This is a genomic window from Paenibacillus sp. Marseille-Q4541 (assembly GCF_018310695.1).
In the GTDB taxonomy this organism is placed as follows: domain Bacteria; phylum Bacillota; class Bacilli; order Paenibacillales; family Paenibacillaceae; genus Paenibacillus.
Window position 1 is genome coordinate 172,891 of record NZ_JAGXCY010000001.1, and the last position, 115,343, is coordinate 288,233.

The following is a 115,343-nucleotide window of genomic DNA, read 5'->3' on the forward strand; positions in this document are numbered from 1 at the left end:
AAGTACTTGTTAGTCATATAGTAAGCATCGCCACGCGAAGTCTCCACCATACCCTTTTTCGGATCCAAAAATACAATTTCTTTGCACTTGGTGCAATACCACTTCGTCCGTTTATAAGGAGACTCGGTTACGTAAGCAGTTCCACATTTGCAATCAATTTTCATTAAGATCTCATTCGCTCTATAAGCGGTTGAGAGACGATCCATATTATCTTGTTGTACAGGCACTATTACATTCTGATAGTCAGAAAATTGATTCTGAACTTTGAAGTCAGAGACTAGTGTGGGATTTAAGCCAAAAAACTCTTTACCGATCTCAGCTATAAACTTCGTGTCGTTTCTGTAGCAATGCATCCATTCCTGAATTTGTTTATTGGACAATGGAACTGTCCCTTTAACACCGCTATTCAGTGTGTATGTCATAATATATAGTGTGTCGTCTTGTTTGCTTGAGTACATTAGAAACCTCCTTATTCTCTGCTAATGTACTACAACTCTTAACCGAAAGCAAAGGCTATTCTTCATGTAATAACCACCAAATGTGGCATTACACGACAACTATGGATGGATTGTTATATTCGAAGCATTTTCTTACTGCTCTCGTTATTCTCACATTCTTTGCATAAACCTGTAATTTTCCCAACAGGGTCTGCATAAAAATGAAGCCTTTTATACTTATTGCATTTTCCACATTTCTGGACTTTCTGTACACTTTGTTTATCTCGGTTCTTACGGAATTGGTCCAGATGAACCAAGTTAGATGCCTTTTTCACTTTGCGTGAAGTCTTACGTTGATAACCTATATATAGGAGAGATAGAGCAGCAATTCCTATGATCGATAACCATAACATAAGTAGCACTTCCCCTTTCCAAATCATTTCTTGAAAAAGCGCCTACCTCTTTTCAGGCAAGCGCAGTTTATTATGAGGTTTAAAGGGCATTGTACATTCTTGTTAACGATCTGAAACATTTTAAGACACTTTATGTTCGATCCGCAGCTTGTCAGCAACCATGGCAATGAATTCACTGTTTGTAGGTTTGGATTTACTGATGTTAATCGTATAGCCAAACAAATGGCTAATTGAATCAATATTTCCACGTGTCCATGCTACTTCAATGGCATGACGAATAGCTCGTTCTACTCGAGAAGGTGTTGTTTTGAACTTTTCTGCGATAGCCGGATACAGTGTTTTGGTAATGGCCCCAAGTATTTCAATGTTGTTGTACACCATCGTGATGGCTTCGCGCAAATATTGGTAACCCTTAATATGAGCAGGCACTCCAATTTCATGAATAATAGAAGTAATACTTGCGTCCAAATTTTTGGATTTTCCGATAGGAACAACATTTGATTTATGGGAGGAAGAAATCATTTGAGAACTATTACTTGTGATAGCTTGAGAACCAACTAGCTGGCGCACTCGGTTTGCAAGTACTTCCATATCAAACGGCTTTAAAATGTAATAGGAAGCTCCCAGCTGAACTGCTCGTTGTGTAATATTCTCCTGTCCAAAAGCAGTCAGCATAATCACTTTAGGCTGTGGAGACAAATTCATCTCACGAAGGCGTTCAAGTACCCCTAACCCATCCAGATGAGGCATAATGATATCAAGAATTAGAACATCCGGAACGTTTTTTGTTTCCTGGATCAACTGAAGTACCTCTTCACCGTTATAGGCAATACCCGTTACTTCCATGTCTTCTTGCTCGGATATATATTCAGCTAGTAAATTCGTAAACTCCCGGTTATCATCAGCCAATAATACTTCAATATTTTGCAAATGTATTTCCTCCCTTAGGCAATTGTTGAATCCTCATACCCTTACAGCTTTAGATTTTCGACACAAGAAAGGAAAATCCTTCTGTCGAAAAATATTTTCTTTATTTTTTTTAGCCATTGATTTATAATATTTTATTTTATTTCATTTTATGATTTTCTTCATCTGTATTCGACAAAAAATCTTAAGGCTTAACTCGCCTTAAGATTCGTTGATTGTTTATTAGGAATGACTACACCAGCATCTTCTAACATCCATTCAATAAAGCATCCATAACCTGATTTTGGATCATTAACAAAAACATGTGTGACGGCTCCAATCAGTTTACCATTCTGGATAATTGGGCTACCACTCATACCTTGAACAATCCCGCCTGTCTTATCAATAAGACGCTTATCCGTGATTCGAATAACAAGACCTTTGGTAGCAGCTTTATCTTGAGGTGAGACGTGGACAACATCTACGGTAAACCGTTCAATTTTTTGTCCATCCAGAACCGTCAAAATTTCGGCAGGTCCTTCCTTCACTTCATGAGCAAAAGCTACAGGAATGGGTTTTTCATATAAGCTGTGTTCTGGATTAACCGGCATTTTCCCGAAAATTCCAAATGGAGTATTTCGTTCGATGTTACCAAGAATTTTACTTTCTTTTGTGAAAATCGCTCTTTTCTCACCAGGATCACCGGATTCGCTCTTCGCAATAGAAGTGACATTAGATTGTACAATCTCTCCGCTGCCTACCACAATTGGCGTTTGTGTGTTCATGTCTGTAATAACGTGACCTAGAGCCCCATACACTCCTTGATCTGGTGCATAGAACGTTAATGTTCCTACCCCTGCCGCCGAGTCTCGGATATAAAGACCAAGACGCCAAGCTTGATCTTCTTCATCAAAAATAGGAGTTAGCTTGGTCTTGATGACTTTCCCTTGGCGGGTTAACGTGATATCAATGGGTTTCTTCATTTTACCCGACTCAAGAACAGTATCTGCTACGGCGGTTACTCCCGTTATCGGCTTACCATTCATGTGAGTCAATAAATCACCCAATTTGATTCCCGCTTCTTCCCCAGGTGATACAGGAGCCTTACTTGCAACGCGAACTAAATGATGTCCCACGACCAAAATACCAGCTGATTTCACTTTAACCCCAATCGTTTGACCACCCGGCATTACCTTTAAATCAGGTACGACGAGAACATCCGTCGTTTTAAGTGGGATTTTACCAAACAACTTCCATGTTAGTTTTGTTGTACCCTCGTGCTGAGGATGCAAGTGAATGGAATGCTGCCTGGAAGTAGCCGTTAGTTTAGAGCGGGTTCCGGCTTTTACCTTCAGCACCTCTGATTGATCATCAGAGACAATGGCATCCACTGGAGCAGATACTTCGAGATCTGTCTCGCGCCCAGCTAATAAACGAAGCTCATCTGGCAATGAGGCATAACTAAACACGGGCAATAGGGTCTGTCCGAACAGACAGATAGAGAAGACAACAATAAGGCCAATAAGTTTCTTTCCAAGGTTAAGCTTCAAGTGGCTGTCACACTCCCTTTGCTTCGTTCGCTTGACGAAAGGTGGTCGCCAATTGCGTAACTATAACATAACCTTGGACATGGCCTTTTATTACTGTCAATCATTGCTCCGTAAGTACTTCAGCCCCTTTTTTGGTTTCCGCAAGTTTGAGCATTTCTTGTGCATGATGTCTTGTTTTTTCAGTAATTTCTACCCCGCCAAGCATCCTTGCAAGTTCCATCACTCGGCCTTCTTCCGACAGAGCTTCAACTTGTGTCATGGTACGTTCATCATGTACATTTTTCTCAATTAAATATTGATGATCTGCCATACAAGCTACCTGTGGCAAGTGAGTAATAGAAAAAACCTGACAAGTCGAAGACAGCAGGAACAGCTTTTCGGCTATCGACTGAGCTGCTCTTCCACTCACTCCGGTATCCACTTCATCAAAGATCAGTACAGGTATTTGATCATGTCTTGCAAAAATGCTTTTCAGAGCAAGCATAATCCGCGACATCTCACCACCTGAAGCAATCTTACCTAGAGGACGAAGAGGTTCACCTGGATTCGCTGAAATCAGGAATTCTACGCTATCAATTCCTTGTTTTGTAATACGAATTCGTTGACCATTCCATTCAAACCCTCTTGGATCTTCAATAACGGAAATTTGCGCTCTCATGGAAGTTCGTTCCATCTGCAAATCCTTTAGTTCACGCTCTACTTGCTCAGATAGTTCTTCTGCACATTTTTTGCGTGCGATACTCATCTCTTCCGCTGTAATGAGTAATTTTTCAAGATATCCATCACGTTCCGCAAGTAATTTTTCCAAACGTTCATCTTTATTTTCCAATTGATCGGTTTCCCTTTCAATCTGGGCATAATAGTTCAGAATGGTTTCCACATTGTCACCATATTTCCGTTTAAGACCCGTAATCATGTTCAAACGTTCTTCGACTTCACCCAGCCGCTCGGGGTTGAATTCGATGTCGTCACGATATCCGCGAAGCTGAAAAGCCGCATCTTCCAATTGATAAAAAGCAGATTGAAGCTGTTCTAAAATTGGCTTAATCCCCTTTTGATCATAACCGCTTATATCTTCAAGCTTGGAGATAGCGAAACTGATTGCCTCCAGACCTTGAGATCCTTGAAGTAAATCATAAGCACCAGCAACAGAATCCATCATTTTTTCACTATGGGATAGTTTGACCTTTTCTTCATGCAGCAATTCATCTTCACCTGGAACCAGATGTGCGGCTGCAATTTCCTCTAACTGAAACCGATACATATCAAGCAGTTGATATGCCTTCTGGCTCGATTCCTGGAGCTGCCGAAGCTCCTTTTCGACTTTCACAAATGCTTTGTACTGCTCTGTATATCTAAGCTTAATTGGACCTATGATACTTTCTCCATATGTATCGAGCAGTCCTAAGTGTTTCTCTGCTCGCAATAAACTTTGGTGTTCATGTTGTCCATGAATATTAATTAGTTGTTCTCCAACCTCGCGTAACATGGTTAAGTTAACAAGTTGTCCATTTATTCGAGACACACTTTTACCGGATGAAATTAACTCACGACGAATAATCAAATGTTCATCCGGTTTAGCCTGTATTCCAAGCTCCGCTAATGTCTTCCATACGGGATGGGATCCTGATAATTCAAACATTGCTTCCATTTCAGCTTTGTCGCAGCCATAACGGATAAGCTCTGCCGATCCTCTTCCTCCGGCAATCAGACCTAGTGCATCTATAATTATGGATTTACCTGCACCGGTTTCCCCAGTTAACACGTGAAATCCAGCATGAAAATGAACATCTACGGCTTCAACAACAGCCAAATTTCGAATAGATAGTGTAGAAAGCACAGCATGCACCTCCGATGATCACGTATAGTACGTGTAAGTACGATTCCTCTAAAACACTCTTTAGGGAACGTCCGTTTGCTTTTTTCATCTTTGATTTATACTTTACACTATTTTCTTAAAAAAAGAAACATATGTTCGCCATGTTTTCTCGTTTTATTTATGAAATATACCCCATAATTTGATTGATGAAGGATTTACTGTTCTCTTCCGTTCTACATATAACAAGAATCGTATCATCACCGCTGATAGTTCCCATAATTTCCGGCCATTCGATGTTATCAAGCAGCGCAGCTACAGAATTTGCTGTACCCGGAAGAAACTTCATAACTACAAGATTAGTGGTGTAATCAATGCTAAGAAAATTATCAACGAGCGCACGCTTTAATTTTTGTCCTGGATTATATCTCTGATCCGTTGGCAAAGAGTATTTATATCTGCCATCGTCTGTCGGAATTTTAATAAGGAGCAGTTCTTTGATGTCCCTTGAAACTGTTGCCTGCGTGACTTGATAACCTGACTTACGAAGTGCTTCCACTAGCTCGTCCTGAGTTTCAATATCATTTTGACTAATAATTTCGCGAATTTTAATGTGTCGTTGCCCTTTCATATATGCCTCCAATTGTTATGCTCTTTATTATTAATATTCATCCCCTGGATCATATAGATAATCATCTTCATCGAGTAATGTGATTCGTTTGACTGTATCTTCTTCTGTATCCACATATAAAAGTCCATCACAAGTGGGATAGAGTAACAGATAGGGGAGCAAACGATCTCTAAGTCCTGCACCCGTCCATTCAACCGGCATACGGCTACGTGACGTTTTCACTATATAAATCTCATCTTGTTTCTCAGCTACGTAGTCAATAAATAACCTGCTATATAGCGTATTTTGATTCACCTGGAAAGACAGCGGTACCTTAAGTTTTCCCCCGATCACCTCGTATCCTTCTCTTTCCAAAAGGTCTAGCGCAGGGTGTTCCTGTATCTCTTCATTCAGTACAAGATCAGGCACATGATCAGGTACCGGGTCCTGAATCCATTTTCTTACACCATATAGAATCCAGATCAAAACCACTACACCAAGGAAAGCAATAACCACTTTATCATATTGACCTTCCATAAAATCACCTCTACAGGAAACTATTCGTGAACAAAATTCAATTTCCTGTACGAGTTAATATAATGGAGTTTCCCCTTTTCAGTAAAAGAAACTCATCCGAAGATGAGTTTCAGGTAAATGTATTAGATGCTTGCTTCACTATGGACTGAATCAGAGCATCTGTATCTATGGAGGATTCAGTCCGGCTGTCTGTAGAGTTAAATCTCCAGTGAGCTAGAAACTCAATATTGCCTTCGCCCCCGGTAATCGGAGAAAAAGTAAGATCTTGAAGCTCAAGACCTAATTCTTTACCATAAGCAATAATGGAGTGTAACACCTCGGCGTGAACTTTCGGTTCCCGAACAACACCTGTCTTTGGAACCTTCTCCCGCCCTGCCTCAAACTGAGGTTTGATCAGAGCAGCAATATCTGCAGGTTGCTTCAGCAGATTGAGTAGGGGTGGCAGGATGATTTTCAAGGAAATAAAAGATACATCGATGCTCGCTACATCCGGTACAGGCCCTATAAGATCTTCGGGAGTTACATATCTGAAATTAGTTCTTTCCATTACAGTTACCCGCGGATCATTACGGAGTGACCAATCTAATTGATTATAACCGACATCAATCGCATACACATGAGAAGCACCATGCTGAAGTGCACAATCTGTAAAACCACCGGTAGAAGATCCAATATCGAGCATCGTTCTTCCTTCCATGTTCAAATGAAAATGTTTGATGGCCTTCTCCAGTTTTAAGCCTCCGCGGCCTACATAAGGATGAATTGCACCCTTTACTTTTAAGGTCGCTTCCCTAGGAACCTTCATTCCCGGTTTTTCAATGCGTTCTTCGTTAGCAAGGACAAGTCCCGCCATAATAGCAGCCTTTGCCTTTTCCCTGCTTTCATAAAATCCTTGTTCCACCAATAATATATCAATTCGTTCTTTAGGGACTGACATGACTTTCTCCTGTTCCAAAATATTTAAGTGATGGGTTCAGGAAGGCAGGCTCGTTTTAGGAAGATCATAAGTGTACTGCAATTTCAACTTGCGCATTTCATCGCAAACTGCTTCTGCAGTCAGACCAACCTCTTCCCGTTGTTCCTTCACACTACCGTGCTCAACAAACAGATCCGGAATCCCCATAAGATGAACTTTCGCTTCATGCATCCCTTCTTGAGAGAAGAATTCGAGAATGCTGCTACCAAGACTTCCTGCTTCGCAAGCTTCTTCAAGTACAATCATCTTCATATCCTTTTGAGCAAGTTCCAATAGGAGTTCACGGTCAAGAGGTTTGAAGAATCGGGCATTTACAATACTTACTTGCATGCCTTCCCGTTTGAGCGTTTCCGCTGCTTCTTCTGCCACCTGAATCATAGGACCTGCAGCGATAATACTGTAGTTTTCCCCTTGTCTTAGCGTTTCCCAAGTTCCAATCGGAATGGTCTTCAGTTCCTCATCCATGGGTACACCAACAACATTCAATCTAGGATAGCGATAGGCAATCGGGCCGTCGTTATACTCAAGGGCAGTCTTCATCATATGTCTAAGTTCGTTCTCATCTTTTGGCATCATGACAACGATATTTGGAATATGACGTAAAAATGCAACATCGTAGACGCCTTGATGCGTTTCACCATCCGGTCCTACGAAACCGGCACGGTCAATAGCAATCATGACATTCGCGTTATGTCTGCAAATATCGTGCACAATTTGGTCATATGCTCTTTGCATAAATGTTGAATATACAGCAAACACAGGCTTGAGACCTTCCATAGCAAGCGATGCACACATGGTAGCCGCATGTTGCTCCGCAATTCCTACATCCACCATTCGATCAGGGAATTCCTTACTGAAAGGGATAAGTCCTGAACCACCTGGCATTGCAGGAGTGACTGCGACAATGCGGTCATCCTGTTTGGCGAGTTCAATTAGCGTTTTTCCGAATATATCCGTATACATCGGATTCCCTACTGATTTAAGCACTTGACCCGATTCAATCTTGTAAGGAGAAATACCGTGCCATTTAACAGAATCCGCTTCGGCCGGTTTATACCCCTTACCTTTGGTTGTTACTGCATGAACGAGAACAGGACCATTTACATTATCCGCTTGTTTGAAGGTCTCAATAAGCTTCGGCAGATCATGACCATCAACAGGGCCAAGATAAGTAAATCCAAGTTCTTCAAAAAGCACACCCGGTACCATCATATATTTAAAACTGTCTTTCAGCCATCCAGCTGATTTCGCCAATCTACCACCAATTGCAGGTATTTTATTCAAAAGAAACTCTACTTCATCTTTTGCTTTCAAGTAATGACGATCCGAACGAATCTTACTCAAATAATTATGCATTGCCCCAACATTAGGAGCAATCGACATTTCATTATCATTAAGTATGACCATCATTTTCTTCTGTTCATGACCAATATGGTTTAACGCTTCAAAAGCCATCCCGCCAGTTAATGCACCGTCACCAATAATCGCAATGACCTTGTTGTCTTCACCTTTCAGATCCCTAGCATACGCCATCCCCATGGCAGCTGAAAGTGAAGTACTGCTGTGACCGGCTTCCCAGACGTCATGTTCACTTTCGTTTCGTTTCACAAATCCGGACATCCCCTTATATTTGCGAAGCGTATCAAAGCGATCCTTACGGCCTGTAAGAATCTTATGAACATAAGATTGATGGCCTACGTCATATATCATTTTATCTTTTGGACTGTTATAGCAGTAATGCAGGGCAACCGTGAGCTCTACCACTCCCAAATTCGGCGCCAGATGCCCCCCTGTGTACGATAGCTTCTCAATGAGAAATTGACGTATTTCTCCTGATAGAGAGACTAATTCATCCACAGACAATGATTTCAGATCGTTAGGTTCCTTAATTTGTGGAAGCAGCACGTGAAATCCCCGCTTTCCTTCATAAATTTTTGATAAGTGTCTATATATATACGCATCATTATACCACAATACACCTTAAATCATAAATTTCGTCATATTTCGATCATGAATAAGGAGCATTATTAGATTAATGATCACGTTTCATAAGATAGTCAGCGATCTCAAATAGCCGTTCAGGTTCAGGAATATTACCTTGAATCAGAGCATTTTTAGCCGATTTCGTAAGGCGTTCCACCTCAGCTATGGATTCATCCATCCCAATAAAATAAGGATAAGTTACCTTTTGCTGAGCTACATCACTTTGCGTTTTCTTACCGAGCTTCTGCTCATCACCAACCAGATCAAGGATATCGTCTTGTATCTGAAAAGCAAGCCCCAAATCCCGGCCAAAAATACGCAAAGCCTCAAGTTGTTCCTCATTAGCCCCTGCAATACGTCCACCAGCTACAAGTGAGAAAATCATCAAATCGCCTGTTTTGTGAAGATGGATATACTCCAGCTGAGACATGGAGGTCATTCCTTGTTCGCCTTCCATATCGGCAACTTGACCACCAACCATCCCCCGTGCACCCGCATATTCAGACAAGTCCTCTACGATATCAAGTAGTCGATCTGCTGGAATACCATATTTACGTCCAGATTGAATGATGCTGTAAAAGGCATGGGTTAATAGCGCATCACCCGCTAAAATAGCCATCGCTTCCCCGTACACCTTATGATTCGTTAATCTTCCTCTGCGATAATCATCATTATCCATTGCAGGCAGGTCATCGTGGATGAGCGAGTACGTATGTACCATTTCTACGGCGGCTGCTACCGGCAGTGCCGCACTACGCTCTACTCCAAAGGCTTCTGTCCCTGCAATAACAAGCAAAGGGCGAAGTCTTTTTCCACCCGCCATCAGCGAATACATCATCGATTCTTTTAAATGACTAGGAACATCCCAATGTTCAGGCAAAATATTTCCAAGTTCGCTAGCCATTACATCAGCTATATCTTGGATATATAGTTCTACGGAAGGTCTCGTCACAAAGAGACACCGCCCTCTTCTTCGGTTCCTCCAAATGCTTTCTTACGATAAGCCCCGTCTTCTTCTACAATGATTTCAATCTTACGTTCTACTTGTTCAAGCTTTTGATTGCAGAGCTGAGATAGTTTCATTCCGCGCTGGAATAGCTCAATCGCTTGTTCCAATGGAACATCACCTCGTTCGAGCTGGTTTACGACTTGTTCGAGCTCAGACATTGCTGCCTCAAAACTGAGTTCCGCTTCATTTGCCATCATTATTTTCCTCCTTTATTTCCCAAACCTGACAGGAGAGTCCACCATCGCTGAGCTTAATCTTGATTACATCACCTGGTAGTACATCTTTTGTTGATTTCACAAGGTGTTTTTCGTCCTCATTATATACAAGGCTGTATCCTCTTGACATAACTTTCAAAGGACTCAAGGCATCTAGATGCCTTAAGTTTGATCCTAGTTGCTGCCGCGTTTCTTTAAGTTGAACACGCATTGCTGCCTCCAGTTGTCTCCGATTTTGTACAACCTGTCTCTTGGCTGAGGCAACCTGCTCCGCAGGGTTAAACCTAGACAATGATATCTTCATCCGCTCCCGCTTTTCGCGTGCGAAACGCAATTTGGAATCTGTAGAGCGCTGGAGCCTCATCGTTAGTTGATCTAAACGCTCTGTGTGTTGAATAAGCGAACGGCTAGGATTTACGAGCACTGAAGAACGTGACAGTCTATTCAGTCGCTCACGTCCGTGTCTCGCACTAGTCATCAAACTTTGCTTTAATCTACGCTGTATGATGTCAACCTGGTCTTTCAGTTCCATTTGATGCGGAACAGCAAGTTCTGCTGCCGCTGTCGGCGTAGCCGCTCGAATATCTGCTGCAAAATCTGCAATCGTAAAGTCCGTTTCATGACCTACAGCAGAAATAACCGGAATCCCAGACTCCGTAATCGCTCTAGCCACCGTTTCTTCATTAAAGGCCCAAAGTTCTTCCAGAGAACCGCCGCCCCGTCCTACAATTACCACATCGGCTTCTGCCATATGATTAACCGCACGAAGCGCCCTTACAATCGAAGGAGCTGCCGCTTTACCTTGCACAACTACAGGATACAAAATAACCTCAGCAAGTGGATAGCGGCGAGTGATCGTGGTAATGATATCTCTCACTGCTGCACCAGTCGGTGAGGTGACTACGCCAATGGTTTTCGGAAAGCGAGGCAGCGCGCGTTTGCGTTCTGCCGCAAAAAGCCCTTCCTGCTCCAACTTCTTTTTCAACTGTTCATAAGCCAAATACAGACTGCCGATACCGTCAGGCTGCATTTGAGTAGCATAAAATTGATATTGTCCATCTCGTTCAAATACGGTTATATTTCCTTGAGCAATGACTCTTGCGCCTTCCTTCGGGATGAAGGGAAGCCTGCGATTATGTGTTGCAAACATAATCGACTTAATCCGGCTTCCTTCATCTTTCAGGGTAAAGTACATATGACCACTTGAATGATGAGTAAAATTCGATATTTCTCCCCGAATCCATACGTTCGATAGCAGGGCATCCGAATCCATTTTCATTCGAATATATCGATTGATATCTTTTATAGAATAAATGCGCTGTTCTGCCATCAGAACACTCCTTTTTTAATTCAGACCGTGAGCACGTTTTGCGGAAAGCAGCGTATTTTGCATTAACATCGTAATTGTCATCGGACCTACTCCGCCAGGAACAGGGGTGATCGGTCCCGAAATTGTTTTTGCACTCTCAAAATCAACATCGCCAGCAAGTTTTCCGTTCTCTAGACGATTCATACCTACGTCGATAACAACAGCGCCTTCTTTGATATAACTAGCGTCAATAAAATTAGCACGGCCAATCGCGACAACAAGTATATCTGCTTGCTTCGCAAGCTCCTTCATATTTGCTGTACGTGAATGACACATTGTAACTGTAGCATTTTCACGCTGTAGAAGAAGAGATACTGGTTTACCTACAATGTTACTGCGTCCAATTACAACCGCATGTTTCCCACTCATTTCAATACCCGTCCGCTTAATAAGTTCAATCACTCCAGCAGGGGTACAAGGGAGCAAACTATCGTCTCCAATCACCAGATTACCTACGTTAACAGGATGGAATCCATCTACATCTTTCTCAACGGAGATTGCATTAATGACCTTCTTCTCATCAATATGCCCAGGAAGAGGTAATTGCACCAAAATCCCATTAATACTCATCTGGCGGTTTAGTCGATCAACTAATGTAAGTAAGTCTTCTTCTGAGGTATCTGCCGAAAGACGGTGTACTTCAGAGTAAAATCCAAGATCATGGCATGCTTTTTCTTTATTGCGAACATAAACTTGTGAAGCTGGGTCTTCTCCAACAAGAACTACGGCAAGCCCAGGAACAACACCTTGCTCCTTCAGCTGTGCAACTTCTTCCGTTATTCCTTTACGAATCTCTTCAGATACTTGTTTTCCGCTAATAATCGTTGCCGTCATGTCTCTTCTCTCCCTTGATTTGACTAGAGGTTTGATTTTAAAGTTTCGATATCTTGAATCATTTTTCCAAGTACACCATTAACGAATTTACCGGATTCAACCGTTCCAAAATGCTTGGACAATTCGATCGCCTCGTTAACGGATACTTTTGCTGGTACATCTTCACGGTACAACATCTCATAGGTTGCCAATCTCAAAATTTGACGATCGACTCTGGACAAGCGGCTCACTTGCCACCCTTTCAAGTAATCTACGAGAAGACGATCGAGAGCATCCTTATTCTCCCAAATACCGCGAACATGTTCAAGCACATACTCATGCATGACAGCCTCGTTTTTAATTTCTACTTCCCCTTCATTCTCCTCGGCAGCTTCCTCAAACAGCATGTTCACCGCTTGCTTCGCTTCAACCTCATTCATTTCCATATAATACAGACTTTGTACTACAATTTCCCTCGCCAAACGTCTTTTCATGTCCTGCCTCCTGCTTCATTTACATATACATAACTTATTATTCTTATTCTTCACACAAAAAAACCTATGGCATGCTTATTTTTACCAAAAATGGACATGTAGAAACTGCAGCTCTTTTTGGCGAAAAACAGCATATCACAGGTTTTATTTGAATGGACGCCAGCGCTCAGATAGATACCCCAACCAGTTTCTCCAAGGAAAAACAAACTGCAATTTCTGATCACTTCTTCTACCAAGCGTATATCCTATAAAAACCACGAGTGCAAAGAACAACATATCCCAAAAACCAAAAATCAAATAAACAATACCAAAAAAGATACCTCCGGCAATTCCAGTAATCCGCCCTTTATGACTCTCCCAGATTTCTTTCCACGGCATCCTTGAGTCACCTCTATTCTACTCGACTCTTATAGTTCGGTGATTGCACAAGATTAGCAATATATACCGATACATGAGATACCGGGATTCCTGTAATTTCCTGCACATAGTCATGAATTGCTTTTTGCAATTCTGTCGTCAGCTGTGGGATCGAACTCTCCCCATCTACAATCGCACGAATCGTAATCTCAAGTCCAGCTTCGGTCACTTGAATGCGAGACTTCACATCCCGGATACCACGAAATCTGGATGAAGCTTTCAAACAAAGATTCTCAATCGTTTCCATCGAAATCTGAACATCCCCATATTCAGTCCGTTGATCAACAGAAGGAAGGGAAGCTTGATCTCTGCGTACAGAGATATAGAAGAACCGAATGCTGAGCAGAAATAGTACAGCGGCAACAGAATAAATAATGATGGTCGTCATTTGTTCATTCTGCCCCAGTATATTTCCAGGAGCCAGACCGCTTAAAAGGAGGATAATCAGTACAGATATAATGCCAACACTTAAACTGTAAATAAACAGCAAAAGCCTGTCCAGTATTTTAGCCACGAACAGAGTAACCTCCTCAATCAACCTGTAAATACGCCTTTTTAACCAATCAAAAAAGGGAAGGACTAAACCCCTGGTGAAATCACCGGGGGTTTAGGTTGACTATTTTATTTCACACGTTGCGGATTCAGATCAGTTTGGTCATCAATACGTTCAGCCGTTTTAAACTGAACATCATGTACCTGCACATTCACTTCCACAACAGTTAAACCTGTCATATTCTCAATGGAGCGTTTCACATTTTGTTGAATGGAAGAGGCCACATCAGGAATACGATGTCCATATTCAATGATTACGGAAACATCAACCGCTGCTTCACGTTGTCCTACTTCGACTTTTACGCCCTTTGACATATTCTTGCGACCGAGCAGTTCAGCAAATCCGCCAGCAAATCCGCCGCTCATTCCAGCCACGCCGCTAACTTCAACCGTTGCAAGACCTGCTATCACCTCAATAACTTCAGGCGCAATCTGAATTTCACCAATCTCTGTTCTTTCGAATTCCGTCGGCAATGTGCTCATGATATCAACACACCTCTCAAAGTTTAAGTTTCCTCTCGTCCACAAGAAAGACATGCGTACTTATTATTCATACTATAGCATTCGCTGGACATTATGACAAACAAGCTTATTATGACAATTAAATCTCGTTTTCTTCCAAAAATTTAATGTCAAAATCGCCTTTGCCAAACGCAGGATGCTCAAGCAATCTCATATGGAAAGGTATGGTTGTTGGTATGCCTTCAACCGCAAATTCCGAAAGCGCACGTTTCATCTTAGCAATCGCTTCATTCCGTGTCGGAGCCCATACGATAAGCTTCGCAATCATGGAATCATAATAAGGCGGAATATTATAGCCTTGATAAGCAGCACTATCTACTCTTACGCCCGGACCGCCAGGAGGAAGATAGAAATCAATTCTGCCTGGTGCAGGCATGAAATTGCGGCTAGGATCTTCTGCATTAATTCGGCACTCGATAGACCAGCCATTGATGATGACTTCATCTTGTGTAAAAGATAATGGATTTCCTTCAATGACCGAAATCATTTCCTTGATCAGATCCACACCCGTTACCATTTCTGTAACTGGGTGCTCTACCTGGATACGGGTATTCATTTCCATGAAATAAAAATCTCCGTCAGGACTCAGCAAAAATTCAAGTGTTCCCGCTCCTGCATAGTTAACTGCAAGTGCAGCGCGAACTGCAGCATCTCCCATACTCGTACGCGTTTCTTCGCTCAAGATAGGACAAGGAGCTTCTTCAATCAGCTTCTGTCTTCTACGCTGGATAGAGCAATCTCTTTCCCCAAGGTGAACCGCATTGCCATGCTTGTCAGCAATGATCTGGATCTCTACGTGTTTCATGCCTGTCAAGAATTTCTCAAGATAGACACCGGCATTACCGAACGCTTTTTGAGCTTCCTGTTGTGCCGCCGTAATTTGCTTAATGAGTGAATCCTCATCCTCAGCAATACGAATTCCTTTACCTCCGCCACCTGCTGTAGCTTTGATAATAATAGGATAGCCGATATCGCGAGCAATCATAACTGCCTGATCCAAATCTTCAACAAGACCGTCAGAACCAGGGATTACCGGAACTCCAGCATCTTTCATCGTCTGTTTTGCTACGGCTTTATCCCCCATTTTTGTAATGGCATCTGCCGACGGTCCAATGAATGAAATATTACAAGACTCACAAATTTCCGCAAAATCAGCATTTTCAGCTAAAAAACCATAGCCAGGGTGAATTGCATCACATTCCGTTAGTGTTGCAACGCTCATAATGTTTGTAATGTTAAGATAACTCTCTTTCGAGAGGACAGGGCCGATGCAATATGCTTCGTCTGCAAGTCGTACATGCAGCGCGTCGCGGTCTGGCTCTGAATAGACGGCTACTGTTGAGATGCCTAGTTCTTTACAGGCACGAATAATACGAACGGCGATCTCTCCGCGGTTAGCAATCAAGATTTTCTGAAAATTCATTTATATTTCCTCCTTTGGAGCATTACTCTATGAAACCATGATGCAGAGTGATTCACCACCAGGAGATTACTCCGATTTAACCAAGAATAGAGGCTGACCATATTCAACGAGTTGACCGTTTTGTACTAATACCTCAACGATCTCACCCTTGACATCAGCTTCAATTTCGTTCATTAATTTCATTGCTTCCACAATACATACCGTTGTTTTCTCCGTCACTTTGCTGCCCGAACTTACATAGGCTGCTGATTCCGGTGACGGGGAAGCATAGAAAGTACCAACCATAGGCGAAACAATCTTATGTAAGTTCAATTCTGCCTTATCGGATGTTTCCTGAACAGGCTGTGCTTGATTTACAGCCGGGGTACTTGCAGGTGGTGCGTAATTAGGCTGCATGATCTGAGCAGCAGGTGGGTATGTGCTTACGTTAACTGGAGCTTGTACAAATTCGGTCATGCCAGGTTTACGTATTGTCAGTTTGGAACCTTCATTCTCAATCTCGAGTTCCTGAACTGAAGTTTCATCAATCAGCTTTATCAATTCTTTAATTTCATTTAATTTGAACATCAATTATTTTTCACTCCTTCGGCATACTGCCATCTTCACTCGGACAGTGATAACGTTATGTATTATATCACAAACGTTAAAAATGGAAAGAGCCCGGAAACGGTCGTCTCCAGGCTCTTTCCAAAAAGAGAGCAGTACATTTATTCTTTTACGTACTGTACTCGAACTTTATCTTGAGTCACATCAAGCTCTTTAATGACCATATCCACGATACCTACAGCATCTTTTGCTTCCAATTTGTCACTAATCACAACTACTTTATATTGATCATTATCTTCTTCGACAATTGCGTTTGTATATTGCTGTGATAACTGCTCTTCAATGCCTGTAATCTTTGAATTTTTTTCTTCCAGCATACGCAGTTGTTCAACTGCTTTTGCATTTTCTTCAGGGGTTTTACTGTTATCTCCGGCAGCTGCCATCAGTTCGCTTTCAATTCTGGAGTTCTCCGCAGTACGCTCCCATTGATAATTTTCAAACACAGTCGCGGCAGAAGCAGAAGTGTTTTGGGCTTCAACCTCTTTCAGTACTTCCTCATCCGTCTTGGCAGCATCTGTTTTTCCCGTTGTAGCTGCATCTTCTTGTGTTGCTTCTGGATCTACAGGAGCGCCTGTTTCATCTGTTTGTTCCCCTGTTCCTTGATCTTCAGTAACCACTTCATTAACTACAAGACCATCAAGTGTATTATTTGCAGAAGCTTCTTGTGCATCAGAGGGCTGTGTTGCTTTCGTTTGCTGGCTTTCAGCCACTTGGCTAGGCGTTCCCGAATCTTCAGTGAACAAATAGTATGCGGACAGTACGACCATCAGACTAAGCATCGATACGAGCCATATCGTTTGTCTTTTGTTAGTCATTTTTTATTCCTCCTAATATTGAGTTCGTTTATTGATCCCCCCGAATTGGCAGGGCTTGTTGCTAACTATTCTTGTTTCCTCGGCACTACCGAAATTCGATAGGATTCGACGCTAAGCCCTTTTTCGACAGCCTCTGTGATCAGATCCTTGACGACTTTATTCTCTGCACCTTTGGCTACGACAAGAACACCGCGAATTTGAGGTTTAATCTTCTTTGTGACGATAGGAGTCTCATCCCCTGAAATGTCGTAGGTCACAATTTCTCCGTCTCTAGTATATTGAGTAATATTGCGTTTCCCCCCATTTGCGTCTGTTTCTTCGGTGTTTTGCTGGGTGTCCTGCCTGTTTCTTTCGACCACAATCTCTTCTGTAGAATCAATGGTAACCATTACGTCTACCGTCCCTACACCTACAATTTGTTCGAGAATCCCTTTAATCTTGTCTTCAAATGCACTCTCGATAGTGTCAAAAGGTGTCGTATCATTCGTAGCAGAACCCAAGGTCGTTTGAACACTGTTGTCAGTAGGTGGTTCTCTTCCCACGTTCTCTGTATCAATCTCTTTCACATTGATGAAGGAACTAATGATAATGATCGCCACCCCGATGAGCCCAACAATGATTAGCCAGCGAAATGTCTGATTTCGTTTGGTTGATCCTTCTTCTGAAGACCCGATCCATTTATTCAAGCTGTTCCTTAGTTTCCCCATATCGGCTGCCCCTTTCGTTTATTGTGCTTACAATTCCCCTCGAATTTCAGGCTTTAAAACAACAATTTGACTCGCATCAATCTGCCATTGTTCTTCTATCAAAGACGAGATCTGATCTGCTTCCGTCCCTGTCATTACTGTGACCGCCTCTTCATCTGAATAGCCCTGTTCCTCTTCCGCTGCCCTCTTATCTTCTGTGCTGTCAGATAATTGAACTGAGATTGAATTTTGTTCCACAGGTTTAATCTCAATGGGTTCATCATTAGGGACCTTTGATAGGGACGGTTCCGTATAACCTTGTGCCATTGTCACTTTCACACTGGTAATGGATGTTAACTCCGCACTTTTCTCTGATTTTTTCTCGGTTCCTAGAATGACACTAACCGACTCAACCGGCAGATTCGTTTCCTTTTCGATCTGTTCTTTTATCTGATCAGCTACTTCTTTCGCTGCCCATTCTTTCGCATTCTCTTCTTGTTGTTTATGCAGCTTTTCACCTTCGTCCAGAATGTCATCTAGCGTCATCGCCTGAGCCTGTTCCCCATTCTGTGTCCAGTCCCGCAGTGCTGCTCGGAGTCTAGCATCAGGATCACTGCTCAGCAGATTAATCAAAGGAGTTATCAGCGTCAGCAGAATGAGCAGGCTTAACACAAGCTTGACGTACCGCTCCATGGATCGGTTGGGGAGAAGCATATCCACAAAGGTGGCCAGCAAAACGACCAGTATCAGTTCTCGCAACCATCCGCTCAGCCATTCCACTGTGCCCACCTCCAAATGTTACATTTTACCTAATCTACACATTGGGTCCTCTCGCCGATGGGTATCTCTGATTTGTCTTGTTCTTCAACTTCATCACCTCAACATTACCGTCATATTTCCAGCGGTCAGCATAATGGTTATGGCAAGAAAGAACATGAGGCTGACAGCCGCAAGTGCAGCGAACACATAAACAAGACTTTTGCCTATCGCCTGAAGGCATCCCACAATCGGAGTATCACCGAGGGGCTGCATTAATGCTGCTGCGAGATTATATATAAAAGCGAGAGTTAGAATTTTCAAAGCTGGGAACGCACACAAGAACAAAATGATGATGACTCCAGCTAGTCCGATCGAATTTTTAACTAAAAGCGATGCAGAAATAACGGTGTCTGTTGCATCTGCGAGGACTTTTCCGACTACCGGTACAAAATTGCCCGATACATATTTCGCAGCTCTGATCGTAACCCCATCGGTTACGGAACTGGTCGCCCCTTGAACAGATATGACTCCTAGGAAAATGGTCAGGATGACCCCGAGTAATCCAACTCCAAGCAGTCTAAGCAGGTTGGCAAGCTGTGTTAGCTTGTACTTGTCTGTTAAGGAACTAACTAAATGTAGAACCGCCGAGAAGAACAGGAGCGGAAATACGATTTTGTAGATCAGTACGCCTATCGTGTGAATCATAAATACGATGAGCGGATGTGTGACCGTTACAGTGACAATGTTCCCCATGGAAGCAAGAAGTGCGAACAGTAGAGGAATCATGGCTAGCATAAAATCAATCATTCGATCGATTGCATCTTTGGCATATCCAATCGCAACACTAAAACTGTTTATCGAGATAACGATAATGACCATATAACAGATCGCATATGCTACTTTGCTGATCGTACTTTTTTCAAAGGCGGTTTGTAGTGTTTCCAGAATCATGCTCAAGATGTTTAGCATAATGATCGTAACGAGAAGTTTTGCATTGAAGAGGATCTCGTGCAGTAAAAACTTGCCGATGGCAGCAAATATATTTTTGAGACTTAGTGTCTCTCCGCCAGGCATCAGCATGTCCATAAAAGAAGGAAGCTGACCATCTGGGAAGAAACCTCCATACTCATCGATTAATGACTGCCAATACTTCTCCACTTGCTCCGTCGGTAGCTCCTCAACTTGCTTATTCGCCCAATCCGTTACGGGTGAGCTCGCGAACACCTCGTTTGTAAGAGCAAAGAAGAGACATAACATCAACACTACAATTACGTTCTGATTGCGGAAGCGACTGGACATTTTCATCACATCTTACATCCTCCGCCTCTTTATACCGGCAGCAGCTTCATCACTGTCTCGATAATAATGCTGATAATCGGTACAGCGAGTACTAGGATCAGTACTTTGCCGGCTAGCTCAATTTTGGATGCTATGCTTTCCTGGCCCGCATCCCGAACAATTTGTGCGCCAAATTCCGCGATATATGCAATACCAATGATTTTCAGTATCGTCTTTAAATGAATCTCATCCATACCTGAGGATTCGGCCATCCTCTCCAGTACCTGAATCACAGCACCGATTTTACCGATGACAAACATAAAAATCACAATACCTGCTGTTGTCGCAATCACGAATGCGAACAGAGGTTTTTGTTCTTTGACAACCAGAATCAGGATGGTGGCTATGAGCCCAAGTCCTACGATTTGAATGATTTCCATTTCTAATCACCTGTTAGATAAGCCTCTATTTAATGAAACAGGAAAATTGATTTGATCTCCTGCAACAAGTTGTCTAGCATCCGTATCACCATGAACAAAACCACAACAAATCCGATTAATGTAACCCAGTGCGCCATATCTTCTTTGCCCATCTGCTTTAATACGGTATGAATCATGGCAATAATAATACCGATTCCTGCGATCTGAAAAATCGCATTCACTTCTAAATTCATCTATCCATGGCACCTCACTATAAGATCAGGATGACGATCAGCGCCCCGACCAGAAGACCAAGACTGCGGCTCATCTTTTCATATTTCAATTGATCCTCCCGGGCTGTGATTTCTTCATGATTCAGCTGCTGAATGGCAAGCGTAATATGTTTATTCTGTTCCTCTCTATCGCTTGTCCCCAGGCTTAGACTCAACTGAAGGATCACTTCTTTCTCCGGTTGTTTCATGGCCGTCTGGCTCCAGTACTTATCTATCGCATAGTGAAAGCTTTCGTTTGCCGAATGCCCTTGGGGAGAGTTCATATGCTTTGCAGCCGCCATGAAAAGACGTCCAAGTGGTTCAGATGCTTGCGATCCTATTTTTTGAAGTGCATCTGCAAGCGGGGTATAACTATAATTAATTTCCGTCAGCAGACGCTGGAAGATAAGCACAAGTTCTCTAATCTGCTTAGGTCTTGAAGCAAAAAGATTGGCTTGATACATCCCTACAAAAGTCCCCGAGATTAGTACCATCACTGCCCCAATCAACTTAAGCATAAGAACCTCCTACACTCGTAATTCCTTGTTGCTGAATGGCCCGATGCTTGCTATCCGCCATTTTGTAAGTTACTTTCTTCCCGCTGCGATCAATCATGACGTAGAGTTGAAACATTTCTTCCTGGATCAGATCTTTGATAAAAGGCCGCTTACTTAGGTCAGCCATGTCTCTGCCATGAGCACTCGCTATAACCGAGATGCCTGCGTTCAGCGCCTCTTTAATGGCCTCAGCATCTTCATCTCTGCCGATCTCATCCACAATCAGCACTTCAGGGGACATGGATCTGATTAGCATCATCATGCCTTCTGCTTTGGGACAAGCATCCATCACGTCCGTTCTTGGACCAACATCAAAAGTCGGAACTCCTTTATAGCTGCCCGCAATTTCGGAGCGTTCATCCACAATTCCGACTTTATAACTCTGCCGTTTCTCGTTCCCATGACTGATTTGCCTAGCCAAATCTCTGAGTAGTGTTGTTTTCCCTTGCTGCGGTGGAGAAACAATCAGCGTATGTTTAATCCGCGATGTCCGGTGATCTACAAGATGGGGGAGTAGCCGATCGGCTGCACCATTCACCTCTTTGGCAATCCGGACATTGAATCCGCTAATATCCCTCAAATGTTCCACTCTGCCGTTTTTGAGTACCGTTCTCCCAGCAAGTCCAATCCGGTGTCCCCCCGGGATTGTGATAAACCCTTTACGCAGTTCCTCTTCCATCGTGTAAAGAGAATGGTTGCTGATGAGATCAAGAAAACGATGGGTATCTTGCCGAGATGGCTTGTATGCTTCTGACTGTATTTTTGATGGCTTAGAATGCTGAGTTACAAAATAATGCTCCCCATTCGTGTTGATTTCCAGAGGTCTTTCTTCGCGAATTCGAACCTCCTCCAATGTCTCTAGAAGCTGTAGGGGCATATTTATCAGTATCGTTTTTAGTGGTTCAGGAAATAAATCGAGCCATTTCATTACCCAGCACTCCCATTTCCACACCTTTTTCAGGGCTTTTTCAAGGCCCTATGCGGGGCCCGTTTTGTTGGTCTTACCCCATATTTATGCCTGTACACGTTTTTTATGACGGGAATCTATCATTTTTTTAAAATACCAATTAAGAGACAAGTAACCCCCATCAGTACCCATGCCAATTTGCCAAAAGAAAGCTTGTCCGCCATCCCTACGAGTCCGATCGTTGTCGTCACCACAAGAATCATTGGGCCTACAAAAGCAAGGGTGGAATTGACCGCAAGTGCTTTTTCAACTTGATTAAACCTCAGCATAAGAAGGGCAGCGATCAGCTCTGCAGATCCTGAAAAGATACGTAAAATAGCCATAGATAATACAAATTTGTCCAATGTGGATGTCCTCCTTGCAGCTCCGTTGTCTTAGAACATATGCCAAAACTATTCTATTTATATCCTTAAAAAATAAAGAGGTAGGCACCAGCCCTTCTCCTTCTGCATATAGTAAGAATAGATAGACTACTTTAGAGGAACGGTGCAAAACTTATATTAGGGGAGGTACACCTATGCGTATCGATGTTGTTGCCAGTGCCAGTGAAATACGTACAGAGGATGTTATTCACCGCAGTGCAGTGGTTATCGATGTATTTCGGACAACGAGTACCATCGTTACCGCTTTGTCTCAAGGAGCAACCTGTATCATTCCAGTTGAGACAGTCCCCCAAGCTAAACAGCTTGGGCTAGATGGTATGTTTCTGGGCGGGGAACGCTTTTGCAAAAAAATAGCAGGGTTTGATGCGGGGAACTCACCACTGGAATATACAAAAGAATTAGTAGAAGGAAAAAAAGGGATCATGACGACCACGAGCGGAACCAGGGCCTTAATCAAAGCAGGTAAAGCTTCTTATATATTTTCAGCAGCTTTTCTTAACGCGAAAGCCTGTGCACAAGTGCTCTTGGATTTAGAGCTTGATATCGCTCTTTTATGTGCAGGACAACAGGACAGGTTAAGTATGGAAGATGCTTTATGCGCCGGTTTACTTATTGAATATATACAACAATCCTCTACACAGCCTGTTCGACTTAATGATTTGGGATTGGTTGTTCATCAGGCCTATCTTGGTAGTGAGGCAAGTTTACGAGAAACGTTAAAAGAAAGTAGTGAGGCGAAGAGATTAACTAAGCAAGGTCGTGAAGAAGATGTAGACTATTGCTTAACGAAAAATTTATTTACCCTTGTACCCGTTATGGAAGATCAAAGTTTGATTCCTTGGAAAACTAGAAGAGATCAATAATATTACAAAAAAAAGGACCTACACGATGAACGTGTAAGTCCTTTTTTTGTATTTATTGTTATTATCGGCGGTCTTGAGGCCCACCAACAAAAGCTTGCACTTCTGTATCTAGATTATACGCCGTATGAAGAGCACGAATGACTTCGTTCAGCTTAGTGCCTTCAACAACACATGACACCTTAATCTCGGATGTGCTTACCATTTTGATATTAACGCCTTGGCTGGAAATTACCTCAAACATCTGTGCAGCAACTCCTGGATGACTAACCATGCCTGCACCGACAATCGAAATTTTAACCAAATGATCTTCAGATGTGACTTCACGAAACGGTAGAACGTTCTTCATTGCATGAATCACTTCAATGGCACGCTCACGATCATCCAGAGTAACGGTAAAGGAGAAGTCAGCTTTGCCATCACTAATTCCACTTTGAACGATAATGTCAACGTCAATTTGTTCTTTGGCTAAAGCACCAAACATACCTGCGAGTACGCCTGGAATATCTTCAACTCCTAAAATACTGATACGCGCTACATTTTTGTCGTAGGCAATACCACTTACTACTACTCCCTGTTCCAATGCCGCTTCCTCCTTCACTACCGTTCCTTCGTTATAAGTAAAACTGGACCGAACCACCAAAGGTACCTTGTTATGCTTCGCGTATTCGACGGCACGCGGATGCAAAACAGCTGTACCGAGGTGGGCAAGCTCCAGCATTTCATCATATGAGATTTCACTGAGTTTACGAGCAACTTTGACGATTCGTGGGTCAGTAGAGTATACCCCGTCTACATCTGTGTATATTTCGCAAGCATCCGCCTTGATCGCAGCAGCCAGAGCAACTGCAGTAGTATCAGACCCACCGCGTCCTAGCGTTGTTATTTCTCCCTCTTCAGAAATACCTTGGAATCCGGCAACGATAACAATTTTGCCTTCTTTCAAAGATCGCAATACACGTTCAGGCCGGATATCCGTAATTCGAGCTTTCCCGTGAACCGGTTCTGTCCGAAATCCTGCTTGCCATCCAGTATAAGAGACCGTTTCCCGGCCCAAGCTCTGAATTGCCATTGACAACAAAGCGATAGAAATTTGCTCTCCCGTTGTCAGCAACATATCCATTTCACGTGCAGGAAGCTTGTCATTTAATATTTTTGCCTGATCAATGAGTTCATCTGTTGTATCTCCCATAGCGGAGACGACAACAACACATTCATGTCCTTCATCTTGTTTCTGGGCAACGCGTTTTGCAACTCGCTGCATGCGCTCTGTATCTCCTACAGAACTTCCTCCGAATTTCATTACAAACAAAGACAAACCAAGCTCACTCCCTACCCTTACAAGTATAAAACATCATTATTTATTCGGGGTAAGCCATTTTACGCTTACCGTACATTTAAACAGTATAATACGAAACCAAGAAACTGGTAACCCTCTTTTGCTGTAAATCATTGAAGAAATCTTTTCACTTCTCCGCATAACTTGTCAAAATACAACAAAATCCTCTGCGAACAATCTGCAGAGGACTTTGTAAATAACAATATCTTTATTATGCGCGGGAGCTATATTTACCTTCACGTGTATCAATGATCAGAACATCGCCTTCATTGATGAACAAAGGAACTTGTACATTCAGACCCGTTTCTACTTTCGCATTTTTAGTAGCACCAGTTGCCGTGTTACCTTTAATACCTGGCTCTGTTTCAATTACTTTCAGCTCTACAGAGTTCGGGAGGTTGATTCCAAGAATTTCTCCTTGGTAGCTAACAATGTTTACATTCATGTTTTCTTTAAGGAAGTTAAGTTCCCATTTCAATTGATCGCTTGTAAGCGTAAATTGATCGTAAGTTTCGTTGTCCATAAATGTATGCTCGTCTGCACTTGCATACAAATAAGATACGCCACGGTTGTCAATTTGAGCACGGCCAATCGTTTCGCCTGCACGGAATGTTTTTTCTACCGTGTTACCGTTACGAAGGTTTTTAAGCTTGGAACGAACAAATGCCGCTCCTTTACCTGGCTTAACGTGTTGAAAATCTAGAACTGTAAAAATATCACCGTCAACTACAACGGTCAAACCTGTTTTAAAATCATTAACTGAAATCACTAAAAAACCCCTCCTAATTATAATTACAACGTGATTAAATCTTTCTTTGAGTGCGTCAAAATAGAAATACCAGATTCCGTAATTACTACATCATCTTCAATCCGAACGCCTCCGATGTCAGCAAGGTAGATTCCTGGCTCCACCGTAACGACCATTCCCGGTTCAAGAATATCATCACTGAGTTTGGATAAGCGCGGCGACTCATGAACTTCCATACCGAGGCCATGTCCCGTGCTGTGACCAAACTGGTCTCCGTATCCATATTTCGTAATGATGTCTCTTGCGAGCGCATCCGCTTCCCGACCTGTCATACCTGGTTTTAAATGTTCCAAAGTATGTAATTGAGCTTCCAATACGATATCGTAAATTTCAAGCAACTTGGCAGCTGGTGTACCCACTGTGATGGTCCGTGTCAAATCTGAACAATACCCATCCAAAAGTGCACCAAAATCAAAAGTGATGAAGTCACCTTTCTCAATTACCTTATTGCTGGCAACGCCGTGCGGCATTGCTGAACGTTTGCCGGAAGCTACAATTGTATCAAAGGAAGAAGATGTTGCACCATGCTTACGCATAAAGAATTCAAGTTCAAGGTCTGCTTCGCGTTCTGTCATGCCTGGCTTCACGACTGTCAGAATATGAGCAAAAGCAGCATCTGCCAAATCCGCAGCACGCTGCATAATGGCAATCTCGTTCTCATCTTTATATAACCGAAGTTTTTCAACAAGTCCGCTCACTGGAACCAGATTCACAGGCTTAAGTTGATCGGTGTATGCTTCATGAGTTGCAAACGTAATAAGATCCTTCTCAAATCCTAGAGACTGAATCCCCTCTTTACTCAACAATTCTTTTACCGTTTCCATCGGTTTCGCACCATGTTCTACGACAGTGAAGCCGGTAGCTTGCTGCGGAGCCTGTGTCATATAACGAAAATCAGTAAGCAAATACGCTTCTTGAAGCGTTACGAGTACGTAACCTGCTGAACCAGTGAAGCCGGTAATGTACCTTCTGTTAATCGGGCTTGTTACCAAAATAGCTTCCAGTCCTTGTTCTTGCAAAGCCTTACGTAGTTTCAACACGCGGTTGTTCTCCATGATTATACCTTCTTTCTTCGTCTTCAAGCCAGTTTCAGTTCTCGCTCTCCGCTCGAATCTCCAGATAACGTATCATGGCCTGCAGATCATGCTCATAGCTGTAGGCACCGAATCCGGCATTATGACTGATGGTTTCTGGTGCAATCACTGACGTGTGCCGAAACGATTCACAAGCATGAACGTCAGGGCCAATGGAGCTCAAAGTGGTAGGGTTCTTCACTGTGCTCAGCGCATCACGAATCGCATAACTGTAATGAGTAAAAGCTCCTGCGTTAAGTAATATTCCGTTCACTTGTCCCAAGGAATCATGAATAGGGTCAATTAAATCCCTTCATGATTCGATTGATAAACAGTAATCAACTACGGACAACTTCTCCGCTTGAGCGAAGAAATAACTTCCATTTTCTGAAGAGTTTGCTTACCATAAATGCCAGGATCACGTATACCAAGCAAGTTAAGGTTCGGGCTATTCATGACCCCTATCCGCTTCCTATGCGGGAACTACCTTCCCCTGCCGATAACCATTTGCTATTTTACCACACCGAGTAAGGGATTGAGAAGTTTTTTTGAATGTAGTCTTAGGCTGTTTCCGGCTCACGTTTCCGCTCATCTGTAAACTCCATGGCAACGGAGTATCCGATAAATAATCCCCATAACAAAAACAGACAAAATTCTGAATAAATCGTGTCCCAAGTTACCTCGGTGATAGGTTTCACCATCCCTAAGAGCGGCCCGAGCCATACAAAAATAAGTAGCCACCAAAGAATACCGTAAATTATTCCAGGAATCGGTCCTTTCAATTTACGAACAGTAAAGGTGTACAGGAGTGTCGCAATTAATGAAAAAACGATAAAAAACAGCCATCCTACCCACTGCCCTTGTGCCTTATAAATAAAGGAATGTTTGAAAAATGGTTCTGCTAGAAACCCTGTAGGGATAACAGTAAAATGAAAAATATAGAAAACCCACTGAACTCCTCCCCAAATCAAACCGGCAAAAAAACCGATTTCCAGAGAAAAAAGTAGTGGATTGGTTCGTTTATTTCTATTCTGCTGGTGGTTCACTTAAGATCCTCTCCTCATCATCTATTCGTGTGATGTAAATTCATGCTATAGCATGTAGTATGTGCAAATTCCAAATCGTTACTCAAAACTAGAAATTGCTGGCTAAAAAAGATACAATAGAGTTAATGAAGAGAATAGGAAGGTGAAATCTTTGCCTCAAGAATCAAAACCAGTAGCTTACGGTGGCCAGGCAGTTATAGAAGGAGTTATGTTTGGCGGAAAACATGTAAATGTTACAGCAGTAAGACGAAAAAATCAGGAAATCACTTTTCTAGAAGTACCGAAACAGGATAAATCCTGGGTTGTGAAACTAAGAAAAATTCCATTTATACGTGGGATTGTAAGTTTAGTTGACTCAAGCGCAAAAGGTACTAAACATCTTAATTTTTCGGCTGACGCTTATGCTGATGACGAACTGACAGAAGAAGAACGAAGTGAACAAAAAGAGAGCGAACAATCTGGCTGGAGCCTGTCCATGGTTATAGGCGTAGCTGCTGTCGGTGTTTTGTCTTTTGTATTTGGTAAAGTCGTTCTAACCGCTGTACCCGTTTTTATTGAGGATTTTTTGTTTGGTAACACAGACATGAGTAAGTTTAGCCACACCTTTATTGAAGGTATAATTAAAATATTACTGGTATTTATGTACCTGTACTTCATATCACTTACACCAACGATCAAGAGACTGTTCCAATATCATGGTGCGGAGCATAAAGTAATCAGTGCCTATGAAGCAGGAGTAGAACTTACTCCGGCAAATGTACAAAAGTTCAGCCGACTCCACTACCGCTGTGGTAGCAGCTTCCTTGTCCTCAGTGTTATCGTAGGAGTACTGGTGTATTCCTTGTTCTCGATCCCGTTCCCTTATGATAATGTGTGGGAGCGTGTTGGGCAGCGACTCATGCTTTTACCTATCGTTTTGGGGCTATCGTTTGAAGTTCTCAAGTTTACCAATGCAGTACGTGATATTCCTGTTCTTCGTTATCTTGGGTACCCAGGACTATGGCTACAGCTCCTGACTACGAAAGAACCAACCGATGATCAGGTTGAAGTATCCATTGCCTCGTTTAATCGTATGCGCGAACTGGATGCGGAGCTTGCGAATGCACCAGTGAATGTAACCATTACAAGCGGAAATCTGGATCCTGTGAAAGGATGAGATGGAAGATGATGAAACATGGTGTTGTTTTCTTTACGGTTATGGCTCTGGCGGTTTATCAATTCATTTTGTTAGCTATAAGCGGAGCTTGGAGTCAACTTTTACTCCCCATAATTCTAATAGGCTTGATGTTGTGGTTTTATTTGAAGCCACCACGTACTTATGCAAGTCATGGAAAGAAACAACCAAAAGTTAAACCGTCAGCAGCAACGATGGCGAAGCTCGGGCAGACCAAAAATGGAACGAAACCTGCTTCAACAGCTAAAAAAAGAAAAGATTATCCCTTCCATGTAATTGAAGGCAATAAAAAAGATAAAAATGATCCAGATGTTCCCAAATATCATTAAAAGGTCATGAAAGAACCCCATCAGACGTTGTCGGTCTGTGGGGTTCTATTTTTATATCTGTGTGTAATAGTGAATATAAGGCCTTAAATGAAATGAATTCCTTATTTATTAAAATAGGAGGTCAGAGCTTCCACCAATCCAAGTGGATTTTTAGTTAGATACTGACTGCTGAAAAAGATGGAACCTGTTATATCTTCATATTGCTCGTTATACTTAAGCTGATTAATGATTTCCTCTGACGTTTGCCAACCTACCTCAGTCGTACCTAATTTGTAAGGAGAATGACCGATATATAGATCGACATCCGTTCCCTTCACCTCGTTCGCCCACCAGTCAACCAGCACATCATACCTTGCTGCGGTGAACGACATACTCCAGTAAATCTGCGGAGCTACATAATCAATCCACTCTTGTTTCACCCATGTTCTAACATCGGCATACATATCATCATAGGCAGTTACACCGGCTTTGGTATTAGAACCTGTAGAATCTTTAGCAATGTTTCTCCATACACCAAAAGGACTGATCCCGTATTCTACAGACGGTTTAGTCTGCTTAATACTTTGTCCTAGGTTTTGAACGAAATGATTAATATTATCTCTTCGCCAATCCTCTTTATTCGTAAATTTGCCTGTATTAAATTGTTTATATGCTGCATCATCATTAAAAGTTGTGTTTGATGGATAGAAGTAATCATCCAGATGAACACCATCGATGTCGTAATTGTTTACTACTTCCATAATGGCATCAATAATATGTTGTCTAGCCTCAGGAATACCTGGATTAATATACATTTGGTTTTTTGCAGTTACAATCCATTCCGGATGTTGCTTCACTACGTGATTCGCTGCAAGACCGCTTGTGTTCGTTGTTGTACTGGCACGAAATGGATTAAACCAAGCATGAAATTCCATTCCCCGTTTATGTACTTCTTCAATCATGAAAGCAACCGGATCATATCCTGGGTTTAAGCCTTGTGTACCTGTAAGTACTTTATTCCAAGGTACCAGTGTCGATGGATATATCGCATCCGAAGCTCCTCGTAATTGAACAAACACACTATTAATTCCCATAGATTGAAGAGCATCCAATTCCTTAATAAAATCTTGCTTTTGTTTGTCTATATTTTTAGTAGAGCCAGATTTGGGCCAGTCTCCATTGATTGTAGATATCCAAGCTCCTCTTATTTCCATACTTGGTTCTCCTGGTACACTTGGAATTTCAGGCTCTGATGGCCATAAATTCGTAGTTGTCAGTTTAATCGTTTTGGCTGATTGATTCCATGTCACTTGTAATCCCAAATGTTCGCTTACAAACCGGAGTGGAACCATGACCCGCCCTTTAATAATCTCGACTGAAGTTGTTAAATTTACGTTCTTTCCGTTTACAACACCGGTTGACTTCCCATTTGTTAATGAGATTGAAGTATACATCCCTTGGATGTTTACCGTTTTTGTCGCCTGATTCCATTTAGTAGAAGCTCCAATTCCTTCACTGATCACTCGAAGGGGAACCATCGTTACATTATCTTTAGGCTTCAAATAAGGGGCAACATCGGTCTTAAGCTGATTTCCATCCAAATAAATTGTGATTTCTCCGGCACTAGCTGCTGAAACAACTGGAGCACCTTGCATTACTAATAATATAACTAGTAACATAGCAAGGCATTGCTTGACTTTCCTCATAAAACGTTGTCCTCCATAGCATTAAAATTTAGTAAAATAAACCATTTGCTATAGTAATAGACGTCATTTCATACTGAAAGTTGCGACTTAGATAGAAAAAGACCATTCTATTTTCATAGAATGGTCTCTTTTTATGATTCGTTTGTTAGTTCCTTATGGATGTTTTGTAAATCCTGCAGCCTTGCATCATCTCTGCGGAAATACTCTACGAGAGTCTCAATACAGGTAATGGAATCCCAACTGAGGTGATGTTCAATCCCTTCCACGTCTCTGTATATGTTTTCGTCCTGCACCCCAATGATGGTCAAAAATTGTTCGAGCAGCTCATGGCGATCCATCAGCCTTTTCCCAATTTTTTTACCTTTTGGCGTGAGTATCAGGCCTCGATACTTCTCATAAATTAAATAATCGTCTTTATCCAGCTTCTGAATCATCTTCGTTACAGAGGATGGATGTACTTCGAGCCCTTCCGCAATATCAGATACACGCGCATACCCTTTTTCATCGATCAACTTATAAATTCGCTCCAAATAGTCTTCCATACTGGGCGTTGGCATGTGCCTAACCTCATTTCATTAATGAACTAGCGTCCTTGCGGCCGAGTAAGTTTGCTCTTGTAATGATACATGTTATCAGTTGTGATTGGCAAGTCCCGTGGGGCCTGGATTCCTTTTTCATACATAATGTTTCCACGTTTAAGAATAAGATCGGCTTGGCAAAATACTCAGTAAACTGACTAAGTCGAGAGGAGCTTTCCCATGCCGACTCAATTGTTAGAAAGACCCGAACGCAAAGTTAAACCCACGAAACCCTTTGTACCTGACCTAGTCTATTTTGAACCAAGTGCTCTGGATTATCCAAAGGGTCAACGTATTTTAGAGTGGGTTAAAGAAAAGAACATAGAATATCATATGACATCTTCACACAATCGGATTATGAATTTGCCCGGTGAAACGGATCAAGAGAAATATCGTATTGCGAAACGAACTTTAGTTGTCGGAATCCGCAGAACACTCAAATTTGATCAATCAAAACCATCTGCAGAATATGCGATCCCGATCTCCACAGGCTGCATGGGCCACTGTCATTATTGTTACTTACAGACCACCCTTGGAGCCAAACCCTATGTTCGGGTCTATGTAAATACGGATGACATTCTACACGCAGCAAAAGACTACATTGAGGAGCGCAAACCGGAAATCACCCGTTTTGAAGCAGCTTGTACATCGGATCCTGTAGGTCTCGAGCATATTACAGGCAACCTTGCAGATTTGATTACATTTATGGCGGATGAGGAATTTGGCAGATTACGATTTGTAACGAAATATCATCATGTTGAGCCACTTCTTCACTTAAACCACAAAGGTAACACCCGTATCAGGTTTAGTGTTAACTCTGATTATGTAATTAAAAATTTCGAACCTGCTACCTCTCGTTTTGAAGAGCGAATTGAAGCAGCCGGTAAAATTGCACATGCTGGTTATCCTCTAGGCTTTATTATTGCACCTATTATATGGCATGAAGGCTGGGAAGAAGGATACGGTGATCTACTGAAACGTCTCGCTGACACCCTTCCTAAAGATGCTACAAAAGATTTGACCTTTGAGATGATTCAACATCGTTTCACAAAAACAGCCAAAAATTTAATTGAAAAACGTTATCCTAAATCCAAACTGGAGATGGATATCGCTAAACGGGAAACCAAGTGGGGTAAATATGGTCAATATAAATATGTGTACCCCAAAGATCAGCAAGAAGCATTGCGCGAATTTATAACAGAACGGATCTTCGAATTTTTCCCGGAAGCAAAAATAGAGTATTTTACCTAAGATAACCTGACAGATTTATTTTATTCTAAAAAAGAGATGCGATCCTGAACTCCATCAAAAATGATGACGTTGCAGGAACCATCTCTTTTATCTAAGTTAAATAATCATCCAATCGGGCGTAATTCGCTGCAGCCAAATGGTAATCTGGGTCATTCTATCAGTAAAGAGCAAAATCCCCATCAAAATCATGATACTGCCTCCGACTTTCATTAATATACCAGAATACTTCGTAATCCACCGGGTCGTACCGACAAAGAAGGCAAGTATAAAAAATGGAATAGCAAATCCGATCGTATATCCGGTAATGAGTCCAATCCAAGCGCCTGGCTCGGTTGCAGCAAGGGCAATGATTGCAGTAAGAATAGGGCCGATACAAGGAGACCATCCAGCTGAAAAACCGATACCGAAAATAAATGATCCCAAGTATCCTGCCGGCTTCCATTTCATATCCATCTTACGTTCTCTCATTAGGAACTGAGGCTGGAATAATCCAATCAGCATAAGTCCCATCACGATGATTAGTACCGCAGATAACATTCGAATCAAATCTTTATACTCATGAAAAAACTCACCAAACACGCCTGCCCCAAATCCTAGCGTATAGAACACCACAGAGAATCCAAGGATAAAGGCAAGCGTATGACTTAGGGTCCGCAAACGTATTTCTCGCTTATTTTGCTCATTCTTTAGCTGCTGTACTGACAAACCGGTTATGTATGACAAATACGAAGGATAAAGCGGCAAACTGCACGGTGACAAAAAAGAAGCAATACCTGCTCCGAAAGCAAGCCACACGTTGACATCAGGCATTAAGGGAACGCCTCCTCATGAGTTAGGGATTCGAGCAGACAAAAGTCTACGTTCGGACCCCTTTTTTCCCAAGCATAATTACAATAAGCAATCCAATCAGCAATAGAACAATGGTTGCACCAGGTGCCAAGTTCCATATCCCTGCAATAACAAGACCTGCAATGACGGCGATCTCCGAAATAATGACAGATAAAATAATGGAGGTTCGGAAGCTCTTTGCAATCAACAAGCTGATGGCTACCGGAATCGTTAATAACGCAGAAACAAGCAGTGCTCCGACGATTTTAATAGCCGTACTGATGACAAGAGCTGTCATGATCGTAAGCAGCATATTTAAAATTTTGACAGGTAGACCGGTTACGGCTGCTGCATCTTCTTCAAAACTAAGTAGAAAAAACTCTTTATGGAAAAGTGCCACAACGACAATGACGATCACGGTTACAATACCTACAACCATCAGATCGAGACTGTCCAGTGTGTAAATACTACCGAATAAATAACTCATCACATCAGCATTATAACCCTTGCCCAGCGTGAAAAATAATGAAGCCAGCGCGACTCCACCTGACATGATGATGGCAATGGATAACTCCGCATAACTTTTATAGGCTTTGCGTAGTTTCTCAATACCGAACGATGCAATGACCGCAAACACAAGCCCAGCAGCAATCGGATAGACCCCGATTAGAAAACCAAATGCCACACCTGCGATGGTAACGTGAGACAGCGTGTCTCCAATCATAGAAAGTCTCCGCAATACTAAAAACAACCCAATCAGCGGGGCTGTGACACCGATGAGAATACCACCGACTAGTGCCCGCTGAAAAAAATCACTCGTTAAAATTTCCAATCTTCACGACTCCTTCAACCCTTATAACACAGAATGTTGCAAATCTGTCTGAACACAGTTCTCCAGATCATGAGAATGACGAACATAAAATTTTATTTTACCATTTTCCTGCTGTGGTTCCCTGCCTAGATATCCTTCTATCATATCAATATCATGAGATACCATCAGGAATGTCATATGGTGGTGCTTATGCATGTGAGTAATGAGCTCAAAGAAACTAGCTTGTGTCTCGGCATCAATGCCCACAGTAGGTTCATCTAGAATAAGCAGGTCAGGATGATTAATGAGCGCCCGGGCCAAAAATGCACGCTGTTGTTGACCTCCGGACAACTGACCTATTCTTTTATCCGCCAAATCTTCAATCCGCATCACTTCAAGAGCATCATCACATTGCTGTTTATGCTTCTTGGTCATTCTGCGGAAGATATGCTTGTTATTGTATAATCCGGAAAGAACAACTTCTCGAACGGTTGCTGGAAATAGCGGATTAAAAGCATTCTTCTGAGGTACGTATCCAATACGTTCCCAGTCTTTAAATTTGCCGATGGATTGTCCGAACAATCGGATATCTCCGTCGCCTGGAGGTAACAGTCCGACCAACATGCGCATGAGCGTCGTTTTGCCCGCTCCATTAGATCCAATGACGCCAACAAAGTCTCTTTCCTTTACAGTAAGGTTCAGGTCCTTAATTACTTGCTGCTCACCGTAAGAAAAACAGAGATTCTCAATCTCCAACACCGGATCATGACATAAAATATTGTCTTTTAGCATGGTCTTCCTTCCTTCTTCCTAAGCTATGCTCTATAAAACATCAAGTATGATCACATTCTATTGTAAAGCTGTTACGAGATTTTGCAAATTTTTCTCCATGAGAGTAAAATAGTTTTCTCCATTTTGAAGTTGTTCCTCCGTGAGGCCTTCCACAGGGTTTAGAACCATAGTTTCAACGCCTGCTTCAGAAGCAAGGGTTTTGGCTAGTTTATCTGATACCAACTCTTCAAAGAAAATGTAACGAATCCCTTCTTCTTTTACCAGATTCGCAAGTTTTACAATATCTTGCCCTCTAGGCTCTGCATCGGGTGACAACCCCATAATGGAATGCTGTGTTAGTCCGTAATCTCTTGTTAAATATCCAAATGCCTGATGGGAAACAACAATTTCATTTTTAGATACACTAGACAGTTGTTCTGTAAATTTGGCATCCAGCTCATCAAGCTGTTGTTTCAAACCATTATAACGTTCTTCATAACCTGCTTTATGTTCTGGATCAGCTTCGACAAGGCTATTCTTAATGTTCTCAGCCATTACAAGTGCTGATTTCGGACTTACCCAAGTATGAGGGTCAACAGAACCATGATTATGTCCGTCATCTGCGTGGTCCTCACCTTCATGCGCATGATCTTCTGATTCACCATCAGAATCAATAAGGTTGATACCATGACTTACTTCTACTGCCTTCACATTTGAATCTTTGTTAAGACCTTTCAAAAAATTAGGAACCCATGCTTCAAGGCCCGCTCCATTATACAGAAATAATCCTGCTTTTGAAGTATTCACAATATCTTGACTTCGTGGTGTCCAGTCATGTGGTTCAACCCCTGTTGGCAGCAAATTAATTACATTCACATCATCTCCGCCAATCGTCTTCGTAAACTCGTAGATCGGATAAAAACTCGTCACTACATTAAATTTATCCTCTGAAATTTGCCCTTGTGAGGAATTTGTATTATTGCCGCAGGCAGACACTATCATCATCACTACAGTTACAATTGCAATTGTCAACAATGTACGAGTTCTTTTAGCAGAACCTATAAAGCCAGTTGTCATTCGATTCACTCCGTATCCTTTTTAATCGTAATCGTAATGATTACTACTAGGTAGTAGTATAGGTTGCCTATTACAGGTTGTCAATACTTTTTCAAACAGAAAAGCGCCCCCTAAAGGACGCTTCTTGCCGCACACCGTATTCAGAAATGACGCAAGTCCTTCATCCTACGAGTATGCACTTTTTTATTCAATTATAAGCTCAAAGTGAATAACTTACTTCACAATCGCTCCATTTGGCATATTTTCTGGAACGGTGGCAAGAGTCAGTTGATCTCCATGTGATGCCGCCAAAATCATACCTTGCGATAATTCACCACGAAGTTTAACCGGCTTCAGGTTCGTTACACAAATGACTTTACGACCTACCATTTCCTCCGGCGTATAGAATTTCGCAATGCCCGATACTACCTGACGTTGTTCGTATCCAAGATCCAGTTGTAGCTTCAGCAGTTTATCTGCTTTTTTCACAGGCTCGCAAGCGATGACTTGAGCCACGCGAAGTTCTACTTTTGCGAAATCTTCAATCCCGATCTCCGGTAAACCTTCTGGTGCGCTGACTTCTTTGGATTCAGCTTCTTTTACCGCTTCTGGTTTTACTCCGCCAGACATGGCACTGGCAATATAAGCAACCTCTTGCTCTACATCTAGCCTTGGGAAAATCGGCTCCCCTTTACGAAGCTCATTACCTTCTGCGATAAGTCCTGCTTGTTTCGAACTATCCCAAGTAGTAAGTTCACCTTCCGTGATATTGAGCTGCTCCCAGATTTTACGAGGGGCCTGAGTCAAGAACGGCTGTAGCAAAATGGAAGCCACACGAAGGGACTCCACTAGGTGAGCCATAACCGAAGCCAGTTCCTCATTTTTCGCTTCATCCTTTGCAAGAACCCATGGCTGAGTTTCATCAATATATTTATTACAGCGGCTAATAAACTGTCCAATGGACGTTAGGGCAACCGAGAATTCCAGATTCTCCATCGCTTCCTCTACTTTTTGTACCGTAGTTAGAGCAAGTTCTTCCATTCCTGCATCGAAAGGCGTAACTCCAGAACGATAAGCTGGCGTCTTGCCATCAAAATATTTATGAACCATAGCTACTGTACGATTCAACAAATTACCTAGATCGTTCGCCAGATCTGAATTCACACGCTCTACAAAACTTTCTGGAGTGAAAGTACCGTCTGAACCAAAAGGTACTTCACGAAGTAAGTAATAACGCAAAGAATCTAGTCCATAACGATCAATCAAAGTAACCGGATCTACCACGTTGCCTTTCGATTTGGACATTTTCCCATCTTTCATGAGCAACCAACCGTGAGCGAATACTTTCTTCGGCAGAGGAAGATCCAGAGCCATCAGCATAATCGGCCAGTAAATCGTATGGAAACGTACAATTTCCTTACTCATCAAATGAACATCTGCAGGCCAGAACTTGTCATACAGTGCCTTGTCATCTGTGCCATATCCTAGAGCAGTGATATAGTTAAGAAGCGCATCAATCCACACATAAACCACGTGTTTTGGATCACTTTTAACTTTTACACCCCAATCGTAACTTGTACGGGATACCGCCAAATCTTCCAAACCTGGTTTGATAAAATTGTTTATCATCTCATTTTTGCGAGACTTCGGCTGAATGAATTCCGGATTTTGCTCATAATACGCCAATAAACGATCCGCGTATTTGCTCATTTTGAAGAAATAGCTTTCTTCTTTTACGAGTTCTACTGGATGTCCACTGTCCGGGCTTTTACCGCCAATGATTTTGCCTTGCTCATCTTTAACGGTGTCCACCAGCTGTGTCTCTGTATAGTAGGTTTCATCAGGAATGCTGTACCAGCCTTCATATTCCCCTTTATAAATGTCACCTTGCTGTACTAGACGTTCAAACACATCCTGAACAACCTTCGTATGTCTTACTTCGCTCGTCCGAATGAAATCATCATTTGAAATATCAAGCTTTTTCCACAGATCTTGAATGCCAGCAACAATGCCATCTACAAACTCAATTGGTGTCTTTCCCGCTGCTTGCGCTTTTTGTTCGATTTTTTGTCCATGCTCGTCGGTACCCGTCAAATAACGAACTTCATATCCTCTGAGCCTTTTGTACCTTGAAATAGCATCCCCTGCTACCGTTGTGTAAGCATGCCCAATATGCAATTTGTCACTTGGGTAATAGATTGGTGTTGTAATGTAAAATGTTTTCTTTTCCGCCATTGCTATAACCTCCATTAAAATAGTATGTACCTGCCCTTTGTTTAAAGTTCAAAAAAGTTCAAAAGACAATACAAAAAGACCCTCATCCCGTATGGGACGAGAGTCTGTTATTCTCACGTGGTACCACCCAAATTCCCTGTATCCTTACGGATTGCAGGCTCAACCGGTCTTCTTCATATCTAACCGGACCCATTAACGCTGGCACACGCCACTCCCTTACCTCTCTCCTTATATAAAGGAGCAGACGGCTCGAAAGCAGTTCCTCCAGGACCATTTTCCAGCGATCCCCAGACCGGTTTGCAGCTTCCCCGGCTCTCTGTACTGTGGATGTAAACTGTACTTATCCCTTCATAAGAAACATATGAATTTATCAAAATGATACTAAACCTATGCAATCCATGTCAAGGTGATCGTGCACCAATAAACCTAGGATAAGGGTGGATTTTCGCTTCCTTTTTTCGGAGGAACCAAATCCACGCCTCCTGGATGAAATGGATGACATTTCATGATCCGTTTGGCAGAGAGCAGCGAACCTTTTACTGCACCATGAACTTCAATTGCTTCCAGTGCATAAGCCGAACAAGTTGGATAAAATCGACAACTAGGTGGTTTGAGTGGTGATACAAATTTACGATAAAATTTCACCGGTGCTTTTGCTACAGTTCGAGTAAGCTTCATTATTACTGACCCTTTGGAGAAACTTGATTCTGTCCTAGCTCAGATGACACTTTACCGGCTACTTGACATTCTTTACAATAACCAAAGATCTCAAACTTATGCTCTACCACTTGAAATTGATCTGGAGTATCCGTAAGTTGCATAGGACAAAACTCGATCGGAAGTGTCTTTTGACACTGTAAACATATCAAATGGTGATGGTGATGTCCCGAACTACAAGAAGCTTTGAACTTAACTCCGTCCTCAAAGATCACCTGTTCAAGCACGCCAAGTTCCTGCATGACTCTAAGGTTTCGATAAACCGTATCAAAACTGAGCCCACTGTATGTCCGGCCCATATATTCGTATACATCCTTCGGTGACAAATAACCTTCTGATTCAGCAAAAAGCCTAGCGAGTGTTTTACGTTGATCCGTAATACGAAGTCCTTGGCTGGACATCGTTTCAATAATCTGATTCGTTGACAGCATGACTTTTACCCTCCCGTCATACCAAATCTGTCTATAACTCTATAATGCCCGAAATGACTGATCACGTCAACGAACATAACGGCTACTTTCATCTATATAGAAAAGGGCTCTTTACACAAGAGCCCTCATCTATCATGTTCTACTGTTACTCATTTATTGGGTTTGGAAGTGGTGCAATAAGTAGGTTCACCGGTAGACTACTTGCCGGCGCTGCAGTCAGAAGAATTTCCACTTTACGCTCATAGTCGCCTGTCCGATATAGAACTGCCTGTTCATGAGGCGCCTTCACAGCTCCTCCTGAATAAAGCGGGGTGATCTCACCATTTACCATGGCGTAACCCGTGTAGGTACCCCCTCTTGGATTAAAGGAGATCAACGTGTTTGGTGCGACACGATCCAAAGTAATTTTATACAATACACCAAAATTTCCGGAGTTAGAAGCTCCTACACCGACCATTGGGTCTATCCCGGACAGATTTGGGTCATCTTTATTGTCTCCGAGTACGAGTCGCTGTGGTTCTTCTCCAAGCCGCTCGCTATACTTAATTTCTCTTGTTGCATTCGGATAAGTTCCACGGTTATGAACTCCATCCCGATCTAGGATTGGAAGTGTATTCACTACTTTCAGTGGATCTAGACTTTCGTCAATAATCACAACTCTATATTCAATAGGATAATCGCTATATACATCAGAGAATAAAGAAATAATCTCACGCTGTTTCATACTGGTCTTGCTCACATCCGTTAGGATGAGTTTGCTTTCTCCTGGTTTTAATGTAGTAGTCGATCGCTTCGAATCATCCTGCATGGATGCAAAATACCGCTGCACTGCATTTTTACCTGCTGCCTGCGCGATTGTCGTAGGCCCAGCAAACCCTAAATTTTCTGTCTGCACAGTGGCTGTAGCTGAATTTTTATTCGTCGCTACGACGTACATCTTCACTTTTTTGCCGGTGTTATTCAGATGATGAAGTAAGAACCGGGTGTTCCCAACAACCGTATCCTTATAAACGATCCCTTCCTTGTTTACCGTTTCCGGGCTGTTGCTCCGAATTAACGTACTCGGTTGATCACTATACGTATAGTTCACTTTTGACCATGTAGGCACAACAGAACCGTCAAATGAAAATTTCTCACCGATAGGGGTAAATAACTGATTAAACTCAGTGACCGTATAGAGCGTTTCATTCGTAATAGTGATCGTTTTCTCATAAGTGTTTGTAAGCCCTTTATTATCGGTTACTTTCAGACTGATGGTTTTAGGACCTGGGGTAAAAAAGGCCTGCGCGTTATTACTCCATTCCGTTTTAGCAATGGCCTCATCATCAGAACTCTGATCAGTGTATGTTATTGGCTCACCCATCTTATATTGTTCTTTATCCGTCACAAACTGCGCTACTGGCCGTTGATTAGGACGTAGGACGTTAACCGAGATCGAATAAGGATCACTCCAAGTTCCGCTCGAATCTTGTACATAGTATTTGACTGTATATTTACCAGGCGCTTCAAATACATCCTTTTTCCCTTCCCAACGCTCATTAATGATGGGCAGTCCTTTTGGAGAAAAAGCTTCTGACTTGTACGTTACAGCTTGTCCTGCATATACCTCAGAAGGCGACACGCTAAATTTGGCAACTGGCTTTGTAGATAAGTTCATAATAATTTGTTTATTAATGTTATCTACACTATAACTGATCCCCAGCGCCTGAGTTATAGCTGTAAGCGGCACCATAAATGTATTTTGGGTCTGATAGGATGTTCCTTTCATCGTTTTGGAAACACCGTTGACCTTATATTGATTGCTATTCGTTTTAAAAATCAACTCATTAGAACCTTGAATGATGCTCGTTTCTTTGGTTGTATTGTTATATATAACACGGTATCCTACTCGATCCACCAGTGCACGGATTGGCACATAGGATACTCCACTTTTCACCTGCATCGGTTGCGGTGCAAAGTAAGTTACACCGTCTTGAATCATTTTAGTACTGTTGTAAAAAAGGATAAGTTGACTACTACTTTGTGGCTGCACCTCTGGAACCACAGGATCTTCCGAATCTTCTTCAGCATCTGAAATTTCTTTCACATCAGTAACATTTGAATCCACTTCTCCGTACACATCAGTTGTTACCGCTTCTTTCGGAGATACTTCTTCTGTACCTTGTTCTATCTCTCCCGGTACTGCACTTGCCGGGTAAGCCGCTGCAACTTGTGTAGAAACTGCTAATAAGGTAAGCAGCGTTATTTTCTTAAAGTTCATTCTCCGACTCCTTTTGTATCCATTTTTGTATATATCCCTTAACATGTCATAGTATTAGACGCGAACAGCTCCGAAAAGTTGCTCCCCTTTTATCATGAATGAACAAAAACAGCACTTCTTTGACATGAATCTTCACATCAAAGAGTGCTGTTTTTGTTGTTTTATCATTCTTTACATTAATTTATTAGTGTGGGCATTTCTGCATTAGCAACCATCATCTCACGATATTCTGAAGGTTTCATACCGTAATGTTTGTGGAATACCTTAGAGAAATAACGGCGTTCTCTGTATCCAACAGAAGCACCAATAGAAGCAATACTGCGATCTGTGCTAGCAAGTAATTTCTTTGCTGTTTCCATTCTTTCTTTCGTAATATATTCCACAAATGTTACTCCAAAGTGACTTTTGAACAGCTGGCAAAAATAGCTAGGGCTAATATTCAGCTGATCTGCCATTTCCTCAATCCCCAGATCCTGATCTAGCCGAGAAGCAATATAATCTTTAGCGGAAGATACAAGGGAACCTGCCGATCTTCTTGGTTGCTCTTCACCACAAGCTTCTGCCAATGTCAGAGCGAGTTCATAAAATTCTCTTAATGTAAGAGGCTGAAGCATCACATTCCATATTTTTTCTTCAGCTTCTGGTTTCAACACACGCATTTCATGCATTTCGCGCAACATATGAACAACAACATAATGAAAATATTTTACTGCCTTTCCCGAAAGACCGTTCGAGTTCTGACAAATAACGTTGTACAACTGTTGTAAAATGTTCAAAATTTCATTTTTATTTTGATGTCTTATTCCAAGTGTCAATCGATCTGACCAAGCACGGGACATCCAGTCGTCCTCTTCTATAGACAAATCTTTACGTAGGGTAAGATGTTCCGGCTGTTCCACAAGCATCACCGCCTGTTGTGCTTTTAGGTACTGTTCCGCAAGCAATGAGAAGACAACTTCTTCTCCCTCGGAATATAAACGTACGTGCATACCAGCTTCTTCTTCAAATGTTTGTTTTAACTCGCTCATTCGCTCTTGAATGGTGTCTCGTCTGATTTTATCGAATAGAGAACGATGCTCAATGACGATACACCATTCACCTTCTCTCGTCTGAATGACAATACCTGGAGGTACAAGACTTGCGAGTTTCTTTTCCAATGCCTCACGGACATTTTCGTGCCAAATTTTACGTTCCTGATCACTCCAAAACATAGCTCTTCGGAAGTAATCTTGTGCATCCAGTAATATAAGTGTGTAAAGACTTTTCTCCTCATCTGTACCAGACTGTGGAACACATGGATTGGGACTTTCAGACTCCCCAAGAAGCAATTCAAGCAACCATTTCCGTCTGATCCAGTTACTCATCTGCTCTTGTTGTTGAGAGCCTTCCTGCTCCTTCATTTTCCTTGCCTGAATATTCTCAGCCAACTGGCCGATGGTTTGTTCCAACTCTATATAATCGATAGGCTTGCATATGTACTCCTTAACTCCTTGTTGGAGAGCAAGCCTTGCATATTCAAACTCTTGATAACCAGTTAGCAGCAATATTTCGCCATTCCCACCCTGGTCACGATACTGCTTTATGAAAGTCAGCCCATCCATTATTGGCATACGAATATCACATAGTATTAAGTCAGGATCATAATGAGCAACAAGTTCAAGTGCTTCGCTGCCTGTTCGCGCGGTACCGGCAATTTCTATCCCTAATGTTTCCCAGGAAATAAATTCAGTCAGGTTATCCAGAATCGGTTGTTCATCGTCAACAAGCAATACATTCAGATTCATGGTCTATCCCCCCACTCGTTTTTGGGCAATATACATCGGATGGCAGTTCCATAACCTTTTGAAGAACAGATGAAAATTCCATAATGATCCCCGTATTGGATACGAATACGATCTGCTACACTTCTTACACCGAGCCCGCGTCTTTCTGACATAACAGGACTATTTAATTTGGCTTGATGTTCAGACCATTCGGCTGATTCTTTTAGCATGTATTCGAAACGGTTCAAAACTTCATTATCCATACCAAGTCCGTTGTCCTCTACTTGCAAAACAACTTTCCCCATTTCTTCCCATGCACTGACCTTAATTTGACCCTTATAATCGATTCCTTCAAAACCATGCTGTATACTATTTTCCACCAGCGGTTGCAGCGTAAGTTTCAGAATCGGAAAAGATTCGAGCCCATAAGGGATATCAATATCGTATTCAAACAGGTCTGGAAAACGATACTTTTGAATCTCAAGATAACTCTTAAGATGCTTCACTTCTTCTTTAATCGTGATTTCTTCTTTATCCTGAATACTAATCCGTAAAATACTGCCGAGCCTCGTCACCATCTCACTGACCTTGCGACCTTCACCACGAAGTGCAAGACCGTTAATCGATTCGAGTGTATTGAATAAAAAGTGAGGTTTGATCTGTGCTTGAAGCACTCTCAGTTCTGCACTTGTTTTTTGCATTTGTTCTGCCTTCACTCTGGAGAATAAACCGCTTATTTTATCCATCAGGTCATTAAATCCCTGAGCTAGTAGTTGCATTTCATCATAACCTTTACCTTCCACTCTAGCGCTAAAGTCACCACTTTCCACTCTTCGCATAAATCGAACAAGTACGGCTATGGTACCCGTAATTCGGTTCATGAACAGAATGTTAAACATGAGTGCGGCGAGCAAACAAGCTAAAATGATAATGACATACCACTTGGCCAAGGCGGTTGTTTCCTGAGACAATGACTTCCAGGACGTGACAGATACCAGATGCCAAGGAGAATCCTTCATCTGATAAGAGGAAACAATACTTTCCTTGCCATCAAACCTTGATTTGAAACTATCGTACCCTTTGGAAAAAGGTTGATCCTGTTTCATCAGTTCTGACATACGCTGCCCCTGATAAGTCTTTGATGGATCATAAACGATAAGCCCGTCGTCATTCACCATCATGAAATCAGTATCTTGAGCACCACTCATACTAAGATTCCGAAAAATTCGATCAATTTCCCAGTTTTGAATTTGGACTACAAGAATTCCTATGTTTTGAAAGAAACTTAATTCTTTAATCAATCTGATTTGTGTAAATACAGGTTCGCTTCCTGTAAATTCTGGATATTCAAGTGGTGCAATCCACCTCGGAACCCCATTCAGTTTTATCACTTCATCATATAAGGAGTGCTTTTTAAATTGTTCAAAAGGCAACGTATTGAAGTTTTCTTTAGTAAAAATGGAAACAATGCGGTTTCCAGGCGATGGTTGAAGGTTATAAAGAAAAGCATAACTGATCGCCGGATAGTTATAGAGCAGGCTGCGAAAATTCCGCTGACTCGCGTTCAGGGACAATTGATCTCCTTCTCCGAGATTCACAGGATTATCCGCCGTAAGAGCCATATGAAAGACAGAGGTTGCGATACCATTATCGGTTACATTATTCATTTCACGAAACACGTTCTCAATACTGTAACTGATAGATTTAAGCGAATACTCAGCCTGCTCACTATACTTTTTCTCAATTGTATGAGAAGTAACTAGAAAAGTACCTATTCCCATTGCACACATTGGAATTACAATTAAGGCAAGAAACGCCATATATAGTTTCATTCGAAGGTTCATTTGGCATTTCTCCCTGTGTGCATCTTTACGTATATTAGGATCAGCCCTTAACGCTGCCCGCTGTTACGCCTTCAATGATTTGTTCTTGTAAAATCGCATAAATGATAATAACTGGAACGACACTATATACAATACCTGCAGACATTTGGGCGTAGTTCATTTGGTATTGATCTCGGAACTGAACCATCCCTACAGGAAGCGTACGAAGAGAATCCGTAGATAAGAAATAGTTGGCAAGCAAGAACTCATTCCAGTTACCGAGGAAGTTAACAATGAATACGGTAACAATGGCAGGAATGGTAAGAGGTAACACTATTTTAGCAAAAATTCCAGGAGCCCTCAACCCGTCCATAACCGCTGCTTCTTCGATTTCACTAGGTAACGATCGCATGAATGCAGCAAGAATAATGATGGTAAACGGCAGTGCATTCGCGATGTAAGGAATGATCAGTGCTAGATGCGTATCCAGAATATTCATTTTCCGTACTAATAGATAGATAGGCAGCATAAGAGAGTTATTCGGGATAAGCATACCTACAAGAATAAGACTGAAGAATGCTACATTCCATTTGCCATGCTTCATGCGTGTTACTGCAAAAGCAAACATCGCACCAAGCAAAATTGAAACGATGGAAGCCAAAATGGAGATATACATACTATTAATAAAATAAGTGCCTATCTTCGCATTAACCCATGCTTCTACATAGTTGTTAAATACAAACTCTTTCGGAATTCCAAACGGATTCAGTGCGATTTCGTTATTATCTTTCTTAACAGAAGAGAAAATAACGAATAAAAATGGAAACAGAATGACGAGCAGATACCCTAGCAAAAAGATATGAGGGATTGATTTTTTTAGTTGTGTCATATCAGTATTCAATCCTTTCACTACGGCGAGCTACGAGTAGCTGATAAAGAGCCGTCAGAATCAATGTAAAGATAAAGATGAGTACAGCGATGGTGTTACCATAACCATATTTGAAGTTCGTGATTGCATATTTAATCATGTATGTTGCAAGGACATCCGTTGAACCTGCTGGTCCACCTTTGGTCATAACGATAACGATATCAGCTGCCTTCATAGCACCTGCAATAGATAACATAATAACTACCGAGATAATCGGTTTGATTAGCGGAAGAGTAATGTTGAGCGCTCTTTGAAGACGAGTTGCACCGTCAATTTCAGCTGCTTCGTCCAGATCACGCGGTATGGCCAAGATTGCTGCAAGCACCATAATGATGTAGAACCCAGTCCATTGCCATGCATTCGTTAACAGGATCGAAAACATTGCATACTTCTCGTCTGATAACCAGTACAGCGGATCGATTCCGAAAAGGCCCAATATCTTGTTCAGCAATCCAATGTTAGGTTCATAAATAAAGCCCCACAAGATTCCGATAACGGCAGTTGACATAATAGAAGGTAAGAATACTGCTGTTTTGTATAAACCTTTTAATTTCTTAACGTTTGCGATGAGTAGAGAGAAAAAGACAATGAGTGGTACCTGAATAAAACAAGAAAATACGATAAACCATCCGTTGTTCTTAGCAGACTCCCAGAACCGTTCATCTCCGAAAGCTTTTGTATAATTGTCAAATCCAATAAACTTAGGGTTTGCAGATACTCCATTCCAGCTTGTAAAACTGTAATAGATCGAACTAAAAATCGGGTAAATGAAAAACAGAACGAACAAAAGTAACGCTGGTAAAATAAATAGTGTGTAAACAAGTGGATTACGAAGTGATTTGTTCATGCTGAACCTCCAATAAACGAGCCCATAATGGTTATCCTATGTTGCTTTAATACCTAGATGAAAGAGTAGAAAAAATACCCCGGACGCCGTCCGGGGTACGTAGCCCTTTGTTATCAATCTATTATTCAGCTGCTGAGTTTGCTTCTTCCTGAACTTTTTGCAGATCTTCTGCCATTTTTTCAGGAGTTGTTTGACCACCAATCAGTTTTTGAATTTGAATGTTACTGATTTCGGTAGTTACATCAGCCTGAACAAGAGAATCAAATGCCGGGAAGGAAGTTTCTGAAGCATTTAGAACTGCTACAATTTCTTTCGTAAGATCGTCGTTAATGTTTTTCGTAAGAACTTCTTCATCAAACTTCATAGCAGGCAGAACGCCATCCTCTACGAGCCCTCTGATTTGCATCTCTTCATTGTAAAGATTTTTGATAAAAGATTTCACAGCTGCTAGTTTTTGTGGATCATCAGCTACAGAAGCTGCAAAACCATAACCGTTGTTTACGTCACGCATGAGAGAAGTTTGGTCACCTACGCCACCTTCGATTGCAGGAAGGTTAAAGAAACCAACTTTGCCAATCAAACCTTCACCGGATTGACCTTCTTTAAATACAGAAGATTTCCAAGTTCCGTCATACATAAGGATTGCTTCACCACTTGTGAACTGAGTTGTGTATTCAGCGTATTCGAATCCAAGCTCACCTTTTTTGAAGTATCCATTGTTAACCCACTCTTGATACTTCGCGAAAGAGCTAACAACTGCTGGATCAGTCCATTTCGCTTCACCAGTTGCAAATTTATTCGTCACATCAGAACCAGCGTAACGGGACCATAAATGGTTTGCCAGCATCAGAGGTACCCAACCCGCTTTGGAAGCACCAGCTAGAGGTACTTTGCCATCTGCTTTAATATCTGCAAGCTGTTGCTCAAGCTCAGCAAATGTTGTAGGCGCTTTCCATCCTTTGGAATCATAGTACTCTTTGTTATAGAAGAATCCTTCACCGGAACCACCGATTGGAAGACCGTAAACGTTTCCTTCATATGTAAACGGATCTAGAGATGAGAATTTGTCGGAGATGCCGAGTTCATCCAGAATTGGAGTCAAGTTAAGTAGCATTCCTTCTTTAGCATATACTTTGGCATCCGGACTTCCGAAAAGATCGAAGATATCTGGTGGATTTCCTGCAGCCATTTCACCACGCAGTTTTTCTTTACGGTTTACATCTGAGTCCACACCATCCAGTGTAAAGGATGCTCCTTGAACTTCTTCTTCAACTTTTTTGATTACATCTTGCAAGATGGCCAAACGTTTTTGCTTGTCAGCCCCAACTTGCGTATGACGCAGAGTCATTTCAAATGGTTCAGTAGAAGCAGCTGGTGGTGTTTCCCCCGAAGTGCCCGGATCAGCAGCTGGAGTTTTTTCTGTACCACTACCACTACTACACGCGGCCAGAGTTAGTGATGCAGCAAGCATAATAGACATCATAGAACCAAACTTTTTCTTCAACATCTTGTGACCCTCCCCTTAGATTCCTGTGTAATGGATGAAATTTACATCCGCTTTACAATTTTCATTATAAAAACTTTTTGATTAGTCCGTAAGGACTACATTTTAGTAATGGAGGGATAAAATCATCGAAAAACAAAAAAATCTCCCTTCTAATGTTAGAAAGGAGATTTCAACTTATTTGACAAAATAAATGAACTAACAAGATATTTTGACTTTCATAGATTCCATACGGCCTTCTTCAATGAAACGATAAGCGCGGTCCACTTCTTCTTGTGTAGGAGAAGGAACTCCCTCTAGTGGATATTGTTTACCCAAAAGTTCCCACTTATAAACACCCATTTGATGATAAGGCAAAATCTCAAATTTTTCGACACCATTCAAGGTCCCAATAAACCGTCCCAAATTTCGCAAATCTTCTTCATCATCGTGAATTCCGGGAACAAATACATGTCTAATCCACATTTTTTTACCATGATCAGATAGCCAGTGCGCAGTCTCCAGCATCCGTTCATTGGATTTTCCGGTCAGTACTTTATGCTTCTCATCATTGATATGCTTGAGATCAAGAAGGACCAAATCGGTTGCATCAAGTAATTCTTCTATACGCTTCGTATCATTGAATCCGTTACTATCTAGCGTAGTATGAAGATTCCAGCGTTTTTTCACTTCTTGAAAAAGACTCGCTACAAACCCTGCTTGAAGCGTCGGTTCTCCTCCGGAGACAGTCAGGCCGCCACCAGAAGATTTATAGTAATTCAAGTATGGCTCGATCTCACTTAATACCTCTTCCAGCGTCATCGTCTTTCCGCCATCTAGTGCCCAAGTATCGGGATTATGACAATACTGGCACTTGAGAAGGCAACCTTGCATAAAGAGCACAAAGCGGATGCCTGGTCCATCGACAGTGCCGAAAGTTTCCAATGAATGAACATGTCCTTTTATCATCATTTCATCATCCTTCCACGCACCCGCTTGTGCGTTCATTTTGTAGAGATTACTTTAGTTACGTCTATTTTCGTTGTTTCTTACATACTTCCGTGGAACGTACGGTTAATGACATCCAGCTGTTGTTCTCTCGTCAGTTTAATGAAGTTAACTGCATAACCGGATACACGAACCGTAAGCTGTGGATAGTCTTCTGGATGCTCCATGGCGTCAATCAGTTGCTCGCGGTTAAAGACGTTGACGTTCAGGTGATGTGCCCCGCTGCCAAAATATCCGTCCATCATGGAAGTCAGGTTTGTTTTTTGAATCTCTTCTTCTTTACCCAAAGCTTTTGGAACAATAGAGAACGTATTAGAGATACCATCCAAACTGTGTTCATACGGCAGTTTCGCTACAGAGCTAAGACTTGCAAGTGCACCTTTTTTATCACGTCCGTGCATTGGGTTCGCACCTGGTGCAAATGGCTCGCCAGCTTTCCGTCCATCTGGGGTAGTTCCTGTTTTCTTACCGTACACGACATTAGATGTAATCGTAAGAACAGATTGTGTAGGCATCGCATTGCGATAAGCTTTGTGTTTACGAATCATGGTCATGAAAGATTCAACCAGTTCGACAGCAATTTGGTCTACGCGATCATCATTGTTACCGTAGCAAGGGAATTCCCCTTCGATTTCGAAATCAACGGCAATTCCGCGCTCGTCACGAATCGGACGTACTTTAGCATATTTAATGGCACTCAAGGAATCCGCTGCAACCGACAAACCGGCAATACCGCAAGCCATGGTGCGCAAAATGTCACGATCGTGCAGTGCCATTTCAATACGCTCGTAGCTGTATTTATCATGCATATAGTGAATTACATTGAGTGTGTTCATGTAGAGTTTAGCGAGCCATTCCATCATCGGTTTAAAGCGTTTCATAACTTCATCGTAATTCAGTACGTCAGATGTAATTGCAGGATATTCAGGTCCAATTTGCATGCCTAATTTCTCATCGACACCACCATTGATTGCGTACAGAAGAGCTTTGGCAAGGTTTGCACGTGCACCGAAGAACTGCATTTGTTTACCAATTCGCATCGCGGATACGCAGCAAGCAATACCATAGTCGTCACCGTAAATCGGACGCATCAGATCATCATTTTCATATTGAATGGAGCTTGTTTCGATGGAAACTTTAGCACAGTATTTCTTGAATCCTTCTGGCAGTTGTTCAGACCAAAGTACAGTAAGGTTCGGTTCTGGAGCTGCGCCGAGGTTATACAATGTATGAAGGAAACGGAAGCTGTTTTTCGTTACGCGTGTTCTTCCGTCCATACCCATGCCACCAATGGACTCAGTAACCCAAGTTGGGTCCCCACTGAACAGTTCATTATAATCAGGTGTGCGCAGGAATTTAACAATTCTGAGTTTCATTACAAAATGGTCTACAAGCTCTTGTGCTTCTTGTTCTGTAAGTGTTCCTTCTGCCAAATCACGTTCAATGTAGATATCTAGGAAAGAAGATACACGGCCAAGCGACATTGCCGCACCATTTTGTTCTTTAATTGCTGCAAGGTATGCGAAGTATACCCATTGGAAAGCTTCTTTTGCATTACGTGCTGGAGCTGAGATATCAAATCCATGCATATCGCCCAGTTGTTTCAGTTCTTGCAGAGCTCTAATTTGTTCGGAAAGTTCTTCACGAAGGCGAATGATATCTTCATCAATGACATCAACTTCAAGCTCATTTAGTTCTCTCTTTTTATCTTTAATTAGGAAATCAATACCGTACAAGGCTGCTCTACGATAATCACCAATGATACGTCCACGGCCGTAAGCATCTGGCAAACCTGTGATAATCCCTGCTTTACGGGCATTTCTCATATCAGAAGTATAAGCATCAAATACCCCTTGGTTATGTGTTTTTCGGATGGTAGTGAACATATCGATAATTTCTTGCGGAAGTTCAAACCCATATGCTTTACAAGCATCAACCATCATGCGGATACCGCCGAAAGGCTGAATGGAGCGTTTGAAAGGAGCGTCAGTCTGTACACCTACGATTTGTTCTTTTTCTTTATCAAGATATCCAGGTTGATGAGATACAATTGTTGAAGGTGTATTTACATCAACATCCAGAACTCCACCGTTTTCTCTTTCTTTTTTGGTAAGATCCATAATGATCTCCCAAAGTGCTTTTGTATTGTCAGTTGCCCCAGTCAGAAAGCTTTCATTACCTTCATAAGGCTTCAGATTTTTCTCTAAAAAGTTATTTACGTTTACTTCTTTTGTCCATTTTCCTGACTGGAAGTTTCTCCAACCATTCTGTACACTTTGCACTTCTTTTTCGGTTACCGCCATGGTAATCCCTCCAATAATTTGTGGTTTGATCTGGACTCATTGAGAGGACAAGGCGTGAAGGAAGGGCCTGGTCCGAATTCATTCCATGAAAGCTGTACTTCTTATTTCTGTAGAGCTGTTATTACTATCAATTCATTATGTGACATTTTTCACTACCTTGTTTGTTAAAACCCCTTCTCTTCACTTTACAAGGGAAGTGACCATTCATGGAACTGCTTTACAATTCAAATTATAGAACATATCTCACACCTACTCTGTGATAATAATCACAAAGTAGAAACTGTTATCCTATTTCATATTTCCTGTTATAGTCGCACACTTGAATAAGATAACAAGCGAGCTATAACTCCCTAACTAACAATAAAAAAAGCCGAGCTGTAAGGGATAATTCCCTCCTCAGCTCGGCTCTCTTCATTTTATTTATCGAAATTTCCGTAGAAGGCATTGCGATAGACATCAGCAAGCTCAGTCACTAGAGGTAGTTTTGGATTCGCTGTTGTACATTGATCTTCAAACGCACGATCTGCTAAATAATCTACACGAGATTCAAAATCTTTGGCATCAAAACCAAGCTCCTGAAACGTTTCCGGAATGCCCAGTTTTTTATTCATATCGCGGATCGCTTGGATGAGGCTATCTACCCCTTCCTCTGTCGTACTTGCTGGCAAGCCCAGAATTCTTGCGATCTCAGCATAGCGCTGGTCAGCTACAAAATGCGAATATTTCGGGAAAGAAGCAAATTTTGTCGGTTTTTTCGCATTATAACGGATGACGTGCGGCATTAGGATCGCATTCGTACGTCCGTGAGCGGTGTGGTACTGTCCTCCCCATTTGTGAGCAAGGGAATGGTTGATTCCAAGGAATGCATTCGCAAACGCCATACCTGCGATAGTCGAAGCGTTGTGCATTTTTTCTCTGGCCAGTTTATCTGCGGTGAGTGCGGATGCTTCGAGATATTCAAATACAAGCTGAATTGCTTTAATTGCAAGTCCGTCTGTATAGTCATTTGCCATAACCGAGACATAAGCTTCGATCGCATGGGTAAGTACATCCATTCCTGTATCAGCGACTGCCGTTTTAGGCAAACTATATACGAACTCAGGATCCACAATGGCCACATCTGGTGTAAGCTCATAATCGGCTAAAGGATATTTCGTATTACCGTTGTTTTTGTCTGTAATTACAGCAAACGAAGTTACTTCAGAACCTGTACCCGATGTTGTAGGAATAGCAACAAATTTAGCTTTTTGGCCAAGACGTGGGTATTTGTATATTCTTTTGCGAATATCCATAAATTTTTGTTTCAGGTTTTGGAAACTTGTATCTGGGTACTCATAGAACAGCCACATCGCTTTTGCTGCATCCATTGGTGAACCACCGCCAAGGGCAATAATGCAGTCAGGTTGGAATTGGTTCATCAATTCCGTACCACGATCTACTGTAGTAGTCGATGGATCTGGCTCTACATCAGAGAACACTTCAATGGCAACAGGTACACGGCGCTGGCGTAGATAATGTTCCACTTTTTCAACATAGCCTAGTTTTACCATCATCGGGTCAGTGACAATGAGAATACGAGAAATATCCGGCATTTTGGCAAGATACTGAGTAGCACCTTTTTCAAAGTACACTTTATTCGGAACTTTAAACCATTGCATATTCACAGTTCTACGCGCCACCCTTTTTACGTTAATTAGATTCACTGCGGTTACGTTGGAAGAAGTAGAATTGCGTCCATACGAGCCACAGCCGAGCGTAAGGGAAGGTATATTGGTATTGTAAATATCACCGATTGCACCATGGGTAGATGGCGAGTTCACAAGAATACGGCAAGTTTGCAAACGATCTGCAAAACGGTTGATTACTTCATCATTGTTAGAGTGGATAACCGAAGAGTGCCCCATTCCGCCAAAAGCAACAACTTCTGCTGCACGTTCAATCCCTTGATCTGCTGTTTTCACTTTGTAGCAAGCAAGGACTGGGCTAAGTTTCTCTGCAGAAAGCGGGAATTTCGTTCCGACACCATCGAGTTCTGCGATCAGGATTTTTGTTCCTTCTGGAACATGAATACCACACATTTGTGCAATCTTCATCGCGGACTGTCCTACAATTTTAGGATTAACTGCACATTTATCAGCCTGAATCGTTCCTGCAGTCAGTTTTGCTGTTTCTTCTTTCGTTACAAAATAACATCCATTATCAATTAACAATTTTTTCACTTCATTGTATACGGGTTCTTCGATAATTACTGCTTGCTCGGAAGCACAGATCATACCGTTATCAAAAGACTTGGATAAGATGAGATCGTTAACCGCTTGCTTCAGGTCAGCCGTTTTTTCTATGAAGCACGGAACATTCCCTGGCCCTACACCAAGAGCTGGTTTACCACAGCTGTATGCTGCTTTTACCATGGCACCACCGCCTGTAGCAAGGATCAGTGCAATGTCAGGGTGATTCATCAGTTCATTTGTTTTGTCCATGGAAGGTTCTTCAATCCACTGGATACAATCCGCTGGAGCTCCTTCTTTAATGGCTGCATCTCTCAAAATCCGGGCTGCTTCACGGCTTGAATTTTGTGCAGATGGATGGAAACCGAAAATAATTGGGTTACGTGTTTTGATAGCGATTAATGCTTTAAACATGGTTGTTGATGTTGGATTCGTTACTGGGGTGATCCCCATGATGACTCCGACAGGTTCAGCAATCTTTTGACAATTTTCAAATTCGTTGTCTTCAATGACACCGACTGTTTTATCATATTTAATTCCGTTATAGACGTATTCTGTAGCGAAAATATTTTTAATAATCTTGTCTTCATAAACACCGCGTCCTGTTTCTTCTACAGCTAGTTTTGCAAGATGCATGTGTTTATCTAGCCCAGCAAGTGCCATTGCCTGAACAATACGGTCAATAGCTGCTTGATCTAGTTCCATAAATGATTCGAGAGCTTTTTTTCCTTTTAGTACGATTTCGTTAATGTAATCCTTGGCAGTCCTTTCCTTTGTTACCTGTTCATTTTTAACAGCCATGTGATTCATCCTCCTACCAAAATGTATATAAATTTTGTTTCTCTCTTTTCTACGAGAACATCGTATCATGAATCATAATTAAAGTTTGTGATTATTTTCACATATTATGTGAATTGATTCACAAAGTTTTGTTGTGATATTCTCCTTTAGTGAAATGAATCACAAAGTTTATAATTTCGTCACACTTTGCCTTTCTTCTGCGCCCAAAAATCATATTCACGGGTATATACTTGAGGTATTCAGAGACCTAAATCACATTTATAGATCTTAGTAATCTAAGACACGAGATTAATTTTACGATAACAGCTAGGGGGAATTGATGATGACGAACACCACATTATTAGAAAAAACAGAGGGTAACACCAACTGCTTCTCCAAGGAAAATTTGGATCGACTTTTTGAATCTATGAAGGATCGAACTTTCCCCCAAGGATCTCATCTTTTCTGGGAAGGAGATGCAGCAGACAAACTCTTCTATATAAAAAAGGGTCGAATTAAAGTAACCAAATCAACGGATGAAGGAAAAGAACTGATCATGTATATTCATCAGGATGGGGATATGACAGGTCATGCGGATCCATTCTTTTCAAGCAGACATAGTTTCTCAGCAGAAGTTCTTGAAGAAAGCGAAGTTGGCATTATTGAAACGACTGATCTGGAAATGTTAATTGGTCTATATGGTGACTTTGCACTTGATTTCATGAAATGGATGGGAATTTATCACCGAATTACACAAACTAAATTCCGTGATCTCATGATGTATGGGAAGCAAGGTGCCCTCTGCTCAACTCTCATTCGTCTTGGCAATACTTACGGACAAGAACAAGCAGACGGAAGTATTCGAATCAATAAAAAAATGACCCATACCGACCTCTCGAATATGATTGGAGCTACGAGAGAGAGTGTGAACCGCATGCTCGGGGACCTACGAAAAAAAGGAGCTCTTGCTTATGATGGTGGGTTCATTATCATCAAAGAGCTAAGTACACTTCGTGAGATTTGCCGATGTGAACAATGTCCAGTTGAAATTTGCCGTATTTAAATAAAAACAAAACCGGTCTTCCCAAACGGAAGGCCGGTTTTTGTTTTTATGCGAATAGATTATCTCTGTTTACCTATCTCTGATTACTAATAAAGGATGTACAACATTAAATAGCTACTCCCGATCTCCGATTTCAACCTGAACTTTATCCCCTGGATTTAATATCATATCAAGTCCCTGTTCTACAAGTTCTTTGTTATTCACCTTCATAACCCATTTCTCCGAAATTCGAGGAGTATACCCTTCTATCGATTGAAGGTATTTTTGATTATCCGACAATTGGACGGAATCCGTACTCATTAGAAGATCTCTTACTGTTAGTGTCGGATCATACAGCCTGGCTATTGTTGTTCGTAAATCTGGATTATTCGGTCCCCCATTTAACATGAGAGTAACGGCTGAACCGTCTTTTTGACTTGTATCTATCGGTGTAGCGGGTACAATGGACAGTTCAATTGAATCCTTATCATTTAAGGATTGTCCCCATTCATCGTTGCTTACTTCCTTATCATTTCTTTTTACTTTCCACTTTAGGGTATCATCAAGGATAATAGAACCTACTGAAATGATCTGATTCGTTTCCTTCGATAAACCCGCAACGCGATCAAGAACCTCATAGATAGTCAATCCTTCATCATAACGAATTTGTAAGGATTGATTAATGGACGGTACAAAAGAACCACCCACCACATCCATTGTAACCTCACCGGGTGTTCCCTCTTCGGCTGCACCTATATCCTGGTTCCATGCGCTGCATCCCGTTATCAACATTACTAGCACCAGTAGAATGATAGCTGGAAATGTAATTGGATTTCGCACTTTCATGCTAACACCGCCTTACTTTTTTTGCCTCAGTCTACGAGCGATTATACTGTAACGTAATATAATTACTATAATTTTACAGAATTCTTCAAACTCATAACTCTAGCATACTATTATCCATACCTTCAATTCAACTTATAACGAAAAAAGCCCCATAAGGGGCTTCGTGTGCTTGAAATGATTCCTTCTATTCAACTACTGGACAGCAGCTTGCATATAGATCCGGTTCCCAGACATACTCTTAAAATAGGGCCCGAGTCCTTTAAACTGTTGTTCAGAAATATATACTCCTGTTGTTAAGCGTCCTTCTACCCTACTCGCATCCGCATCAAAAATGACGGAAGAAGGGTGTAAATCCTCCTGATACACAGGGATTGTTATGTTTCGTTTTCGATACGATTTACCGCTACTAGATAAGGGTTGTTCAGAGAAGTACGTAGGTACAAAGTAAGCGGCGATAATATCCATCTCATCTTCGGAAAAGAAGCTATCTGCACCGAGAAAAGGATGGAACAATCGAATTTCTTCATATTGAGACCAGATGATCGCCTGCAGAAACAAACTGATAAACGAAGTGATCGGCTTTCCATGCTCAGAAAGTAAGGTTGAAAGCTTATTGGAACAAAAGATGCTTGTATCCGATTTCACTTCCGTATTCGTAACTACATTCTCTGGGCTTCCTGGGTCGTACTCACTCCCTACATATTTCCATCCACTCGTTGTATTTATCCATTTCTGGAAATAAGTGCGAGGGAGCTGTCGTACAGCTTTCGAATGATTCGCGTCTGAGGAGAAGTAAAATTGTTTTACCATGGTGGCTGCTCTGTCATAGATCGACTGAACTTGTAAGGATGCACGTTCGAGCTCGTCAACTTCTTGCTTTTCGTAATTGACTTTGCGGGATACGACAATTTTATTCAAGTGAATCAGCCTCCCTACGCCATAATCGGCCTTTTTGAAATTATACTACGAAATCCGCCCAGAGGTGCAAGGACCACTTCTTTGGACAAAAAAACTCCTTATTTTCGTAAGGAAAATAAAGAGTTTTAAAGAGCACACCTTGCTTTTACTAATCGATCCATTCTTCTGCCCAATTTTGTATTTGTGCCATTACTGGTTCTAATGCTTTCCCTTTTTCAGTGAGTTCATATTCAATGCGTACAGGGGTTTCTGGATAAACATGACGCGTCAATATTCCTTCACTTTCTAAATCCTTCATCCGTTCAGATAGCATTTTATCACTCATCTGTGGAATGAGATTCGAGATATCTTTAAACCGTTTAGGACCATCCATCAATGTTCTAATAATAAGCCCATTCCATCTTTTCCCTAAAAACGAAAAGGCCGTTTCAAATCGTGGACACATCTTTAGATGTTGACCTTCCATAATATTCACCTCTTTAATAATTCCGTGAAAAACAACTTACTATAAGTTAGTATATTTCATAATAACATATTTTAACCTGAAAGAAAACGAAATATTAAAAATAGGCTATAAACGAACCTTTTTACAAAGATTACCCATTATGGAACATATTTAACCTCATTTGAAAAGTCATTAAAAAAGGCCGTCCTTAGACGGCCCTTCTACCCGTGGCGCTACTCAAGCTTATGATCCGTATCCCGCGCCTCCAGAAGTATTTATATAACTTAATTAAACACTTCTGGATCGGGTAAGGAATACGTTCAACATAGTACTAGATATGTTGACGCACCTCCTTTCCTGATAACTCCATTATAGCACGTTCCACTTCGTATAACTACTTGTTTTTGCTATAGAACATTTCATAAATCATCAAAAATAGACTGCCAAATATGGCAGTCTATTTTACTAATAAAGTTACAAGTGCTATACAAGAATATCTCCAAGCGGTCTTATCGGCTGGCTATTACCATATACAGGTTTGGTATGATGGATAGGGTAAGCCCATTTAATGGAGTTGCTAATTACCTTCATTACTTGTGGGTTATAGTAAGTTGGATGTGTTTCATGACCTGGACGGAAGTAGAAGATTTTTCCTTCCCCTCTTTTAAAGGTACATCCACTTCTAAATACTTCTCCACCAGCAAAATTACTCAAGAAAACAAGCTCATCTGGAGTTGGAATATCAAAAAACTCACCGTACATCTCTTCATGTTCCAAAATGATGTGACTCTCAATTCCTTCCGCGATCGGATGGCTTGGATTCACGCACCAAATAATTTCTTGCTCATTTGCTTCACGCCACTTGAGATCACAAGAAGTACCCATCAGGGCTTTAAAAGGTTTGGAGAAATGACCGGAGTGAAGTACAACAAAGCCCATTCCATCCAGTACACGCTTCACTACCTTGCTTACGATCTCGTCGCTAACTCTGTCATGTGCCATATGGCCCCACCAGATCAATACATCTGTTGTATTCAGAATGTCATCGGACAATCCATGTTCAGGTTGATCGAGCGTAGCGGTACGGATCGCATAACCTTCTCCAGCCAATCCATCCGCAATTACTTTGTGAATCCCTTCTGGATAAACTTCTCTAACCTCATCATGAATTTTCTCATGGACAAATTCATTCCAAATCGTGACGTTAATCATTTTTATTTCCCCCTAAAATGTTTACACCCACCACATATCGCCAAGAGGTTCTTCAATCAATACCTGCTTGAGATTGTGAACGGCTTTTGAAAAACCTTCCTCAACGGACATTAAGCCATCTTCATGCTCAATGCTTACAACGTAATCGTATCCTACAAGTCTCAGAGCACTGATGATATCTGCCCAAGTTTTCATGTCATGACCATATCCAACGGTACGGAACTGCCAAGCACGAGTTTGCATATTCGTATAATCCTGCATATCCGTTAGACCATACATATTTACGTTCACCGGATCTACCGTTGTATCTTTGGCATGGAAGTGGTGAATCGCACCTTCACGACCCAAAATTTTAACAGCTTCTACAGGATCAATACCTTGCCACCACATATGAGATGGGTCAAGGTTTGCACCAATAGCTTCCCCAGCTCGTTCACGTAAACGAAGCAGAGTTGCAGGTGTGTGAACTGAGAAACCACCATGAAGTTCAAGACCAACTTTCACGTTGTGATCGGAAGCAAATTTACCCTGTTCCGTCCAGTATGGTATCAGTTTATTCTCCCATTGCCATTTCAATACTTCTTGGAAATCATTTGGCCAAGGTGCTACAGGCCAGTTCGGATATTTAGCATCCTCGTGATCACCTGGGAGACCTGAGAATGTATTCACGACAGGTACTTCGAGTTTTTCGGCAAGTTTTACCGTATTCACGAAATCATCATGGAATTTTTTTGCAATGTCTTTTTGAGGGTGAAGCGGATTACCGTGGCAACTTAATGCACTGATGATTAATCCCCGAGATTCCACTGCTTTTTTGAATTCTTTCAGTTTTGTCTCATTCTCCAGAAGTTCTACTGGTTTACAGTGTGAATCTCCTGGATGTCCGCCTGTTCCAATTTCAATGGCTCCGAGCCCTTGGGAAGCAATGTAGTCGAGTGCATCTTCAAATTTTCTACCGCCGAATAATACGGCAAATACTCCTAATTTCATAACGAATTCCCTCCTGTATCCATATTAACTACGTTTCAAGCTGGGTATAGAAAGCCCTTCGCAGTTCTCGTAATTATCGTTAACTCACGATTTCTACCTTTGGGCTTCTATTCTCTATTACCCTCGTTGCTTGTTTCTATGATCATTGATATTAGTCGAAGTACACCGCTTTACCTGTACGTGCAGATTCATAAATAGCTTCAAGAATTTGAGTAACTACGATAGCTTGTTCCGGTTTCACCAGTGGTTCTTTATCTTCAAGCACAGCTTCGATCCACATTCTAGCTTCACGATCGGCCTCTGTTTCGCTTTCTCCTGAGTAGAAAGCAACGCCCCCAGCGTTCAGGTCAATGTTTTGATCATAAAGTCTGCTTAGTTTCTCACCGTTCAAACGAAGGCCATTTTTCATATCAGCTCCGCCTTCAGTACCTGCGAGAAGCGTTTGAGCTTCTCCTTGTTCTACAATATTCAGCGCCCAACTTGCTTCCACCTGAATCGTTGCACCGTTCTCCATCGTTACAAATCCAAACGCAGAATCTTCTACTTTAAACGCTTCCGTATCCCAAGGACCAAATGCGTTCGCTGCATTTTCACGATCACTAAGTTTGTGGAACACGGAACCCATAACACTTTTCGGTTTGTAATTGTCCATCAGCCATAAAGTCAGGTCGAGTGCGTGTGTACCGATATCAATCAGTGGTCCCCCACCTTGTTTCTCTTCATCCAAGAATACACCCCAAGTTGGAACACCGCGGCGACGAAGTGCAATCGCTTTACCGTAGTAAATATCCCCTAGATCTCCTTCTTCTATGAGCTGCTTCAGATACAGACTGTCGTTACGGAAACGGTTTTGATAAGCAATAGACAGTTTTTTACCAGTACGTTTTGCTGCTTCAACCATTTCACGAGCTTGTTCCGTTGTTTTAGCCATTGGCTTCTCACACATAACATGCTTACCGGCTTCAAGTGCAGCAACGGTGATAGGTGAATGAGAATCATTAGGGGTACATACGTGCACAACATCGATAGATCCATCTTTTAATAGTTCATGATAGTCCGTATATACTTTAGCGCCTTCTGCACCATACTTCGCAGCTGCTTCTTCTGCGCGAGACTGTTCAATGTCGCAGAATGCAACCATTTCTGCATTTTTTTGTTTGGATAGAGATGGCATATGTTTACCGTTTGCGATACCTCCGCAACCGATAATAGCTACTTTTACTGTTTTAGACATTTACTTTTCCTCCGTTTTTCACGTATTCTTTGACCCAATTCAAGCTAGTTTCAATGCTCTGTAATGGAGGATTTGTACAAATGTCCTGTTCAACAACGATCCATTCCACTCCCGCTTTATCAGCTGCATCCCCAACTGCTGCCACATTCACTTCTCCTTGACCAAGCTCAACGGTCAACGGACTTCCATCTTCTTTACGTTTTACATCTTTCCAGTGAACAATCGGAAGGCGCCCAGCGTAAGCTGCGATATATTCAGCCGGATTATATCCTGCATAATGAATCCAACAAGTATCAAGTTCAGCCAGCAACTCTGTTTCAGGTAGCGTGTCGTACATCGTATCGAGTGCTGTTTTGCCGTTTATTTTCTCCGTAAGTTCGAAATCATGGTTATGATATAGAAGCACCATATCTTGTTGCTTCAGCTTATTACCAATCTCCTTAAGATTTGTGAAGATTGCATTCCAGTCACTCCGCTGCTCTTCAGACAGATAAGGAACGACAATATTGCGGTTACCGATTGCTTTGTGGTAAGCAACTACATTATCAAAATCGTTTACCAAGCTATCGTACTGTACATGAGTACCCACGACTTCAAGCCCAAGCTCATCAAGCAATGATTTGACTTCTTCGGCAGAATATCCGTAAAAGTGATGGAATTCCACTCCTTGATATCCCAGTTCCGCTACTTTAGCCAAAGTGCCTTTGAAGTCTTGTTCCAATAAATCGCGCAGTGTGTACATTTGAAGTCCGAGTTTTAACATAATGAGTCACCTCTTCTGATGGATTCGTTATTAAGACTGCTTAGAAACTATTTCGGATGTCTCTTCGGTTTATTCCGCTACTACCTGTTCAACTTTAGGGTCGTGTAAAGTACTTTCTAAAATCACATGTCTTCCTTCCAATGAGGAGCGTTCGAATGCATGCATTGCTTCGAGAACATGATAACCGAGCTGTCCACTTGCCTCAGCAGGTGCCTGATTGCGAATGGCTTCCACCATTTGGTTTATACCTAAACCACGCTCATTCTGTTCACTCGTGAATACAGGCTGTACGATTTCCCATTCTTCTGAACCATGCTTTCTTAGCTTTACATCTCCATTAAAGAAGTTAGGATCCGGAACCTGAAGTGTACCTGCCGTACCATGAATTTCGATCAGCGGCAAATTGGAGCCTGCGCGAATATCAAAGCTCGCAATCATCGTTCCAATTACCCCATTTTCAAAATCAATGGTTCCTGCCAGATGCGTCGGTGTCTGTACCTGAAGCTTCTGTCCTTGTTTTGGTCCAGAACCAATGACACGATCAGGGATTTGAATTCCTGTCGAAGCACTAATTCTTCGAATTGGCCCAAGGATTTTGACTAAGGCCGTTAAATAATACGGTCCCATATCAAGCATCGGTCCGCCACCGGAAGCATAAAAGAACTCTGGATCAGGATGCCATGATTCAGGCCCGTCGCCCATAAAAAATGCAGTAGCAGAAACGGGAGTCCCGATTAAACCACTAGCGATGGCATGAATCGAAGTTTGAATACCTGAACCCATAAATGTATCAGGTGAACATCCTACATAAAGTCCTTTTTCTTCCGCAAGTTCCAGTACCTTACGACCGTCTTCAAGCGAAACCGTAAATGGCTTTTCACCATAAACATGCTTTCCTGCTTGCAGAGCAGCAATATTGGTTAAGGCATGGCTGCCGGGTACCGTCAAATTTAAAATCAGTTCAATTTCTTCATTGTTCAGCATTTCGTCTACCGTGTAAACGTTTTCTATACTGAATTCAGTTGCCCTTGCCTCGGCGCGCTCCATAATCAGGTCAGCAACCGCCACGACTTCAATCACAGGGCTTTTCTTCAGGTTGGTAAGATAAATACTGCTGATGTTACCACACCCGATAATGCCTGTTTTCATTTTTTTCATTTCCACGAGTGGTGTCACTCCTCTGACGTATTGGTCTTTGGAAATATAACTCTTAAATCATGGTTCTATAGTATTCGATCTATTTTTAAATTAAAATGAAGTATATGATAAAAACATGAACAATCTGGTCATAATTTTTTCGTCCAAGGAGATTTAACTTATGTCAGTAGAACAAACCTGCCAGGTTCTTACAGCAGGCTTCTCATTTCATCGTAAACCTTACTATGTTTCACAGCCAGACGGAGTCAAAAACTATTTATTGCGGTTGCAAACAGATGGCCGTTGCCGTGCAAAAGTAGATGGTAAACTTACTTTTATCGAATCCGGAGATCTTCTTTTATATCATCCTACTGAGCCGTATGAACTGAAAATTGATAATGAAGAGAATAAGGTGGGGGATATCCTCGTAGAAAGCGGGGATTATCATATCTTTTTTAATGGACAATGGATCGATGATTGGTGGAATAAAAAAAAGCGACCAACACTGATCAAGGTGGAGTTAACAGAAAGTTTACTTACTTTATTCCGTCAAATCGTTCTTGAACAGCGCCGGATCGCCAACCCATACCCAGAAATACCGAGTTACTACATGCGGATATTGTGTCTGGAGATCGATCGACTCCTATCGGAGCAACCTACTTCCACACAAAACGGTTATCTAGCCTTTCAGATAAAAAATTATATTGTGGAAAATGCCTCAACTCTTTTCAAACTAGAAGATGTCGCATCTAGTGTAGGTGTCAGTGTTTCCCGAGCCGTTCATTTGTTTAAGGAAGCATTTGATACCAGCATTATGCAGTATACGATGGATGTCCGGCTTAACATGGCACGGGAACGTATTGTTTTTAGTCCCATGCCACTTGAACATATCGCTGAATCCTGCGGATTCAATAGCTATACTTATTTTCACCGGGTATTTCGCTCGAAATATGGCATGGCACCTAGAGAATTTCGTTCCATTCACCGGGAACAGCTACTCTAATTCGTCTGTTTGTTCTCACGATTCGCGATAACCTCGGTCACAACGAACGCTAGATCTTCATTGCCATACAAAGACAAGACGCCGAGAAGCGTATCATCACCAATCTCCCCTGCTTCTTCCTTCGGAACAACGAGACTTAGCACATGCTGGAGTCTTTCATTATGTTTTTGATCGGGGTAAGCTTGCCGGTAAAGTTCTTCCGGGTCTTGTCCATTGTTTACGCACCATTGGGCAAACACAAGAATCATCATATCCTCGTCTTGTCTGTAACTTTCAATAATTTGTTCTTCTCTTGTTTTATGATCCATAAAAATACCCCCTGTTTTACTTCTTTTATATGAAGTTATGTTTTAATAAGTAATTGTTCTGCCAGTTCATGACTTGCCAGCAAGTGAGCAGCATGCAATTCGCATAGCTCCTGATCCTTATCGATATGATCCAGAAAATGCTCCACCGTCTGAACGAACCCTCTCCGTTTTACAATGGAATCCCAATTGCCGCAAGTAATAATAGTTTCCCCTCTACCGGGTTCCCATCTCTTCGCCGTTTCCATTTGTTCTACAATCGTAGTTCGGCCCTGTCCATGAAGTTCTACTCTTTCAAGATCAGCTCCAGCAAAACGAATCGTGGAGATTGTACCAAACCCTTCGTTCTTTTCTCCAAACCGGATCTGTCCATGTCCTTGCAGCAGACTTCCACCTGGACTTGAGTGCAGCTGGTGTGAGACTAGTTCGTAATCTTCTCCGCTAAGCCAAAGCAACGTATCGATCATATGAATAAAGTCATCATAAACCGTGACACGAGCAGAATCAGTACTGAGCTTGCTTCGATGTTTGCTTAAGGAAATGTGCTCGATGGCTCCTTTTTCGGTAATCCATGACTTAGCATCTCTATAAAGTGGAGCAAATCTGCGATTAAAACCTACTGCCAGTAGTATATTCATGGATTCTGCAAATGCAGCCATTTCAATCGATTCCTTCAGATCGTAGGATAACGGTTTGTCTACATAAACAGCAATTCCTTGCTCTATACAAGCCATAACTAATTCATGATGTGATTCAGTGGCACTATGTATAAACACAGCATCTATTTCCCAGCCAAGCAGTTCTTTTATGGAAGTCGTCCCTTTAGAAATTCGATAGAGTTGCATCACTTCCTCAACCTTGTTCATAGAACGATTCATTACACCTACGATTTCAACCCTTGGATGCACCGATAAAATGGGCAAATACACTTTTCTTGCAATATCTCCAAGCCCGATTAATGCAACCCTGATTCGTTCTGATCTGTTCATATTGTATCCCTCACTTCATACTTATTCCTCACCCTAGTGTATCAAGCAAGGAAAAAACAATCAAAAGAAATGACAGCAACATAATATCGGATTATCCATTCCCACCTGGTTAGACTATAATAGAAGTCATAATACCTGTGAGGAATGATTAGATTTGAAAAAATGGCTTCTCTTTAGTTTGTTGTATATTCCTTTACTTGGGGTATTGTTTCTTTATCGTAATGAGATCATGGACTGGTCACAAGATCATGCAACATATACAAATCTTACGATACTTACCACTGTCTTCGCTATTTTCCCTGTTCTGCCGTTTAAACTGATTATCGCTTTGCTTGGTTATGCATTTGGTGCAGTTATGGGTGGTGTTGTAAGCTGGCTCGGTACAATGATTTCCTCCATTATTATGTATGGAGTATTTCGATGGCTGCTAAGTAACACGGGCGACAGCTACATGAAACGGATTCCTGGAGTACAAGGACTCACCATCATGATGCAACAGCAAACGTTCAGCGCTGTACTTCTCGCTCGCATGATTCCGATTATCCCCCAAATGGTAGTCAATGTTTACGCTGGTACGGCAGCCCTCCCATTCTGGAGCTACATGCTTGCTTCAGGCATCGGTAGACTCCCTAGTATTGCCCTTTATGCTTATGCAGGTGAAAATGCCACAGATCATCCGCTGGCTACCCTCATCATTGCAATTATTTATATCATTCTTCTCGTACTCGCGTTTGTATCGTACCGAATCAGGTTAAAGCAAATACAAGAAGACAAAGTCTAACCAAGTTTGGTGTATGCTATAGGTTTGGGATATAATACTTCTACGAAACCTAAAGTATGATATTCTCATTTTGATTGGAGTGAAATATATTATGGAACCATTATATACAGAAAAGGCAACATTTGCTGGAGGCTGCTTTTGGTGCATGGTATCCCCCTTTGAAGAGCTTCCTGGCATACTTCAAGTAAAATCAGGATACACAGGTGGTCACACCGAAAACCCAACTTATGAGGAAGTTTGCTCTGACACAACAGGACATGTAGAAGCCGTGCAAATTACTTTTGACCCTAAGGTGTTCCCTTATGAAAAACTGCTCGCCTTGTTCTGGCAGCAAATTGATCCTACCGATGCAGGAGGACAATTCCATGACCGAGGCACATCTTATCAAACTGCTATTTTCTATCATAACGACGAGCAGAAAGTAAAAGCAGAGGCCTCTAAACAAGCGTTGGAAGCTAGTGGACGTTTCGATAAACCAATCTTTACTCCGATTATTCCGGCAACCACATTCTATGAAGCGGAAGAATATCATCAAGATTATCATAAAAAGAATCCGGCTCATTACAAACGTTATCGTAAAGGATCTGGACGTGAAGATTTTATTGATCAACACTGGTCTTCCAATGCGAAGCATGAGAATCTGAGAGAGCGTCTGACCCCTATTCAATATGAAGTAACACAAAACGGTACAACCGAACCTCCTTTCCAAAACGAATTTTGGGATCACGAAGGGGATGGCATTTACGTTGATATCGTGTCAGGTGAACCGTTATTCAGTTCCAAAGATAAATATGATGCTGGCTGCGGCTGGCCAAGTTTTACCCGTCCGTTACGCAGTTATAGCATCAAAGAAAAAACGGATCTCAGCCACTTTATGATCCGTACAGAAGTAAGAAGCCGGGAATCAGACTCCCATCTCGGCCATGTGTTTGATGACGGTCCTGGTGAGAATGGATTACGCTATTGCATTAATTCCGCCTCGCTTCGATTTGTACCCAAAGAAGATCTTGAAAAAGAAGGATATGGAGAATACCTACCATACTTTGAAGATTAATTTGTTTTTAAATCAAAAGAAGCGCACATTCCTTTAAAGGAATTGTGCGCTTCTTTTATTTTATAGAAAACCAACAACCCAGCTAATCCATAAAGCAAAAGGAACAAGCAGAACCTGAGCCATCATTGTTCCTGCAAACCTTGAAACCAGCATAGACCCGTAAATTTTGTTCATCGTCTGTAGCGGTAACTCTCCCCTTAAGGTTCGGTCACTTAGCAGTGCAATTCTTGGATCGATCAGCATCGCCAGAAGGATCGTTGCCACTCCATTAATAAGCCCTGACGACTGAGAGGCAGCCATAGCTTGGCCTGGATTCATAAAAGCAGCATATAAAGTCGCAAGGACACCTGAGGTATAGATAGCGGTAACAACCATATTAAGAAGCATGAGTCTTCGCGGCATGCTTTTTGATAGTACACTTTTAAGCATGGAGAGACGAGGAATAGAAACGTAAAACCATGCATTTTTCATTTTTTCCAAAGAGCATATGGAGGACAACATGGCAGGAATTGATCCGGATTTTTCCAGATGAACGACCATTCGGGCAGACCAGCGCACCATCGTTGGAAATAGAACCATTGCAATCATCGTACCCACCGCCGAGGCTAAAATAATCAGATGCAATCCTGTAACGAGAGATCCACCATTTCCTCCTCTTGCTGAATCGACCATAGAACCAAGCAGTGGTCCTTGTGCCATATTTGAAGTACGGGACACTAATAGCAGCATTCCTGACAAGGATATTGCAATGGTAATTCGTTTCGTTCGTAATCCACCTAAACGCAGTGCATACGACATGCTGTCTGCTGCATGAATAATCATCGTAAATAAAAAAGGTAGTGCCAATTGATACAGCATCTATATTTACTCCTTTGTTTTATTCGATTAGATTGGAAGACCGGTTTGGCTCACTCCTGTTTTCGTAGCATTTTATAAGGGTAATCTATTACAACGCAATAGTAAGACTTACTCAATATACGATTTCTACTAAAGGAGGAATGAACATGCCTTGGGATAAAAATGATTACCCCCCATCCATGAAAAATCTGAACCCCCGTGTACGTAATAAAGCCATTGAAATAGCGAATGCGCTTTTGGATGACGGTTATGAAGAAGGACGTTCGATTGCAATAGCTACCGCACAGGCTGAAGAATGGAATGAAAACCATCCACAAGGACAAGAAGATCAGCAGCAGAATTACAGTAACAGTCATACTTCTTCCCGAATAAAAACAGATGAAACAGCTCCTTCTGGAGAACATCGTAATATCCATGTCGTTCCCCACGAGAAAGGTTGGGCTGTTAAAAAAGAAGGAAAGGCTTCGCCTGAACACATCTATGATGTAAAAGAGGATGCTGAGGAAGCTGCTAAGCGTATGGTTTTATCCAAAAACATCCGTCTTATCATTCATGACAAACAGGGGAAAATTCAGACATCCAAGATCTATAACTAAGCTTCCATTCTCGTGACGGCAAGCTTTGCAGCACCGATCAAGCCTGCTCTGTTTCCAAGCTGTGCTGCAATGATAGGCAAATTAGGATCATTCGCGAAACCATCCATCGTGTATTGCTCAATATAGGTACGAATAGGGTCTAATAAAAAATCACCCTGTTCGGTAATTGCCCCACCAATAATGATAGCAGGCGGATTAAAATGATGGATCAGATTAGATAAGCCCACTGCAATATATTCCGTATATTGGTTGACGAGGTTTTGTGCTTTTCTATGATCTGCTTTTGCTTCATCAAAAATCAGTCTGGGATTGTCAGCCCAGGCTTTTTCCTGCACCTCTGCTGCTTGCCTTCTTAGAGCTGTGACCGATGCATATTGTTCCCAACAACCTGCTGATCCGCAAGTACAAGGAACCCCGCCCATCTGTATAATTTGATGTCCAAAAGCACCAGCGTAACCGCTCCTTCCCTGATAAGGAAGTCCGCCCAAGATCAAACATCCACCTACACCTGTTCCAAGACTAACGCATAAAAAGTCATTTATGCCTTGACCTGCACCTTGCCACAACTCCCCTAAAGCAAGCACATTTACATCGTTGTCTACAAAAACAGGAATACCTATTCTCTTCGCTATTTCTTCTTTTAACGGAGTCCCTTTCCAGTCGGGTAAGTTCGCTGTGGCACTCCCTATTTCTCCCTTCAAATTGATAAAGCCTGCTGTCCCAATTCCAATAGCTATAATATGTAATCCACAAGTTGCAGCCTTTTGCAGGCAAGTCTTTACCGTTTCTTCTATTGTGTTCAGTAACGCTGCTTTTCCAGCTTCCGAATGCGTAGGCGCTTTAAGATCATAAACCAGTTCACCTTCTAGGGTAACAACTCCCGCTTTTATGTTGGTTCCTCCGATGTCCATCCCTATAACCGCCTGTTGCATCAAAATCCTCCTTCGCTTCAAGCAATATGTACATCAAATTATACCTTTATATGTAAAATTAGTATATCATTGTCCCTCTTTTCACTCCCCTTATTATACGTGAAAAGGAAAAAAAAGCCGTCACATATCACTATGCTACGGCTTACTTGTGGCTTGATAAGAACTCATTGCATTTTGTAGTGTATCCAGTGCTTCCTGATACTCTAACTGATCTTTATCACTTAACGCGAGCTTTTTACGCATTGTTAGTTCATCTTGGAGTTGTGCTACAAGATCAGATATTTGAGCATTGGGATTAGGCAGAGCGGATTTAGGTAAAGCCTTATCTCCAGTTTGAACCGTTAGTTCACCCTTACTGTCTACTTGCCCTATAAAAACATGCTTCAAGGGCAGATGTAAATTTCTGAGCTGCTTGTGGAGCCACCCTTCATTGTATCCTGCCTCTCTTAAAGTTTCAGGCATAATATGTCCGTCTATAATGACGGTTTTGGGTTCTTCTTCTTTTGTTAATCGATATCCAAGTGCGTCTGCGGTAAGTGGCTGATGTTCCTTTTTGAGCATCACATTTATTTCACCACTCTGTTCCATAATAGCAAACTCTACATCTGCAACACGGTATACGTCTTTTTTTCGCAGCTGCTCCAGAAATTCATCTATCGTTAGTTTTTCCTTGCGTAAATTGTCTGCAAGCAGTGCCCCATTCTCCATAAGAACGGTCGATTTACCATCAACAATATCTCGAAACCTTTTACTTTTCATGGTGAAAAATTCAGCTCCAACGGAAACCAGAACCCATACCGTCAAAGCAACAAATCCTAAGTACCAGGTGCTATCCAAATCCAGCGAGATATACCCGACCAAGTTACCAAGTGTGATCCCTGTAATGTACTCAAACAGTGATAATTGAGAAATCTGGCGCTTGCCGAGTATTTTCGTAATAATAAATAGGACGGTAACTGCTGAAAGTGTTCTGAGCGCAACTTCAATCCAATTGGGCATGTTACTTACCTCCTGCTTTTCTCATTTGCGCTTGCGCAGCCATGATTAGAGTCCCCCAAGACAGTCAAAACATTCGTCATCTGGACTTCCTTTAAGTAAAAATATGAAAGCAACAAAAGGCACAACAAAAGTCTTTGTCCCTTCATTGCTTCCTTCTGTTAATCACACCTATACTTGGACAATTTTAATTAGATTCGTAGTACCTGAAGTCCCGATAGGAACACCTGCAGAGAGTACAACTGTATCCCCAGGCGAGACAAATCCTTTGGTAGCAGCGTTACGTGTGATGGAATCGAACATTTCGTCAGTTGAGCTTACTTTTTCCCCAAGGTAAGGGAATACCCCAGAAAAAAGACAAATTTTAGATAACACTTTTTCATTAGAAGTAATCGCTAAGATCGGTGCTTTCGGACGATATTTTGAAATCATTTTCGCAGTAAAACCACTGCCAGTTGAAGCAATAATTACTTTCGCGTTCAATTCAAGAGAGGCACTTACGGCACTTTGACTGATGACTTCCGTAATATTCGTTACATGCTGCTCCCGCTTCTTGAAAAATGCATCTCGATAGTCAATAAGGGATTCTGCTTTTTCGGCAACAGCTGCCATCGTCTTCACGGATTCCACCGGATACTTACCTGCAGCGGATTCACCAGAAAGCATCACTACGTCTGCACCCTGAAGTACGGCGTTTGATACATCGCTCACTTCTGCTCGGGTAGGGCGTGGATTGACTTGCATGGAATCCAGCATATGAGTAGCAACAATGACCGGCTTACCTGCCAAGTTACACTGATTAATAATATCAATCTGCATCATAGGCACATCTTCAATCGGAACCTCAACCCCTAGGTCACCCCGAGCAATCATTATCCCATCCGAAGCTTCAATGATTTCTTTAATATTGTCGACGCCCTCCTGATTTTCAATCTTGGAGTAGATCTGGACATGCTCTGCTTGATTTTGCTTCAGAATTGATCTTATTTCTTCAATATCAGCTGCTTTCCGCACAAAAGAGGCTGCAATCATTTCGATATTGTTCTCGAGGCCAAAAGCAATATGTTTCTTGTCCCGCTCAGTTACCCCCGGAAGAGTGGTTTTGATGCCAGGCAAGTTAACGCCTTTTCGTGGCTTCAGTACCCCTCCATTTAATATTTGGCAATATATCTCGGTACCTTCTACTTTTGTTACTTTTAAGCCAACAAGTCCATCATCAATAAGAATGGTGTCTCCTGGCTTCACAACCTCGTTCATTTCAGCATAATTGACCCCAATACGATGCACTTCCCCTAAAATTTCTTCCGTCGTCAAAATAAGCTCCTTCCCTGTTTCCAGCGTAACAGAAGCTTCTTTCAACTTACCGATACGTACCTCCGGACCTTTAATATCAACCATGATGGGTACGAAAGTCCCCAAATCTTTAGCTGCTTCTCTTACACGTTCCATTCGTTTCACATGCTCTTCCAGCTCCCCATGAGCCATATTAATCCGAGCAACGGTCATCCCTAAATTTATCATCTGTTTCAGCATGTCAATGGAATCGCAAGCAGGTCCCATAGTACATATTATTTTTGTTTTTAACATGTTTACTTCTCCTCACAATTTTGTATTTATCATAAAATATCAGCACACTATTCATACCCAGTATGTGTACTCACGGAATAAATCATGTAAGAGCAAACTTCCTTTTATTGTGTAAGAACATAATAAAAAACCGGCAGAAAGGTCTTCGCCTTCCGTGCCGGTATGATTATTTATTACCATGTTTTCACAACGATTTTGCGGATGCTTTCACTTGATAGATGATATTTCTGAACAAGCTCTGAAACCGTCCATCCCTTCGAATAATAAAGGGTGATTTCAGCATTCCGCTGAGCCAACTCCTTGCGTGCCCCGCTTTTTTCTCCCCATCGTGCTCGTTCTTCCGTCGCCTTAGGGATATAAATCAGATCACCTTGGATATATTTTTGAATCTCTTTTAACAAACTAGGGGGAAGCGCTTCTCTTCCATTTTTGTACCTCACGATAAAGGTCCTCCTCGAATACTGATATTCTTGATCTCAAATTTTGTTCACATGCGTCATAAAGATTTTGCATGTCCACGCCTCCTTTCAATTCGTTGTATTTTAGATTTGTTCGCGAAACTATGCCGCTTAAAACAAAAAAAACCTCGGATCTTTTATACTCCAAAGGTAGTTCACTTCGTTTATACATATTTGTGATGAAACTTTGGTTCGATAAGAAAGTCAGACTTTTCTGTAAGAACCGGATAAACCTGCTATAATCCGATGGTTCATCCATGACACCTTGGTTTTTTCGTATGAAATTGTGGTATTTGAATGTACTGATATGTCAACATGTGGCTTCCTCCTCTCTGTTTTCTTTTATGTAAATCTACATTTATTATAATTATGAAAGTTTGGTTACACAACCATTATATTTTATAAATTCCTTTTTCTTCACAATCCCAATGTTTTATAAAAGAGAGGAGGCATAAAGACCTCCCCCCTTACTAAACGCTTCCCTTTCGCCTAAGCGAAAGTCACCTCGCGGTTTTTGATCAATTCGATCATCTCCTTTCGGATGAATTTCGTCGGCCCGACAACCACATTATAAACCCATAAAGTAGCAGAGAGACAGCGAAAGAAAAGTTATAATTAATCTCTACCTGAAATGACTTACGATCATAAATTAATCCCTCTTGCCAGAGCCAAATGCGATGGTATACCCATCAGGATCTGAAATTGCGAACTCCTTCCACAGTCCAAAATCCTGCTGAGTCGTGCTTGGCTCTTGAACGATAACAGCCTCTCTGCTCTTCAGATCTTCATATAATTCATCCAGCTCCTGATGAGTCTCTACATAGGCATAGGTATCCCAAGGAATAACCTGATTCTGCCCAGCTACATTCGGTACAACATCTTCTTTCTTGCTTGCCTGCATTAGCTTAAAACCAAGTCTGAAATCATCCCGTACGGCCCAAAAGTCGTTGACTTCACAGCCAAGTACTAGCTCATAATAAGTCTTGGAGCGTTCCAAATCAGCAGTTAAACGCACCTGTACAGAGAACTGGATTTTACTCAATTTCAGGTCATTCCATCCCATTAATAAAATGAATTGATTCACAATCCTTATTCGTCTATTGTCTGTAAAAACCTTTGGTATTTGGATATGTTCCTGAATATTATCTATGGTATATATTTGTTTGCAGAACAACTTCGTGACCATCGTTATATGTAATTTTGTAGGCAGTAACTCCGGGCAGTAATTGAGCAATTTCTTCTTCTGTCATTTGACTCGTATCCAATACAAATTCCCCTTGTACATCAAGGTTTCCATTGGGCTTGAGGACACGATCGTAAATTAGAATCTGTCTCTCTGGATTTATCATTATTTTCTCTACAGGAGCAGAAAGAATGGGTTCTACAGAATGTATAGACAGAGCTTGCTTTGCTTTATTTTCAATCGTTGATGAGTAACTAAAAATCACTTCACGCTGCGGCTGACGGTTCATCGATTCTCCAAACCCACCAATGGATAATAGCTGCTTGTTCACATCCCCCGTGCCCATGCTTCCTGCCATTTTGATAAAAATAATAATTACTCCTATGGTCATTAAGCATGTTCCCACTATAGCCCTTCTGTTAAATAGCAGTGTGTTCAAGTAAACTCTCCCCCATCTACTGAGCTTCATTCCTTTTACTTTTTGAATGTATTGTAATTTGGAATTTTTTTCAAGTTCATCCCATAAAAAAACGTCTGGAAAAGTTCCAGACGTTTTTTTATAGTTCGCTATATCCTTATGTTAGGAGCCCTCCGCACTGGTTCGATGCACTTGTACTGCCGTTAAACTCCGCTGACCTGTTGATATGATCGCTGGAGTTGACTTAGGCACAGGTGATACAACCTGCACGGTAGAGGATATTTTTGTTTTATTTCGTAACGTTTCTTGTTGTTGTTCAATCTGTTCGATTGTAGCCACAGGCTTAAGCTGCTCGGTTCCCTGTGTAATCAAAGTTATCAGTTTCCCTGCAATCCATACAGCCAGAATGGTATAGAGTGTCTCTTTGATCGGCATAAAAGCTAGAGATAACACTAATACTACTGCATCAAACAGAAAGAAGATCGTACCAATTTTGAGACGGCTCCGCTGACTTATGAGTACCGCCAGAATATCGTCTCCACCGGTCGCACTCCCACTTCGAATGACAAGACCTGCACCGATCCCGGTCAGAATACCGGATAAAAGGGCTGCTGCAAGCAAGCTTCCATGCAAATTAATGACGAGCGGAGAATACCTCTCGCACCATTCATAAAACAAGGAGAATGATACTGCACCAAATAATGCTTTCCACATATATTTACGTCCCATCAAAAACCATGCTATCGCAATAATCGGCAAATCAAGCAAAAATGAAGTCAATGCTGCAGGCCATCCCGCTACATAACTTCCGAGTAGGGCAAGCCCTACAAAACCACCTTCCGATAAATGATTCGCATAATTAATGTGATAAAACGCAAATGCCATCAGCATCGTTCCAAATAACATCATGCCCGTACTTCTCAAAAAAGAAAGAAAAGCCGTTCCTTGCTGCATTCGTTCACTCGTTATTTTCCTAGGTAGAGCAGAAATTTCATTTCCGTATCTTTCTGTTTGTTTCTTTCGTTGTTGTTTCGTCCTCATACAGATTCCCTCGCATTATTTGTAGTATGGTCTTCGGACCGTACTTATGCGAAAGGTACACTGTGAGGAATTCATCCTTCGAATTTTCATCTTTAACCTCTCCTTACGCATAAGTACCGTCTTCATTCTTGGGTGACTTATCTACTTGGCGTAAGGGAAGCTACGTATAGGAGGAATCGTTACGTTTCCAAATCGTCCTTTGGGGCTTTGTCCTTCGGGGACTCATCGTATCCAGATCCTTTCTTGTTACAACCATATATTTTGCTCGCACGAGCAGTTCTTATACATATGATTAAACTTATTATAACATGCTTTAAACATAGATATGAAATGTAAATAACTACCTGTCCTTTATAGGATATGCCTCTTGCCTTAACTATGGAAAGGCAAAAAGACCAAAACCTGAAATTCAGGTTTTGGTCTTTTCCATATAAATAGATATCCGTTTATAAATGTAATAAGTGCATGATTATCGTTTTGGATTCGTGACCGTCACAGGTGTTTGCTCTGAAACGGTAGTAAATATGGCATTGCCTACAATTCGGTACTGATGCTGTGTGTGGTTGCGGTTCACTAGATTATTAGCAAACAAGACGGCATTCGGATTATCCTTAGTATTATCTTGTTTCGTAGCAATCCCTAGAAATTGTCCCTTTGCTTTCTCGTGTTCCGGCCACCAGCCTGTCAGCATAAAATCGTCTTCATCGCTGATCTGGGCAATCACTTCAAATTGGGTAGGTACCGTTTCAATCCAAGCGCCTGACGCAGTATATAAATAATCTGCTGCCTCATACGGTGCAGTAACACTATTTTTCTGACTTAGTTCCGCTTTAAACAAGCCTTCATGAGAGTTCCCGGTTCTTCCTATCTTAAACTCAGGCCAAATCCCTACTTCACTTACTTTATTTAATGCGCTTCCGCCATAGGCAATGTAAGGCTTACCGGATTTCACCAAATCATAATCAGCACTTCCGTTATCGTCTACGATCACGCCAGCTGTGTTTTGATCTTTCGAAATAAAGAATCCCAACTCTTTAAGAGCAAATGTAGTCTGACCATTGCCCACAGCCGCTACCGTGGTTTGAATTAATATTTTACCTTTTGCAGGAGCAGTTAAAGGAACGACTTCTAGATAGTATTTATCCTTAATCGCCTTCAAATCTTGTGCACTTACTAGATAGTCACCCAGTTCATATCCTTTACCGCCTGCCGTAAGCAATTGAACGTTCTTCTTCTGCGCGAGCAAATCATTCACTGCTTTGATCGCATCATTATTGGAACTGCGGATAACATAATAAGCTGCGTTTGCGGTTACGTCTGTCTTTGGAATCGTAACAGAAGTAACTTTATTTAGTTTATCAGTGAAAGCCCCTTCTTTGTATAACGTATAACGTTCGAATCCGCGTAATTCCGCAAAGTTCTGTACGATCTCTGCGTACAACGCATCATAATCCGATACATCTACTCCGTCATACAACACTAAGTTTGCAAATCCGCGTTTGGCTTGCTTCATATCCACAATATACGATCCTGCAGGATAAGTTTGACCTCCGGCTACGACTTCTTCTGTGCTGAGATCCACCTTTACATCGTTACGAAGAAGATACTCCACCATTTGATATACTTCTAGCGGGTTTTCCTGCAAGGATGGATCGACAGGTAGAACATAGTAGTCAGGGAAGAAACTTTCTCCTTCCATGCGAGGTCTGCCGATCTCTTCATTTTTTGCATTAATGAGATAACTGTCAACAGATGAACTATCTACGCCTTCCAAACCACGCTTATAAATCTCAAGTTGATTTAAAAACAATTGATCCTTGTGATCAGATACATATTTCGTTGCTGCTAGTGTCGCATAGTACAGTGCATCAACAGAGTCTTCATTCATCTCCGGAATTTCTATGGTATGTCCTAGTGCACCATGATGCATGGCAAATACCGCGGTATAAGCAGGCGATAAGTCATCCCAACCTGTTGCATAATCTGACTTATAAGATGGATCTGCTAATGTTTTTTGATGTTCTTCATACGGTATGAAGTAGCTTTCGTATTTGGTATTCGCAATCCCTGCATCTCCCATAAGGCTCGCTTGTTCGAGCATGCTGTCCATCAGGAGATCATATTCCAAATTCGGATCATGCGGGGGTGTACATGGTTCAATTAAGAAGCCAGTAACAAAACCATGCAGATCAAGAAAAGACAATGGAGACCATTTTGCAATCTCACTTGCTACAATTTTGGTTTCTGGCTGGGTTTGATATGAATTATCCCGATTCAGGTCCAATCCGTTTGCATTAGCCCGGGTGTTATGAACACGGCCATCCGGATTTTCCGTATAATTTAGCAAAAAGATAACATTATCAAGTGCTTCATCCACATTCAGAGTTACCTTTGTTTCTTTGCCCTCTGCATCTGTAGTGTCATATGTAATGGAGTTTTTAGTCGCAACGCCTTCTAAAAGATTAAGGATCGCATCAATTCCTGGCGTTTCATCCGGATGAATGTTGTTGATCCAGATCGGTACTTTATAATTACCAAGTTCGCCATTTTTCACTTTTTCTTGGAGAAGGGCAGGATTCTCTTTCATAAGTGGCAAGGTTTCCTTCATATACTGATCTACCGAAGCTTGATCCTTAGCTACTACTGAAAAATAAATATCTCTTCCTTCGGCAGACTGCCCCAGTGAATGAGTCTCAATATAACGATTGTCTAATGCCTTTGCTGTAATTTGATCAACTGCAGGTTTTATTTCTTCATACGTATGAAAACTGTCATACGGAACCAGCTTTACACGGCGCTCATAAAGAGGCTTGTCTTTCAAGGTCGCAGTTAACGAATAAGTACCGATCGTCTCGGGATAGATTCTTCTTACGTCCTGAGTAAGATCCGCCGTGTTATAAAGTAAGTTGAACTTTATTGTTCCTTTTACGGTGTTGCCTTGAAGAACAGGTTTGCTTTCAAACGTAATAAATGATTCTCCGTCATAGGTTTTGGTTTCCTTTGACCAGATTTTCCACTCTTCTAGCGCTTTGTCTCCAAAAGTCCAGGTGATGTCATCCAACGTTGTACCCTCAGGTACTTCAAAATGAAACTCCATCGTACGCGGATCTGTCATCGATGCAACAAAAGTGCTTTCCAGAACCGTTCCATCAACGAGAACAGGCTGTTTAGCTCCTTCTGGTTGATAAACAGCCTGCTCCACTGAAGTTGTTACGCTACCCACCTGCTCAGCATATGCGGCCGGCACTCCCCCTGCCAGCATCATCGCCATCGCAATGGATATGGATATCTCTTTTTTCGCCAAACAAATCTCCCCTTTATTTTGTATACTTATGCAATACCTAAATCTACCAAAAAGGTGAAATTACTATATCACGACAGTGTAATTACGACAATCATTTCTTCGTTAATAATGCATAAATAATCTATAAGTTCTATATATATGACATATCTATCACACTATTGCGTTACTTTAAAACGTTATACCGTTAAATAAACCTATAATAAGGTGCCTAGTCCATGAGATTTGTACCATTTACTCTTTTACCTATGTTGCTTCAGTCACATGAAACTAGTTCTTATGACTCTTTCTTTGCGATGTGATGTTTTTGGGTTCGTCAAAAAAGGGTAAATGGTATAATATAGAAAAAGATCTAAATAAAACTGAATCCCGTTAAGCGAGGCGGAGCGGACTATGATGACTAAGAAGCCTAGAGCGTTCATTGGATGTTCTCTTGAAGCGAAGCCTATAGCCGCAGCGGTGCATGAGAACCTTAGATATGCGGCTGAAGTTACTCCTTGGTATACCGGTGTATTTAATCCGGGGAATTATACAATGGAGGATCTGGAGAAAGAAGTTGAGGATAACGACTTCGCCATTTTTATTTTTCATCCAGATGACGTTTCAAAAATTCGTGGCAAAGTGGTTGCAACAGTACGGGATAATACACTCTTCGAGATGGGTCTTTTTATGAGCAAGTTGGGTAGGAAACGCATATTCTTTATATTACCAGAGCATGTAAAGGAACTAGAGGATACGGCAGATGTGGAAGGAATGCGAATACCCTCCGATTTACTTGGGCTGGGTTCTCTGAATTATGAAATTCGTTCTGATGGCAAATGGGCCCCGGCCGTGGCTGTAGCCTGTAATAAAATTGCAGAACTGATGGAAACGCTAGGACCGTGGACTAACCTCCAAGTTCAAAAGGAAGTGAACAAGGTCCGTCAAGAAGAAGATGGTAAACGAATTCAACTGCTCAAGCTGCTTCGTTTCTTTCGTGAACTGCTGCGTTCACGTAAAGCAGATGATCAAATGCTTCACCGAATGAGTGATACGCTAAGAACTGCTTTTGTATCTCGTCCTCATTTTCTGGTCAGAGGTACTACGGTTCACCGTACAACTGAATCAGGACACCTTGAGCAAGTCGCAGGTAATGTAGGAGAAATCGGAAGGAAGTATTCACTGGATGTAAACGAAGGCAAATTACCGGACGATCCGAGTCGGATACTCATGGTGGATGCCTATAAAGAGAATAAAATCAAGGTCAACCTGTATGACGATTATCTTGAGAAAGAGTATATGCTGTGCTATCCTGTAGCAAGTAGTTACGTATTCACCGTACATCTTGTAGGACACCTCGAAGCAGGTGACGAATTGTTTCAGCAAATCGACCGTGATAATCGCCAGTTGTTCAGCGCAATTCATGACCTGTTAGGAGGAGAATTGGGATGAAACCGATCAGACAAAGGCTCGTAAAAAAAAGAGGAGCCCCCAAGGTGCGTCTGAGCGCCACCCCGGATTCCACCGGACCTGCACACGAAAGTGACAGCGGCGACCGTTTCAAAAAGCCAGAGTTACCCATTACTACGCTAGGCCCGTCACTCAAGGGAAAAGAGCGTCCGTACAAGGTGATTTTGGAAAAAGAAGCTCTCTACGACAAACCGCAATATATGGCTTAAGTGTCAAACTTCTTCGAATTATAAACTAAATTAGGATAGGACGGCTCACTTCTTCTAAAGTGTGATGCCCGTCCTTTTTTCTTATGTATCCATCTTGTTAAACATGTTCATTTCACGGGTGCCACAAGCTCCACCTTTATTCGATCAGGATCTTCAAAATACACGGCATAATGATGCTCACCGCCTGCAAAGGGATGCTCACCTTCATATAAAATGCGGACTCCTCTTTCCCTCAATTGCTCCGTTAGAAAGTCCACCTCTCCTCTTGAAGCAGCATGAAAAGCAAGATGATTCAGCCCTACCCGGCATCGATGATAAGGAATATCTGAATACCGCTTTTCAACTTGTACAAATACAAGATAGGTACCCTGATGTTTCCAGCTAATCCCGTGTTCCCACTGCTGATATACCTCATAGCCGAGTGTTTCCAGCAGCCAACCCCAGAAGACCGTACTTTTCTTCAAATCTGAAACATACATTTCAAGATGATGCAGCAATATCTAGCCACCTCTTTCTAAGTAGGCTCAAGCAGTCTCCTAGATTTAACCACTTGCCAAAAAGCATCATATAATCTTATATTGGATAGTATAAAACAAGAACGTATGTTCTGTAAATTACAAATAACAAATTTCTTGAATTATTTTATCAATAGCTAGGAAGTGAAAAGGATGACCACACCATCCACCCCTCCCGCTCCCTCGGAAACGGATCATTTGCTGATCAAAAAATATCTCATATATACCTTAATGCTGGATGTTCTGGAGCAGGATATCCATACGATAAGACAGGTTTCTTTGCATATGCCTGAAGTGTACGTCCTCCGCCTTTCCCAAATCCAATCCGAAGTTACTCGAACTCTGACAAACCTTCGTTCGGACATGCGTACTCGCGGCATCCGTGTATATGAAGAGTCGAAGCAAAAGGAAGGCATTGAAGCACTTTATTTATGCAGAGGATATCGGAGGCGCATATATCTGCTATGGACCTTTGCTAAAACAGAGGTAAAAAAAGAAATGAGCTTGTGTCTTGGAGTAGACTTGACCGAAATTTGAGATAAGGAATTTATTCAAAATTGTTTGGAACTTTCAAAGGTAAAAGCATAGTGATTCTCTTGCCCTGGCCCCGTTCCTTTTTTACAGCTGTTACAATCTTCATGCCTGGTTTTAGTTCAGGCCCCCCCCTATTAACTCAGTGCTATACATGATAGTGATCGTTTCTTCGGTATCATCACCTGACACTACTTCATCAACCTTCACTTCATACGAAACAAACTCAAATGGACCCTTATTACATATCATTACACTGAATAGAATTTCATGTCATAATAATAGGAACATTGAGAGTAAAGGGGATTAAGGCATGAATTCTAGGCAGACAGATACACCCTCGAAGCATAACAATCGGTTAGTTGTTCAAAATGTTACAGAGCTCATTGGAGATACGCCGGCTGTAAAGTTACAGCGCATTCCAAGTTCTGAGCATGCCGAGGTATTCGTAAAGCTTGAATATTTTAACCCTAGTGGAAGTGTGAAAGACCGCGCTGCCTTCAATCTGATCAGACAAGCAGAGCTTGACGGATTGCTTCTGCCTGGGTCAACCATTATTGAACCGACGAGCGGAAATACGGGAATTGGTCTAGCCATGAATGCGGCTGCCAAAGGATACAAGGCAATCCTTGTCATGCCCGATAACATGAGCAAGGAACGCATTCAAATACTGAAAGCATATGGCGCAGATGTGGTGCTCACCCCCGCTTCAGAACGAATGCCTGGTGCGATTCGTAAAGCAAATGAGCTGAAAGAAAGCATTCCTCACAGCTTTATTCCTCAACAATTTGAGAACAATGCAAACCCAGATGCGCACCGAACTACTACAGCACTTGAAATACTTTCCCAAATGAAAGGAAAACTAGACGCCTTTGTTGCCACCTCTGGTACAGGAGGAACGATTACAGGGACAGGTGAGGTACTGCGTGAGCATCTTCCGAATATAGAAATCTATGCGGTAGAACCCGCAGGTTCTCCCGTTCTATCTGGCGGTAAACCTGGCCCCCATCAGTTGGTTGGGACAAGTCCAGGCTTTATTCCTCCGATCGTGAACACAGATGTTTGGAATGAAATTATCCAGGTGAAGGATGAGGAGGCTCTCCACACGATGCGGCAACTGGCCTCACAGGAAGGGTTACTGCTGGGACCTTCCTCAGGAGCGTCTGTGTGGGCTGCTTTGCAAATTGCAAAACGTCTAGGACCTGGACATAAAGTACTTTGTATCGCACCAGATACAGGCGAAAGATATTTAAGCACGGGCATGTTCTAATCAGTATATCAAAACATATCCCACACAAAATACAGTATAAAAAGACCTGCTCTGACACGCTCCAAGTCTACTTTATGACTTGAATTGCGTACAGAACAGGTCTTTTTCCCAGCTTACTTTTATAAGATTTCGAAGTACTAACTACAATGATTCTACTGCAAGTGTAGCTCCAGGCGGCAATACTGCTTCCACTCTATCTCTAACATGCTGATTGAGCAAAATTTCCGCATCTAAGATGGCAGCAATCCCTTGATCCGTCGATGAGCGAATGAGTCTTCCTAATCCTTGCCGTAAGCGAAGTAGCATATATGGCAGGTCTACTTCTTCATATGCTGAATCAGCAGCTTCCCGTTTAGCCATAAATACAGGATCTTCCGGTGGATAAGGCAGTGACCAAATAATAACATTGGATAATGAAGGTCCCGGTACATCCAGACCCTCCCATAGGCTTGCCGCACAGAGCACGCTTTCCTCTGTATTTTGGAACTCAGCAATGAGGCTGCTAATCTCACGGTCACCTTCATACAGCATGGTATAGGATGCGAAATATGGATGGTGCGAAGCGGCTTGTTTAAACTCACGAAGCTCATTCATTGTTCTAAATAACAAGAGAGCTCGTCCTTCGGTACGTTGGATCAGCTTGGCTGCCAGGGCCAGCTTCTTCGCTGCAGCAACCTCACTCCGAATCTCCCCATCTTGCAGAAGCTCACTCGGTGCTATTAGCTTCATCTGCTTCTCGTAATCGTACGGAGAGTCCACGGAAAAGGATAAAAATTCGCTGATCCCGAGACTTCCTGCTACGTAATCAAAAGATCCATCTACCGATAAGGTTGCTGAAGAGAATACAATCGGCATCTGAAGCCCGAATACCCGCTCCTCCAGCACTTCCTTGACCGTTTGCGGCATAATGGCAAGTGTTGCAGCACCATCTTCATTTTCTTCCGCCCAGCAAATGTAGGTATCTGGCTCACGGAACAGATGAAGTGCAGTCTGGATCATCTCCAGATGTTCTTCAACGATACGCAGCTTATATTCATCAAGCGTATGCAAGCCACTCTCAAAGACAAGTTCTTCATCAATGGCTTCAATTGTACTTTTCCAGCGATTCAGTTCTTTTAGAAGCTTCTCATCAATTCGGATTCGTTTTCGATCAGAACCGGGTATCGCTGTACTTTGCTCCGCTACCAGAGAAAATACAAGCTGACTCTGATCAATGGAATCTTCAATTCGTTCGGCTAGCGTTTCCCTGATCTCTCCATCTAGAAGACGAGTAATAATCTCTTCATATGCACTATGCTTCAGCTTATAACTGAGGGCATGTTGTGCTGCTGATTCGAGTAAATGCCCTTCGTCAAAGACGACTGAACTATGTTCCGGGAGTAGCGGAAGCTGACCTTCTCTTTTTCTTCCCTCATAGGTCCACACATGTTCCATGTAGTAATCATGGGAACAGATAATAAGGTCTGTAGATTTTCGATAATGATCCCGAGATAAGGTCATGCCGCAGCGATGTCTTTTATCACATACAAAACAGTCCTGAAATGAATCCCAGTTGATCTTATTCCACTGTTCATCATTCAGATGTGGGTATTCCTTACGATCGCCGTAAGGATAAAAAGATTGCATCGTTCCGGGGGAATGAACAAAATCAGGAAGATTTTCATACACGTCTTCAATAACCGCCGCATCTTCATCCTGAAGACGAACGCCGTCTATTTTTTTGAGACATAAATATTGATCAGGGGATTTACCGAGCCGCGCATCAATCTGTAAATCCAAATAACGGGCAAGCTTCGCTATATCTCCTTCCTGTTTCACAAGTTGCTCAATGAGCGACTCATCTGCACAGGCAATCACTGCAGGCTTACGTGTATATCTTGCATAGTTAACTGCATAAAGCAGATACACGAGCGTTTTTCCCGTGCCTACCCCTGCTTCTGCAAAAATAGTTTTCTTATTGGCATAGGCTCTTTCCAATTGGTAAGCCATAAATATTTGTTCATCACGGACATCAAATCCATGTTCAGGTAACACATCATAAAAAACATCCGCAACCCAATCGCCGACCTGCTTGACGAACGGTTCTGACGGATCATAGGAGAAAGGATATCGCTCCACGCTTACGCCTCCAACACTATCATATTCTTATTAGGCAAACTCCAATTATCTCATGAATGAAGAGGTTTGGCAACCTGTCTTTCTCGTCAGCATTATACAATTTCTGTCACGACTGATGTATAAAAAAACCATTGCTACGCCATTCTAAATTTCGAAAAAGAAAAAAGGTGGTATGTGGAATATGAGCGAACATGTGGAACACGATTCAATTAAAGAAAACATGATATTAACAGATCGCCAAGGTCATCCCATTACCGATAATCAAAATGTGAGAACCGTTGGAAACCGCGGCCCTACAACGCTTGAAAATTATCATTTTCTAGAAAAGATTACTCATTTTGACCGGGAACGAATTCCAGAACGGGTTGTACACGCACGAGGTGCAGGAGCACACGGAACTTTTACTGCTTATGGTAAAGCCGGGAATGAGCATGTCTCCAAATTTACTCGAGCTAAACTTTTTCAGGAAGAAGGGAAAGAAACACCTGTGTTTGTCCGTTTCTCTACTGTAATTCATGGAGGACATTCACCGGAAACACTACGGGACCCGCGCGGATTTGCCGTCAAATTTTATACGGAAGACGGAAACTGGGATCTTGTGGGCAATAACCTAAAAATCTTTTTTATTCGTGATCCGCTTAAATTCCCGGATATGGTTCACGCCTTCAAACCGGATCCGCTTACGAATGCGCAGGATATGGAACGTTTTCTTGATTTCATCTCTTTGTCACCTGAATCTACTCATATGATTACCTTCCTTTTCTCTCCTTGGGGTATTCCGGCGAATTACCGCCAAATGCAAGGCTCTGGTGTAAATACATACAAGTGGGTCAATGACAAAGGTGAAGCCTATTTGGTTAAATATCATTGGGAGCCGATGAAACAGGGAATTCGCAACCTGTTACAAAAAGAAGCGAATGAAGTGCAGTCTACCGAATTTAACCACGCCACGCTTGATTTGTATCATGCGATTGAGCAGGGCGATTACCCAGAATGGGAGTTCTGTGTTCAGCTGATGGAAGATGGTGAACACCCAGAACTCGATTTTGATCCGTTGGACCCAACGAAATTATGGCCGGAAGATCAGTTTCCGTTTTTGCCTGTCGGCAAGATGGTACTGAATCGAAACCCTGAAGATTATTTTACGGAGGTAGAACAGGCTGCTTTTGGTACAGGTGTACTTGTGGATGGGCTTGATTTCTCTGATGATAAACTTCTCCAAGGGCGGACGTTCTCTTACTCTGATACTCAGCGTCACCGGGTAGGCGCCAATTATTTGCAGCTTCCTATCAATGCACCCAAAAAAGGGGTTGCTACCAATCAGAGTGGCGGTCAAATGTTGTACAAGGTGGACCGGGCACCAGGTCAAAATCCGCACGTAAACTATGAACCGTCTTCACTTGGCGGGCTGCATGAAGCACCGAAGCAAGGTCCTGACCATCAGCCACATTATAATGATAAACTCGTTCGCGAGAAAATCAGCCGTCCCAACGATTTTGGCCAAGCTGGGGATACGTATCGATCATTTGAGGAGTGGGAACGGGAAGAGTTAATTCGTAACCTTGTCGGTAACTTGTCGATATGCAAACCCGATATCCGTAAACGAATCATTTCGAACCTAACTGAGGCGGATGCTGACTACGGGAAACGAGTGGCTGACGGACTAGCAGGCATAGAGACTGATGACAGCAGCAGCGTGCAGCCGAAACACAATCACAGCGCAGAGCTCGCAAATGAACTTGGACATGAGGCTGATCCATATTAAGAGTAAACCCTCTATGATGTAACAAGATTCACACCAGGGCTTATATCTTGCAATCTGGAAGATGCCCTGGTTATTATTTTAATGCAATCATAAGATAGTCCTAAATTTAACGATATGAAACGAGGTGTACATCATGACTCTCTGGATGATTCGTTCCGAGCTCCCTTCTGACTTCCATGCAATTGCAGAACTGCATGCACTGGCTTTTGCCTACAGCTTCGGTATGGGAGAGACAACTCTTGTCAGCACACTTCGTACACGTAAAAATTTTGAACCAGAGCTTTCTCTCGTCTGTGTTCTGAATGACCAAGTCATCGGGCATATCCTGTTTACCCCGCAAGATTTTCTAATAGAAGGTAATAAGGTGAACGGTCTCATGCTGTCCCCTCTTGCCGTACATCCCGATTATCAAAAGCTCGGAGTGGGATCTGCCCTAATTACAGAAGGGCTACGGAATGCCAGGGACAAGGGATATGAACTCTCAACTGTTCTAGGCCACCCCCATTTCTACACCCGTTTTGGCTTTAAGGGCAAGGCATGGATGGATGAAAAAGTAAAAATTCCACTCGAAACGATTTTTATTACCGAGCCTGTACCTTCCATTCGTGAACGACGTGTAGAGTTAGCCGATCTCCCTAAACTTCGTGACATGTGGGAATCCACCTATGGGCACTCCCCTTTTTCAATAATTCCGGGAAATTCACTTCTCGACTGGATTAGCCCTGCAAATACAATTCAAGCATCCGCCATCCTGATCGATGAAGAACTGGCCGGTTATGTACGTTACAACGTGGCAGACCCCGGACTCATTACTATGGTTATAGCCATTGATAGTGCTGCTTTTATTCATATCACTCACTATTTAAAAGGAAAGCTAAATCCGCTCCAGTACACCCATTTGCTCCTTCCTATTTCTTCTTTATCTCCTCTGCTTCACCAGCTGGATTGGGCTTATGATATTAGTAATGAAACGTACGCAGAGTATATGGTAATTGTGCTTGATGGACCCACTCGTCCTATCTTGCTCTCTTACTTTAACGACATTCAAAATGGTACCAAAACAAGAGGATTCCTCATCTGGCCCACAGAATTTGATCTTTGCTAACAGTGTGATGCCGCTGCGATAACGGATTGTCCTTCCGATCGCTGTTGCCCGCTGATTTCTTGATTATATAACGATTAAAGCGGTTGAAATCAGTGGGCAAAGACAAAATAGAGGCGACTTTCCATTCGATTCTGAATGAAAGGTCGCCTCTTTTCGATTTACGTTTTAAGCATAATCTGTCCAGTCTCGGAAAGATCGTACCCGGAAATAGCGCTTAGTTCATGACGGAAAGATTCCAAGCGGAGAATATCAAGCACCGTTTGAATGAGCATTGTATTATCCGGAGTATTCAGCAAAACAAGATCGTACCTTTCTTTAATAAGCGGAATAAATTCTACTCCGGATACAACGGCTGCCGCTTTCATCGTTCCCACCCCGACATCAGCTTCTCCGGAAGCTACTTTCGCCGCTACAGCTATATGGTTAGTCTCTACATTCTCATATCCCACAATCCCCTGCTTGTCTAAACCATGAATACGGAGTTGTTCATCAAGAAGAACTCTCGCTCCTGCACCTTTTTCCCTGTTAACTAGCCGAAGACCTGGCTTTACTAGATCGTTCCATCCCTGTAACTTATGCGGATTCCCTGGTTTGACGTACAGCCCGGCCCATCGGCTCATCAGGTTTACGACAATATAAGAAGAGCCAACCAGAAGCTTACGAATATATGGAACATTGTATTCCCCTGTATCTCCGTCAAGCAAATGAGTACTCACAATATCCGACTTCCCTTGGTACATGGAGATGAGACTATCCAGACTTCCGACATAGGAACGCAGCGGTCTTAAAAGGGGCTCGCGTTTCTCCAAGTAGCTCGCGAGAATATCAAGACTTAAATCCTGCCCCGTAATAACGATGGGTCTTACTCCACTATTCTGCATTGCTATATGAGGTTCCCTTATGCCCGTATCATGGTTCGGCTTCACAATAAAACCTTTAGAAGCCTGTTTGTAAGCCTCCAGATCCGTTTTATCAATTCGCATTTGCTTACCTACTTTGTAGGCGGGTAACTTCCCTTTTTTTATCAAATCGTATACGGTCAGTTTGGATATTTTTAAAAGCTGGGCAATTTCTTCTGTTGTATAAGATACATTATCATTCACCTACAATACCCCCATGCAAATCTATACCCGTCATTGTATCATAATCTACTTTCGAATTTAGCATTGCCATCCAACCTATCATCATTATAATATAGTTAATTATATCTAAATATAATCAATTATAACGATAGGGTGGTATTATGAACAAATTGAATAAGTTTAGTTATGTTTTCTTATGTTTTACATTTTTACTTCTACTTGCCGCTTGTGGCAGTACAGGTAGCACACAAGACTCTGCCTCTACACCCGCACAGCAAAAAGAGCAACAAACTTCTTCCGAAACGCCCTCTACACAAGCCGAGCCCACAGAGACAGAGCTTATCGTTTCAGCAGCGGCAAGTTTAACCGATGCTTTGGAAGAAATCGGTCCCGTTTTTGAAGCTAAACATCCCGATATTCAGCTTACTTTTAATTTTGGCAGTTCTGGCGCTCTACAACAACAAATTGAGCAAGGCGCTCCCTCTGATCTTTTTCTATCAGCAGCGGATAAGAATATGCAGGCACTAATCGACAATAACAATATAATGAAGGATTATTCCGAAACCTTACTAACGAACGAGCTCGTGCTTGTTTCCGGAAGTAACAATGAGATGAATATTACATCTGAGGCGGATCTATCTAAACCGGAAGTAAAGGTGATTGCGATTGGGATTCCAGAAAGCGTCCCTGCAGGTAGTTATGCTAAAGAAGCACTTGAAGGACTTGGACTATATGATGAACTGCTTCCAAAAGTCGTACAAGCCAAAGATGTTCGTCAAGTATTGCAATACGTTGAAACCGGGAATGCCGATGCAGGTTTTGTATATAAAACAGATGCCATTCTTGCCAAAGTCGACATTATACATACCGTGGACCCAGAGCTGTACACACCCATTAAGTACCCAATGGGTATTACTGCAGCAAGCAAACATAAAGAACAAGCCCAAGTGTTCTATGAGTTTCTCAAATCGGAGGAAGCACGAGAGATTTTTGAAAGCTATGGGTTTAAAGGTCTTTAGTGGTAATGGCTGTAATTGACTGGAGTTTATTATGGGCACCGGTTCGGTTGTCATTGCTCGTCGCACTGCTTGCAAGTTTGATAACGATCATAATAGGGAGTTTACTTGCAAAATGGATGGCTAATAAAAACTTTCGGGGGAAACTTTTACTGGAGACTGTATTTATGTTGCCCATTGTGTTACCCCCTACTGTAGTAGGATTCTTGCTTCTTGTATTACTTGGTAGAAACAGCATCGTTGGTTCTATGATAGAATCCATTTTCGATGCCCCCCTTCTATTTACATGGTGGGCCGCTGTGATTGCTTCGATCGTCGTTTCATTTCCGCTTGTCTATCAGACGATGAAAGTCGGATTTGCATCCGTTGACAGTGAACTTGAAGCAGCTGGACGCTCCATCGGTGCAAATGAATGGCAGGTCTTTCGTCACATTACACTTCCCTTAGTCTGGCCATCCTTCATGTCCGCTTATATTCTTGGTTTTGCCCGTTCTCTGGGGGAATTTGGCGCTACGCTAATGATTGCAGGCAATATACCAGGCAAGACACAGACTGTGCCTACGGCTATTTATATTGCGGTAGACAGCGGGAATATGGCCATGGCATGGGCATGGACTGCAATCATTATTATCATATCTTTCCTTTTATTGCTAATTACAGGTCGTAAAAAAACGACATAATTTGATAACATCTTTGTAATTAACAACCTTAGCACCCCTCATTCCCAAAATGAGGGTGCTTTTTTATATGAATTTTTTTCCATCTTATTTTCAAATAATGTTATATATAACAGGTAATAGATAAAAAAATTGTCATCGAAAGATACTTATTAATTAATTTGGTTACAATATTGTAATCTAATTTATTGCTTCACTTCTAAGTTCGAGAGATATATTACCCCCAATACCAGAATTTAATCATCTCAAATAAGACTACAATTTCGTTTTTTACCAAGTTTTAGTGTACAAAAGGTAAAGTTAAGGTTACATTTTTGTAACATTTGGAGCTATTTTTATTATATATTAGTTACAGTTGATTGATATTAATAAAGCCGAATCTACTACATAGTACGGGGGACGATTTACATAACTTGGGGTGAACGGATGTAACAATCCTAGAGTACCTTCTACTCAAACCCGACAGCTAACCTCGGAGGCTAATGGAGGAAATATAAAGAATGAAAAGTTTTGGTAAATATATGTTGTTATCTTCTCTGCTAGGTGCAAGCCTGGTTCTCGGTAATTCGCAAGTGGATGCGTCCTCTTCGAGCTCAAATAGTGTAAATGTTCAACTTAATGATAGCCTTGTTAACTTTAAAGATGCTTCTCCTTTTTTAGATAGTAACAATAAAACTCAAGTACCTTTGCGTATGCTTGCAGAGGATATGAATTATTCAGTAAGTGCTAATAAAGAAGGTTCAACTACACATGTCACAATTAAACAAAACGGAAATACCATCAAAATTCAAACAGGTTCTACAACAGCTACCGTCAACGGAAAAAGTGTAAGCATAGGAACCAAAGTATTTATTCGCGACAATCGGACTTATGTACCCCTTCGCTTTGTATCCGAAGCTATGGGTAGTGAAGTGGTGTGGAAACAGAGTTATTCTCTCGTCATGGTAAATACAACTGGTAAAACCTATAGCCCCGTTCTTGTAGAGGACGAGCATGCTAAAGGTACAAGTATCGTCCAAGAAGCAACGAAATATATTGGTACACCTTATGTATACGGTGGTTCTTCCCCTAGTGGATTCGACTGCTCCGGTTTTGTAAAATATGTTTTTGATAAACACGATATTTCGCTTCCACGTACAGCAGCTTCCATGTATAACACAGGAACATCTGTAGCAAAAAGCAACCTGAAACAAGGAGATCTTGTTTTCTTCAAAACAACAGGTACATCCATCTCTCATGTTGGTGTTTATGTTGGGAACAATAGTTTCATTTCTGCAACTAGCTCAAGTGGTATCAAAATTGACAGCCTTAGCAACACTTATTGGGGTCCTAAATATGTAGGAGCTAAAAAAGTACTATAGATCTTTTATTAAGATGGTATCATACCAAAAAGCCTGTCGCATATGCGACAGGCTTTTTGGTGATTCCTTTATATTTATTTTATCTCGTGAAAATATGATTTCCAATCGTTTTCACAGCAGGACGAGCCATGCTCCACGCTGATGTTGCAATTTTGGGATTATAATAATAAAGCGCTCCCTCTGCTGGATCTTCACCATTTAGTGCACGTCTCGCTGCTGTATAGGCAGATGAATCTGGAGTGAGATTATACTGACCATCATCTACGGCAGTAAACTGTCTTGGTTCAAGGATGACCTCCGTTATTGAATCAGGGAACAGATCAGATTGCACTCGATTGAGGATGACCGCTGCGACTGCTACCTGTCCATCTATAGATTCCCCTCGTGCCTCACCATGCACAGCTCTTGCTAATTGGTCCAGTGTGGTTCCTCTGACAGGTGCCTGTTTTTTTAAAGCCGATACCGTTTGTTTCCCCGCTTTACCGTCTACACCAAGCCCTCTCTGCTCCTGAAAGGACCGCACTGCTTGTTCTGTTGCAGATCCATAATAACCTGTTACACCAGCATCTAGATAGCCTAGACTCTTCAATCTTTCCTGTAGCTCTACTACTTCCAAATGATGAGTTCCCTTTTGGAGCACCATAGCGCTAGCCGGAGAGGCTATACCTATGGTTCCGACTGCGATTGAGCTACTTAACAACAAACCTACCGTGAGTTTTTTCCATTTCATTTGCACTTTCGTATTCTTCTTATTCATATATAGATGACGACCTCCAGATTCTAGTTGTAAGAAATAATGTGTTTGATAGCATCTTAACTGTTCCAGTACAAAAAATGCCGAGAGAAAGGAGTATCTTATCTTTCTCTCGGCACAGTATGTTTTCTTTTCGAGTACAATTTTGCTATTTACATCTATCTTTTACTTCGTGAATACGTGGTTTCCGAGTTTTTGCGTAACCGGACGTGAACTCATCCAAGATGAGGACGCGTATTTCGGATTATAGAAATACAAAGCGCCTTTTGAAGGGTCATACCCTGTCAAAGCTCTTCGCGCTGCTTCATAAGCAGAAGCCGTTGGTGTGCTCAGCTTACCATCAGCTGCAGGCGTGAATTGACCTTTTTGAAAAATAACGTTTGTAATAGAGCTCGGAAACGAGCCGTTATGGACACGGTTCAGAATGACCGCCCCTACTGCAATTTGTCCGGTAAAGGACTCCCCGCCAGCTTCATCTTGAATAATACCAGCCAGATGTTTCATCACCTTGTTGTTAATCGGTGCCTTTGCTTTCAGTTTAGCCTCCGTCTTTGGACCAACCTTTCCATCCACAGACAAGTTATTTTTCTTTTGAAAATTCTTTACAGAGCTAACCGTTTGCGTTCCATAATAACCGCTAATACCTGCCGAGAAATATTTAATCTTATTGAGTCTTTCTTGTACTTCAACTACCTTGGAACTTTTGCTACCCTTCTGTAGTGTCGCTGCACTAGCTGTTGTCGCTGCACCAAGTACTGAAAGAGCACAGGCGCATGTTAGTATAAGTGTGGGTATTTTTTTCATTAGTCTTAAATTTCCTCCCGTTTCATTCATGATGACACTTGGATGACATGCATCGTGTACATTTAAAATCATCACTGAATTTGGCGGCGCTAAATGTAACACCTGATGTGTACTATAACACAGGTTACAAATTTGTCACATCTGTCAATGGTCCTAATCTGCAAGTTCGGTTCCTTTCGTTTCCTTACCAAGCACCAGTACAGCCATCGCTCCAATCAATACGGTAACAAAGAAAAGGGTAAATATTGTGCTGAACGGAACCCCTTTCTGGACCAAAAGTCCTACAAGGAGTGGAGCAATTACACCACCAACACGGCCAACCGATGCAGACAACCCCACTCCCGTGGAGCGCGCTTTAAGCGGGTACAGTTCTGGGGTATAAGCATACATACCTCCCCATGCTCCGAGATTGAAAAAGGATAGTGACATCCCTGCTAAAATTAGCGACACTTCCGATCCTGCGTTTCCGAACCAGAGTGCACTGACTGCCGTCATCACCAAATATACGACGAGTACAAACTTTCTCCCGAATTTTTCAATGAAATAAGCGGCAGTAAAATAACCTGGAAGCTGAGCAAGCGTCATTATGAGCACATATTGAAAACTTTTTACAAGTTCATATCCTTTGGCTGTCATGACACTAGGTAGCCATAAAAACATACCGTAATAAGAAAATACAACCGTAAACCATAAGATCCATAACATAAGGGTTGTCTTCCGGTGTTCCACCGACCAGACGGATTTAAACTTCTCCCTAAAGGATACTTTTTTCAGTTCACTTTTCTTGTTAAAGTTAGGTGGATCCTCGATAGCTCTGCGTAAGTAGAGCGCGTACAGTGCAGGCAGAGCTCCGATTAGAAAAGCCACACGCCAGCCATACTGGGGAATCACAAAATAAGAAATAAGTGCAGAAATAATCCAACCTGCTGCCCAGAAACTCTCAAGGAGAACAACTGCACGTCCCCTCTCCTTTGCGGGTACCGATTCTGATACAAGTGTAGAAGCGACCGGAAGCTCACCGCCTAATCCAATCCCGGCGACAAAACGAATAAGGCAGAGGAACACATAACCTGTAGCCAGAGCCGAAAATCCGCTAGCCACCGAGAAAATAAGCAAAGTCCACATCAGTACTGCTTTCCGTCCATATTTATCAGCAAGCGTTCCTGCTAGCGCAGCTCCAACGGCCATACCAATAGAAGTTGAACTTGTAACGAGCCCTACTTCACTTGGACTTAACAGCCATTCCTTCGCGAGAGCAGCTACGATAAAAGACATCATCCCTACTTCCATGGCGTCAAACATCCAGCTGAGTCCCGCACTGAAGAGCAGCTTGCGTTGCTTCGGATTTTGTAATACTTCAAGTTTACTCATGGTAATGCAGTGCTCCCTTATCTATGTATTTAAAGTGAAACCCAACTTCTTATTTATAATGATTTGGGACAGCCTGTCAACATAAAAAAAGAGAACAGTTTGCCTATTAAGCATACTGTTCTCTTTTTTAACTTGTTCAAACCTCTATCTCAAGCTTCTAAATGATAAAATAGAGTTCTACTTCTCTTCTTTACGAACGAGAGGCACACCGTCATTCATTTTCTCGTGCCATACTTCATAATGATGAATGGCAAGTCCAGCAAAGGAAGAATGTTTCGTTCCGAGCTCAGCAGCTATTTCCATCTCCGATTCCAAATTCGTGACATTTTTTCGGAAAAAGGTCAGATGCTCACCTTCCTCGGTATGCCCTAATTCTGCTCCGATCCATACCTTCTTGTCCAGTTCATCTGCCTCACCAAGCTCTTCTTTCGAAAGATCGTACATTTGCTGACCGCTGTCCCGATAAGCCATGATTGCAATCGCATCAAACTTATCAATTATCCAGCGGCTAAATGTTCCTTTGCCACCCGGAGCTTCTCGCTTATCGAGCCAAAATGGAACTGCCGCGCTCATATAGAGGTTGCCTTCGGCTCCAGCCTGAATCCATTCCTCCATATTTTCGCTCCATTCGTCTATAACAGCTGATTCTTCTCGCTCCCATCGTTTAAGTTGGTACGGCTCGACATCAAATTGAACACCTGCAAACTGCTCCTCTGGCGCCGCTTCCTCATTAAATGTCTTTACCCATTCAATCCAGGCCGTACCCTCTTCCCGCTTCTCGGTATAAGCCCAGTCTGCATGTCCATTCAGTGCATGGACGGAAATTTGGTGAGCTTGTGCCTGAGCATTAAAATGCCTATAGGCTTCGTCAGACACACTGTTTTTCGTTTGCAGAAAAACAGTATTCACCTTTTGTTCTGTCAGGAACGTAACAATTTCGTCCGTATGCTCTTCAATGATAGAAGCATCCCATAGCCATGTCGCTTTATTTTCATTCACCTCGGGTGATCTCAGCATGAAGTACAGGATGAGTAAAAGAACAAAGATGACAATCAAGGTGCTCCCTTTTACCCATGCCGGCCATGTATTCCATGCGTATCCTCCTCTTTCCAATCGCTTATGAGCCTTTCCGTTTACGGAATCTTTCTTAAGCAAATACCGCTTCTTCCTGCAATGTTACGGGATGCTGTACGGAATGGCCAATTTTATAGATATGTGGTAACGGGAAGTTTTTGAAAGCATTGCGAGTGTCGAGCACCGGTACACCCAGCGATGCAATTTCATCATACTCCAGATTTTTATGGTTTGTGATCAAGACGATGCAGTCATACCCCTTGAAATCAGCTGGGTTATAGGCCACACTATGAACGGTTTCCCCATGTTTGTCACGGAATGTTTCTGCATACGGATCAAAGTACTCTACGTTTGCGCCTGCTTCTTTAAACAGTTCATAGACTTCAAGTCCAGGAGACTCACGAAGGTCCGCAATATTTGGTTTGTAAGCCATACCCAGCAGCAAAATGTTAGATTTACGGATCGATTTTGCATATTCATTTAGAATCGTTGCTGTTTTGTTCATCACGTAGTACGGCATATTGTCATTGGTTGATTGAGCAAGCTCAATGAACTGACTGTAGAACCGGAATCCTTTTGCTTTCCAAGACAGATACATTGGATCCAGCGGAATGCAGTGACCTCCAATACCTGGGCCCGGATAAAATGGCATAAAACCAAACGGTTTTGTAGCCGCTGCATCAATAACTTCCCAAATATCAATACCCATACGGTCACACATCATCGCCATTTCGTTTACAAATGCGATATTTACGCTACGGAATGTATTTTCGAGCAGCTTGGACATTTCCGCAACCTTAGGATTGGACACAGGAACTACCGTCTCCACATACTGACCGTATAGAGCTGCACCAAGTTTCAAGCAAGCTTCTGTTGTACCGCCAATAACTTTTGGTGTATTGAACGTTGTAAATCTCCCATTTGAAGGGTCTACACGTTCTGGTGAGAAGCAGAGGAAGTAATCTTCTCCGACCTTTTTACCAATCGCCTCAAGTTCTTGCTCAATTAATTCCTCTGTCGTACCCGGATAGGTTGTGCTCTCCAGTGTAATGAGCATGCCTTCCTTCATATGCAATTTAATCTGATCAACGACAGTTTCAATATATGACGTATCCGGATCCTGATTCTCGCTGAGCGGTGTAGGCACACAGATACTCAGTGCATCAATCACACGTAACATGCTGTAATCCGTTGTAGGCTGGAAGCGACCGCTTTGCATTACGGTTTTCAGGTCCTCCGATGAAATATCATGAATATAGGACTCACCTTGATAAATGCTGTCCACTTTGGATGGGTCTAAATCAATACCAATAACCGTAAAGCCTTGCTTCACCATTTCTACTGCGAGTGGCAGGCCAACATATCCTAGTCCTACTACACCCAATACTGCTTTCTTGCTCTCAATTGCGTTCATCAAAGTATGGAATTGCTCTTTCACAGTACTTCACCCTCCAAATGGAATTTTAGGTAAGCATATTGCATAATTCAGTTGAATTTATACAATACCCTCCGTTATATGTGTTAAATCAGGACTACCTTATCTGTGTAAAATCTACTCGAATTTACAATCTACGAATACTGTAAAATCTACGATTTCTACTGAAAGCAGCGACGAATTCGTGCATCAAGTTCAACAGGTGAAAAAGGTTTCGTTACGTAATCATCTACCCCTTTTTCAAAACACTGGCTGATGGTCTGCTCTACTCGCTGGTCTGTCAGGACAATCACTTTCGGCGGCGTTGTAAGATTTAAGTTCTGCATTTGATGGATAAATGGAACACCGCTCATTCCGTACAAATTAAGCTCTGTCAAAATGAGATCAGGTTCTACCTTGACTGCCATTTCCAAGGCGCTAAGTCCATCAACTGCTTCGTAGATGTCATAACCTTGCAGTGCAAGACGGATTTGGAGAAACTCTCTTGTCGATTCATCCTGATCCACAATGAGGATCTTGCCTGGCAGAGATGCTGTTTCATTCTGCGTATAAAGCTTGATATCCGCATCATTACTAAGTTTCGCGGTTTCAGCCATATTTTTAAGCAGATGTTTGCTTGGTTTCCCCATTTCAGGGAAGCTTGCCACCGTCAGACGTGGATCAGAACCAGGAAGCAATTGCAACAGCCCTTGTTTCAAAACCAGCGCCTGATAGTGCGTACGATTCAGTGACATAAAGGGAAGAAACACAGCTAGCGTTTCTGTCTTCGCATCTTGCCACACCTGATATTCGGATTCACAAGTCCTCGTCAGAATGTCTCGAAGCTCAGCTTCCGGCTGCTGCTCCATATCCTTGCAATGGACAAACACAACGCCACTATGCTCATTTGCCATTCCTCTTAGTTGCTCATCCAGAATGTCATACACACTACCTTTTACCTGGCGCTCAAGAGTTACCGTATTTGCCATAAGATTCACTTCCACCTTTCAACATTTAACTTCTATAACTTAGGCAGCCTCTTCTGCCTTTGGTTCTTCCCAGCTCTGTCTTGTCATCGCACCCCAGGAGTTATTGTTCTGCATGAACTGGATATGCCCTTGTACCCTCCACAGGACGCCAAGCTGATGATATCCAACAAACTTCAAAGCAGAAAAAGTTAACATTTTTACAAGATCAGATGGTTTCGGGTAACGACGGAAGGCGATTTCTTCTAGAATCAAGGCTCCTACACTCAGCAAATATCCACTTAGGAAGTTAAGAAGACCAAAAATGAGAAGAACCGGCCAAGCTGTCATATCAAGCATCACGTAACCAACCAAGGCCAGAAGTCCGGTAATCCGGAAATAAGGATTCAGGGCTTCAAAAAAAATGTTATACGGCATTGTGAGCATGCCCATTGTTTTATACTTGGGTCTGAACATCATATTTGCATTCTCGATCATATTTTTCAGATTACCCCGGCCCCAGCGTTTACGCTGGTTCGAAATAATCTTGTACGTATCAGGAGCCTGAGTCCAGCAAACGGCCTCCGGACAAAATGCGATACGGTACTTTAATTTATTCTCGAGCATGTAACGATGAAGTTTGATAATAATGTTCATGTCTTCTCCCGGATATCCACCTCGATATCCGCCTACCGCAATGATGGCATCTTTACTGAATAGTCCAAAGGCTCCTGAAACAATGATCAATCCGTTTAAGTCACTCCAGCCAATTCGTCCGCCGAGGAAAGCTTTTAAATATTCAATGGATTGAAACATCGGCCACATTTTTCGCGGCAACGATACTTCTTTTACTGCACCGTTCTCGATTTTACATCCATTCGCAATCCGAACATCTCCGCCAATGGCAACCGTTTCTTCCGGATTTTCCAAATACATGCGTGCCATGCGAATCAGCGCGTCCTTCTCAAGCAGGGAATCTGCATCAATAGATGACACAAGCGGATAATGCGAGAAGTTAATACCGGAATTCAAGGAATCTGCCTTTCCCCCATTTTCCTTATCAATTAAGTACAGAAATGGATATTCCGGATTGTGATATACTCCGCGAACCGGTTCACATTTAATGGTTCCACGAAAAATCGGATTCTCGATGGGGGTCAGCCCAAACTCCTTAACAAGAACCTGCACGGTTTTGTCACTGGAACCGTCGTTGACGACAATGACCTCATAAGTCGGATAATTAAGCGTCATCAAACATTTTACATTTTCGATAATCGTTAACTCTTCGTTATAAGCAGGTACCAAGAGCGAAACTGGGGGGACGACATCCGATCCTGCTAAGCTTTTGAAGCTCGAATATTCTGCCCTGCGGCGAATCGTCCAAATATTTTTATAGGAGAAACACAAAATTCCAAAATATAAAACAGTAACGAAAATAACGTAATAAATAATGATCATTCCATAGCCGAGTAATATATCTTTAAGCAGTGAAATCCCCTCCAATAACTTCAGACATGCGATGGGTCTGTTTTGCTCTTGGTGATGCTCCGAAGTAGCGGTGATAGATAAGTTTTTTCTTGTTTAACATCATCATCTTTTCCAGCTCTTCTTTTCCTTCCGCTGCACCCATTGCCCGCTCTGTATATGCAAGAGCTGCTTCTCTTGCCGTGCCGTTTGCCGTGGCAGCTGTTTCACACAACACTTCAAATCCTCGTACACCGAGCCCAGCTAAACTCTCTGCACTTTGATTGCGTACCAGCAAGTCCGTATCACTCATCCCTTGCTGTAGCAACTGGATGCTGTTTTCTGTATAAACGGAGCCAAGTGCCTTCGCCATTGCAGCTCTAACTTCGCTATTCGCGTCTCTCATAAATTCCGCCATCGTTTGATCCTTCAATACGGGTCCCGTACTTAAATAAAGCTTGATAGCATCCGTGCGTATTGTAACGTCATTCGAGCGGAATAAATGTCTGACAACAGGCATTACTTCCGGAGATGCATAACCGGATAACGCGACAAGCCCAACTTTGACATCTTCATAACGATCTGATTCGAGCAGTTCCCGCAGCAGCCTGCTTGGCTCTAGGCTCGTTTCCATAAGAATATCTGCGGCCATTTGATAAATTGGTTTTCCTTTGCCAAGAAGAAGTCTTAGCATTTCTTTAAGCTCAGCAGGACGCTCTGCGCACTTTGCCACGGCTCTGGCATAAATGATGGCATGTGGCACTTTCTTCTCTTCTTTTAATACTTCTAATAATGATGTCGTCGCCTCTGCACTTCGCATCCCGCCAAGTCGGTAAGCTGCTTCTATTGTTTTGGTACCTGAGATGCTGCCAAGCTGTTTCATTTGCTTCGCAACAAACCCTGCTTCACTTGCAAGGTCACGCAGCTTCACTGCATGCTCTCCTTTAAGCTGGTCCATCATAACGATTAGCTTGTCCATGATCACTTCCTCTTCAAGCTTTGCTAATTTCCCAGGAGGAAGCTGAACCTTCTCATTACCAGTCAAGTTCGCTTGAATGTAGACAAAATAGTCCTTGTGCTTATTTGCATATTGCTCTTTCTTACTTGTTTTTGAATTATGGGACACTTTCATCGTGATGAGCAAAACAATCCCCGCTACGATGAGTCCTGCGCACAAATAAACGAATGCGTACGCGAGGGCCAAATTAGAAAACATGGATGAGTATCCTCCTTTATTGTTCTTGCTCTTGTAACTCGGAAAAAGTCTCTTTCATGAGATCATAGCTCTGTTTGAAACGCTCACTATAGGTGACTGTTTCCCACGGATCCCACGTATAAGGTTTAACCTCCCGTATATCGAGTGTCTTTGCATCGCCTCCTGGCCAGGATACAGTACCGCTGCCAAGATCCGTCAGCCATGGGATAAACCGAATCCCTTCGGTCGTTACCGTCTGGAATCCTCTATCTTCTGTAAGTGGGCTGTAGTCAATGACCTGCAGGGAACTAGGATCGCCAAAACCAAGCAACATCCAAGGAATACGTATTTCCACTTCTTTCCCTGCGTACTGCCAAAGCGTCAACGAGTCGTAGTCCTCCGAATCCGGATTCGATGTCCCCCGGTTCAATGTGCCCACTATTTCATCCATATAAGGATGTGAATACTTCGTATCGGGCGGACTCATCTTCAAACTGATGGCCAGCTTCCAGGGAACAAACGACGGTGTATCCTGTGCTTGCTCCTCCAACATCCAGTACCCCTCCGGTCCGTATAGTCGCTGGTTAAAGTCGTAACTTTTAGCGATGGCAACTTCTGATTCTTGATCGTTGCCTACCGTAATAAGCGTCTCTAACTCCCCGCCTTCCAGTGTCTTACCGGGCAATGCCTCGAGCGGTTGATTCCCGCCGGGAAGAGTATCTGATCCAATATTCAGCTTCGTTGTGGCCGGATCAAATGGTTCATCCAGCGTAATTCCCATGTATACGTAAGCCTCATCATGGGTCAATTGAATCCTTTCAATGCCTTCTGTCTTTCCTTGCCAGAGCTGAATCTGGTTATCCGGCAACGTAGACCAATCCTCAAGTTTCCCATCGATAATCAGCTTATTTTGTTTGCCTGCCTCCATGGCGAGAACTCCGAACATCTTTTCGTTCGTAAGCACGTTCAGCCAGTATGCTCTGCGATCTGCCGGAATTTCGAAAGGCATCGTATTCCACGTCTTCTTGAACCACTCATCCTGCCACATGAAGAGTACCGCCCCTGCGTAACCTTCGTCATAAATATCCATTGTGAGCGACTTATTGATCTCGCCTTGTTCGAGCTCATTATGACCCCCTTGGTCTTTCCCTCCCGGTCCATAATGAGATACGCCGAGAGAAGCAGGGACACCATACTCTGTAATCATTACAGGCATATCGGGATACTCGGATTTAAGTTTTTGCAAGTACGCTTTATACGTGTTGTACTCCCCATCCTCATCCTTAATCGTCTGCAAAGACTTATCCGTACGGAAGAAATCTGGATAATAGGGATACACGTGATAGGCTGCAAAATAACCTCCTTGCCAATGGACCGGTTCAATATGATTTGCATCTACACTTACTAGATCCTCTTCGAACAGCGGCTCACCTGGGTGCTCCAGCACATCTGTGGTTACCCAATTGGTAAAGGTTAAAGGATGTTCCCACCCGTACTTCTTCTCTTCCTTTGCTACTTGGTCAAGCAGCTCTGCAAGCCAATTTTCAAACGGACTCGCATTTTCAGTACCGGAAATATGGACCCCTTCGTAACGAGGATAATCTGGATGTGTCTGGTTCGTATTATCTACCATCTGTGGGTCCCACTCCGTACCCAAATGCCAAGCTAATAAATATTGACCCACATCCGCTGTGTATTTACCGCTTGATTCTCCGTTCACATGGGGGATATTTGCATCCCCATACACCGCAGTTACCGCTTTTTTGATCTCCGCTTTAAATTTCTCATCAATGCCTTCTGCAAAAGCGTCTTTTTGCTCAATCAGCTGCTCTTCAGGTGACCAAATTCCCTGCATGAAGTACAGGGGATGTTCTTTACCTCTGTTGTACTCTGCCAGCGCAGAATAGAATACAGGTTGATGGACCGTATAGATACGGATTACATTTGCACCCATATCTTCAATTTGCTGAAACCACTTAAGGTAATCTTCCTTTTCAAGCGGAAACTCACCCGGGTAATGTCCTGGCTTCGTTGAACCTAGGTTCACACCTTTCACAAATAGCTCCTGCCACTTCCCGTCCTGGCTATACTGCAGGAACTTGTCGCCTTCAGTTCTGAATTTCATTTTTGTTCCGTCTTCTGCAGCAAAGGTGACTTGCGCAGGCTTCATGTACGAATACAACGCCCAACCGCCGCCGCCGAAGATAAGAATGCCTGTTAAAACCCATATGGCAAATCGTTTTCTCTGTCGTCTGCTCATGGTTTCTTGGTTCGCTCCACTTCTGCTCATTCGTTATTAAACTTTGTCATCGTAAGGCAAAAACGATAAATGCAATGCCTCCCTTGATTGCAGGGTCGCCTGCAATGCAGAATCGGATTCTGTCGTTTGGCGAACGTCTGCACCCTTCTCATTAACTATATCGCCAAGCTTTCCCTTTTGTAACTAGGCTATTGGAAGGAAAGATGTGATGGATATTATTGCCCAGTTTCAAAATCATTTTCCTGCTTTTCAAGTCCGGTGATCCCAAAACGCTGTTTTCTTTTTTGATCCTTATATTCTATAAAAGTGACACAAAAAAATAGAGATCCTCCTTCCTACTCAGAAAGGAAAAGCCTTACTGCCCAACAGAAAGTAGCCACTTTCATCTTGCATCCCGCCTATATAGTGTAACGCATTTCATCACCCAAAGTTCCTCTTGATTTACAATTTTAACCATAGTTATTACAAAATTGATACTATAGTCTGATACTAAAACCGTGAAAAAGCCTGATGTAGCAGCATTCTTAAAAAAACTCTTTTTTTCAAAAAAGGTCAACAGTCCTGCATCTAGGACAATATTATTTATAAATCATTTACATTCCGATCACGGTTCCCTTTTTCCTGACCCTCAGGTCTCAAATAACTTACATCTTATGTAAAAAAACAAGTCCTTTTTCCTAATTTTTAATACTTTCTGAGTGTTTTTAGAAAGTTCCAACCATTTTCAAAAAAATTCCGGTTGCTGTATGTATATTTCTCCGTTATTCTAATAAAATAAGAACATGTGTTCCGTATATGAAAGAATGGAGAGGAGTTTGGGTGATATGGAGCGAAAAAAACGCGTGATTATGCTGGCAGACTGCCAATCCTTTTATGCTAGTGTGGAGAAATCGGCCCATCCCGAGTATGTAGATAGACCCCTTGTCGTTGCCGGTGATCCGGCCCGCAGGTCCGGAATTATTCTTGCAGCCTGTCCGCTAGCCAAGGCCTACGGAATTACGACAGCAGAGCGTCTATCAGATGCACTTGCTAAATGCCCAGACGTGGTCGTTGTCAGACCAAGAATGGCAGAATATATCCGGGTTTCTCTCCATATCACGAGTATTCTGCAGTCCTATACCGATCTTGTGGAGCCTTACAGCATTGATGAACAGTTCCTCGATGTAACTGGCAGTTTGGGACTTTTCGGCACAGCCGAAGAGATTGCCTATCAGATCCAGCAGCAAGTTAAACAAGAGACGGGTGTATATGTGCGAATTGGTATTAGCGATACCAAAGTCGTGAGCAAAATGGCTTGTGATTTGTTTGCCAAGAAAAATGAGACCGGTATATGTACCTTACCGAAAGAAGAGATAGCGAGTACACTGTGGCCCATTCCGATTCGGGAAATGTTTATGGTCGGTTCTAGAATGGCGCATCATTTCTATAAGATGGGGATTCATACGATCGGAGATTTGGCACATACGCCACTCCCTCGTCTACGAGATCGCTGGGGTGTCAACGGCGAAGTTTTGTGGCGCATCGCGAACGGTATAGATGACTCACCTGTAAGACCAAGTACTTTTTCGCAGCAGCAAAAAGGGATCGGCCATCAAATGACCCTTCCGCGAGACTACACTACGTGGTCTGAGATTCGTATTGTCCTTTTGGAACTAGCCGAGCTTGTCACAAGACGGGCCCGGGAAAAAGGCCTTATGGGGAGCGTCGTATCTGTGGGCTGCAGGGGAATTGATTTTGACAAACCCACTGGTTTTTCTAGACAGATGAAAATAGATGAACCTACGCAAATTACCGCAGAAGTCTATAAAGCAGCAAGTGAGTTGTTCCAGCGTCATTGGGACGGCCAGCCGGTAAGGAGAGTAGGTGTCTCACTTACGGATCTTGTACCGGATACTGAATATCAATTGACCTGGTTTGATGATCGTGAGCAGCAACGGGAACTGGAAAAAGCAACAGATGCGATCAAACGGAGGTTTGGAGACACGGCAATCATTCGTGCTTCCTCTCTTCAAAACGCAGGTCAAGCACATGATCGTTCCCGTAAAATTGGAGGTCACTATCGATGAGTAAAAAATTACAGCAAAACGGATTATTCGAATCATCCCGAATGATGCTTCCCGAACATCGCGAAGCATATGTACAACATCAGCAAAAATTAGCCCCAAGAACTCGTCCGGTCCTTGATCCGCAGGCGATTGAAGAAATGTCGCGCTTGCTTGCAGAATCGCTTATGCTAAGCGAACCTGTAACTATTGTCCTGTTTGACGAGTGGGAAAATGTCCACCTTACCGGAACGGTTATCAAATTTGATCAGGCAGGAAGATCAATTCGCATTCAGGACGCAAGCGGGCTTCATGATGTGCGTATGAGACATATTATTGAGGTTCATGCTAACTAACCTGCTTATTTTATTGACATAGAATACTTAGGAGGCAATGCGTTATACTGGATACAAAAAGGAAGGAATGTGCAGACTTTGTGCGGAAGATTTACGCTTGGTGTCACGATGGAAGAGCTTATGCTTCATTATATGCTTGATGATATCCCTGATTATATTGATTATAATCCCCGTTACAATATTGCCCCCACCCAGCAAGTCGTGGCCATTATTCATGATGGTACAAAACGAAGAGCAGGTACGCTGCGCTGGGGACTCATCCCTCACTGGGCGAAAGATAAGAGCATTGGTAGTAAAATGATTAATGCACGCAGTGAGACCCTTCTTGACAAACCTGCGTTTCGCGAGCCCTTTCTTCGTAAACGTTGCCTCATTCCAGCTGACGGTTTCTATGAATGGCAGAAACAAGAAAACGGTACGAAAACACCTTACCGAATCACAATGCAAGACAAAGGTATTTTCAGTTTTGCCGGGTTATACGACATTTGGATGAGTCCAGAGGGACAGAGAATAAGTACCTGTACCATCCTCACCACTCGTCCAAATTCGCTAATGTCCCAGGTCCATGACCGAATGCCCGTGATGATCCATCCAGAGCAAGAAGAGCTGTGGCTTGATCGGACGGTTCAGCGTCCGGAAGCAATCACGCCCCTGCTAGTCCCCTATCCCGCAGAACAGATGCAAGCCTATCCGGTGTCCACTGCGGTAGGCAAAGTAACCAATGACAGTATCGATTTGATCGCACCAGTAAAGTTGTAAAGTAACAACTCCAGCTTCATATAAAAAAGGGGGCTGAATTAAATTCAGCCCCTTTTTTAGTATGATTCTTTTTTACCAAGCATCAAAAATCACGTTAGATTCAATGTGCCCTGAACTTGAGCCATTCTGCTCTACATTCAGCGAAACATTCCCCATAGTTTAATAAGATGCAAGGTGTTGTTCGGATCAATCTTTTGATCAACGACAAACTTGACGAACTTATCCTCCTCCGCAGCCGAAAATTTCTCATTCAATATAGCGGCAGACGATTTGACAAGTCGTCTTACTTTTGCACTACTCTGAAGATCCGATTTCGTAACTCCGTCAAGCAGCACTTTGATCCGTTCCTTCGCTGCCGGATTTTTCATTTTCGTCTTAATACGTTCCACCAGCTGCGGACTAATGCCATATTTTTGATAGCTCAAAGAACGTTACACCTCCCGCATATTGTAGTCCCTCACTACTATATGCGGAGTGTGCTCGTCCACTTGACCCTTAATTTATAGCTCGCTCCTTAATCCATGACATCCGCTTGGAAAATCTGTTCCTGCCGCAAGAAGCCTCGCAGGGCTTCGTACCCAGGAGAAGTCCAGAACGATTCACTAGACACGAGCGACGCTGCATCATCACGGGCCACTTCCAGTACCTCAAAATCACTCACCATATCAGCAATTTTAAAGTCTGGCAGACCACTTTGCTTCGTACCGAAGAAATCACCCGGTCCCCGCAAATCCAAATCACGCCGTGACACTTCGAAACCATCCTCGGTTTCTGTCATGACCTTCATTCGTTCTTGTCCTATTTCTGACTTTGGATCTGCAATGAGTACACAGTAAGAAGCATAGGAACCCCTTCCCACACGACCACGCAGCTGATGAAGTTGAGATAGCCCAAATCGCTCCGCATCCATAATAATCATTAGCGTAGCATTAGGTACGTCCACTCCAACCTCAACTACAGTAGTAGATACAAGCATCTGAGTCTCATTTTCGTAGAAAAGCCGCATTGACTCTTCTTTTTCCGACGGCGTCATCCGCCCATGCAAAAGACCTACTTGATACTGAGGCAGAGCTTGTTGCATCGCCACATGCAGATCAATCGCATTTTGAACGTCCAGCTTCTCTGATTCCTCAATAAGTGGACAGATCAGATAGGCTTGACGACCTTGGCCCAGTTCCCGAGTAATAAACCCAATCACCCGATCCATCATGTCATGCTTCACCCAATAGGTTGAGATGGGAATCCGTCCTTTAGGACGTTCAGAGATCGTAGATACGTCAATATCACCAAAAGCGGTGATCGCAAGTGTCCTTGGTATCGGTGTAGCTGTCATCGTAAGTACATCCGGATTATAACCTTTACGGCGTAGCACACTGCGCTGGTTTACTCCAAACCGATGCTGCTCATCCGTAACAACAAGACCAATATTACGGAAAAATACGTCGTCCTGAATGAGCGCATGAGTACCCACCACTACGTCAATAAGTCCCATTTGTAGTCCTGCCAAAATTTCTTTGCGCTTGCGTCCCGGAGTGCTTCCTGTCAGCAGTGCAACCTGGATATCAAAAGGGCCAAATAGCTTCTCCAGAGAACGCATATGCTGCTCTGCGAGTATTTCTGTCGGCACCATAAGTGCACCCTGAAATCCAGAACGAACAGCAGCAAACAGAGCGATCGCCGCAATTACCGTTTTTCCTGAACCAACGTCGCCTTGAAGTAACCTGTTCATGCAGTAAGGAGAGCGCATATCATGCAAAATCTCCAGCTCTACCCGTTTCTGAGCATCCGTAAGCTCAAACGGCAAGCTGTGAACAAACTCGCGGATGATGCTGTTCGGCGCGGTATGTACAACCCCATCGTTTCTTCCGCGATTGATCGCACGAAAAGCCTGCATTTTCAGTTGGAACAAAAAAAGTTCCTCGTAAACCATTCTCCTACGCGCTTCCTGACCTAACTGCGGATCTCCAGGCTGATGAATTAAGGCGATTGCCCGTTTACGAGGCATGAGTTTGTATTTGCTAAGCAGTTCAGCAGGGAGTAGTTCGGGTACAAGGTCCCCATATTGCTGAAGTGCCTGGTTAATCGTCTTACGTAACCAGTTCTGAGTCATTTTCCCACCAATCGAATAGACGGGCTGAACAGAACCTGTTCGTCCTGCCCCTTTGTCTGGAAATTCTGACTCAGAGACGGTAAGCTGCATTCGTTTCTGATCCCATTTTCCAGTCAGCGTAATTTCCCGATTGGGCGTTAACTGATCCTTCAAAAAATGGCGATTGAACCATGTCGCTGAAAACATAAAATCCTCTGCCATCATTCGGCAAGTAAGTCTGGACTTACGTCCATATCGTTGCAGCACAGGTACACCCATTATTTTAGCTTGAACCGTAACCCGATCCCCGTCCTTCACCTCTGTTAGGGAACGAAGACGGTAATCTTCATAACGAAAAGGATAGTATTCAAGCAAATCTTTAACTGTATAAATGCCAAAGGCGTGAAGCTCTTCTTCTTTAAGAGCACTCACGCCGCTGACTTGCTTCACCGATGTTTCTTCTAACAACATAAAGCATCCCTCATTTTATGCAGGCCATACAAAAACAGCTATGGTTCCAAACCCGACGTGGCTGCCAATTACAGCACCAATGTTAGGATAAACCACTTCCCCCAGTTCAAACCGGGTTTTCATCAGCGCGATAAAAGCTTCTGCCGTTTCAGGATTGGCTGTATGGCCAACTGCAATATTAATCCGTTTACCCGCAAAATCTTGTTCAAACATTTGGACAATACGTTCCATCGCTTTCTTCTGGCCTCTGATTTTCTCAACAGCGTAAATGACTCCCTCTTCGTCGATCGAGAGAATAGGCTTGATGTTAAGCAAGGTTCCCAGAATAGCGGAGGCTTTACCGATCCGTCCACCTTTTTGCAAATACTCTAACGTATCCACTAAAAAATATAGCTTGCGATCCTGATGTAGCTTGTGCACCTCAGCCTCAATCTCAGCTGCACTCTTTCCGGCTTGTGCCAGCTGAGCAGCATGTATGACCAAAAGTCCATATCCGTAACTTGCCGATTTGGAGTCAATAACGGTAATATCTGCTCCATACTCTTCCTCAAGCATCGATTTCCCAAGCAATGCAGATTGATATGTCCCGCTCATCCCGGAAGACAAATGGATAGACACAATTTGACTCCCTGGATGCTCGTTCAAAAGTTCGGAATAGACATTCATAAACTCCGCTGGAGAAGGCTGAGAAGTAGTAGGCAACACTTTTGCATCTCCAAGCTTCTCATAAAACTTAGCCGGGCTCAGCTCTATCCCATCAAGATAGGTTTCCTGACCAAATACCACTCGAAGAGGGACCACATGTATCTGGTATTTTTCAACCAGTGCATCTGGAATATCTGCAGTACTATCCGTAACAATGAAAACTTGGCTCATGAAAGGACCTCCTTATCTATGATCAAGCTTCAACCGAGAAGAGATAAGAATAGATCGGCTGACCACCTTCGTGCACTTCAATCTCTGCATTTGGATATTCAGCAGCAAGCCATGATGCAAGACGCTCTGTCTCTACCTCTTCGGCTTCTTCACCTGCTAGTATCGTTATTACTTCATCGCCGCTTTCAATCATCTTGTTCAACAGTTGCTCACAAGTAGGGATAAGCCCTTCCTCGGTAGCAACAATTTTGGAATCATGAATACCAATAAAGTGCCCCGCCTTGATTTCAAGATCATCGAACACTGTGTCTCTCACCGCGTAGGTAACTTGACCAGAACGTACATGAGCGATCGCTTCAAGCATATTCTCCTCATTAGACTCTGCGCTTTCGTCCTCCTGGAATGCAAAAGCAGCTGAAATCCCTTGAGGAATCGTCTTGCTCGGAATTACAGTTACAAGACGTTCTCCTTCCAGCAAATCTCTTGCCTGTTTCGCTGCAAGAACAATATTAGAGTTATTTGGCAAAATAAAAACATGTTCTGCATCAATGGAATGAATTGCCTTCACAAAATCTTCTGTACTTGGGTTCATTGTTTGTCCACCAGACAGAACGATATCTACCCCAAGGCTTGTAAACACATCTGCAATTCCTTGGCCAGAAGAAACGGCAATAAATCCAAATGGAGCTAGCTCATCTGCCGGCAGGATAGACGGTTCAGGAGGAAGTTCTTGTTCCTGAGGAATATCTGCAAACAGCTCTGGCGCTGGCGCAGCATCCATCCCAGCTGTCAACAAATCACGATGCTGTTCCCGCATGTTCAGAATATGGATTTGTGTGATCTCTCCGTATTGAAGAGCCAGATTGAGTACATCTCCCGGCGTTTTGGAATGAACATGGACTTTAATCACTTCATCGTCCGAGATAATAATGATGGAATCACCATTAACTGATAACGCTTTCCTAAAATTTTCCTCATCAAATGGCGTTCCTTGCGCTTCACCGAGCTGACGGTTAATAAAGAACTCCATATCGTACAAGAACTCAATATCCTCGGTTTCCAATCTGGCTTGAGCTGTGAGTGGAAGCTCGCGAGAAATCACAGGTGCGGTCTGAGTAACCTTTGCAGCAGGAGCTGGAGTAACAGTTTCCTTTACAAGTTGAATCCCGGAATCCGTTCCGGTAGCCCCAAGTAAATATTCCATGAAGCCTTCATAAATATATACAAGCCCTTTTCCGCCAGAATCAACAACGCCTACCTGTTTGAGTACAGGAAGCATTTCCGGTGTTAAGGCAAGAGTTTCATTGGCTTTTTTTAATACTTCACTCATTAGTTCGGTAATGTCATTGGTTCGACGAGCATAATAAGTCGCATGCTTAGCCGCTTCCTTGGCAACCGTGAGGATCGTACCTTCTACTGGTTTAACTACAGCCTTATATGCGGTATCCACACCGCTCTGGAGGGCAGCAGCAAACTGAAGAGTATTCAGCTCCTCGTATGGGGCAGCGTAACGACTGAAGCCCCGGAACAACTGCGACAAAATAACACCGGAGTTTCCACGTGCGCCCATCAGCAGGCCTTTCGATAAAATACCTGCACAGCTTCCGATTGAACTAGAGCTGTTTCTTTTCAGTTCGGCCACACCGGCACTCATAGTCAAATTCATATTCGTACCCGTGTCTCCATCTGGGACAGGAAATACGTTTAGGGAATTGACGTGTTCAGCATGCTTATGCAATTGATCCGCTCCGGCTAAAACCATTGCGTTAAAATCTGTTCCATTTAAAGAACGTTTACTCAAGTGAGAATTCCCCTTCCTAGCTTGATGCGTGAGCTTAATCCTAAGAAGGCGGGTGCCTTCAAGAAGAGCTCTAACATCCGATGTTCCGCTGAGCCAGTAACTCTAGCGGCAGCGGTTCTTTCCGCAGTATTATGGACTATACACCATTGTACTATAATCAAGGTTAGAAATAAATAAAGTTTTTGTTTATGTTGACTAAGCTTTTTCTTATATGATATTATATATAAGTATTGTTTTATGCAGGTGTATTGGATAAGTATGACCAAATTGGTCTGAAATACAACCATTGACCTTGCGGATAACGGTTACTTTCAGAATAGGAGGTGTAATCTATGTCTCGCAAATGTTATGTGACAGGCAAAAAACCGGGTAGCGGTAACCACGTTTCTCACGCTAACAACCGTAACCGCCGTTCCTGGGGCGTAAACGTTCAAAAAGTTCGCATTCTGGTGGACGGTAAGCCAAAACGCGTTTATGTTAGCACCCGTGCTCTGAAAGCCGGTAAAGTAACTCGCGTATAATCTTAGTTACGTCTATAGAATACAAGACAAAAAGCACCTTGCCTTCTGACTAGGTGCTTTTTTCATGCCCGGATTTCCGGCGATCCTTCCCATGGTAGCCCTCTTAGCGTAAATGGACACACTTCAGGCTTATCTTATTTCTGGAACGTGTTCAGGATCGCTTTTACAAAACCTCCTAAGAACTTTGGAAGCTTAAACGTGTAGAATTTCATACTTCACCCTCCCCATCATCCTCATGCGCTCCACCTTTTCATCGTGCCAGAAGCCTTCCTTTTCGCTTAGAATCTAAATTAGGACTATACGAAAAAAGGCTACATGAGAATCGCGCTCATGTAACCATATTTATGCAGGACACTCTCTTGCTATTCCACAAGCTTTGCTTAAACCGGTGGAGGATTCGTTTTGATAAAGGTATATGCCGACCATAATAAGATAAATAACAAGTAATATACGATGGTGAAAATGATAAAAGTAATCCGAATCCCTTTCCGTTGAAACTTGCGAAAAAACCAAATTACAAGGATAACACCAAGAATAGATACAACAGCATTAATAGGAGAAGGTAGGAGTGCAAAGGAACCCAGTAAGGTTCCAGAAACAAGACTGATTAGCGAAGTCCACAGCGCTTCTTTAAAGGTCATCTCTAACCTCCAAAGCTTTGACGTATTTCCGTAATTGCTTCCGCACGGTCTGCTTTTCCGAATACAGCACTACCAGCAACAAGCACATCTGCCCCAGCATCCACTACAAGCGGAGCTGTCTCTTTCGTAATTCCTCCATCAACTTCAATATGGACGTTAGGACGTCCTCTCTCAATTAAAGAACTTCGAATTTCGCGAATTTTACGCAAAGTTCCCGGGATAAACGCTTGTCCGCCAAAACCTGGATTTACGGTCATCACCAGTACCATATCAACATCATCAAGTACTTCTTGAACATGGGAAGCCGGTGTTCCTGGATTAAGAGCTACACCAGCCATAATTCCATGTTCCTTGATCAGATGAATAACGCGGTGTAGATGTACGCACGCTTCCACATGAACCGTAATCATGCCTGCTCCTGCTTTGACGAAATCGGCAATATAACGCTCCGGATTTTCAATCATTAAATGCACATCTAGCAGAAGACCTGTATGCGGTTTAATTGCTTGTACAATAGGAGCTCCGAGCGTAATATTAGGAACAAAATGTCCATCCATCACATCAACATGGATCCAGTCCCCACCGGACGCTTCTGCTTCTGCTACTTCGGCTCCGAGGCGTGCAAAATCTGAGGATAGGATAGATGGTGCAATTTTAATTGTCATAGTTAGTACCTCCGCTTCTTGTCCTTCATTTCTTCTAAAAATTGAACGTAATGATCATATCTGCTTGCAGCAATCTGGCCTTCTTCTTTGGCACGAAGTACTTCACATCCTGGTTCATGGGTGTGACTACAGCCTCTAAATTTACAGCCTAATGAATATTCACGGAACTCCCGGAAACACTCTCCGAGTTCCTCAACACCAATCTCCAAGAAATCCAGCTGGCTAAAGCCAGGTGTATCAGCCACAAAACCACCATTATCTAGCGGAATAAGCTCCACATGACGTGTTGTATGTTTGCCTCGGCCAAGTTTCATACTAATCGCACTTGTTTCAAGCGTGAGACCAGGCATCATTGCATTTAGCAAGGAAGATTTCCCTACACCGGATTGACCAGAGAATACGCTAATTTCTCCAGCTAGTTGCTGTTTCAGTTCCTCATACCCGGTGCCTTCCCTAGAACTCGTGCGAATGACTTCATATCCGATCGACTTATAAAGATCAATAAGCTTCTTATATTTTTGCTCGCTATCCGCATCGACCAGATCATTTTTGGTCAAACAAATAATGGCGTCTAACCCTGCCTGTTCAATGTGAACCAAAAATTTATCGAGCAGCTGGACATTCATTTCCGGTTCTTTTAGTGAAAATACAAGCACTGCAAGACGAGCATTTGCCATGGGTGGACGGATAAGTTCTGTATCTCTTGGTAAAATCTCAGTAACCGTACCTTCACCATTCTCGGTAAGAACGTACTTAACACGATCACCAACCAGTGGAGAAATCCCTCGATTCTTGAAGACTCCTCTCGCCCGGCATTGAACGGAGGATTCCGAATCGACCGGAGCCCCACCCTCTCCAAGTGGCTTTACATAATAATACCCGCTTAATGCTTTAATAATAACTCCATCGAGCATGAATCCACCGTCCTCTATACTAATTTGATATATCCTATGTAATGAAGAACAGGCGCCTTGTCAGCGCCTGAAATGAAGAGTGCTTTATCATATTACGTAAATCACTCATCACCATCGTCATCGGATGGATCATCATTTCCTTGACCTTTTCCCTGACCTTTGTCTCCATTGTTACCATTATTCCCGTTATTACCACTGCTTGCGTTCTCACCATTATTCCCATTTTCATTACCGTTATTTCCATTAGCCGGGTCTTCTTGTTCAGGTGGGTCCACAGCATTTCCTTTACCTGTGTCTACCGTACCTTCTTCGTCTCCTCCACCACCTTCTTCAGGTGGGGAGGGCTGATCAATTCGAGGTATCTCGACACTATCATTTTTAGCGTCAAAGTATCCTACTTTGTAAGTGTCAACCAACTGTCCATCACGATGGACAGATACATATCCGTCTCGGTTAGGGGCAAGCACAAGGGGAACAGAGAATGTTTCTACTTTGTTAATGGTTTTGGTACCCCATTCCTG

114 protein-coding genes and 1 riboswitch (2 of these 115 only partly in view) are annotated in these 115,343 nt (G+C 42.4%); of the genes, 22 read left to right on the plus strand and 92 right to left on the minus strand.

Annotation, left to right across the window (positions count from 1 at the left end):
* The 28 genes from KFT32_RS00885 to KFT32_RS01020 all read right to left on the minus strand — a co-directional run.
* A protein-coding gene (locus tag KFT32_RS00885; RefSeq protein ID WP_211745130.1) for a hypothetical protein crosses the window boundary here: on the minus strand, positions 1-458 show its 5' portion. Its footprint begins 19 nt before the window's first position; the window shows 458 of its 477 coding nt (coding positions 1-458); it begins with the start codon at positions 456-458; its stop codon lies off the left edge, out of view.
* A 113-nt stretch (positions 459-571) separates the two neighbouring features.
* Positions 572-850, minus strand: coding sequence for a hypothetical protein (locus tag KFT32_RS00890; protein WP_211745132.1), 279 nt, complete (start codon positions 848-850; stop codon positions 572-574).
* 120 nt (positions 851-970) lie between these two features.
* On the minus strand, positions 971-1,780 hold the full coding sequence (gene spo0A, locus KFT32_RS00895; protein WP_211745134.1) for a sporulation transcription factor Spo0A: 810 nt from the start codon (positions 1,778-1,780) through the stop codon (positions 971-973).
* 188 nt (positions 1,781-1,968) lie between these two features.
* Positions 1,969-3,306: a SpoIVB peptidase gene (gene spoIVB / locus KFT32_RS00900; RefSeq protein WP_211745135.1), complete on the minus strand. Its 1,338-nt coding sequence runs from the start codon at positions 3,304-3,306 to the stop codon at positions 1,969-1,971.
* A gap of 100 nt (positions 3,307-3,406) precedes the next feature.
* Entirely contained in the window at positions 3,407-5,146 is a 1,740-nt protein-coding gene (recN, locus tag KFT32_RS00905) for a DNA repair protein RecN (protein WP_211745137.1), read from the minus strand.
* A gap of 157 nt (positions 5,147-5,303) precedes the next feature.
* Positions 5,304-5,753 carry a transcriptional regulator AhrC/ArgR gene (ahrC, locus tag KFT32_RS00910; RefSeq protein ID WP_211745139.1) on the minus strand — a complete coding sequence of 150 codons (450 nt, stop codon included), beginning with the start codon at positions 5,751-5,753 and terminating at the stop codon, positions 5,304-5,306.
* A gap of 30 nt (positions 5,754-5,783) precedes the next feature.
* Positions 5,784-6,269: a hypothetical protein gene (locus KFT32_RS00915; RefSeq protein WP_211745141.1), complete on the minus strand. Its 486-nt coding sequence runs from the start codon at positions 6,267-6,269 to the stop codon at positions 5,784-5,786.
* Positions 6,270-6,378: 109 nt separating this feature from the next.
* Positions 6,379-7,206, minus strand: a complete 828-nt coding sequence (locus tag KFT32_RS00920) for a TlyA family RNA methyltransferase (protein ID WP_211745143.1) — start codon at positions 7,204-7,206, stop codon at positions 6,379-6,381.
* A gap of 36 nt (positions 7,207-7,242) precedes the next feature.
* Positions 7,243-9,150 carry a 1-deoxy-D-xylulose-5-phosphate synthase gene (gene dxs / locus KFT32_RS00925; RefSeq protein WP_211745145.1) on the minus strand — a complete coding sequence of 636 codons (1,908 nt, stop codon included), beginning with the start codon at positions 9,148-9,150 and terminating at the stop codon, positions 7,243-7,245.
* A gap of 127 nt (positions 9,151-9,277) precedes the next feature.
* The gene (locus KFT32_RS00930) at positions 9,278-10,180 is read right to left on the minus strand and encodes a polyprenyl synthetase family protein (RefSeq protein WP_349304832.1); all 903 of its coding nucleotides are present in this window, start codon (positions 10,178-10,180) and stop codon (positions 9,278-9,280) included.
* A complete protein-coding gene (gene xseB, locus KFT32_RS00935; RefSeq protein WP_211745566.1) occupies positions 10,177-10,431 on the minus strand; it encodes an exodeoxyribonuclease VII small subunit in 255 nt (84 codons plus the stop codon). Before xseB ends, KFT32_RS00930 begins: the two co-directional genes overlap by 4 nt.
* A complete protein-coding gene (gene xseA, locus KFT32_RS00940) occupies positions 10,421-11,782 on the minus strand; it encodes an exodeoxyribonuclease VII large subunit (protein WP_211745147.1) in 1,362 nt (453 codons plus the stop codon). The genes xseB and xseA overlap by 11 nt, the downstream gene beginning before the upstream one ends.
* Positions 11,783-11,797: 15 nt before the next feature.
* The gene (folD, locus tag KFT32_RS00945; RefSeq protein WP_211745148.1) at positions 11,798-12,655 is read right to left on the minus strand and encodes a bifunctional methylenetetrahydrofolate dehydrogenase/methenyltetrahydrofolate cyclohydrolase FolD; all 858 of its coding nucleotides are present in this window, start codon (positions 12,653-12,655) and stop codon (positions 11,798-11,800) included.
* A 23-nt stretch (positions 12,656-12,678) separates the two neighbouring features.
* On the minus strand, positions 12,679-13,128 hold the full coding sequence (gene nusB, locus KFT32_RS00950; RefSeq protein WP_211745150.1) for a transcription antitermination factor NusB: 450 nt from the start codon (positions 13,126-13,128) through the stop codon (positions 12,679-12,681).
* A gap of 144 nt (positions 13,129-13,272) precedes the next feature.
* The gene (locus KFT32_RS00955) at positions 13,273-13,506 is read right to left on the minus strand and encodes a DUF2273 domain-containing protein (RefSeq protein WP_211745152.1); all 234 of its coding nucleotides are present in this window, start codon (positions 13,504-13,506) and stop codon (positions 13,273-13,275) included.
* Between the two features lie 13 nt (positions 13,507-13,519).
* Positions 13,520-14,059 (minus strand): alkaline shock response membrane anchor protein AmaP, encoded by a 540-nt coding sequence (gene amaP, locus KFT32_RS00960; RefSeq protein ID WP_211745154.1) that lies wholly within the window; start codon positions 14,057-14,059, stop codon positions 13,520-13,522.
* 107 nt (positions 14,060-14,166) lie between these two features.
* Complete coding sequence (locus KFT32_RS00965) at positions 14,167-14,580, minus strand: Asp23/Gls24 family envelope stress response protein (protein WP_211745156.1); 414 nt, start codon at positions 14,578-14,580, stop codon at positions 14,167-14,169.
* A gap of 118 nt (positions 14,581-14,698) precedes the next feature.
* A complete protein-coding gene (gene accC, locus KFT32_RS00970; protein ID WP_211745158.1) occupies positions 14,699-16,042 on the minus strand; it encodes an acetyl-CoA carboxylase biotin carboxylase subunit in 1,344 nt (447 codons plus the stop codon).
* A gap of 66 nt (positions 16,043-16,108) precedes the next feature.
* On the minus strand, positions 16,109-16,609 hold the full coding sequence (gene accB / locus KFT32_RS00975) for an acetyl-CoA carboxylase biotin carboxyl carrier protein (RefSeq protein WP_211745567.1): 501 nt from the start codon (positions 16,607-16,609) through the stop codon (positions 16,109-16,111).
* Between the two features lie 140 nt (positions 16,610-16,749).
* Entirely contained in the window at positions 16,750-17,463 is a 714-nt protein-coding gene (locus KFT32_RS00980; protein ID WP_211745161.1) for a SpoIIIAH-like family protein, read from the minus strand.
* A gap of 65 nt (positions 17,464-17,528) precedes the next feature.
* Complete coding sequence (spoIIIAG, locus tag KFT32_RS00985; RefSeq protein ID WP_211745163.1) at positions 17,529-18,170, minus strand: stage III sporulation protein AG; 642 nt, start codon at positions 18,168-18,170, stop codon at positions 17,529-17,531.
* Between the two features lie 27 nt (positions 18,171-18,197).
* Entirely contained in the window at positions 18,198-18,929 is a 732-nt protein-coding gene (gene spoIIIAF / locus KFT32_RS00990) for a stage III sporulation protein AF (RefSeq protein WP_211745165.1), read from the minus strand.
* A 93-nt stretch (positions 18,930-19,022) separates the two neighbouring features.
* Positions 19,023-20,213 carry a stage III sporulation protein AE gene (spoIIIAE, locus tag KFT32_RS00995; protein ID WP_211745167.1) on the minus strand — a complete coding sequence of 397 codons (1,191 nt, stop codon included), beginning with the start codon at positions 20,211-20,213 and terminating at the stop codon, positions 19,023-19,025.
* Between the two features lie 23 nt (positions 20,214-20,236).
* Entirely contained in the window at positions 20,237-20,626 is a 390-nt protein-coding gene (gene spoIIIAD / locus KFT32_RS01000; protein ID WP_211745169.1) for a stage III sporulation protein AD, read from the minus strand.
* A gap of 29 nt (positions 20,627-20,655) precedes the next feature.
* The gene (spoIIIAC, locus tag KFT32_RS01005; protein ID WP_191799151.1) at positions 20,656-20,859 is read right to left on the minus strand and encodes a stage III sporulation protein AC; all 204 of its coding nucleotides are present in this window, start codon (positions 20,857-20,859) and stop codon (positions 20,656-20,658) included.
* Between the two features lie 17 nt (positions 20,860-20,876).
* Complete coding sequence (gene spoIIIAB / locus KFT32_RS01010) at positions 20,877-21,395, minus strand: stage III sporulation protein SpoIIIAB (RefSeq protein ID WP_211745171.1); 519 nt, start codon at positions 21,393-21,395, stop codon at positions 20,877-20,879.
* Positions 21,388-22,362, minus strand: a complete 975-nt coding sequence (gene spoIIIAA / locus KFT32_RS01015; RefSeq protein ID WP_211745173.1) for a stage III sporulation protein AA — start codon at positions 22,360-22,362, stop codon at positions 21,388-21,390. Before spoIIIAA ends, spoIIIAB begins: the two co-directional genes overlap by 8 nt.
* A 119-nt stretch (positions 22,363-22,481) precedes the next feature.
* On the minus strand, positions 22,482-22,745 hold the full coding sequence (locus KFT32_RS01020; RefSeq protein ID WP_481856283.1) for a YqhV family protein: 264 nt from the start codon (positions 22,743-22,745) through the stop codon (positions 22,482-22,484).
* Positions 22,746-22,918: 173 nt separating this feature from the next.
* Here KFT32_RS01020 and KFT32_RS01025 point away from each other — a divergent pair, with 173 nt between their 5' ends.
* Positions 22,919-23,647 (plus strand): 2-phosphosulfolactate phosphatase, encoded by a 729-nt coding sequence (locus KFT32_RS01025; protein ID WP_211745175.1) that lies wholly within the window; start codon positions 22,919-22,921, stop codon positions 23,645-23,647.
* 61 nt (positions 23,648-23,708) lie between these two features.
* Here the strand turns inward: KFT32_RS01025 and KFT32_RS01030 are convergent, their stop codons facing one another.
* The 6 genes from KFT32_RS01030 to KFT32_RS01050 all read right to left on the minus strand — a co-directional run bounded on the left by KFT32_RS01030 (position 23,709) and on the right by KFT32_RS01050 (position 27,910).
* A complete protein-coding gene (locus KFT32_RS01030; RefSeq protein ID WP_211745177.1) occupies positions 23,709-24,962 on the minus strand; it encodes an aspartate kinase in 1,254 nt (417 codons plus the stop codon).
* A gap of 232 nt (positions 24,963-25,194) precedes the next feature.
* Positions 25,195-25,752, minus strand: a complete 558-nt coding sequence (efp, locus tag KFT32_RS01035; RefSeq protein WP_211745179.1) for an elongation factor P — start codon at positions 25,750-25,752, stop codon at positions 25,195-25,197.
* A 23-nt stretch (positions 25,753-25,775) separates the two neighbouring features.
* Positions 25,776-26,846, minus strand: coding sequence for a M24 family metallopeptidase (locus KFT32_RS01040; RefSeq protein ID WP_211745181.1), 1,071 nt, complete (start codon positions 26,844-26,846; stop codon positions 25,776-25,778).
* 34 nt (positions 26,847-26,880) lie between these two features.
* Positions 26,881-27,138, minus strand: a complete 258-nt coding sequence (locus tag KFT32_RS27545; protein ID WP_349304833.1) for a type II 3-dehydroquinate dehydratase — start codon at positions 27,136-27,138, stop codon at positions 26,881-26,883.
* A 68-nt stretch (positions 27,139-27,206) separates the two neighbouring features.
* On the minus strand, positions 27,207-27,320 hold the full coding sequence (locus KFT32_RS27550; protein WP_349304834.1) for a type II 3-dehydroquinate dehydratase: 114 nt from the start codon (positions 27,318-27,320) through the stop codon (positions 27,207-27,209).
* 104 nt (positions 27,321-27,424) lie between these two features.
* Positions 27,425-27,910 carry a YqhR family membrane protein gene (locus tag KFT32_RS01050; RefSeq protein WP_211745182.1) on the minus strand — a complete coding sequence of 162 codons (486 nt, stop codon included), beginning with the start codon at positions 27,908-27,910 and terminating at the stop codon, positions 27,425-27,427.
* Positions 27,911-28,061: 151 nt separating this feature from the next.
* On the opposite strand from KFT32_RS01050, the gene KFT32_RS01055 reads away from it, so the two are divergent.
* Positions 28,062-29,066, plus strand: a complete 1,005-nt coding sequence (locus KFT32_RS01055; RefSeq protein ID WP_211745569.1) for a DUF1385 domain-containing protein — start codon at positions 28,062-28,064, stop codon at positions 29,064-29,066.
* Positions 29,067-29,074: 8 nt separating this feature from the next.
* Positions 29,075-29,413, plus strand: a complete 339-nt coding sequence (locus KFT32_RS01060) for a hypothetical protein (RefSeq protein ID WP_211745184.1) — start codon at positions 29,075-29,077, stop codon at positions 29,411-29,413.
* A 101-nt stretch (positions 29,414-29,514) separates the two neighbouring features.
* Here KFT32_RS01060 and KFT32_RS01065 read toward each other — a convergent pair whose 3' ends face one another.
* Positions 29,515-31,098, minus strand: a complete 1,584-nt coding sequence (locus KFT32_RS01065) for a family 10 glycosylhydrolase (RefSeq protein WP_211745186.1) — start codon at positions 31,096-31,098, stop codon at positions 29,515-29,517.
* A 131-nt stretch (positions 31,099-31,229) separates the two neighbouring features.
* Entirely contained in the window at positions 31,230-31,655 is a 426-nt protein-coding gene (gene mntR, locus KFT32_RS01070) for a transcriptional regulator MntR (RefSeq protein WP_211745188.1), read from the minus strand.
* 201 nt (positions 31,656-31,856) lie between these two features.
* Between mntR and splB the strand changes: the two genes are divergently transcribed.
* The gene (gene splB / locus KFT32_RS01075; RefSeq protein ID WP_211745190.1) at positions 31,857-32,927 is read left to right on the plus strand and encodes a spore photoproduct lyase; all 1,071 of its coding nucleotides are present in this window, start codon (positions 31,857-31,859) and stop codon (positions 32,925-32,927) included.
* A gap of 96 nt (positions 32,928-33,023) precedes the next feature.
* Here the strand turns inward: splB and KFT32_RS01080 are convergent, their stop codons facing one another.
* The 16 genes from KFT32_RS01080 to adhE all read right to left on the minus strand — a co-directional run bounded on the left by KFT32_RS01080 (position 33,024) and on the right by adhE (position 55,220).
* A complete protein-coding gene (locus KFT32_RS01080) occupies positions 33,024-33,737 on the minus strand; it encodes a cytochrome c biogenesis CcdA family protein (protein WP_211745192.1) in 714 nt (237 codons plus the stop codon).
* A 46-nt stretch (positions 33,738-33,783) separates the two neighbouring features.
* Positions 33,784-34,587, minus strand: coding sequence for a metal ABC transporter permease (locus KFT32_RS01085; protein WP_211745194.1), 804 nt, complete (start codon positions 34,585-34,587; stop codon positions 33,784-33,786).
* A 21-nt stretch (positions 34,588-34,608) separates the two neighbouring features.
* Complete coding sequence (locus tag KFT32_RS01090) at positions 34,609-35,358, minus strand: metal ABC transporter ATP-binding protein (protein WP_211745196.1); 750 nt, start codon at positions 35,356-35,358, stop codon at positions 34,609-34,611.
* A 57-nt stretch (positions 35,359-35,415) separates the two neighbouring features.
* Positions 35,416-36,414, minus strand: a complete 999-nt coding sequence (locus KFT32_RS01095) for a metal ABC transporter solute-binding protein, Zn/Mn family (RefSeq protein WP_211745198.1) — start codon at positions 36,412-36,414, stop codon at positions 35,416-35,418.
* Positions 36,415-36,627: 213 nt separating this feature from the next.
* On the minus strand, positions 36,628-38,628 hold the full coding sequence (metG, locus tag KFT32_RS01100; RefSeq protein WP_211745200.1) for a methionine--tRNA ligase: 2,001 nt from the start codon (positions 38,626-38,628) through the stop codon (positions 36,628-36,630).
* 426 nt (positions 38,629-39,054) lie between these two features.
* Positions 39,055-39,306 (minus strand): membrane protein insertion efficiency factor YidD, encoded by a 252-nt coding sequence (gene yidD / locus KFT32_RS01105; RefSeq protein ID WP_211745201.1) that lies wholly within the window; start codon positions 39,304-39,306, stop codon positions 39,055-39,057.
* 2 nt (positions 39,307-39,308) lie between these two features.
* Positions 39,309-39,776, minus strand: coding sequence for a Fur family transcriptional regulator (locus tag KFT32_RS01110; protein ID WP_211745202.1), 468 nt, complete (start codon positions 39,774-39,776; stop codon positions 39,309-39,311).
* 145 nt (positions 39,777-39,921) lie between these two features.
* Positions 39,922-42,036, minus strand: coding sequence for a stalk domain-containing protein (locus KFT32_RS01115; RefSeq protein WP_211745203.1), 2,115 nt, complete (start codon positions 42,034-42,036; stop codon positions 39,922-39,924).
* A 176-nt stretch (positions 42,037-42,212) separates the two neighbouring features.
* A complete protein-coding gene (locus tag KFT32_RS01120; protein ID WP_211745204.1) occupies positions 42,213-43,820 on the minus strand; it encodes a response regulator in 1,608 nt (535 codons plus the stop codon).
* A complete protein-coding gene (locus KFT32_RS01125) occupies positions 43,817-45,643 on the minus strand; it encodes a cache domain-containing sensor histidine kinase (protein ID WP_211745205.1) in 1,827 nt (608 codons plus the stop codon). The genes KFT32_RS01120 and KFT32_RS01125 overlap by 4 nt, the downstream gene beginning before the upstream one ends.
* 40 nt (positions 45,644-45,683) lie before the next feature.
* The gene (locus tag KFT32_RS01130) at positions 45,684-46,511 is read right to left on the minus strand and encodes a carbohydrate ABC transporter permease (protein ID WP_211745206.1); all 828 of its coding nucleotides are present in this window, start codon (positions 46,509-46,511) and stop codon (positions 45,684-45,686) included.
* A gap of 1 nt (position 46,512) precedes the next feature.
* Entirely contained in the window at positions 46,513-47,397 is an 885-nt protein-coding gene (locus KFT32_RS01135; RefSeq protein ID WP_211745208.1) for a carbohydrate ABC transporter permease, read from the minus strand.
* A gap of 121 nt (positions 47,398-47,518) precedes the next feature.
* A complete protein-coding gene (locus KFT32_RS01140) occupies positions 47,519-48,904 on the minus strand; it encodes an ABC transporter substrate-binding protein (RefSeq protein ID WP_211745210.1) in 1,386 nt (461 codons plus the stop codon).
* A gap of 195 nt (positions 48,905-49,099) precedes the next feature.
* Positions 49,100-49,849, minus strand: a complete 750-nt coding sequence (pflA, locus tag KFT32_RS01145) for a pyruvate formate-lyase-activating protein (protein WP_211745570.1) — start codon at positions 49,847-49,849, stop codon at positions 49,100-49,102.
* Positions 49,850-49,929: 80 nt separating this feature from the next.
* A complete protein-coding gene (gene pflB / locus KFT32_RS01150; RefSeq protein ID WP_211745212.1) occupies positions 49,930-52,191 on the minus strand; it encodes a formate C-acetyltransferase in 2,262 nt (753 codons plus the stop codon).
* A gap of 416 nt (positions 52,192-52,607) precedes the next feature.
* Positions 52,608-55,220: a bifunctional acetaldehyde-CoA/alcohol dehydrogenase gene (adhE, locus tag KFT32_RS01155; protein ID WP_211745214.1), complete on the minus strand. Its 2,613-nt coding sequence runs from the start codon at positions 55,218-55,220 to the stop codon at positions 52,608-52,610.
* A 322-nt stretch (positions 55,221-55,542) separates the two neighbouring features.
* Here adhE and KFT32_RS01160 point away from each other — a divergent pair, with 322 nt between their 5' ends.
* Positions 55,543-56,262, plus strand: a complete 720-nt coding sequence (locus KFT32_RS01160) for a Crp/Fnr family transcriptional regulator (RefSeq protein ID WP_481856289.1) — start codon at positions 55,543-55,545, stop codon at positions 56,260-56,262.
* A 114-nt stretch (positions 56,263-56,376) separates the two neighbouring features.
* Here KFT32_RS01160 and KFT32_RS01165 read toward each other — a convergent pair whose 3' ends face one another.
* The 8 genes from KFT32_RS01165 to KFT32_RS01200 all read right to left on the minus strand — a co-directional run bounded on the left by KFT32_RS01165 (position 56,377) and on the right by KFT32_RS01200 (position 63,807).
* Complete coding sequence (locus KFT32_RS01165; RefSeq protein WP_211745218.1) at positions 56,377-57,087, minus strand: hypothetical protein; 711 nt, start codon at positions 57,085-57,087, stop codon at positions 56,377-56,379.
* A 192-nt stretch (positions 57,088-57,279) separates the two neighbouring features.
* On the minus strand, positions 57,280-58,005 hold the full coding sequence (locus tag KFT32_RS01170) for a hypothetical protein (protein WP_211745220.1): 726 nt from the start codon (positions 58,003-58,005) through the stop codon (positions 57,280-57,282).
* A gap of 148 nt (positions 58,006-58,153) precedes the next feature.
* Complete coding sequence (locus KFT32_RS01175) at positions 58,154-58,471, minus strand: winged helix-turn-helix transcriptional regulator (protein ID WP_211745222.1); 318 nt, start codon at positions 58,469-58,471, stop codon at positions 58,154-58,156.
* A 462-nt stretch (positions 58,472-58,933) separates the two neighbouring features.
* The gene (locus KFT32_RS01180; RefSeq protein WP_211745224.1) at positions 58,934-59,662 is read right to left on the minus strand and encodes a ThuA domain-containing protein; all 729 of its coding nucleotides are present in this window, start codon (positions 59,660-59,662) and stop codon (positions 58,934-58,936) included.
* A 21-nt stretch (positions 59,663-59,683) separates the two neighbouring features.
* Positions 59,684-60,652, minus strand: a complete 969-nt coding sequence (locus KFT32_RS01185; protein ID WP_211745225.1) for a sugar phosphate isomerase/epimerase family protein — start codon at positions 60,650-60,652, stop codon at positions 59,684-59,686.
* Between the two features lie 151 nt (positions 60,653-60,803).
* Entirely contained in the window at positions 60,804-61,886 is a 1,083-nt protein-coding gene (locus tag KFT32_RS01190) for a Gfo/Idh/MocA family protein (protein WP_211745227.1), read from the minus strand.
* Entirely contained in the window at positions 61,879-62,649 is a 771-nt protein-coding gene (locus KFT32_RS01195) for a sugar phosphate isomerase/epimerase family protein (RefSeq protein ID WP_211745229.1), read from the minus strand. The genes KFT32_RS01190 and KFT32_RS01195 overlap by 8 nt, the downstream gene beginning before the upstream one ends.
* Positions 62,650-62,718: 69 nt before the next feature.
* Entirely contained in the window at positions 62,719-63,807 is a 1,089-nt protein-coding gene (locus KFT32_RS01200) for a Gfo/Idh/MocA family protein (protein WP_211745571.1), read from the minus strand.
* A gap of 160 nt (positions 63,808-63,967) precedes the next feature.
* On the opposite strand from KFT32_RS01200, the gene KFT32_RS01205 reads away from it, so the two are divergent.
* Positions 63,968-64,789: an AraC family transcriptional regulator gene (locus tag KFT32_RS01205; RefSeq protein WP_211745231.1), complete on the plus strand. Its 822-nt coding sequence runs from the start codon at positions 63,968-63,970 to the stop codon at positions 64,787-64,789.
* On the opposite strand, the gene KFT32_RS01210 is transcribed toward KFT32_RS01205, so the two are convergent.
* Positions 64,786-65,097 (minus strand): hypothetical protein, encoded by a 312-nt coding sequence (locus tag KFT32_RS01210; protein ID WP_211745233.1) that lies wholly within the window; start codon positions 65,095-65,097, stop codon positions 64,786-64,788. The two genes, KFT32_RS01205 and KFT32_RS01210, sit on opposite strands and share 4 nt — an antisense overlap.
* A 35-nt stretch (positions 65,098-65,132) precedes the next feature.
* Positions 65,133-66,083 carry a Gfo/Idh/MocA family protein gene (locus tag KFT32_RS01215; RefSeq protein WP_211745235.1) on the minus strand — a complete coding sequence of 317 codons (951 nt, stop codon included), beginning with the start codon at positions 66,081-66,083 and terminating at the stop codon, positions 65,133-65,135.
* A gap of 154 nt (positions 66,084-66,237) precedes the next feature.
* On the opposite strand from KFT32_RS01215, the gene KFT32_RS01220 reads away from it, so the two are divergent.
* Positions 66,238-66,864, plus strand: a complete 627-nt coding sequence (locus tag KFT32_RS01220) for a TVP38/TMEM64 family protein (protein ID WP_211745237.1) — start codon at positions 66,238-66,240, stop codon at positions 66,862-66,864.
* A 91-nt stretch (positions 66,865-66,955) separates the two neighbouring features.
* Complete coding sequence (gene msrA, locus KFT32_RS01225) at positions 66,956-67,918, plus strand: peptide-methionine (S)-S-oxide reductase MsrA (RefSeq protein WP_211745239.1); 963 nt, start codon at positions 66,956-66,958, stop codon at positions 67,916-67,918.
* A 60-nt stretch (positions 67,919-67,978) separates the two neighbouring features.
* On the opposite strand, the gene KFT32_RS01230 is transcribed toward msrA, so the two are convergent.
* Positions 67,979-68,776 carry a lipid II flippase Amj family protein gene (locus KFT32_RS01230; RefSeq protein WP_211745240.1) on the minus strand — a complete coding sequence of 266 codons (798 nt, stop codon included), beginning with the start codon at positions 68,774-68,776 and terminating at the stop codon, positions 67,979-67,981.
* A gap of 146 nt (positions 68,777-68,922) precedes the next feature.
* Between KFT32_RS01230 and KFT32_RS01235 the strand changes: the two genes are divergently transcribed.
* Positions 68,923-69,372: a DUF2188 domain-containing protein gene (locus KFT32_RS01235; RefSeq protein ID WP_211745242.1), complete on the plus strand. Its 450-nt coding sequence runs from the start codon at positions 68,923-68,925 to the stop codon at positions 69,370-69,372.
* On the opposite strand, the gene KFT32_RS01240 is transcribed toward KFT32_RS01235, so the two are convergent.
* The 8 genes from KFT32_RS01240 to KFT32_RS01275 all read right to left on the minus strand — a co-directional run bounded on the left by KFT32_RS01240 (position 69,369) and on the right by KFT32_RS01275 (position 79,291).
* Positions 69,369-70,304 carry an ROK family protein gene (locus KFT32_RS01240; protein ID WP_211745244.1) on the minus strand — a complete coding sequence of 312 codons (936 nt, stop codon included), beginning with the start codon at positions 70,302-70,304 and terminating at the stop codon, positions 69,369-69,371. The two genes, KFT32_RS01235 and KFT32_RS01240, sit on opposite strands and share 4 nt — an antisense overlap.
* 135 nt (positions 70,305-70,439) lie before the next feature.
* A complete protein-coding gene (locus tag KFT32_RS01245; RefSeq protein WP_211745246.1) occupies positions 70,440-71,303 on the minus strand; it encodes a DUF421 domain-containing protein in 864 nt (287 codons plus the stop codon).
* A gap of 168 nt (positions 71,304-71,471) precedes the next feature.
* A complete protein-coding gene (gene pyk, locus KFT32_RS01250) occupies positions 71,472-72,887 on the minus strand; it encodes a pyruvate kinase (protein WP_211745248.1) in 1,416 nt (471 codons plus the stop codon).
* A 173-nt stretch (positions 72,888-73,060) separates the two neighbouring features.
* Complete coding sequence (locus KFT32_RS01255; RefSeq protein ID WP_211745250.1) at positions 73,061-73,327, minus strand: CD3324 family protein; 267 nt, start codon at positions 73,325-73,327, stop codon at positions 73,061-73,063.
* Positions 73,328-73,994: 667 nt separating this feature from the next.
* On the minus strand, positions 73,995-74,387 hold the full coding sequence (locus KFT32_RS01260; RefSeq protein WP_211745252.1) for a VOC family protein: 393 nt from the start codon (positions 74,385-74,387) through the stop codon (positions 73,995-73,997).
* Between the two features lie 100 nt (positions 74,388-74,487).
* A complete protein-coding gene (locus KFT32_RS01265; RefSeq protein WP_211745254.1) occupies positions 74,488-74,919 on the minus strand; it encodes a hypothetical protein in 432 nt (143 codons plus the stop codon).
* 189 nt (positions 74,920-75,108) lie between these two features.
* On the minus strand, positions 75,109-75,987 hold the full coding sequence (locus KFT32_RS01270) for a YitT family protein (RefSeq protein ID WP_249344811.1): 879 nt from the start codon (positions 75,985-75,987) through the stop codon (positions 75,109-75,111).
* A gap of 469 nt (positions 75,988-76,456) precedes the next feature.
* Complete coding sequence (locus KFT32_RS01275) at positions 76,457-79,291, minus strand: M14 family metallopeptidase (RefSeq protein WP_211745256.1); 2,835 nt, start codon at positions 79,289-79,291, stop codon at positions 76,457-76,459.
* 390 nt (positions 79,292-79,681) lie between these two features.
* Between KFT32_RS01275 and KFT32_RS01280 the strand changes: the two genes are divergently transcribed.
* Both KFT32_RS01280 and KFT32_RS01285 read left to right on the plus strand, forming a co-directional pair.
* Positions 79,682-80,719 carry a nucleotide-binding protein gene (locus KFT32_RS01280; RefSeq protein ID WP_211745258.1) on the plus strand — a complete coding sequence of 346 codons (1,038 nt, stop codon included), beginning with the start codon at positions 79,682-79,684 and terminating at the stop codon, positions 80,717-80,719.
* On the plus strand, positions 80,716-80,946 hold the full coding sequence (locus KFT32_RS01285) for a hypothetical protein (protein WP_211745260.1): 231 nt from the start codon (positions 80,716-80,718) through the stop codon (positions 80,944-80,946). Before KFT32_RS01280 ends, KFT32_RS01285 begins: the two co-directional genes overlap by 4 nt.
* A gap of 107 nt (positions 80,947-81,053) precedes the next feature.
* Here KFT32_RS01285 and KFT32_RS01290 read toward each other — a convergent pair whose 3' ends face one another.
* Positions 81,054-81,443 (minus strand): VOC family protein, encoded by a 390-nt coding sequence (locus KFT32_RS01290; protein ID WP_249344814.1) that lies wholly within the window; start codon positions 81,441-81,443, stop codon positions 81,054-81,056.
* Between the two features lie 171 nt (positions 81,444-81,614).
* Between KFT32_RS01290 and KFT32_RS01295 the strand changes: the two genes are divergently transcribed.
* Positions 81,615-81,998: a YhjD family protein gene (locus tag KFT32_RS01295; protein WP_211745262.1), complete on the plus strand. Its 384-nt coding sequence runs from the start codon at positions 81,615-81,617 to the stop codon at positions 81,996-81,998.
* Between the two features lie 307 nt (positions 81,999-82,305).
* Entirely contained in the window at positions 82,306-83,262 is a 957-nt protein-coding gene (cysK, locus tag KFT32_RS01300) for a cysteine synthase A (protein ID WP_211745264.1), read from the plus strand.
* A 141-nt stretch (positions 83,263-83,403) separates the two neighbouring features.
* On the opposite strand, the gene KFT32_RS01305 is transcribed toward cysK, so the two are convergent.
* Complete coding sequence (locus KFT32_RS01305; RefSeq protein WP_211745266.1) at positions 83,404-85,380, minus strand: ATP-dependent DNA helicase; 1,977 nt, start codon at positions 85,378-85,380, stop codon at positions 83,404-83,406.
* 172 nt (positions 85,381-85,552) lie between these two features.
* Between KFT32_RS01305 and KFT32_RS01310 the strand changes: the two genes are divergently transcribed.
* Both KFT32_RS01310 and KFT32_RS01315 read left to right on the plus strand, forming a co-directional pair.
* Positions 85,553-87,145, plus strand: coding sequence for a catalase (locus tag KFT32_RS01310; RefSeq protein ID WP_349304835.1), 1,593 nt, complete (start codon positions 85,553-85,555; stop codon positions 87,143-87,145).
* Positions 87,146-87,278: 133 nt separating this feature from the next.
* On the plus strand, positions 87,279-88,250 hold the full coding sequence (locus KFT32_RS01315) for a GNAT family N-acetyltransferase (protein WP_211745269.1): 972 nt from the start codon (positions 87,279-87,281) through the stop codon (positions 88,248-88,250).
* A gap of 158 nt (positions 88,251-88,408) precedes the next feature.
* On the opposite strand, the gene KFT32_RS01320 is transcribed toward KFT32_RS01315, so the two are convergent.
* Positions 88,409-89,353, minus strand: a complete 945-nt coding sequence (locus tag KFT32_RS01320) for a substrate-binding domain-containing protein (RefSeq protein ID WP_211745271.1) — start codon at positions 89,351-89,353, stop codon at positions 88,409-88,411.
* A 140-nt stretch (positions 89,354-89,493) separates the two neighbouring features.
* Between KFT32_RS01320 and modA the strand changes: the two genes are divergently transcribed.
* From modA to KFT32_RS01335, 3 genes are all read left to right on the plus strand, one after another.
* Positions 89,494-90,351, plus strand: a complete 858-nt coding sequence (gene modA / locus KFT32_RS01325) for a molybdate ABC transporter substrate-binding protein (RefSeq protein ID WP_211745273.1) — start codon at positions 89,494-89,496, stop codon at positions 90,349-90,351.
* Positions 90,351-91,028, plus strand: coding sequence for a molybdate ABC transporter permease subunit (gene modB, locus KFT32_RS01330; protein ID WP_211745275.1), 678 nt, complete (start codon positions 90,351-90,353; stop codon positions 91,026-91,028). The genes modA and modB overlap by 1 nt, the downstream gene beginning before the upstream one ends.
* A gap of 359 nt (positions 91,029-91,387) precedes the next feature.
* Positions 91,388-91,521, plus strand: a riboswitch (cyclic di-AMP (ydaO/yuaA leader).
* A 4-nt stretch (positions 91,522-91,525) separates the two neighbouring features.
* Positions 91,526-92,386, plus strand: a complete 861-nt coding sequence (locus tag KFT32_RS01335; protein ID WP_211745277.1) for a C40 family peptidase — start codon at positions 91,526-91,528, stop codon at positions 92,384-92,386.
* 79 nt (positions 92,387-92,465) lie between these two features.
* Here the strand turns inward: KFT32_RS01335 and KFT32_RS01340 are convergent, their stop codons facing one another.
* The 9 genes from KFT32_RS01340 to KFT32_RS01380 form a co-directional block, all read right to left on the minus strand.
* Entirely contained in the window at positions 92,466-93,143 is a 678-nt protein-coding gene (locus KFT32_RS01340) for a cell wall hydrolase (RefSeq protein ID WP_249344819.1), read from the minus strand.
* Between the two features lie 162 nt (positions 93,144-93,305).
* A complete protein-coding gene (locus KFT32_RS01345; protein WP_211745279.1) occupies positions 93,306-93,944 on the minus strand; it encodes a cell wall hydrolase in 639 nt (212 codons plus the stop codon).
* Between the two features lie 153 nt (positions 93,945-94,097).
* The gene (locus tag KFT32_RS01350; RefSeq protein ID WP_211745281.1) at positions 94,098-95,315 is read right to left on the minus strand and encodes an MFS transporter; all 1,218 of its coding nucleotides are present in this window, start codon (positions 95,313-95,315) and stop codon (positions 94,098-94,100) included.
* Positions 95,316-95,492: 177 nt separating this feature from the next.
* Positions 95,493-96,470, minus strand: coding sequence for a hypothetical protein (locus KFT32_RS01355; protein WP_249344821.1), 978 nt, complete (start codon positions 96,468-96,470; stop codon positions 95,493-95,495).
* On the minus strand, positions 96,463-97,803 hold the full coding sequence (locus tag KFT32_RS01360) for a nucleotide sugar dehydrogenase (protein WP_211745576.1): 1,341 nt from the start codon (positions 97,801-97,803) through the stop codon (positions 96,463-96,465). The genes KFT32_RS01355 and KFT32_RS01360 overlap by 8 nt, the downstream gene beginning before the upstream one ends.
* 182 nt (positions 97,804-97,985) lie before the next feature.
* Positions 97,986-98,792 (minus strand): response regulator transcription factor, encoded by an 807-nt coding sequence (locus tag KFT32_RS01365; protein WP_211745284.1) that lies wholly within the window; start codon positions 98,790-98,792, stop codon positions 97,986-97,988.
* 39 nt (positions 98,793-98,831) lie between these two features.
* The gene (locus KFT32_RS01370) at positions 98,832-100,226 is read right to left on the minus strand and encodes a glycosyltransferase family 2 protein (RefSeq protein WP_211745577.1); all 1,395 of its coding nucleotides are present in this window, start codon (positions 100,224-100,226) and stop codon (positions 98,832-98,834) included.
* Positions 100,227-100,248: 22 nt separating this feature from the next.
* Complete coding sequence (locus KFT32_RS01375) at positions 100,249-101,448, minus strand: HEAT repeat domain-containing protein (RefSeq protein WP_211745286.1); 1,200 nt, start codon at positions 101,446-101,448, stop codon at positions 100,249-100,251.
* A gap of 16 nt (positions 101,449-101,464) precedes the next feature.
* A complete protein-coding gene (locus KFT32_RS01380; RefSeq protein ID WP_211745288.1) occupies positions 101,465-103,687 on the minus strand; it encodes a hypothetical protein in 2,223 nt (740 codons plus the stop codon).
* Positions 103,688-104,511: 824 nt separating this feature from the next.
* Here KFT32_RS01380 and KFT32_RS01385 point away from each other — a divergent pair.
* From KFT32_RS01385 to KFT32_RS01395, 3 genes are all read left to right on the plus strand, one after another.
* Positions 104,512-105,753 carry a DNA polymerase IV gene (locus KFT32_RS01385; protein WP_211745290.1) on the plus strand — a complete coding sequence of 414 codons (1,242 nt, stop codon included), beginning with the start codon at positions 104,512-104,514 and terminating at the stop codon, positions 105,751-105,753.
* Positions 105,750-106,085, plus strand: coding sequence for a YolD-like family protein (locus tag KFT32_RS01390; RefSeq protein ID WP_211745292.1), 336 nt, complete (start codon positions 105,750-105,752; stop codon positions 106,083-106,085). Before KFT32_RS01385 ends, KFT32_RS01390 begins: the two co-directional genes overlap by 4 nt.
* Positions 106,086-106,163: 78 nt before the next feature.
* The gene (locus KFT32_RS01395) at positions 106,164-106,844 is read left to right on the plus strand and encodes an SOS response-associated peptidase (RefSeq protein WP_211745578.1); all 681 of its coding nucleotides are present in this window, start codon (positions 106,164-106,166) and stop codon (positions 106,842-106,844) included.
* Between the two features lie 137 nt (positions 106,845-106,981).
* Here KFT32_RS01395 and KFT32_RS01400 read toward each other — a convergent pair whose 3' ends face one another.
* The 4 genes from KFT32_RS01400 to KFT32_RS01415 all read right to left on the minus strand — a co-directional run bounded on the left by KFT32_RS01400 (position 106,982) and on the right by KFT32_RS01415 (position 112,081).
* Positions 106,982-107,269, minus strand: coding sequence for a stage VI sporulation protein F (locus KFT32_RS01400; RefSeq protein ID WP_211745294.1), 288 nt, complete (start codon positions 107,267-107,269; stop codon positions 106,982-106,984).
* 89 nt (positions 107,270-107,358) lie between these two features.
* Positions 107,359-109,404: an ATP-dependent DNA helicase RecG gene (recG, locus tag KFT32_RS01405; RefSeq protein ID WP_211745296.1), complete on the minus strand. Its 2,046-nt coding sequence runs from the start codon at positions 109,402-109,404 to the stop codon at positions 107,359-107,361.
* 15 nt (positions 109,405-109,419) lie between these two features.
* Positions 109,420-110,280, minus strand: coding sequence for a DegV family protein (locus tag KFT32_RS01410; RefSeq protein ID WP_211745298.1), 861 nt, complete (start codon positions 110,278-110,280; stop codon positions 109,420-109,422).
* Between the two features lie 22 nt (positions 110,281-110,302).
* Positions 110,303-112,081: a DAK2 domain-containing protein gene (locus KFT32_RS01415; protein ID WP_211745300.1), complete on the minus strand. Its 1,779-nt coding sequence runs from the start codon at positions 112,079-112,081 to the stop codon at positions 110,303-110,305.
* Between the two features lie 332 nt (positions 112,082-112,413).
* On the opposite strand from KFT32_RS01415, the gene rpmB reads away from it, so the two are divergent.
* Positions 112,414-112,602 carry a 50S ribosomal protein L28 gene (rpmB, locus tag KFT32_RS01420; RefSeq protein WP_047910965.1) on the plus strand — a complete coding sequence of 63 codons (189 nt, stop codon included), beginning with the start codon at positions 112,414-112,416 and terminating at the stop codon, positions 112,600-112,602.
* 134 nt (positions 112,603-112,736) lie between these two features.
* On the opposite strand, the gene spoVM is transcribed toward rpmB, so the two are convergent.
* The 5 genes from spoVM to pknB form a co-directional block, all read right to left on the minus strand.
* Positions 112,737-112,814 (minus strand): stage V sporulation protein SpoVM, encoded by a 78-nt coding sequence (gene spoVM, locus KFT32_RS01425; RefSeq protein WP_091159225.1) that lies wholly within the window; start codon positions 112,812-112,814, stop codon positions 112,737-112,739.
* 168 nt (positions 112,815-112,982) lie between these two features.
* The gene (locus tag KFT32_RS01430; RefSeq protein ID WP_211745301.1) at positions 112,983-113,243 is read right to left on the minus strand and encodes a hypothetical protein; all 261 of its coding nucleotides are present in this window, start codon (positions 113,241-113,243) and stop codon (positions 112,983-112,985) included.
* Between the two features lie 2 nt (positions 113,244-113,245).
* Complete coding sequence (gene rpe, locus KFT32_RS01435) at positions 113,246-113,908, minus strand: ribulose-phosphate 3-epimerase (protein ID WP_211745303.1); 663 nt, start codon at positions 113,906-113,908, stop codon at positions 113,246-113,248.
* Positions 113,909-113,910: 2 nt separating this feature from the next.
* Positions 113,911-114,822 carry a ribosome small subunit-dependent GTPase A gene (rsgA, locus tag KFT32_RS01440; RefSeq protein WP_211745305.1) on the minus strand — a complete coding sequence of 304 codons (912 nt, stop codon included), beginning with the start codon at positions 114,820-114,822 and terminating at the stop codon, positions 113,911-113,913.
* Positions 114,823-114,923: 101 nt separating this feature from the next.
* Positions 114,924-115,343: the 3' portion of a Stk1 family PASTA domain-containing Ser/Thr kinase gene (gene pknB / locus KFT32_RS01445; RefSeq protein WP_211745307.1), read on the minus strand. It continues 1,800 nt past the right edge of the window; only the last 420 of its 2,220 coding nucleotides appear in the window; the start codon falls outside the window, past its right edge; its stop codon occupies positions 114,924-114,926.

What these genes read in the sequence shown, in the direction of transcription:
- KFT32_RS00890 (WP_211745132.1), bottom strand. Translation starts at nt 850, where the DNA reads ATGTTATGGTTATCGATCATAGGAATTGCTGCTCTATCTCTCCTATAT.
- ahrC (WP_211745139.1), bottom strand. Translation starts at nt 5,753, where the DNA reads ATGAAAGGGCAACGACACATTAAAATTCGCGAAATTATTAGTCAAAAT.
- KFT32_RS00915 (WP_211745141.1), bottom strand. Translation starts at nt 6,269, where the DNA reads ATGGAAGGTCAATATGATAAAGTGGTTATTGCTTTCCTTGGTGTAGTG.
- KFT32_RS00920 (WP_211745143.1), bottom strand. Translation starts at nt 7,206, where the DNA reads ATGTCAGTCCCTAAAGAACGAATTGATATATTATTGGTGGAACAAGGA.
- xseB (WP_211745566.1), bottom strand. Translation starts at nt 10,431, where the DNA reads ATGGCAAATGAAGCGGAACTCAGTTTTGAGGCAGCAATGTCTGAGCTC.
- xseA (WP_211745147.1), bottom strand. Translation starts at nt 11,782, where the DNA reads ATGGCAGAACAGCGCATTTATTCTATAAAAGATATCAATCGATATATT.
- folD (WP_211745148.1), bottom strand. Translation starts at nt 12,655, where the DNA reads ATGACGGCAACGATTATTAGCGGAAAACAAGTATCTGAAGAGATTCGT.
- nusB (WP_211745150.1), bottom strand. Translation starts at nt 13,128, where the DNA reads ATGAAAAGACGTTTGGCGAGGGAAATTGTAGTACAAAGTCTGTATTAT.
- KFT32_RS00955 (WP_211745152.1), bottom strand. Translation starts at nt 13,506, where the DNA reads ATGCCGTGGAAAGAAATCTGGGAGAGTCATAAAGGGCGGATTACTGGA.
- KFT32_RS00965 (WP_211745156.1), bottom strand. Translation starts at nt 14,580, where the DNA reads ATGAGCACATTGCCGACGGAATTCGAAAGAACAGAGATTGGTGAAATT.
- accC (WP_211745158.1), bottom strand. Translation starts at nt 16,042, where the DNA reads ATGAATTTTCAGAAAATCTTGATTGCTAACCGCGGAGAGATCGCCGTT.
- accB (WP_211745567.1), bottom strand. Translation starts at nt 16,609, where the DNA reads ATGTTCAAATTAAATGAAATTAAAGAATTGATAAAGCTGATTGATGAA.
- KFT32_RS00980 (WP_211745161.1), bottom strand. Translation starts at nt 17,463, where the DNA reads ATGACTAACAAAAGACAAACGATATGGCTCGTATCGATGCTTAGTCTG.
- spoIIIAG (WP_211745163.1), bottom strand. Translation starts at nt 18,170, where the DNA reads ATGGGGAAACTAAGGAACAGCTTGAATAAATGGATCGGGTCTTCAGAA.
- spoIIIAE (WP_211745167.1), bottom strand. Translation starts at nt 20,213, where the DNA reads ATGAAAATGTCCAGTCGCTTCCGCAATCAGAACGTAATTGTAGTGTTG.
- spoIIIAD (WP_211745169.1), bottom strand. Translation starts at nt 20,626, where the DNA reads ATGGAAATCATTCAAATCGTAGGACTTGGGCTCATAGCCACCATCCTG.
- spoIIIAC (WP_191799151.1), bottom strand. Translation starts at nt 20,859, where the DNA reads ATGAATTTAGAAGTGAATGCGATTTTTCAGATCGCAGGAATCGGTATT.
- spoIIIAB (WP_211745171.1), bottom strand. Translation starts at nt 21,395, where the DNA reads ATGCTTAAGTTGATTGGGGCAGTGATGGTACTAATCTCGGGGACTTTT.
- spoIIIAA (WP_211745173.1), bottom strand. Translation starts at nt 22,362, where the DNA reads ATGAAATGGCTCGATTTATTTCCTGAACCACTAAAAACGATACTGATA.
- KFT32_RS01025 (WP_211745175.1), top strand. Translation starts at nt 22,919, where the DNA reads ATGCGTATCGATGTTGTTGCCAGTGCCAGTGAAATACGTACAGAGGAT.
- KFT32_RS01040 (WP_211745181.1), bottom strand. Translation starts at nt 26,846, where the DNA reads ATGGAGAACAACCGCGTGTTGAAACTACGTAAGGCTTTGCAAGAACAA.
- KFT32_RS27550 (WP_349304834.1), bottom strand. Translation starts at nt 27,320, where the DNA reads ATGAATAGCCCGAACCTTAACTTGCTTGGTATACGTGATCCTGGCATT.
- KFT32_RS01060 (WP_211745184.1), top strand. Translation starts at nt 29,075, where the DNA reads ATGATGAAACATGGTGTTGTTTTCTTTACGGTTATGGCTCTGGCGGTT.
- KFT32_RS01065 (WP_211745186.1), bottom strand. Translation starts at nt 31,098, where the DNA reads ATGAGGAAAGTCAAGCAATGCCTTGCTATGTTACTAGTTATATTATTA.
- mntR (WP_211745188.1), bottom strand. Translation starts at nt 31,655, where the DNA reads ATGCCAACGCCCAGTATGGAAGACTATTTGGAGCGAATTTATAAGTTG.
- splB (WP_211745190.1), top strand. Translation starts at nt 31,857, where the DNA reads ATGCCGACTCAATTGTTAGAAAGACCCGAACGCAAAGTTAAACCCACG.
- KFT32_RS01080 (WP_211745192.1), bottom strand. Translation starts at nt 33,737, where the DNA reads ATGCCTGATGTCAACGTGTGGCTTGCTTTCGGAGCAGGTATTGCTTCT.
- KFT32_RS01090 (WP_211745196.1), bottom strand. Translation starts at nt 35,358, where the DNA reads ATGCTAAAAGACAATATTTTATGTCATGATCCGGTGTTGGAGATTGAG.
- KFT32_RS01095 (WP_211745198.1), bottom strand. Translation starts at nt 36,414, where the DNA reads ATGACAACTGGCTTTATAGGTTCTGCTAAAAGAACTCGTACATTGTTG.
- metG (WP_211745200.1), bottom strand. Translation starts at nt 38,628, where the DNA reads ATGGCGGAAAAGAAAACATTTTACATTACAACACCAATCTATTACCCA.
- yidD (WP_211745201.1), bottom strand. Translation starts at nt 39,306, where the DNA reads ATGAAGCTTACTCGAACTGTAGCAAAAGCACCGGTGAAATTTTATCGT.
- KFT32_RS01110 (WP_211745202.1), bottom strand. Translation starts at nt 39,776, where the DNA reads ATGCTGTCAACGAATCAGATTATTGAAACGATGTCCAGCCAAGGACTT.
- KFT32_RS01115 (WP_211745203.1), bottom strand. Translation starts at nt 42,036, where the DNA reads ATGAACTTTAAGAAAATAACGCTGCTTACCTTATTAGCAGTTTCTACA.
- KFT32_RS01120 (WP_211745204.1), bottom strand. Translation starts at nt 43,820, where the DNA reads ATGAATCTGAATGTATTGCTTGTTGACGATGAACAACCGATTCTGGAT.
- KFT32_RS01125 (WP_211745205.1), bottom strand. Translation starts at nt 45,643, where the DNA reads ATGAACCTTCGAATGAAACTATATATGGCGTTTCTTGCCTTAATTGTA.
- KFT32_RS01130 (WP_211745206.1), bottom strand. Translation starts at nt 46,511, where the DNA reads ATGACACAACTAAAAAAATCAATCCCTCATATCTTTTTGCTAGGGTAT.
- KFT32_RS01135 (WP_211745208.1), bottom strand. Translation starts at nt 47,397, where the DNA reads ATGAACAAATCACTTCGTAATCCACTTGTTTACACACTATTTATTTTA.
- KFT32_RS01140 (WP_211745210.1), bottom strand. Translation starts at nt 48,904, where the DNA reads ATGTTGAAGAAAAAGTTTGGTTCTATGATGTCTATTATGCTTGCTGCA.
- pflA (WP_211745570.1), bottom strand. Translation starts at nt 49,849, where the DNA reads ATGATAAAAGGACATGTTCATTCATTGGAAACTTTCGGCACTGTCGAT.
- pflB (WP_211745212.1), bottom strand. Translation starts at nt 52,191, where the DNA reads ATGGCGGTAACCGAAAAAGAAGTGCAAAGTGTACAGAATGGTTGGAGA.
- adhE (WP_211745214.1), bottom strand. Translation starts at nt 55,220, where the DNA reads ATGGCTGTTAAAAATGAACAGGTAACAAAGGAAAGGACTGCCAAGGAT.
- KFT32_RS01160 (WP_481856289.1), top strand. Translation starts at nt 55,543, where the DNA reads ATGACGAACACCACATTATTAGAAAAAACAGAGGGTAACACCAACTGC.
- KFT32_RS01165 (WP_211745218.1), bottom strand. Translation starts at nt 57,087, where the DNA reads ATGAAAGTGCGAAATCCAATTACATTTCCAGCTATCATTCTACTGGTG.
- KFT32_RS01175 (WP_211745222.1), bottom strand. Translation starts at nt 58,471, where the DNA reads ATGGAAGGTCAACATCTAAAGATGTGTCCACGATTTGAAACGGCCTTT.
- KFT32_RS01180 (WP_211745224.1), bottom strand. Translation starts at nt 59,662, where the DNA reads ATGATTAACGTCACGATTTGGAATGAATTTGTCCATGAGAAAATTCAT.
- KFT32_RS01185 (WP_211745225.1), bottom strand. Translation starts at nt 60,652, where the DNA reads ATGAAATTAGGAGTATTTGCCGTATTATTCGGCGGTAGAAAATTTGAA.
- KFT32_RS01190 (WP_211745227.1), bottom strand. Translation starts at nt 61,886, where the DNA reads ATGTCTAAAACAGTAAAAGTAGCTATTATCGGTTGCGGAGGTATCGCA.
- KFT32_RS01195 (WP_211745229.1), bottom strand. Translation starts at nt 62,649, where the DNA reads ATGTTAAAACTCGGACTTCAAATGTACACACTGCGCGATTTATTGGAA.
- KFT32_RS01200 (WP_211745571.1), bottom strand. Translation starts at nt 63,807, where the DNA reads ATGAAAAAAATGAAAACAGGCATTATCGGGTGTGGTAACATCAGCAGT.
- KFT32_RS01205 (WP_211745231.1), top strand. Translation starts at nt 63,968, where the DNA reads ATGTCAGTAGAACAAACCTGCCAGGTTCTTACAGCAGGCTTCTCATTT.
- KFT32_RS01210 (WP_211745233.1), bottom strand. Translation starts at nt 65,097, where the DNA reads ATGGATCATAAAACAAGAGAAGAACAAATTATTGAAAGTTACAGACAA.
- KFT32_RS01215 (WP_211745235.1), bottom strand. Translation starts at nt 66,083, where the DNA reads ATGAACAGATCAGAACGAATCAGGGTTGCATTAATCGGGCTTGGAGAT.
- msrA (WP_211745239.1), top strand. Translation starts at nt 66,956, where the DNA reads ATGGAACCATTATATACAGAAAAGGCAACATTTGCTGGAGGCTGCTTT.
- KFT32_RS01230 (WP_211745240.1), bottom strand. Translation starts at nt 68,776, where the DNA reads ATGCTGTATCAATTGGCACTACCTTTTTTATTTACGATGATTATTCAT.
- KFT32_RS01235 (WP_211745242.1), top strand. Translation starts at nt 68,923, where the DNA reads ATGCCTTGGGATAAAAATGATTACCCCCCATCCATGAAAAATCTGAAC.
- KFT32_RS01240 (WP_211745244.1), bottom strand. Translation starts at nt 70,304, where the DNA reads ATGCAACAGGCGGTTATAGGGATGGACATCGGAGGAACCAACATAAAA.
- KFT32_RS01245 (WP_211745246.1), bottom strand. Translation starts at nt 71,303, where the DNA reads ATGCCCAATTGGATTGAAGTTGCGCTCAGAACACTTTCAGCAGTTACC.
- pyk (WP_211745248.1), bottom strand. Translation starts at nt 72,887, where the DNA reads ATGTTAAAAACAAAAATAATATGTACTATGGGACCTGCTTGCGATTCC.
- KFT32_RS01265 (WP_211745254.1), bottom strand. Translation starts at nt 74,919, where the DNA reads ATGACCATAGGAGTAATTATTATTTTTATCAAAATGGCAGGAAGCATG.
- KFT32_RS01270 (WP_249344811.1), bottom strand. Translation starts at nt 75,987, where the DNA reads ATGAGGACGAAACAACAACGAAAGAAACAAACAGAAAGATACGGAAAT.
- KFT32_RS01280 (WP_211745258.1), top strand. Translation starts at nt 79,682, where the DNA reads ATGATGACTAAGAAGCCTAGAGCGTTCATTGGATGTTCTCTTGAAGCG.
- KFT32_RS01285 (WP_211745260.1), top strand. Translation starts at nt 80,716, where the DNA reads ATGAAACCGATCAGACAAAGGCTCGTAAAAAAAAGAGGAGCCCCCAAG.
- KFT32_RS01295 (WP_211745262.1), top strand. Translation starts at nt 81,615, where the DNA reads ATGACCACACCATCCACCCCTCCCGCTCCCTCGGAAACGGATCATTTG.
- cysK (WP_211745264.1), top strand. Translation starts at nt 82,306, where the DNA reads ATGAATTCTAGGCAGACAGATACACCCTCGAAGCATAACAATCGGTTA.
- KFT32_RS01310 (WP_349304835.1), top strand. Translation starts at nt 85,553, where the DNA reads ATGTGGAATATGAGCGAACATGTGGAACACGATTCAATTAAAGAAAAC.
- KFT32_RS01315 (WP_211745269.1), top strand. Translation starts at nt 87,279, where the DNA reads ATGACTCTCTGGATGATTCGTTCCGAGCTCCCTTCTGACTTCCATGCA.
- modA (WP_211745273.1), top strand. Translation starts at nt 89,494, where the DNA reads ATGAACAAATTGAATAAGTTTAGTTATGTTTTCTTATGTTTTACATTT.
- KFT32_RS01335 (WP_211745277.1), top strand. Translation starts at nt 91,526, where the DNA reads ATGAAAAGTTTTGGTAAATATATGTTGTTATCTTCTCTGCTAGGTGCA.
- KFT32_RS01340 (WP_249344819.1), bottom strand. Translation starts at nt 93,143, where the DNA reads ATGAATAAGAAGAATACGAAAGTGCAAATGAAATGGAAAAAACTCACG.
- KFT32_RS01345 (WP_211745279.1), bottom strand. Translation starts at nt 93,944, where the DNA reads ATGAAAAAAATACCCACACTTATACTAACATGCGCCTGTGCTCTTTCA.
- KFT32_RS01350 (WP_211745281.1), bottom strand. Translation starts at nt 95,315, where the DNA reads ATGAGTAAACTTGAAGTATTACAAAATCCGAAGCAACGCAAGCTGCTC.
- KFT32_RS01360 (WP_211745576.1), bottom strand. Translation starts at nt 97,803, where the DNA reads ATGAACGCAATTGAGAGCAAGAAAGCAGTATTGGGTGTAGTAGGACTA.
- KFT32_RS01365 (WP_211745284.1), bottom strand. Translation starts at nt 98,792, where the DNA reads ATGGCAAATACGGTAACTCTTGAGCGCCAGGTAAAAGGTAGTGTGTAT.
- KFT32_RS01370 (WP_211745577.1), bottom strand. Translation starts at nt 100,226, where the DNA reads ATGATCATTATTTATTACGTTATTTTCGTTACTGTTTTATATTTTGGA.
- KFT32_RS01375 (WP_211745286.1), bottom strand. Translation starts at nt 101,448, where the DNA reads ATGTTTTCTAATTTGGCCCTCGCGTACGCATTCGTTTATTTGTGCGCA.
- KFT32_RS01380 (WP_211745288.1), bottom strand. Translation starts at nt 103,687, where the DNA reads ATGAGCAGACGACAGAGAAAACGATTTGCCATATGGGTTTTAACAGGC.
- KFT32_RS01385 (WP_211745290.1), top strand. Translation starts at nt 104,512, where the DNA reads ATGGAGCGAAAAAAACGCGTGATTATGCTGGCAGACTGCCAATCCTTT.
- KFT32_RS01390 (WP_211745292.1), top strand. Translation starts at nt 105,750, where the DNA reads ATGAGTAAAAAATTACAGCAAAACGGATTATTCGAATCATCCCGAATG.
- recG (WP_211745296.1), bottom strand. Translation starts at nt 109,404, where the DNA reads ATGTTGTTAGAAGAAACATCGGTGAAGCAAGTCAGCGGCGTGAGTGCT.
- KFT32_RS01410 (WP_211745298.1), bottom strand. Translation starts at nt 110,280, where the DNA reads ATGAGCCAAGTTTTCATTGTTACGGATAGTACTGCAGATATTCCAGAT.
- rpmB (WP_047910965.1), top strand. Translation starts at nt 112,414, where the DNA reads ATGTCTCGCAAATGTTATGTGACAGGCAAAAAACCGGGTAGCGGTAAC.
- spoVM (WP_091159225.1), bottom strand. Translation starts at nt 112,814, where the DNA reads ATGAAATTCTACACGTTTAAGCTTCCAAAGTTCTTAGGAGGTTTTGTA.
- KFT32_RS01430 (WP_211745301.1), bottom strand. Translation starts at nt 113,243, where the DNA reads ATGACCTTTAAAGAAGCGCTGTGGACTTCGCTAATCAGTCTTGTTTCT.
- rpe (WP_211745303.1), bottom strand. Translation starts at nt 113,908, where the DNA reads ATGACAATTAAAATTGCACCATCTATCCTATCCTCAGATTTTGCACGC.
- rsgA (WP_211745305.1), bottom strand. Translation starts at nt 114,822, where the DNA reads ATGCTCGATGGAGTTATTATTAAAGCATTAAGCGGGTATTATTATGTA.